Genomic DNA, 115,343 nt, shown 5'->3' on the forward strand with positions numbered 1-115,343 from the left:
TTAGAAACACCCCCACCTGCGTGGGGAAGACCTTCGAAAAACTTACGCAGCGTTTTATCAACCGGAAACACCCCCACCTGCGTGGGGAAGACGAACGTTAGCGCAGGCTTGCCCGTTGTATTCGGGAAACACCCCCACCTGCGTGGGGAAGACCAGCGCTTGCAGGATGTGCGAGAAGTATTTTGAGAAACACCCCCACCTGCGTGGGGAAGACTGTGGTCAAAGAGTGGGGCAATTCAATGCAATAGAAACACCCCCACCTGCGTGGGGAAGACAGGCGATTGATGGCCTCTGTTGAATTGCTTTGGGAAACACCCCCACCTGCGTGGGGAAGACATAGGATTGCTCTCCATTTTTATTGCTGCTTGGGAAACACCCCCACCTGCGTGGGGAAGACCTCGATCACGTCTTTTGGTAGCAAATTTCCTTGGAAACACCCCCACCTGCGTGGGGAAGACTGACCAAGCGCATCCGCTGATATCACGAATGTAGAAACACCCCACCTGCGTGGGGAAGACAACATCTTTGGACCCATCACCTCTACAGAAGCGGAAACACCCCCACCTGCGTGGGGAAGACACCAATATATTGTTAAAGAGCACAGTAATAAACCCATATATTGCTATTTTGACAAAATAAGGGTTTCGACAATCAACTGTAATCCAGAGAGCTGAATCACGGGTTTGCGCACTTCACCTTTGTAACGAATCTCATAACCAGGGGGATCTGGAATACTGCGAAATAACATCAAGCCCGATTCTGCTGGGCAATGCTGCATTAAGTAGTCGACAACCGTCACTGCAACGGAATCTTTTACGCCAGAAACAAACACATTGGCTCTGGGTTCAACAAACCATAGCTTCATACGCCCTCTGACTGCCGGGGGTAAATCATTTGCTAGTACGACGAGCATTTCCCCCTCCCATCAACTCATTGATATCCGAGGAGACTTGTTGTAACAGATCCATGCTGATAACCCGTTTTCGAAACGCATCAGAGACCTTGTGTTTGTCATAGTGACCTGCCATATCTCGTGTAAGTGAGAAAGCTAAATCAATACAAAGGTGTTCTTTGTAAAGATCTGCCATGTCATACACAAAAGGTAATGGGCTGCCCGAATGGATAAATCCAATATGTGGTGAGTAGCCCATTGAGTGGATAGCTGAACACAAAATGCCATACAAGGCAGCATTGCTAGCCGTCATGATTTGATTGGTAAGATCACTTAAAGAAAACTTACCTGGCGTAAACTGTCGCCCTCTCCAGCCGACACCATACTGCTCGGCCTTTTGTTGATAGAGCGCTTTTACACGGTTTCCTTCCATCCCCATCATGCTTTTTAGGGTTTTGTCTTCAAGGTCTGCATCAGGAAAACGCTTAGCGAACATCATGCGTGCCACTTTCAATGCACTCTCTTCGCTGGCCGCTAACAACATCTGCTTCTTTAGATTTCTTGTGTCTGCAGTGGGAAGAAAACCAGCTGCATAAAACAGTAAACTATCCTCCCCCACCCAACTGATGGAACAGTTTGCCGCAGTTGCGGTTTTGATTGCGTCATGAGTTACACTGGTTCCCGGACCTAGTAGCAATGTGTTAATCGTTGCTACTGGAATCGGGACTATGTTGGCATCGGCATCAATCCACTTGACACTACTGTCGTCAATTTCCAGCCGTCCTCGTTCAAGATAAATAAAGGGATATTTATCTTTCACTTGGGGCAAGGATTCACGCGTTACTTTAACAAACAGCCGCTCTCCCTTTGCCATTGTTAGTGCTCCAATAACGTCACACGCCGATCTCGATAACGTTTAGACACGCCAAATTGCACGGGAACATCATTAAGAGTGAACACTTCTCCGCCCTCCTGCTCACCTTCGACAATGGTATAACTCAAGTGACGGCATTTATTCTCCGCCAGCTCTTGCGCACGCTGCCTTGCTGTCTCAGTTGAATGATAAACACCTTGGTAGATTAGCTCTGTCGGTACGCAGTTTTTACGGCCAAGGTAGAGATCCCATCTTGGATTCTGTAGCGCATCCTCCAAAGCTTCCTTGTCATCAGCAGGAATTTCTAGAATCACTGCAAAGAGGGCATCTTGCAGGTAATAACGATAAGTCATTTTAGTACCTGCCCCATTAGGCTTCTTTCCCTGTGCTGTTTTAGGAATGAGCAAATTTTGCCAAGGGTCAGCATCATCATAACCGCTGCCTACCATGTGGAAATCTCTCAATGTAGCTTCCCGCATTATCGGTTCTCCCTCAGCATCGCTACGCTCAAAGGCTAAAACCTCCATCGCCATGGGCGACATTTTTTCTAACCACTCACGTTGCTCACCACCAGCTCCACGGGCACAACAAAGCAAGCCCAAGATCCCCGAACGAGTCGGGAAATTAAGTGTATTGCGTACTCCAAACTTAGAATCGTGCCCCCACGCTTGCAATGGTCCTTCCAACCACAGGAGCAAATAGGCGTTTTTTTCGCACATGACTTACCTCACCATTAAGTGAGATTGAAGATCGGCAATCAAATGATCAATGCTGTAGTCTAAGTCATCACCCCATTCATAATCGCCCTGCTTCGCAAATAGAGAACCGGAGAGTTTTTCACGCTGCTCTAGCCAGTTTTGAAGTGCTTTTTTACTCGGTAATAAATACCCTTCCCCTGCAGCACGAACAGGTTGTTCAAACGAGGCTTGTAGGCGTTGTCCTTTACGCACCAATACGCGAGCATATTCCCAAGGACAAGCGCCTGATTGCGTGGTTTGACGAGCATTAGGCACCGCAACATAAAGTGCTTTAACAAACGCTTCGAGCGCGGTACTGAGATCGGCATCATCACCGAGCGTTTGTTGAAGTTGACCCAAATCTAAACTGACATAGCGGTAATAGGTTGCAGAGTTATACTCCAAAGTGCCCATGTGTGCAGAGCCACTTTCTTCTTCACTTTTATGGTCATCAACTGCGGTAAAAAATTCTAACTCGTTGCTGACTTTATGTGTTGAGATGGCATGAGCAAATGAGGCGGCCGCTTCGACATTCATTTCAGCAGCTTTTGCGACCATCCGACCAAACAAGGCAATATCGAGCGCATCAAGCGTCTTATTCACAACTTTTTTAGCCACTTTTACTAACTCTTTGTCTTTGAGTGATTTGGCGTCAAACTCTTTTTCTTGTGCATACGCGGCAAAGGCTTTTGCTTCACTGTCACTAATAAACAACAAGGTATCGTCAGCAAAAAATCCAGCCATCACCTCGCCACATGCGTTGGCTTGATCTTCACTCGCCCCCAAAGATAAACAGTGCTGTTGCAACAGTGCAGCGACTTTTTTACTGCGCACACCCAACTGAATACCAAACTCCGACATGGCCAACCTAACCTGGCGCTTCCAACATTGAGAGGAGACTCGCGCTCTCGAAACACCACCAACAATGGCTGATTTCGGCGCGCCGACATCGTCTCGATTTAAGCAAGTGACCGGGAATGACTGTAAAATATGGAACTCAATGCGCGTATTTTTTAGTGTGTGGTTCATCTTTATTATCCTTAAATCAGATCAGGCAAATGGATTTTCTATGATTGGTACGATTTGCAGTAAGCCGCAGCCAAATGCCCGACCTTTACCAATGCCATGTTTAAAACTGTGGTGAAATTGCGGTTCATTCGTCACGCGGAGTTGCCCTTGAATATGAGCTTTTCCGAGGGTGATCTTACGGCCGTGTTTATCGTTGAATTGCTGTACCTCAATGCTATCGATTTGCAGATGCTGTGGATGCACTTCAAAGCCCCAACTTTTCGCGGCCCTTTCAATAAACCATTGAGCGATATCTTGGCGACCTTTCACCGCAATACGTTTACCACTTTGCTTGTCTTTCCTGACGGGATTAACTTGCACTTTAAAACGGTAAGTTTGATGGTGGAGAAACGCTTCAGAAATTGTCTTGCTCACTACTTCACCGTGTACACCATCTACACTAGCGTTCGGCATACGATCCGAAACCACCAGCACTTTGCGGCCATGAAAATCGCCCCCTTGATCGGCATAGACAATCCCACTTTGCGTATGACCTCCTTTTTCCTCAGGTGATCTCACATCCGGGAAAAGGCTATAAACCACTCGATGTAGGGAGTAGGCATCCGTTATCTTCAGCGCCTTAACCGCGCGTCTATCTAAGTGGAGGGCACTGGCAAACAGCTCACTCATAGTTCACCTCATGGGCCTGGGTGCTGGCAGATCGACGATAGAAATCCTGCGCCCAGCGTGCACGAATCGAGTCTTGCGCTTTGCCGTGATACCAGAGCAGTTGTTCCAGTAGCTGGTGGTAATTCAATGCAACGCCTTTGCTTTCAATCAAAGTAAGTAGCGGGCGCAGAATACGGCACACTTCTGTCGAACTCGAACACGCTAGCAAGCGACGTAAACGTGCTTTGGCTTGCTCGGACTGATTCCCATCGTCATAGCAAGCAGCTATCGCCTGTCCAAGGGTAAGATGGCCGTTACTTTTCGGTTTTGCCTTAGCAAGCGCCGCCCCAACAATACAATAGGGCAGGCGCTCCCACTCTTTTTCTAAATCGACGTCGAAGCTCGCTAATAACTCCCAACTTTGGTACTCGGTAGTCTGGTTGTCCGCTCGTTTCAAACGAGCCGCAAACCCTTTGTCTTTTTGAATTCGCTCAATAACATAAGTGATAAATCGACCTGTTTTGGATGTCTGAGCAACGGCGCTATCACGCGTTACCACAGGATTGTTGTCCATTGTGGCGTACTCCTTATTCGACGTTGAGGTATTGATGATAATTTGGCCGAAACTGAGCCCAAGCATCTAACTGCCGGGTGCTGTCGTTCGGGCATACTTGGTCAAAGACTCGCAAGGCATATCCAGCGAAGATCTTTCGTAGACGTTGGCGTTCAATTTTGGCATCGATGTCATCGTTGCAAGCATCTAACAAGGCTTGCGCCTGTCTCTCACACAACTGCCAAAATAAATGGGTAGCTCGCTCTGCTTGATTCGCCACAAAAGGCTGTGCTTTCCCTGCACTGCTTTTGTCTATATCAGAAAGCTGTCTAAAATAACGGACGACAGCACCCCATAAGGTTTTTTGAAGTGCACTAAGCTCCGACATTTCCTGTTTGAGTTGGGCAAGGAAAGAATCGCCTAATTCACTCGACAGTAACCAAAACTCTGACTGAACATAATCATCGGTGCCGGATGCATATTGTTCACCGGCATTACTGCTCACTCGCAGCCCACCCGACCAGATGGCAAAACTCTCAACCCCATATTTGACTCGCCTGATGGTTCGTGCCAATTGCGGCGTCTCATAACCAATGCTTTTTCCGCTTTCGATAAACTGCAACAAAGCGGTCAGTTCTCGCCATGGTCTTTTATCAGGATTGACCCACAATGCCTTCAGTTTCTTTTGGGAGAAGTCGACCGATGCGCTAGGATCGGCTTTACCCTCTAGGTAGCTCGGATGTGCGATACCATCGGAGTAGTGAATACCGTTATCTGTCAGCAAACAGAACTTACCTAATGGCACAAGCCGACCCATCAGCGACGTTTTTAAGGCCTCGGCTACAGAATCCGCTTCTCCACTTGGCATCAGTTCCCACGGAGCTGTACCTAGAATGGAATACATCGGCAAATCGCCAATGTCTTCTTGAGTCAAAAGATTGAGCCAAAGGCTCTCAACCACCGATTCGGCTAACCAAAAAGAGTGCAACAACCCCATATGACCAACGGCAGATCCGGCTTTACCACTTGCCGCTTTACCTTTGTCATTGTATTTCCCTTGATAACCGGGAGATAAGACCACTGAGTTATCGGTTTTCTTACCACTCAATCCAAAAGCCATCTGCACGACAAGCAAAAGGGCTTTATCCGCATCACTATGGGCCTGCTCTTGTTGAGACTCGGTGAGAACCGTAGTATTGCCTGTGCTGACCTCAGGTGAGAGCACACCAAAAGATTTTACCTCCGCACTCTGGATGGCAGGCATCTGTAAAAATGGCATATTGCCGTACAAGTAAAATCGGTTATGCCACTGGTCTAAATAGCTCAGGCACTTATCCGCCATACCTAAATAGCCCATACGTCGCCAATCTTCATCATCTTCTGGCGTAGCCGCAGATTGAGCAATCGCCAACAACAATTTAGTCAGCGCTATTTTTTGCACGGGATTCCCCCCCAAAGAACGTAGAGCGTTGTTTAGAAAAATCTCACGCAAACTCACCAGCCCAGCATTTGTAACTGGTATCCAGGGCTCATCAATCAAATTAAAGCAATTTTCCATCCTTATTCCTTTTGTACAATGACTCGGTAGCCCAGATCGTGTCGGTATTCCAACTGATATTTGTCGCTGGCTCTGCGCCCATCCAACGTTAGCAACTCCCCTACGGGGCTAACTAAAGCAATTCTGAGTAACGCCTCATCTTCCTCCGGATTACCGAGATAAAAAACATGATGTAAATGCAGTTGCTCAAGTTGGTGTTTGGATATTTTGTCTGGACAATTTTTGGGGCTCACTTTGACCAGAGACTGGTGAAGCTCAACAGCCAGTTCTCGCCATTGTGCTTTGCTTAATTGGTAGCGAGCATGCGGCAAGATCAATTCACGGTTATCCAACAATCGTATGTAGGTATGACCCTCACTAGTGCGAATAGCTCGTAGAAGCAATACTTCATAAGTATCTTGATCGCTATAGCGGGTATCGGCTTTATGTTCGGGTAAGGTTTTTCCCGCCTTTGCTAAGGTGATTTTGGCTAATGCTTGCAGCGCTTTTTCACCTGTTTTATACCGTGAGCCTGCTTTGAGCTGGTGGAGTAAAAATGCCCACTGTGCTGACTCATCACGCTCGCAGTAGGTTTGATCAATCAGTGGGCGGATGCTGGAAGGCAGCGCAAGGTGAGATAGACCAAGCCATACTTCCAAACTGCGGCACAACACATAGGGCGAATAGACCATAGCACTAAGACCAAAGGCAGAAGAGGGCGAACTCAGTGCTTGTTCTAGGTTGGGAGCCAACAACCAACACTCACAACGTGCTGATGTCGCTCTAGGAGCATCAAGATGACGCCATAACCGACCAATTCGCTGCAACAACATATCGGTCGGAGCAAATTGGGTAATCAAAAAATCAGCATCTATGTCAATCGATTGTTCGAGAACTTGAGTTCCAATTAAGATACGACCACATTGCCGACGCTGCGACCAACCCGCTTTACCAAAGAGACTCACCCAGTGCTGTTCATTCTTCTCTCTATCTTGCGGAGTAAATCTTGAATGCAATAATCCCACTTCACAGCCTAAACCCACGCCTCTGCTCGCCATATCTAAATAGCGCTGTTGGGCATCTGCCACGGTATTCTCAATCCACAATACTTGTTGCCCCATAGCTGCACGGTTTATCGCCTCTTCGATAGCTTGCAAGTCGTTGGAGCAATGTGTCAGTTCCACCTTTGCGCCATCGACGCAGGGAATAGCAACTTCGCTGGGAGAATCCCTGTCATTATGCAATGCGGTAATTAATGGATACTCAGAACTGGAAGTGCGTTGTTGTAGTAGGGAGTGACGGCGAGCAGGGCTCAACGTGGCACTTAATATAATGACGGTACAGCCAATTTGCCGAAGAAACGCCACCAGCTCATTTAAGATGGTGCCTGTGTAGAGATCATAGCTATGGACTTCATCAAGGATCACCACCTTGCCAGCGAGCCCAAAAGCTCTCACAAAACCATGTTTTACATTCATCACGGCCATTAGCGCCTGATCAATAGTCCCAACAGCAAAAGGCGCTAAAAGACCTCTCTTGTTGTGATTAAACCAAGCGCCACCTGGACTGCCCTCTTCACCCATATCTGCTTGTTTCAGCAACCATGCACCAGAGTGAAGTAACATTGCACGGTTCGGTGTTTCAGCCGCGATAATTTGTTCTAGAAATGAATTAAAACGGTCATAAATTTTATTAGAGGTCAGTTGTGTCGGTAGCGCAAAATAAATCCCAGTGGCTTTGGCTTCAGCAAGCAATCGATAGGCGGCGTAGAGTGCAGCCTCAGTTTTTCCCATTCCCATCTGCGCTTCAAGCACATACACACCAGGACCTGTAACCTGATTGACAAACTGAATCTGGGCCTCTCTGGGTTTCATGTTACGTTTAGCTGGATCGAAAATATCAGTAAAAGACATGTCTTTGATAATTGAGGGCGTTATGAAACCAGCACAATTTAGCGCTTTAATAACATTAGGTTTCCATGCTTGAGTGGGATCTTCAAAAAAGCTGCCGGAGCCAATCCAATCCGCAACAGAGGTTAAACCAGCAACAACTCTAGCTTGTTCTGCTCGCTCAAATTTAGGCCACTCCGTGTTCAATACTTCCTTTAGATGGTTCACCAGTTTACGGCGTTCCTCAAACCACGACTCTCCGCCAAATACCGCCGCATTTCCTCGCTTATCATCAACACCACTTGGGCTAAAGCCATGATGTTGTCCAAGGATATGCGCAACGTACTTGGGCGCCATGATTTCTTCTGCGGTCGCTTGGCTTACACCTGCATGGCCACCCCATTGCGATTCCAGAGACGGATTCACATTAGCTAAAGCGGGTAGCGTTTGAGTATCGATTCCACACGCTTTAAAAATCTTGGCAACAAACGTTGGGCTGACTTTGCCAATATCATGGCAAGCTGCAGCCAACTCACTCCCAACAGGAAATAAGATTCTCTGTATTGCGGGAGGAAATCGTTGAATCAGCACTTTGGCAATTTCACCAACAATTTGGCAATGTTCAGGGACATTACGTCCAGGAATCACTACACCTTTTACCTGCTGCCAGGTTTTGGCTGGGCATCGTTCGAAGTCGATGGCAGAAATCTCAATCTTCCCCGTGTTTCTTTTATTTCGCCCTCTCACTATTTTCTCCGATATCTCGAACCCAACAACTTATCTGATACGGCCAGGTTCTGACTGTGCACAACCTAAAACTAATAATGACGTATCGAATCAGCTCACAAACCGATATGCATACAATAGATATTCAAACACTACAATTTTAGTGATATGCATCCAATCAACAATTTTCAGAAAATAAGCACCGAGCACATTTTTTACAACATGCTGTTAAGAAAGGAGATGTATGAATAATTTAATTGAAAAGAACGACTGAGAATCATGCTCGTAGCAGCAAAGAATAGGTAAAAGAAATAGCCACCAATATGACTGGTGGCCATTAATCTCAAACGCCCCTCTTCCTATACCGTTGTACCTTGCTGGTGGGTTTATCTGGGAGGGTCATTTCGATTAAGCCAGCCTCAAGTGCAGGTTTTAAGTAGCGATCACGAAAGGATTTTCTATCTTTCAGCCCAAGCATTGCTTGAATTTCTTCTCTAAGCATTTCCCCTTCAAGCACGTCCAACAGTTGTTTAACTTGAGGGGCAACTTGGGGGGCATCTTGAGGGGTGGTCGCTTCTGTTTCTTGCAAAGCGTTCAAGATCATCTGCAACATAAAGGCAATGAACGGCTCTGAATCGGCTTTCAGCGTACTGCGATTAATCGCATCATAATAGGCTTGCTGATTCTCATAGATAAAGCTTTCAACAGGTAAATGAGCAAAGAGAGGATTCCATTCGGACAATATCAAGGTTTGCCAAAGCCTGCCCATGCGTCCATTTCCATCCGAGAATGGGTGAATGAATTCAAACTCATAATGAAACACACAACTGCGAATAAGCGGGTGGCTATTGTCATTGGCCAACCACTGAAATAACTCACTCATCAGTTTTGGCACGCGCTCCGCAGGCGGGGCCATATGCAATACCTGCCCATCCTTGAAAACACCAACACCATCCATACGATAACGACCAATCACAGACTGCAAGCCAATCATTAACACTTCGTGGGCTTGCAGCAAGTCAACTTCACGATGTGAAGACCATGAATTCAACTCTTGGTAAACATTGATCGCATTCAGTGCTTCTTGAACCTGTTTTTTGGGCGCGAGTACCCGCTTACCATTCAGTAAGGCGGTTATCTGCTCTTGAGAGAGTTCATTCCCTTCAATAGCAAGGGAGCCTTGAATCGTTCTCACTCGGTTAACCTTGCGCAGCTTCAGCTCACGAGGTGAAGCACAATTGACAGACAGGCGCCCCAAGCATTCGCTGATTTGCGCCACCAGCGAAAGAATCTGATTGGTAATGGTGTAAGGTGGTTGGTAGCTCATCAAACTCACGCGGTTCTTTTGCTGGAAATAATCGACGTCACATTATTTGTTTTGTTGGTCATAATGTCTAAATGTTCGAGCCACATTGTGAGTGCTTCCCTTTTTTCAGGTAGATACTGGCTACGATTATAAATCGCCATTACGCCCCCCAAGCTGTGACCCAAAAGCTGCTCGACAACATAAGGCGCAACACCAAGCTCATTAAGGCGCGTCGCGAGTGTTCGACGAATATCATGCAGGGTCCACGCCTCTTCATGGCCTAAGCGCTGCCAGAAGAAGCGACCTTGTTGGCTCACTGTTTCAGGGCTTTTCTCTTCTCCCAAAATCAACGTTTCTTTATCACTGTCTTCTTTTAGTTGAAGCAACCAAGGCACCAGCTCATCAGGAATGGGACGGATAATTTTTTCATCCGTTTTACTGTGCTCTTTTGGCACTGTCCAAATCAACGCTTCAAAATCCCACTCTTTCCATTTTGATAAACGGACTTCTTGAGTGCGAGCACCAAACACAACGAGAAACTTAACTAAATGGCAGTAATAGGGAAGAAACTTGTTCGGTGTCTGGACTGCATTCCATAAATCTGAGAGCTCTTGTGCTGTGAGCACTCGGTCTTTTTTGCGTTGCTTCTTGCCAACATCATTTACGGTAAGGTCATCTAAAACACGGCTGGTGGCATAGCGGCGAACTCGGCAGAAACGCAGCGCTTGTTTTGCATTTTGCAGCACATAACCTGCTGCGACAGGTGCTGGACGCTGCTTACCAGCAATGCCCTTGCGAACGCGATCAAAACACTCAATCCAATGGTGCGTTTCCGTCTGTGCGAGTGGCAAAGCGCCAATATAGGGATAAATATGTTTTTGAAATTGAGATCGATGTTTGTCAGCGTTAGCACGATTCGATTCTGCATATTCCACCAGCCAGTACTCTAGGGCATCTTGTACAGAAACAGGCTTAAGGGTTTCTTGTCGAATCACGGAACGTTGCAGTTTCGGGTCATGGCCTTCCGCCAACCATTCTCGACACTTTTGCGCTTCTTCGCGGGCTTTTAACAACGATAAATCAGGATAGTCACCGAGATCGACACGTTTGCTTGCGCCGTTAATCTTATAGCGAAACTGCCAACGCACGTTTCCTTGTAAAGAGACCCTTGCACCCAATCCATCACCATCGGTCAAAGTGAACACTTTAAGGTGAGATTTATTTAAAACAGCCTTCAAATGCTTGTCGTAGAGTTTGCCCATAACGTCCTTTTCCTCGGGGTACATGGCTAGGTTCCATGTACCCCCACATGTACCCCGAGATCATGATAAGACCAGAAACAAGAGAAGACAAACCAAAACAAAAATAAATTTAAATAACTGAAATTTAAAATAAAAATACAGAACAGAGAAACAAATGAAAACGAATAAAAACAGCAATTTAGTTTCTACGGCATGAACTAATCTTCATCGACGTTTTTAAGCCCTGACCTTGTCAGGGCTTTTTTATTACCTTTTATTCACCACACACAATGGTTGTACCCATACCGTCACTTCTTCATAATGTTACTCATAACATTTTATAAAAGACTCAATAACCTATGACAAAAAAACAGCGCGCGACATTGCAAGATGTGGCGGATCAAGTTGGCGTAACAAAAATGACTGTGTCGCGTTATCTGAGAAGCCCTGATTCCGTGGCTGCGGCCACGCGGGAGAAGATAGCGCTCGCCGTTGAGGCTTTGGGATACATTGAAAATCGAGCCCCTGCGATGCTTTCTAAATCATCCAGTAAGGCGATTGGTATTTTGCTTCCTTCCTTGTCGAACCAAATTTTTGCCTCTTTTGTGCAAGGGATTGAAGCGGTGACCAAAGCCAATGGCTATGAAACCCTACTCGCCCACTTTGGTTACGATGAGGAGGAAGAAGAGCGCAAAATTGCTTCGCTGCTCGCGTATCAAGTCGATGGTCTTATTCTCACCGAAAGTCATCACACTCAGCGCACTTTGCAGATGATTGCCAGCTCTGGCGTGCCGGTAGTAGAAACCATGGAGCTTCCCGCCAACCCAATTGACATGGCAGTAGGCATGGATCACGTTGAAGCCTCATATCAAGCGGTGAAAAAAATTATCGCGGCGGGTAAACGTTCGATTGCCTATTTCGGCGCACGGCTTGATACCCGCACCAAACTGCGTATGCAGGGCTATGACCAAGCGATGCAAGAAGCCGGGCTGCCTATCAAGCACGTGCTGACTGGCTCACACTCCAGTTTCTCTCTCGCCGCTCAGTTGCTTGATGAAGCCTTCGCGCGTTACCCCGATCTGGATGGTGTGTTCTGCACCAACGATGACATCGCGATTGGTACTCTACTTGTGGCGCAGCAGCGTGGGATTCGGGTACCCGAACAGCTTTCCGTGATTGGCTATAACGCGCTGGACATCGGCCGCACCATCACGCCAAAGCTGACTAGCGTTGATTCGCCACGTTATGCGATTGGTGAAAAAAGCGCTGAGCTACTGATTGCCGCACTCAAAGGTGAGCGCGCTGAAGAACATATAGTGGATATGGGTTATCGTTTTACTGCGGGTGAAAGTGTGTAACACCAGCACTCCACAAATGATAAAGATGAAAAAGGCGGTATACACCGCCTTTTCTATGTTGTACATCCAGCAAGGTTAAACAATAAAGCTCGCCCCTTGTTCGGCGGAAGAGACCGCTTGGCGCATCACTTTAAACAATTCGCGTCCCCACATTTGCTGATCGCGCTCGGTATCTAAAGCGAGAGCTTGGCGATGGCTCATGTCGGTTAAGTTCTCAAGCGTGCCTGTTGTGCAATCCAAGCGCAGCAAATCCCCATCACGCACTAAGCCAATCGCACCGCCGCGTACCGCTTCTGGTGACACGTGAATCGCCGATGGAATTTTACCTGACGCGCCCGACAAACGGCCATCGGTCACCAGCGCGACTTTGAATCCGGCTTTTTGCACGTTACCTAAAATCGGCATCAATTTGTGCAGCTCAGGCATACCATTGGCTGCCGGGCCATTGTGGGTCACCACCACAATGCAGTCTTTATTCAGTTCACCACGCTGGTAAGCCGCTTCTACTTCGTGCTGGCACTGGAAAACTACCGCCGGCGCTTCAATGATGCGTTGTTCTTCTTTCACCGCCGAAACTTTGATCACCGCGCGGCCTAAGTTCCCGTTCAGCATTTTAGTGCCGCCAGTGGTTTGGAAGCACTCGCCACTCGCCGCGATCACTTGCGCATCATGCGTGCCATCACACGCAACCCAACGCAGCTCGCCATCCACCAACTCAGGCAGCGTCAGTTGATCACTAAACTCACCAAATACCGGTGTGACATCCGAGTGCAGCAACTTGGCTTCATGCAAACGCTTCATCAGCGCGGGTACACCACCCGCTTGTTGGAAGGCATTCATATCCGCGGGGCCATTCGGGTAAACCTTCGCCAACAGTGGAACCACATCCGACAGATCACTGATGTCCTGCCAGGTCAGCAAAATCCCCGCGGCACGTGCCACCGCCAACATATGAATGGTGTGGTTCGTACTGCCACCAGAAGCCAGCAGAGCGACAATCCCATTGAGCAGACTTTTCTCGGTGACCACTTGATAGAGCGGACGATACTGCGCTGAACCTTGGGTCATGCTGGCAATTTTTACCGTCGCGTCATCGTTCAATGCTTGGCGCAGCGCCGAATGAGGATGCACGAACGCCGAACCCGGCAACATCAGCCCCATGGCTTCAAACACCAATTGGTTGGTGTTGGCGGTGCCGTAGAAAGTACACGTACCCGGCGCGTGGTAAGCCTGACACTCCATATTCAGTAGTGCGTCTTTACCCACTTCACCCGCCGCATACTTTTGACGAATATCCACTTTCTCTTCGTTACTGATGCCGGTTGCCATTAAACCCGCAGGCATAAACGCAGTCGGCAGATGGGCGTACGAGAGCGCGCCCATCAATTGCCCCGGCGCGATTTTGTCACAGATCCCGAGCAGCAAAGTGGCATCAAACACATTGTGACTAAGGGAGAGTGCGGTCGCCTGCGCAATCAAATCACGGGAAAACAGCGACATATCCATCCCCGGCTGACCTTGGGTCACGCCATCGCACATGGCGGGTACGCCACCGGCGACCTGTGCGGTATGGCCGTACTCGGCTAACACCATCTTGATGCGGTCTGGATAGTGCTGATAAGGCTGATGCGCGCTGAGCATATCGTTATAGGACGTCACAATCGCCACATTACTGCGCGTGAAATCGAGGATCGCTTTTTTCTCTGTGCTGCAAGAAGCCGCCACTGCGTGGGCTAAATTACCGCAAGAGAGTGAGGTGCGACCTTTGCCGGCTTTTTCTTGTGCTTGACTGCGTGCAATGAAGGCCGCACGTGCTTCACGGCTACGCTCAATCAGGTTTTGAGTGACCTTGGCTAAAATAGGATGAATCATAGCCCCTCCTGCTCTTGCAGCGCTTGAATGGCACAGCTCACCACTTCCTGCACTGAGCAATCAATAGGGATAATCAGGGTTTGCGGCTCACCATCAGGGCGCTCTAAGGTTTCAAACTGACTGTTGACCATGTTCTCTTTCATGAAATGGCCTTGGCGAGCGCGCATGCGCTCCATGATCAGTTCTTTCGAGCCATCCAAGAACAAGAAGGTCACGTTTTGGTTGCCTTCGCGGATCTGGTCGCGGTACTGCTTTTTGAGTGCCGAGCAGACAATCACCCCATGTTCGTTTTTGCTTTCGAGGCTGTAAGCGGCATCGCGGATGCGCTCTAACCAAGGTTTACGATCTTCATCATTGAGCGGCTGGCCGGAGGCCATTTTCTGAATATTGGCACGCGGATGAAGATCATCGCCATCAATGAATTTTCGCCCAGTCTGCTTTGCCAATAACTCACCAATGGTGCTTTTACCGCAAGCACAAACCCCCATCACAATGATGCTACTACCAGCCATAACGACTCCTTAAAACCAAACTTGCGCATGATCGCATTTTTAAAATTCACTTCGAAATATGGGTTTATCTTATTCATGTTATGGGTAACATGTTACCGGTAACTTCACTAAATGTGAGCTATAACACAAACTATAAATCTGGACGGTGAACTCATGGACCCCTTACTACAAACCTCTGATCCTACGTATCTATTAACCGTGGCGGCGGTCGCCATTATTGCGCTACTGCTGCTGATTATTCGTTTTAAAATCCACGCTTTTGCTTCACTGACCTTAGTCAGTTTAGGCACCGCCATTGCCACTGGCGTGGCGTCTGACAAAGTGGTGTCGACCATGATGACAGGCTTTGGTGGCACGCTGGCTTCGGTCGCGCTGCTGGTCGGCCTTGGCGCTATGATTGGTAAAATCTTGGAAGTGACGGGCGGTGCGAAAGTGCTGGCAGACACGCTGATCGGCCGCTTTGGCGAGCAGCGCGCACCGTTTGCGCTCGGCGTGGCATCGCTGCTGTTTGGCTTCCCCATCTTCTTTGATGCGGGCCTGATTGTGATGATGCCGATCATCTTCAGCGTCGCGAAACGCTTTGGTGGCTCACCTCTTAAATACGCGCTGCCTTCAGCAGGTGCGTTTGCGGTCATGCACGCCTTTGTGCCACCGCATCCGGGGCCGGTTGCAGCGGCAGAACTGCTCGGCGCAAACATCGGCTTGCTGCTGATTGTTGGCTTACTCGTAGCCATCCCGACTTGGTACTTGGGCGCTTACCTATTTGGTCTATATGCCGGTAAGAAATTCAATATTCCTTTGTCGAAAGCCTTCTTCAATACCGATGCGATCATTGACGAAGCCAAGCTACCCAAATTTGCCACGGTCATGACTATTCTGGTGCTGCCGGTGCTGCTGATTTTTATGGATACCGGTTTGAACACCCTTGCGGTCGCGGGCATGATTGATGGTAAAGCTCCCGCAGTCGAATTCCTGCGTATGCTGGGTAAAACGCCGATTGCTCTGCTGATCACTCTGCTCGTCTGTATCGCAGCGTTCGCCAAAGATTACGGCATGGCACGCCTAGAAAAACTGTGTGGTGATTCGCTTGCCCCCATCTGCGCGGTGATTTTAGTCACCGGTGCGGGCGGCATGTTCGGTGGCGTACTGCGCGCAAGCGGCATTGGTAGCGCACTGGCTGGCGTGCTGTCGGATACCGGTATGCCCGTTGTGGTCGCCGCGTTTGTGATTGCGACCTGTTTACGCGTCGCGCAAGGTTCGGCCACGGTCGCTCTGACCACGACCGCCGCCCTGATTGCACCGACGGTGGCAGCGACCACAGGCCTGTCTGAGCTTGACCTGTGCTTTATCGTGATTTCGATTGCCGGCGGTGCTACTGTGCTTTCACACTTTAACGATTCTGGTTTCTGGCTGGTGTCGCGTTTGATGGAGATGGATGAGAAAACCACTCTAAAAACGTGGACTGTGATGGAAACCCTTTTGGGCGGTATCGCCTTCCTGATTGTGGCAACACTCAGCTTTATTCTGTAGAGGTATGGACTCATGACCATTGAACAACGCTTACGAGCGATCAAAATTGTCCCTGTTATTGCGATTAATGATGTCGCCCACGCACTGCCACTGGCCAAAGTGCTGGTTGAAAACGGTTTGCCTTGTGCAGAAGTCACTTTCCGCACCGCTGCGGCCGCGGAATCGATTCGCATCATGCGTGAGGCGTATCCAGACCTGCTGATTGGCGCAGGCACTGTACTCACGACAGCGCAAGTGGATGAAGCGATTGCGGCGGGAGCTGATTTCATCGTGAGCCCGGGTCTGAACCCGACCACAGTGAAATACTGCCAACAGCGCAATATCGCGATCATTCCGGGCGTCAACAACCCAAGTTTGGTGGAACAGGCCATGGAAATGGGTCTGCGTACCCTAAAGTTCTTCCCGGCCGAGCCATCTGGCGGCATTGCGATGCTGAAAGCGCTGAGCGCGGTGTACCCAGTGAGCTTTATGCCAACGGGGGGTATCAATCCAAACAATGCGCAAGAGTATCTGGCGCTCAAATCGGTTGTCGCGTGTGGTGGCACTTGGATGGTACCAACTGACCTGATGGACAAAGGCGACTGGGACACCCTCGCCGAACTCGTACGCAACGTATAAGCCTTTTCGGCTCGTTCCCCCACCAAAGACCAAACGCTCCGTTTGGTCTTTTTTATATTGCGCGTTAACTCGTTGAGCAGAATGAGATATCACCTACAAGGATGAAATGCACAAATAACACTTGAATCAATAATGAAAATTACTATCATTTGTGATTCATTTTTGTGGCGAATGTTTGCCACTGACATTATTCGTCAATAATAAATAGAGTTAATCCTTCATGTCCCATTTTACTCGCTCAAGAACCTGGGTCAGTCTGGCCGTTTTCGCCGCTTGTGCCCCCGCCCATGCCGAACAAGAAACCTTGGTCATCACCAGTCAACAAAGCCAACTGCCGGAAGTCGCCACCGCAACCCGCACCGCCACTCCGGCTAAACTGGTGCCGCAAACCATTGATTCACTTTCTGCGGAAGAGTTGACCGCGTTTGGCGCTCCCAGCCTAAGCGAAGCTTTAGCTGGGGTACCGGGGGTCAACGCCAACGGCGATACCCGTTTTGACGGCATCAATATTCGTGGATTTTCCGCCAGCAACGATTTTTATCTCGATGGTTTTCGTGATGATATGCAGTACACCCGCGATCTCGGCAACATCGAGCGTATCGAAGTTCTCAAAGGCCCAGCGGCGGTGTTGTATGGCCGTGGTAGTACAGGGGGGATCGTCAACCGCGTCAGCAAAGTGCCACACGCAGGTGATGCCGCGAGCGTTTCTGCACGCATTGGCAGCCATGATTACCAACGCCTTGCCGCCGATCTCAATGGTGAGGTCAATCAGCAAGTACAAGTTCGCCTCAATATTGCTCAAGAAGATTACGGCAGTTTCCGCCATGGCGTGGAAGGCAAACGCACTTTGCTTGCTCCGTCTCTGAACTGGGACATCAATGATGATGTGAGCTGGCTTATCCAGTATGAGCAACACTCCCATAATCGCGTGCCAGATCGTGGTATTCCGGCGGTGAACGGCTCTCCTGCTGAGGTTCCTGCGAGCAGTGTTTACAGCGATACCAGCCGTGACTTTATTGATGATGATGTGGCCACCACGCGCTCACGCATTACTTGGGCATTCCACCCAGAATGGCAACTGCGCCAACAACTGAGCTACACCAAGCTCGATAGTCAGTTTGATAACACTTACGTAGCTCGCGTCAGTGGCGACCAAGTCACGCGTCAACGCTTCCAACAAGATCTGCAAGCCAACAACCTGATCAGCAATACCGAAACCGAAGGCACCTTCAATACGGGCCCGATTGCTCACCGAATTCTGATAGGTCTAGAGCAAGGCTGGCAAGAGCGCTCGCCGAAACTGTATCGCAACGCCAACAGCATCCCAAGTGGCAACCTGTACCAACCTGAGTCACTGCCGACCTACAACGGACCTATGTCAGTATTTAGTGATGCCACTCATAAAGTGCGGAGCTACGGTATTTATGTCCAAGATCAACTGCAATGGGGAGATTGGATTGTGTTGGCAGGTCTGCGTCACGATGATTTCACCGTCACGACTCATCGCCACGATACCAACAAAGAAGAGACCATCTCATCCAACAGCTTAAGCCCACGTTTAGGTGTGGTATGGACACCTGTGCAAGAGCATGCGTTGTACGCTTCCTACTCACAAACCTATTCTCCGGTTGGTGGTGGCGTTATTGGCATTACGCCGGGAGACAAACATAACCACCTCGATCCTGAGCACTCACGTCTGTATGAAACTGGCGTCAAAAGCGATTGGCTAGAGGGACGCATCTCAACCACTTTATCCGTCTATCGCTTAGAAATGTATAACCGCCGTATGCGTGATCCGAATGATCAGGAGCGTATTATTCTCACCGGATTACAACGTACCGATGGTATTGAGCTGAGCAGCCGTGCACTTCTCACCGATGAATTTTCTCTGCGTGGCGGCATTGGTCTGCAAGATGCAAAATACGTCGAAGCTGATGCCAGTGAGCAAGGTAAACGCCCAACCAACGTATCGCGCCTCAATGGTGAGCTGTTTGTCGCTTATCAATCAGCAAGCGATGGTTGGTTTGGTGAGACCGGTTTTGTGGCGGTAGGCGATCGCTATGCCGATCGTACTAACACCACCAAACTACCCGGTTATGCCCGTTTCGATGCGCGTCTCGGCTACCAATGGCAAGCTTGGCGCACTCAACTGAGCGTAGAAAACCTGCTCGATAAGGATTACTACCTGAGTGCCACCAGCAGCACACAAATTCAGCCGGGTGCACCGCGTGAGTTCTACCTCACAGCGTCTTACCAGTTCTAAACGATTGATCCCCATTTGGCATGCAGCGGCAAGTCAAAGGGGATAACCACAGGAGAGCTGGCCTAACGGCCAGCTTGATTATGCAACGTCGACGCCTGCCTCTACACAACAATAAATGGATCCGCCGCCTTCATGCATGGTGCGGCTTCTTTACCCTACTCTTAATGCTGTTGTATGGCCTCACTGGCCTTTGGTTATCTCACCGCGCTGTCTGGCCACTGCCCGGGCCACACACCAGCAAAAGTGAATGGCAACTCTCGCTCACTGAACCCATCGATTCAGTCAGCACTTTTCAAGCGCAGCTCAATACCGAATATGGCGAACATGAGTGGACGATACGCGAAATCGCCGCGCAGCAGTTGCCCACGCCACAACAGCCGTTATTGATCCCAGCCCGCTGGGAAGCGCGCGCCACCAGCGTGACCGATACCTTTAGCGCCCAATACGTGCCCGGTACCTTAGTCATTCAAGCTCAGCATCAAAAAGCCAACTGGGCCGCTGTGCTTAACCGCTTGCATCGCGGAATGGGAACGGGTCTTGGCTGGCAGTTGTTTTCCGACCTTGCGGCGGTTGCCATGCTCCTGCTTGCCCTGACCAGTTTACTGATGTGGACCAAACTCCACGGCTCCCCGAAACGAGCAGGATGGCTATTGATAGGTGGCAGTGTCGCGACCACACTGTTCGCTATCTTTGGTTAATTGACTCCCCACGCGGCGACCTCGTCGCACCCGACAATCTAACCACACAGGTTGCAGCCCACGTCGCTGCAACCTTTGGTGACGCTGGCGCTCACTGATTGCGCGCTTTCACATTTCTGCTGCGGACTTGAAGCGAAATTCGACATCGTGCACAACTTCACCACTTTGCCTCTTTAGTCGCATTTACCGCTCTGAAAACAATCTGTTACAGTCTTGCGTACCATGAAATATTCATCATGCGTGTCATATCTCAAGGAGTGATGTTTATGACTTCCGTTAGCCTGCGCTACCTCTCAATCCGTAATCGCTTATTTCTGCTCACTGTGGTGATTCTGGTACTGCTGGCGATACCGTTTGCCATTATGGTCAAAGATTATCGACAAGATCTGATGCAAGAAAAGCAAGTTCAAACTCAGCATTTAGTCGAAAGTGCTTACACACTGCTTGAGCACTATGCTCAGCAAGCTACCCAAGGCACACTCACGACCGAACAAGCGCAAAACACGGCAAAACAAGCGATAGCTCAATTGCGTTATGGCGCGAACGACTACTTCTGGATTAATGATGCGCAGCCTGCCATGGTGATGCATCCGATGAAACCGGATTTGAATGGCAAAGATCTGCGCAGCTTTAAAGACCCGAACGGCAAAGCTTTATTCGTCGAAATGGTCAATATCACCCAAAGAAATCAGCAAGGTGTGGTCGAGTATCAGTGGCCTAAACCGGGTGCCGAGCAACCTGTCGATAAAGTCTCTTACGTCAAACTGTTTAAACCTTGGGGCTGGATTATCGGCACGGGCATCTACGTCGATGATGTGAATGCGCTGGTGATGCAGCGCCTGAGCTCAATATTGGTTTGGGTTGTGGGCACGCTGCTGGTCTTGATTACGCTTGCCAGCTTGATTGGGCGCAGCATCACTCAACCTTGCGAAGAGACACTCGCAACGCTGAAAAATATCGCCCAAGGTGAAGGGGATCTTACTCGCCAATTAACCGTGACGGGAAAAGATGAACTGGCACAAATCGCGCAAGCCTTTAACCTGTTCACCAATAAAATTCGACATATTATTCAAGAAATTACTCCAATCACCGAGAGCGTGACGGGCTCTGCCGATGAACTGACTCAAGTAGCGCAAAGTGCATCCAGCAAAGCGTATGACCAGCACCAAGCGGTGGATACCGTCGCTTCCGCCATGAATCAGTTGCATGCGTCCAATCAAGAAGTCGCGCAATCTGCCCATCAGGCTGAACAAGCGGCGCACAGTGCCAATCAAGCGGCCAGCCAAGGGCGCGAAATGATCACACTCACCTCGACTCAAATGCAGAGCTTGCGCGATCAATTGACCCGTACCGAACAAGAAACTCAAGTGCTGGCCAGTGAAACGCAATCGGTCAGTGCGGTCTTGGAAGTGATCCGTGGTGTGGCCGAGCAGACTAACTTACTGGCACTGAATGCGGCGATTGAAGCGGCGCGTGCTGGTGAGCAAGGCCGCGGCTTTGCTGTGGTCGCCGATGAAGTGCGCACCCTCGCCACTCGCACCCAAGCCAGCACCAATGAGATTGAGCAAATCATTGCTCAGTTACAGAAAAAAGCGCAGAGCGTCAGCCAATCCATGACGCAAACCCAGCAGCAATCACGGGTGACGCAACAGCAAGCCGAGCAAGCGCAGCAGATGCTCAATGAGATTGAAGCGCAGATCAAAACCATCTTGTCCTTCAACCAACATATCGCAGGCGCGAGCGCCCAGCAATCCGAGGCTACCGACGAAATTACCCGTAACCTCACCCAGATTGCCGAGCACAGCACCCAAGCCTCAGCTCAAGCTAACCAAGTGGCAGCCGCCAGTGAACAGTTGATGGAAAATGGCCAGCATCTGGCTCGCAGCTTAGCGGTGTTTAAAATCTGATCCCGCGACCACGCTTTTCAGCCTAGATTGAGTCATAAAAAAGAGAGAGCCGTTCGGCTCTCTCTGTGTATCAGCGTCCATTGGGGAATTACGCTGTCTTTATGGGGTAAAGCTGGCTTAGTCCTTCAGCACTTTTACGGTGTAAGAGCCATCTTTTTGGCGATACAAACCATGAATGTCTGTCTCAAATCCTGGGTAATGCGCGCCGATTTCACACAGCATTTCCAAGAAATCCAACACAGGGCGAGAGCTGTCTGTCACCATTTCACCTGGCAGTACCAATGGCACGCCTGGAGGATAAGGCAGGATCATATTGGCGCTCACGCGACCCACCATCTCGTTAAGCAGGATCTCTTCGGTTTGACCGCGCAGCTCTTGTTGCCATGCCACGTGTGGCGTCACTTTCATCTCTGGCAGCACATCGAACGCTTTGTACATCAGCTCTGGCAGTTGGTATTTACGGGTTAAATCGTGAATGCCTTGCGCCAACTCTTGAATACGCATGCCTTCGTAGAAAGCTGGGTCTTCACGGTACAGTGAAGGCAGCATGGTACGAATGGTCAGGTTCAGATCGTAACCGCGTTTGAACTCAGTCAGGCCACGCAGCAACTGCATTGCTTTTGACTTATCAATACCGATAGAGAACAGGAACAGTAGGTTGTAAGGGCCGGTTTTCTCAACCACGATGCCGTGTTCATCAAGGTATTTAGAGACCAGTGATGCCGGAATACCGCTCTGCTCCAATTCGCCATCTTTGCTCATTCCCGGAGTGAGCAGAGTGATTTTAATTGGATCAAGGTACATGTGGTTGTCATCAAGATTCTTGAAGCCGTGCCAATCTTGGTTTGGATCGAGTTTCCAGCACTCGGTGGTCTCAATATTCTCGGGTTGCCACACATCGAAGAACCAGCCTTCGCTCTCGCCTTTCAGACGTTTGATCTCTTTACGGAAGCGAATCGCACGATCAATCGAATCTTGCATCAACTTACGACCAGTGTTGCCACGCATCATTGCAGCGGCAGTTTCCGTCGATGCCACAATGCCGTACTGTGGTGAGGTTGAGGTGTGCATCATAAAGGCTTCGTTGAACGACTCGCGGTCAAACTCACCTTTGACATGAATCATCGAGGCTTGCGAGAACGCCGCCAGCAGTTTGTGCGTGGACTGCGTTTCGTAGAACACTTTACCCGGCATCGCTTCACCACTCATGCCGCACTTGCCTTCATAAATACGGTTGAAGTTAGTGTAAGGCACCCATGCACTGTCGAAGTGGATGTGTTTGCAATCCAACGACTCTTTGATGAACTGGGTGTTGTACAGCAGGCCATCGTAAGTCGAGTTGGTGATCACCGCGTAGCTTGGCGCGCTCGCCCCCGGAGTGTTTGCCACTTTCTCTGCAATCACTTCACGGCTGAATTCGCTCTGTGGAATACCACCGAGAATGCCGTAAGCGTTACGGGTTGGACGGAAGTAAATGGGGGTGACGTCCGTCATCATCATTAAGTGAGTCAATGATTTATGGCAGTTACGATCCACCAGCACTGTGCTACCCGCAGGCGCGGAGAACATACCGACGATCTTGTTCGAGGTCGATGTACCGTTGGTCACGATGTAAGAGGCATCGGCATTGAACGTGCGTGCGATGTACTCTTCCGCTTCTTTGTGTGGGCCGGAGTGATCGAGCAGTGAACCCAGTTCTGGCATCGAAATCGATACGTCCGCTTTGAAAGTATTTGGACCGTAGAAATCGTAGAAAATGCTGCCAACAGGGCTTTTCTGGAACGCAGTACCGCCCATATGGCCCGGAGTACAGAAGGTGTATTTACCCTCTTCCACGTATTTGAACAGCGCCTTAGTAAACGGAGGCATGATCGCGTCTTTGTACTCTTGGGTCGCTTGGTTGATCTTGATGGCGATATCGTCGGCCATGCCCAGAGCGTATTCGAAGAAATGCACGTTGAGGCGCAGGTCGGTTAGCGAAATATCTAATGTCGATTGCTCGTTAGCAAAGGCGTGCACTGGCAGTTTTTCATTGACTTTACTGATGCGCTCACACAGCTCTAGCGAGTATTTATCCCAGTCGAACAGCACGCCGCAAATGCGTGGGTTCATCTCAATCATCTTGATCAGATCTTTGTCATCCACCGGATAAACCACGTCGTAACCGGCTTTTTCTAATGCTGCATGCAGTTGGCGAACAGGCTCTTCTTTAAAGAACACACCCATGTGGTTCAAGATAGCGAAAATATTCATTTGGACATCTCCAAGGCGAAAAAAGGCGCTCTCTGTGCACTGCACAGTGAGTAAGACGAGCGCCATAGTGAATTCAGAAAGCTGGCGTGGCAGACGCCAGCAAGGTCAATCAGAACTGAGCCGAAGCTTGTTGTGGATGAGTCTCGAGATATTTATCCAGACCCGCTTTTTTGCTGTAGAACATCAAAATAATCAGCGACATGATGAAGGTTGCAGTCAGGGTTGAACCCTCTGCACCGGCCAGCGCCACCATACAGAACAGGCTGGCAATACCGGAGAACAACATCACAAACGTATTGCGAGTGGTCATGCCTTCGAAGCGGATCAGGTTAATGCTGGAGTAGAAATAAGGCAGCATGGTCAGCAGAACCGCATCGGTAGTCAGTTGGTTAAACAGATCGGAAGCGTGTGCAGTTTCTGAGCTGAAGAACATCAGTACCAGCATCAGCAGTGTCATCATGCTGGAAGCAATCAGCAGACCTTTTTTCGGCACACCGTTGCGATCGGTTTCACCGAACACTTTCGGGAAGTTACCATCGTTAGCGGCACGTTTGCCCGCTTCGCCGACCAGCATCATCCAAGAGCCAAGTGACGTGAAACACGCTAGTGCAGTAAAGGCAGACACGAATGGCGCAGTCCAGCTACCAAACAGTGCCGTGGTCGCCAGTGCAAAAGGTGCACCGGATGCCGCCACTTCAGACGCAGGGAACATGCCGCTGATCATTTGAGTTGATAGCACATAGATAAGGCCCGCAAGACCAGTACCTAACATGGTTGCCAGTGGCACCGTGCGTTTTGGGTTTTCGACCATACCGGAAGAAACCGCCGCCGATTCGACACCCACGAAAGACCACAGACAAATCAGCACTGCGGTGATCACCGCATGGCCATCGCTACCGGCAGACACGTTCCAGTTTTGGCTGTAGAGCGCGCTGTCAAAGTGCGTCCAACCAAACAGAGCCGTACCGACTACAGGGATCAAAATCAGCACCAAACCAATGGTACATAAACGGCTTACCCAGCTACCACCAAGCAAGTTGACTAAGGTAAATAGCCAAACCGAAGCAATGGTCGCTAAACCAGCAGGGATCGGGTTATTCAGCACTGGGAAGAACACCGAAAGGTAAGAAACTCCGGTAATCGCAATCGCCAAATTACCAATCCAGTTAGCGTGGTAGTAAAGCACGCCCGTTTGGAAACCAAACACCGGTGACACTTCCCCTGCATAAGCAATCGGGCCACCCTCTTGCGGGTTTTTGGTTGCCAAACGAGCAAACACAAACGCCAAACTGAGTGCGCCAACAATGCAGATCAGCCAGCTATAAATGGAAATTGAACCTACGCTCGCTAGCGTAGAAGGAAGCAGCGCAATACCACTGCCCATCATGTTGCCAGCCACCACACCCGTACAGGCGATCAGGCCGATTTTTTTTGCATTTGATGACATAACATCTCCAAATCGATTCTACTTAAGTTACAAAACTCAAACTGAATGGGTTAGCGAGATGTCATGAGTGCAATCACCTGCGCTACCTCGCTAAATTTCGAAGTGCAGAGTACGCCCAAAAAAACGAAAAAAAATAAACTTCCGCTTATCAATAAAATGATGAGCCAAGCATGAGTTTCTTGATATCAACCTGATAAACACCACCAATAAAACTCTTTATTTTCATACAGTTAATAAAAAACCTAAAAATATCAGGAGAGACAACTAAAAATATCAAGGTGAAAACATCACGCTAAATGCTGCTCTGTGGAGGTATCAGGAGGAAGGTTTATCGCCAAAAAACTGTTGGTCTTGCCATAAGATTTGTCACTCCACTGGCAAGACGCCCGATGAAGCGACATCCATCGGCACAGAATGCCAATGACGCTCACTGAATTTGACTTGGGGAATAGGCTCAAACGAATGGCCATTAATGGCGATGAGAAGTTAAACGGTTAGTGAGTACATAGACATCGTTCGATGTGATTGGCGGTGTTTTTCAGTCAGAAGGATTCGAGAGATAAAGCGGCGCGCCCTCCCCTCTAAACCGTGATAAAGCCAGTTCGGAGAAAGAAGGCGCAAGTTCGCTCTATCCCCTTCTTACCGGTCATTCCAAGTCATTTGGGGATAGAGAGATGAGATTGATCGTAGACGAGCGTTACAGTAAACGAACCACCGAAGGATGCACCGAGCGGTACATGGCGTAATCAATGGATTTTAAGTTGGAGTGGAACACCAAGTTTTCGCACAGCAGATAAGTTTCCAGCGACGTGTCCATATAAAACGCTTCACTGTAGGCATCGCTTGCGCCATCCAGATCGCCTTTGAGTTCAGCGTGCTTGCCTTGCAGCACATATGAAAGCACCGATTCCCGCAAACCCTGAGCTTGCGCCAAATAGCGCGTGGCCGCTTCCACTTGGTTTTCGACTGTCGCTTGCAGTGCTAACGCCTCATAAATGCGTGGCTGCACTACCGCTTGAGGGGAATAACTCACCTGCTGCAACTGCTCACTCAACACCAGCATGCGATCTTGATTGAGCGCCTGATCTGGGCTGAGCGCTTGCTGCACATGGTAGGCAATCAGTAATTCGGCTTGGACATAATGGTTGTCCGGCTCTAATTTCAGCACTTGCTCCAATAAATAAATGCCTTTTTGGAACTGCTGACGATCGGCAACGTTCAAATAATGATTGGCGCGCACATACAGCCCTAACGCCGCAGGTTGACGCGGAAAATCCACCAACAAACGCTGTGCTTGCTGCTCTGCATTCGGGATTTTCAACGCTTGCATTACATCCCACTCGGCACTTTTCAGCACAGAGGCCAGATGCTGGCTATCGAGCGGGTATTGGCGACTAAACAGCACCGCATCGGAAGAGTTGTTCTTAAGCTCAAGATCTAAAAACTCATGGCCGTCTTTGTCATTGACTCGCACCATGATTGACTTACCGGGCAAAATGCCTGAGCTGTAAGCCGTTTTACCGAGAATCACCCGATAATCACTCACTTGGGTCAGATCGGCCATCAGCTTTTGTGCGATACCATCGGCAAGCTCATGCGTGAGCGCCTGAGCATGAAAACCGTCTTGGAATTTAAATTCAATCAGATGGGTATCCACCACTTGAGTGATGCGCACTTGCGACTGCTGCACAGTAAAAAAGCCCATCGCTACAATCACTAAGCCAATCCAGATCGCATTGAGCAGATTTAAGCGCCAACGGCTCACATTCGGCTTGCTTGATTTCTTCGGCTGCTGACTTTGGCATACAGCGCGCGTTAACGGGCCGGCAGGAAATACGATCTCGGGAACGGCGTCTTCCACGTCGTCGATATCGTCCGCCAAACAGACATCACTGGCTGTCGACTCTTCTTGGCGAGAAACATAGGGATTGCCATCGAGACGCTGCACATTCGCGACTAACTTATAGCCACGCTTAGGCACCGTCACCACATAGCTGAGGTTTTCTTCGCGTCCATCGCGCAATAGCTTACGCAACTCAAAAATGGATTGAGTGACCACTTGGTCGGTGACAATCGCCCCGTCCCAGACATGTTGAATGAGTTCCTCACGGCCGAATACCTCTCCGGCATGCTCCGCAAGAAAATGCAGCAAGTTAATAAGACGCGGCTCGGCCGAGACCTCCCTATCTTGGCGATACAGCTTATTCTCATCAATGCACAGAACCCAGTCATTGATTTGAAAACAGATTCCAATCATAGAATAGCTCTTTGTATCAGGAAGATAGCATCGGTAAGAGGCAGAATATGCTCGAGCACCACACACCGATGAAGAGCGAAATTATAAGTGCACCAATCTATTTCACCTACTATTGATAAGGCTAAAAATTGCAAACTTAGGTTGTTTAACCATCAGACAACGTCATTCCTAGTGGTAAAAACTAAATTACCCTTATCAATCAGAATATAAATTAGGCGTTATTTCTCTACTCTAACGCGGCTAAAATCGAGCAGTGGCTGGCATTATCTTCGACATGTCCACAGCAGGCATCATTGATTTTTTTCAGCGCGCTGCGAATACGGGTCAGCTCTTCAATCTTTTGGTCGATCACCGCCAGCTTAGCGCTGGTGATCGCTTTCACCTCGGCGCAGCTGTGTTCGGTCGCTTCCAAACGAATTTCCAGCAGCTCTTTAATCTCTTCGAGGCTCAGCCCTAACTCTTTGGCTTTTAAAATAAACGTGACTTGTTGCTGGCTCTTTTCATCGTACAGTCGATAGCCCGACTCGGTGCGCGTTGCCGGAGCAATCAGCTCATTTTTTTCATAGAAACGCAGTGTATCGGTGGAAACGCCGCAGCGTTTGGCTAACTCTCCAATCTGAAACATCACTCCTCCTCCTCCCTGACTACTTGGAGTAGTTTGGGGAAATTTAAGCTTTCGTTAAAATTTGTGCTTGAAAAACCGTTTTTTAGCGATTATTTTTCCCATGCCAAACGATTGCGCGAGATCTTTTGTAATAAATTGGTTAGAATACGCGCCATTCAAATCGCGGCGGATAAGGTATTTCCCCAAATAGCTCTGTTGTTTTTTGCGCGGTGAGGCTTTGCAGCGAGCTTCCCCAACACCGCACAGCAGATCACTTTCGGCAAATATCTTTTAAAGGAAAATGGAAGCATGAACAACGCTCGTCCTATTCACCGTGCGCTTCTCAGCGTATCAGATAAAACCGGCATTGTTGAGTTCGCAAAAGCGCTTGCAGAGCGCGGCGTTGAACTTCTCTCCACCGGTGGCACCGCTCGTCTATTGGCTGAGCAAGGCCTGACGGTAACGGAAGTCTCCGATTACACCGGTTTCCCAGAAATGATGGACGGACGCGTCAAAACCCTGCATCCGAAAGTGCATGGCGGTATTTTAGGCCGTCGCGGCCAAGATGACGCGGTGATGAATACCCACGGCATTCAGCCAATCGATATGGTGGTGGTGAACCTCTATCCTTTCGCCCAAACGGTAGCTAACCCAAATTGCACGCTGGCTGATGCGGTGGAAAACATCGATATCGGCGGGCCGACTATGGTGCGTTCTGCTGCAAAAAACCATAAAGATGTGGCCATTGTGGTGAATGCGCACGATTACGACCGTGTGATCCGCGAAATGGATGCCAACCACAACTCCCTGACGTTAGCGACGCGTTTTGATCTGGCGATTGCCGCTTTTGAACATACCGCGGCGTACGATGGCATGATTGCGAACTACTTCGGCACACTCGTACCTTCTTATGGTGATAACAAAGAAGGGGATGAAGAGAGCAAATTCCCTCGCACGTTCAATGCGCAGTTCATCAAAAAGCAAGATATGCGTTATGGCGAAAACAGCCACCAAGCGGCCGCGTTTTATGTAGAAGCCAATCCACAAGAAGCCTCAGTCGCCACCGCGCGCCAAATTCAAGGTAAAGCCCTTTCTTACAACAACATTGCCGATACCGATGCCGCACTAGAGTGCGTCAAAGAGTTCAGCGAGCCAGCCTGTGTGATTGTGAAACACGCGAACCCATGTGGTGTAGCGCTGGGCGATGATCTTCTGCAAGCTTACAATCGCGCTTACCAAACCGACCCAACCTCGGCATTTGGCGGCATCATTGCCTTTAACCGCGAGCTGGATGGCGAAACCGCAAGAGCGATCATCGAGCGTCAGTTTGTGGAAGTGATCATTGCGCCGAAAGTCTCGCAAGCCGCGATCGACATCGTCGCAGCAAAACAAAACGTACGTTTGCTGGAGTGTGGTGAATGGCAAGGCCAAACCACAGGATTTGATTTGAAGCGCGTGAATGGTGGCTTATTGGTGCAAGATCGTGACCAAGGCATGGTGGCACAAGATGACCTACAAGTGGTTTCGACTCGTCAACCTAGCGACGCTGAGCTGAAAGATGCTCTGTTCTGCTGGAAAGTAGCGAAATACGTGAAATCCAACGCGATTGTGTACGCCAAAGGCGACATGGCCATCGGCATCGGCGCGGGTCAAATGAGCCGTGTTTACTCCGCGAAAATCGCCGGCATCAAAGCCGCCGATGAAGGCTTGGAAGTCGCGGGCAGCGTGATGGCATCGGATGCCTTCTTCCCCTTCCGTGATGGGATTGATGCTGCGGCCGAAGCGGGCATTACCTGTGTTATCCAACCGGGCGGCTCAATGCGCGACCAAGAGGTGATTGATGCGGCCAACGAACACGGTATGGCGATGATCTTCACCGGTATGCGTCACTTCCGTCATTAATTGGCATGATTGGTATGGGGTGCAACGCGCCCCATCTTGTTTAAGTAAGGATTTCACAATGCAAGTTCTCATCATCGGCTCTGGCGGTCGCGAACACGCACTGGCGTGGAAAGTGGCACAAAACCCACAAGTTGACACTATTTACGTCGCGCCCGGCAATGCGGGTACTGCCCTTGAGCACAAGGTGCAAAACGTCAACATTGGCATCACCGACATTCCAGCACTGGTTGCCTTTGCTCAAGATAAAGCGATTGAGCTGACCATCGTTGGCCCAGAAGCACCACTGGTGATTGGTGTGGTCGATGCGTTTCGCGCTGCAGGTTTACCGATTTTTGGCCCCACCCAAGGCGCGGCGCAACTAGAAGGCTCCAAAGCCTTCACTAAAGATTTCCTCGCTCGCCATCACATTCCAACAGCGGCTTACGCCAACTTCACTGAAATTGAGCCAGCTCTGGCTTATGTGCGTAAAAAAGGTGCGCCGATTGTCGTGAAAGCCGACGGTTTAGCGGCGGGCAAAGGCGTAATTGTTGCGATGACTCTGCAAGAGGCCGAAAACGCAATTCAAGACATGCTAGCTGGCAATGCCTTTGGTTCAGCAGGCAGCCGTGTGGTGGTTGAAGAATTCCTTGATGGAGAGGAAGCGAGCTTTATCGTGATGGTTGATGGTGAAAACGTCCTGCCTATGGCCACCAGCCAAGATCACAAACGCGTGGGCGATGCCGATACTGGCCCGAACACCGGCGGTATGGGTGCTTACTCACCAGCGCCAGTGGTGACACAGGACGTCCATGATCGCGTAATGCGTGAAGTGATTTACCCAACCGTGCGCGGCATGGCAGCCGAAGGCAACACCTACACAGGCTTCCTCTACGCGGGTTTGATGATAGATAGCACTGGTGCACCGAAAGTGATTGAGTACAACTGCCGCTTTGGTGACCCAGAAACCCAACCGATCATGATGCGTCTGCAATCGGATCTGGTTGAGCTGTGCCAAGCAGCAATTGCGGGCAAACTGGATCAAGTGGAATCGAAGTGGGATCCACGCGCCTCGATCGGTGTGGTTCTCGCCGCTGGCGGCTACCCTGGCGATTACACCAAAGGTGAGGTGATTTCAGGTCTACCGACTCAAGAAAGCGCAGGACAAAAAGTGTTCCACGCAGGCACCGAAACCCAAGGCGACCAAGTGGTTACGAATGGCGGTCGCGTATTGTGTGCCACGGCGCTGGGCAATACCGTATTAGAAGCGCAGCAACGCGCTTACCAACTGGCGGATCAAATCCACTGGAATGGTATGTTCTGCCGCCGCGATATCGGTTATCGCGCGATTGCGCGTGAGCAAGCCAAGTAAGCGGGCATCCATCTTCTTATCAATAGAAAAAAGCGCGAACTTCGCGCTTTTTTATTCGATAGGTTTTTTATTCGATTAGATTGGCAAACATGGGCCGATTTAATCAAGCAACTCCGGCTCTTTCACACAATCGTGACCCGCATCATCGAGCAACAGCAGCTCGTCGATATGCACTTTGCCGTTACGGATCTTGCCTAAAAACGCCACATAGCTTTCGATAGAAGCTAGGCGGTTAAACGCAAAGCTGGGCAAACTTTGATTAAACTCGACGCGCTGATACTCAACGCCCTGACAAGTCTCAAAGGTTTTACCATTCCAGTAGCCTTGGATCAGCTCTAAACCTTGTTTGTCCTGCTCTTTGGTTGCCTCTGCCACCGCTTTGGCTTGCAAAACGTAGTGAGCCAGTTGCTCTTCATTCATCGGCAGTACTTTTCCGCCCAACCGATACTGCTGATACACCGCTTCGCCTTCTTTGCTAAAACGAATATGGACGCGAAACGGCACCAACTTCTTACCATCCAGATGCTCACCTTCACGGCGAATCTCACGCACTTGTCCCTCTTCCCAGCGATAGCTGGTTTGATAACTGCCGTAGTCACCGGAGGTCACGTAGTCTGAGGCTGAGCTCGGTTTTTGAAAGCGTTCGGTATACCAGTAAAAACTGGTCGCATCACCAATCGTTTTACCACCAGTAAATTGATTGATCTGCTCAAGATTGGGATTAGGAGTAGGAGTAGACGAGCACCCAGCCAATAAGCCAGAGAGCAAAAAGAGGAAGGATAACTGCTGCTTCATAAACAAAAACGCCGAGATGTTCAATCTCGGCGTAGTATAAAGGAATTACTTGATCGCGTCTTTCAGCGCTTTACCTGCTACGAATGCAGGAACGTTAGCTGCCGCAATTTTGATCTCTTCACCGGTCTTTGGATTACGGCCAGTACGAGCAGAACGATGATTAACTTTGAATGTACCAAAACCAATCAGTTGTACTTGGTCGCCGTCTTTCAGAGCACCTTCAACCGCACCCAGAGTCGCTTCAAGAGCTGCTTTCGCTTGCACTTTAGTCAGGTCCGCTTTCTCTGCGATAAAGTCGATCAATTGGGTCTTGTTCATTTAGGTTTCCCTTCTCAATAGGTTATCGAATCGAGCTCACTCTAAAACATAAATGCCCGCTCTGGCAAAGGTTTGTCGCGCAACTTTCGCTTTTATGACGCACTTTTAACCGTAATCTGAGTAACAACTCACAATTTGTTACTAATCCAGCCACAGGTTTACTTGTAATTGAGTGAGAGAAACCTTATTTAAAAAGGGCTAATCGACTGGGAAGCCTGTCATTTCAATCGATTTAGTGACTGAAAAAAGCACTTTCGGCTCCTTCAGGCGAAGCGATTTTTCTTCATATTCTCCCTGTACTTTGCGGCCTTTACCGCGAAGATTGTGAGAAGAAAAGAGTTCGAACGTGCACTTTAAAACAAAGGAATTTTATGTTTCTGCTTGCGATATATATCTCTGTCGCGATTGGCGTATCGTTTATCTGTTCAGTTTTAGAAGCGGTACTCTTAAGTATTACCCCAAGCTATCTAGCCCAGTTGCGCCAACAAGGCAACCCTGCGGCTAATCGCCTAGCAGGCCTAAAGGCGGACATCGACCGCCCACTCGCCTCGATTCTGACCCTCAATACCATTGCGCACACCATAGGTGCTGCGACGGCTGGCGCACAAGCGGCGGTGGTGTTTGGTAGCCAGTGGCTTGGCCTGTTCTCTGCTGTGCTCACCCTAGGCATTCTGGTGCTGTCGGAAATCGTGCCCAAAACCATAGGTGCGACCTACTGGCGTGAACTCGCTCCCCAAGCTTCTCTCGTGCTGCGTTGGATGGTATGGGCGCTGACGCCGTTCGTCTGGTTCTCAGAGCAGATCACTAAGCGCCTCGCGCGCAAAGTTGAAGCGCCAAAGCTACGTGACGAGATCTCCGCGATGGCGATGTTGGCCAATGAAAACGGTGAGTTTGCAGAAGGCGAATCAAAAATGCTGAACAACTTACTGGCGATTCAAAATGTGCCAGTAACGCAAGTTATGACGCCGCGCCCGGTACTGTTTCGCGTTTCCGCGGATCTAACGATTGATGAATTTATCGAGCAGCACCGCGATACGCCGTTCTCGCGCCCGCTGATTTACAGCGAAGAGAAAGACAACATTGTCGGCTTTGTGCACCGCCTTGAGTTGTTTAAAGAGCAGCAAAATGGCCAAGGAAACTTGCTACTGGGTGATGTGATGCGCCCAATCCATGTGGTGCTCAACACCTTGAGCTTACCAAAAGCCTTCGACCAGATGATGCAAAAGCGCTTGCAACTGTCAGTCGTGGTAGACGAATACGGCTCAGTGCAGGGTTTGCTTACCTTAGAAGACATCTTCGAGCACTTGCTCGGCGAAGAGATTATCGATGAAGCCGACCGCACAACCGATATGCAGCAACTAGCCACCGAACGCTGGGAGCACTGGAAGCGCCAGCATCGCATGATCGAAAGCCGCGACGAAGTGGAATAAAAAACGGGAGCTTACGCTCTAATGCCGATCAGTTAAGCAAAAAATGATCGGTTGAACGATGTAAATAATGACGGATAAAGGCTCTTAGAATTAGCACTTAGAGCCTTTATTTTTCAACTTACCAACGCACTTAATCTTGCCAAGGCTACGCCACAATACCGACCAGCTTGGTGTGGATTAAGTTTTTGAGTGTAAAGGCGCGATGTGGAGAACATCAGAGACAAAAGAAAACCGTAAAATATTTCATGTGGCGTCGACAAAGAAGCAAAATAGCAGAAATAAGCTTGAGGGATTATTGCTCAGTAAATGCCCCATTAATCAACAGGGCGTTTGCGAATTATTCAGTGCTAAAGCCAAGCTGCACCACGAATGCCACTGCTGTCTCCAAATACTGCTTTTGCAAAATGTACTTGAGCTGAGTCAGAAAACACATGTCTTGCAGTTGCAGTGGGTAAATCTCGATACAACTCATCAATATTAGAAAGTCCGCCACCAAGAACAATTATATCTGGATCGAGCACATTAACTAATCCAGCAAAACTACGTGCCATGTGATCAATTAGTTGTGTATAACAATGTATAGCTTCCGGTTCTTGTTGCTTATACCGCTTCATGATTTCTGAAGCGGTAATACATTCACCCGTTAAAGCTTGGTAGCTATCCTGAAAACCACTTCCTGAAATAAATCTCTCAATACAATTCTGTCGACCACAATAACAGTACCGTGCTGCCCCATCCTGTTCGAGATGATATCCGGGGAGTGGATTATGCCCCCATTCACCACATATGGCATTTGGCCCAACTAATACCTGACGATTAACTACAATGCTACCCCCGCAACCTGTACCGAGTATCGCACCAAAAACGACCATACTTTCTTTACCAGCCCCATCGATTGCTTCTGAAAGAGCAAAACAGTTTGCATCGTTAGCTAGTTTGACCTCGCGACCTAAACGGTACTGCAAGTCACTTGATAAGTCCTGCCCATTGAGGAAGGTACAATTGGCATTTTTGATCAGGCCAGTAACTGGACTGACTGCACCAGGTAGGCCGATACCAATCGAATCAACAGGTTGGGTGGCTTGCTCAGCATCCACAATCAGACTACAGACACAATCGACAAACTGAGAATAATTATCTGGCGTTGCGATACGCTGTCGATAGAGCATACTACCTTGCTTATCTAACACACATATTTCTATTTTTGTGCCACCAATATCCAATCCAATCAGCATGTAGAATTCCTTTTGCTCTATGGGATGCTCATCATGGTCCGCCATGCTCGAACCATTATTAATTGTATGCTCGCGCGACACGTCCTGCTGCACTTAAGCAGTATTTTTCCGTATAGGCGGGAATAAAGACCGATTGCCCTTTGTGTACTGTAAGAACGGTGCCGCAAGGACTAACTAAAGTAGCATCGCAATCAATTGGCAGTAAAATTTCGGCGCTACTAACTGTGATATTAGCTTGCTGCGGTCGTGGGAAAATCGCGAACTTAAAATCCGCTACAGGCACTGGGAAACTGAGCATATCTCCTTGTTGAATTGGTGTGAGCAATAAGGTGGCTTCAGATTTTTCCTTAAATAGAGTGCATTTAGCAAGTTCTACCACATCAATATGCTTTGGAGTGAGCCCAGCACGCAGCACATTATCGGAATTAGCCATGATTTCCAAAGCTGTACCTTTCAAGTAAGCATGAGGTGTGCGCGCATCTAAGAACATTGCTTCGCCAGGTTGAAGGGTTAAAACATGCAGCATCAAAGGCGCGAAAAGGCCAATGTCATTTGGGTATTGTGTCGCTAGTTCTTCGATTAAGGCAAATATAGGTTGTTTTGCATGCGATCGAGCATAGCTAAGCAATTGTTCTAAAACGCGTCTTTTTTTTTCACCACAGAGTGAGAGTAATTTAGTAAAAAAGTGTTCGAGCCCTGTTTCGTTTTGGTTTCGTTTAAGGTGGCTCAATAGCGAAGCTATTTCATCGATAGCCAAGGCGCTAAATAGTGAAATAATGTCACTTAATGGACGAAAACCATTCATGGCTTGATAATTGGTAAGCGCGTAAACCAGTTCTGGTTTATGGTTAGGATCTTTATAGTTTCGATTTGTAGCGTTTATCAAAATTCCTTGGGCATTTTCGCGAGCAAATCCTTCCTCTGCTTCTGCTTTGCTTGGGTGAACTTGAATCGAAAGCGCTTGATTTGCAGCAAGAATTTTAAACAAATAAGGTAGCTCACCAAACTGTTCTACTGTTTGGATTGAGAGAAAGTCAGTTTTTTTTTGTTCTATTAGAGTACTGAGTTTTATTTTTTCTCCAGAAAATTCGACGTATGAGCAACCATTCGGGTGAGTACCCATCCATACTTCAGCTTGAGGTTCTCCCTTTGGATTAGGAATGTCAAACAACTGGTTTATTGAGTCAATACTGCCCCATGCGTATGATTGGATAACGTTATGCATAATAAAAAATGGAGCTGGAATTGCGGTGTTCATATATGGTCCCTAGTCAAAAAAATACTTGCATTATAAACTGCACATATTCAATTACAGCATGCAATATCAAAACATTTAGATTCCTACCTAAAATATAGAAACTGCTTTGGCAGAAAAAAATCAAGATACTACTTCCAAACGAAACACCAACAAAGAAATAGGCTTATGAACATCATTACACTACTTGGAGGTTGGAAAGATAGTAAAATAAACGAAAAAGCTGCCTAAGACGCTTTGGGAAAGATGACTCAAATTGTAAGCCATCCTTGACGGATAAGAATTTCCCCCCTGTCTATTGAACAAAAATTGTGTTCAATAGACAGGGGACTATCTCTGAGAATTCTTTTTCAATCGCGAGGAAATTACAACTCCACCCCAATATTGCTGACCCCTTCTTCGCGCAGCTCTTTGCGTAGGTCTTTGATGAGGTCAATGTCACGCTCAACCGCTTCACGCAGCGGACGGAAAATCGCCCACTGTACATCCCACTCGGCGCACACGGCTTCATTCTCTTTTTGGTTATCGTTGGTGATGGCTTCACCGGTTTGTGCTTCTTCCAGTTGAGCGACGGTTTGTACCGAAATCTGGCTCACTTTGATCATAGATTCCGCTAAATCATCACGATCCAACAAACCATGCAGCAGGGTTGCCAAGCCTTCACAGGCATCAATCGCGGGATACACGGCGTACAAATCAAACGCATCCGAAGTTGGGATCAGCTCTTCGAGCTTTTCAAGCTGATGCTCAAAGTTCACTTTGGCATTTTTTACCGTCATCAATTCCCACACGCTGTCGAGAATGTCACGGTAGATACGCGCCTCAGCAAACTGCGTGTGCTCACAGAACATAGCGTAATTCGGATACATACGTTCACACAGACAGGCCATAAAGGTAATCTGTTGCCAAGGTTCAAACTTCTCAAGACGAAGCTGTAGAGGGTTTTGTAACATAGTCACTTCAAATCGTTGCGGAAAAAGACAGCGGAAGTGTACTGGATAACCATAAGGGAAAAAAGACGCGCCTATGAACAATTTCCACCAGCTGTATATTCTGACTGAACATGATGAACACTACCGCGAGCAGATCCTTGAGCGCCAACTGGAAGGGCTCGCCTTGACCGAAGATCGCGCCAAGGCCACGATTTTGTTGGCCGCACCGCCGATGGCCGCCCGCCGTTTGGATGAGTTTCCGCGCTTGCAATGGCTGCATTCCGCCTATGCCGGCGTCGATACCTTGATGGACCCCAAACTGCGCAAAAACTATCTGCTGACCAACGTCAAAGGCATCTTCGGGCACCTGATCGCCGAGTATGTGATGGGTTACGCTATCCAATATCAGCGCGATTTTCGCCTGTATCAAACCCAACAAGCTGAGCGCCTTTGGCAGCCGCGCCCTTACTCTTCACTTGCCAATCAAACCCTAGTGATTTTGGGCACTGGCTCGATTGGTAGCCATTTAGCCCATGTGGCTAAACAGTTTGGGCTGCGAGTGGTGGGCGTCAATCGCACCGGCATTCCGGCCAAAGAAGGGCATTTTGATGCCACTTATCACATCAGTGAGCTGCCAGCCGCTTTAATGCGCGCCGACTTACTGGTGAATACGCTGCCCAACACCCCCGCAACCGAAGGGCTGCTCAATCAAGAAAATCTTCGCCACTGCCACCAAGCGCTGCTGTTTAACGTCGGGCGTGGCAAAACGTTAGTAGAGCAGGGTCTGCCGGATTTAATTGCAGCAGGACACATTCGCCACGCGTTTTTGGATGTGTTTATCAAAGAGCCACTCGCTCAAGATCACCCATTCTGGGACAATCCGGCGATCACCATCACACCACACATCGCGGCGGTCAGCTTTCCAGAGCAAGTGGTCGATATCTTCGCCGATAACTACCAACGTTGGTGCGATAACTTGCCACTGCGTAATCAGATTGATTTTGAAAAAGGCTACTGATGCTTGAGTCACTGCTGACGGAAATTCGCCAGTGCACAGTGTGTGAACCCCATTTACCCTTGGGCGCGAATCCGGTGATCCGCGCCCATCCGGCGGCGAAGATTTTAATTATTGGCCAAGCACCGGGCACTAAGGTGCACCAAACCTCCATTCCGTGGAATGATGCCAGCGGTGAGCGGCTGCGTCAGTGGTTGGGTTTAGATCGCGAAGCGTTTTACTGCGAAGAAAACATCGCCATCATGCCGATGGGGCTTTGCTATCCGGGCAAAGGGCGCAGCGGAGATTTACCGCCACGTAAAGAGTGTGCGCCACTGTGGCATGCCAAAGTGCTGGAACAACTGCCCAATCGGCAACTCACTCTCCTGATTGGACAATATGCACAGCATTATTATCTGTCGGACAAACCCAGCACCTTGACCGAAACGGTACAGCAGTGGCAACGCTGGGCGCCTTCGGTCTTACCGCTACCGCATCCCTCTCCACGCAACACCTTATGGCTGAAAAATCACCCTTGGTTTGAGCAAGACATCGTGCCCTACCTACGCCAACGAGTGAAGCAAGTACTTACATAGCAAGCCGTTAGGGTTTGAGGTAGTATGGCGCGCAGATTGATTAAGGAGTAAGCCATGCTTGAAACATTAACCTTGTGGTTACAGAAGTTTGATATTGAAATTGAACGCGTGATCCAGCTTGCGGAAGCGCTCGGGCTGATCGCAGCCATTTCGATTGCCATTCATCTCGTGTTACACCGTGGAGTGCTGCTGTGGCTCAAACGCCATACCCACCATGAGCAAAGCGTTTGGCGCAATGCTCTGTTTAAAGAGCACCTATTTAGCCGCGTTGCCTTACTGATCCAAGGTGTGGTGATTGCGGTGCAAACCCAGTTGTGGCTAAGCCCTAACACCTTTGCTTACGATGTTCTGCACACCCTAACCTCATTGTGGATTGTGGTGTTTGGCATGCTGGCCACTTACTCCGTACTCAACGTGCTGGAACTGCTGATCAGCCGAACCCAAGTGGGTAAAAACCTGCCGACACGCGGCATTTTGCAAAGCATCAAGCTGATTGTGTTTATTATCGCGGCGCTGTTTTTCACCTCAATTTTGATCGGTAAATCGCCAGTGATTCTGCTCAGCGGCTTAGGTGCGATGACCGCCGTCTTTATGTTGGTATTTAAAGACCCGATCCTCGGCTTAGTTGCAGGGGTACAACTTTCGGCCAACAAAATGCTCTCGGTCGGTGACTGGTTGGAAATGCCCAAATATGGCGCAGATGGCTCTGTGATTGATATCAGCCTAACCACAGTCAAAGTGCAGAACTGGGATAAAACCATCACCACCATTCCAAGCTACGCCCTGATTTCAGATTCCTTTAAAAACTGGAAAGGCATGCAAGAGTCTGGCGGTCGCCGTATCAAACGCAGCATTTTGATTGATGCCACCAGCGTGCATTTTTTAACAGAAGAAGAGAAACAAGCGCTGAAAAAAGCGCAACTGCTTGAGCCCTACTTGGTCGAGAAAGAGCAAGAGATCAGCAGCTACAACCAACAAAAACATTGGGATTTGGCCTGCCGTATCAATGGCCGCCGCCTGACCAACATCGGCAGTTTCCGCGCTTATTTAGAGCGCTACCTGCGTACTCACCCCAATATTCACCAAGATATGACGCTGATGGTGCGTCAGTTAGCGCCCACTCACGATGGCATTTCGCTAGAGGTGTACTGCTTTACCAGCACCACAGTGTGGGTGGAGTATGAGCGTATTCAGTCGGATATTTTTGATCATATTTACGCGGTACTGCCTGAGTTTGACCTGCGCGTCTCGCAAGCCCCCACAGGCAATGACTTTCGCGCTCTGAGAGGCTAAACACCGCCCCTCCATTCGCGCGCATCGATCTTACCCCTCCTCCTTCTAGGGGGGAGGACGGGAGGGGGTATTTCACACCAAGCCAAACAGAAAATGCACAATATAAGCATCCGCAAGCGCCAAATACCCCACCCTAACCCTCCCCTAAAAGGGGAGGGAAACAAGCTTAATCTTGCTGATTGATAAAGAGATGGCTCTTGCACCTCCCCCTTCTAGGGGGAGGACAGGAGGGGGTATTTCACATCAAACCAAGCTTCCCAGTCAAAGCACCGAATATCCGAGTTGAGTAAGCTCAGCCGCGAACGCTTGCTTGGCTGGGGCTTCACCGTGGATCAGATGCACTTGCTTGGGCTTTTCAGGAATGCCGGTAATAAAGCGCAGCAAATCGGCCTTATCGGCGTGAGCGGAATAACCGGACATCGTATGAATATGCGCGTTGACTTCCACTTCAGTCCCCTCAATCCAGACCGAAGGTTGACCACTTTGAATACTGCGCCCAAGCGTGCCTTCTGCTTGAAAGCCGGCCAAAATCAGGTCAGTGCGCTTATCCGGCAGCAGCGCTTTTAAATAATCCATAATGCGGCCGCCCTGACACATCCCCGACGCCGCCACCACAATCGCCGCCTCTCCGGTTGAGGCTAAACGGTTGACCAAGCGCTCATGGGTTCGGTGATCTTCCACCGTAATACACTGCTCAAACGCCAACGGATGCCGATGCATTTGCAGCCGCGCTTTGGCTTCTCGTCCCCATAACTGCTTAAAGCGACGATAAGAACGCGTCACTCGCTGCGCCATCGGCGAATCGAGAATAATCGGCAAGTTAGCATCGATTTGCTGAGAAAAGATGAGCTGCTCAATATCAAAGAGCAGCTCTTGCGTGCGACCGACACTGAACGCCGGGATCAAAATCGCACCGCCGTCAGTCAGTGAGCGCTCAATCATCGCGCGCAGCCGCTGCCCTCGGCTCTGCACATCCTCGTGCTGCTTATCGCCATAAGTGGTTTCAATAAACAGATAATCTGCCCGCTCTGGCGACTGCGGATCAGGCAACAAAGGCGTATGGCTTGGCCCCAAATCCCCTGAAAACACCACCACCTCACCATTCGGACGCCGGGTTTCCACATACGCCGAGCCCAAAATATGCCCCGCAGGCTGAAAGCGCACCCAGAGCGAATCAGCACGCTTAGGCTGCACTGCAAACCACTTTTGGTAATCTTGCACCCGCAGCAAACGGCGCACCTCAGTCAGTACGCGCTCACTCTGCTTGGGAGACATCCCTAACTGCAGCTTTAAACCATCTTCCAGCATCAATGGCACCAGCTCCGCCGTTGCCGCCGTAGAGTAAATCGGCTGCTTAAGGCCCGCCGCCAATAACCAAGGCAAACGGCCAATATGGTCGATGTGCGCATGAGTTAAGATCAGAGCATCCACATGCCCCAGCGCAAACTCCACAGCCAACGGGCGTTCATCCGCCCCTTGAAACAAGCCGCAATCAATCAGCAGCGCTTGCCCATCGGCTCGCAATTCATGGCATGAACCCGTGACACTCGCCTTCCCTCCGTGATGAACCACTTCCATGTTGTTTCTCCTGTTTTGCGCCACCTTGCCGTGGTTAGCTCGCCTCAGCAACGCACCGAGCCACCAAACTGCGAGCCAATCACCACAAACTCAGCGATAAGCAACAGCCCATCGACAAATCAGTGCGTAAATAACTACATCGACAAGAGTAAAAGCCATAACAATCGAGCCGTCCAACTGGACGGCTTGATTGTTATGGCTTAACACGATCACCCGCTCCCTTGCCTAAAACGGTCTGAATGATATACGTAAAGTAGTTTTTTAAATTCAGCGTTTGAATCATCTGTTGATCAAGCTCTGCAAGCTTTACCGGTGTCGACATATCCACTTCGTTTACTTGAGCCAGTCCCGTAATGCCAGGGAGAACAGTAAACACTCCACGGGCTTCTCGTTCAACAATCAGATCTTGTTGATTAAACAAGCAAGGTCGAGGCCCAACTAAACTCATTTCCCCCTTCAGCACATTGATCAATTGTGGAAGCTCATCAAGCTTGGTTTTGCGCAGAAACTGACCAAGCCTAGTGACAGAAGAAGCACCAACCAAATGGGTTGCCACCGACGCAGTATTCTTTGGCATGGTTCGAAATTTAATGAGGGTAAATGGACGCTGATTCTTACCGACTCGCTGTTGGCAGAAAATGGGGGAGCCAGTATCAAAATAGCCCAAAATGCACACAATCAATAACACAGGCCAGAGTAACAACAGCCCAACTAGAGCAAAAATAAAATCAAGAAATCGAATAACCATGTCTTTATCACTTAGATGATTGAGATAAGTAGAAATTTACCGTGCGCGCTATGCCCTGTTCGAAACTCACAGGTGGCGACCAGTGTAGTGTTTTTTGGGTATGAGCGATATCCAGTTGTAAGTTACCGCATAAGCGCTGCCCCAGCTCTGGCTTACCCAATAGCCTCAGTAACCACTGCAGTCCGGTTTGTGGAATGGGTAATAATCTGGGTCGAATCTGCATTGCTTGGGCGATAGTTCTAAGAAGCGTGGTCAAAGAAACATCGTGGTTATCAGAAACTAAAAAAATCTCCCCTGCGGCTTTGGGGTGCTGGCAACAAACTAAGATTAGATCGACTAAATTGTCCAAATACACCAGACTACGCATATTCCCCACCGCACCAAGAGGTAAGGGAATTTGCTTTTTGACCCAATTCATCATAGAAAGGAAGTTAGCCTTAACCCCTTCGCCATACACTAACGGTGGACGAATGATCACAACTTCAAGTCCAGTTTCTGCTGCGAGCTCTAATAACTGTTGTTCCGCCTCATATTTACTTAAGCCGTAAGGGTCAGAGGGAATGTGTTGATCATCATGCTGAAAAGCAGACCCAGCTTTGGTTTGCTCACCGTTGACTTTAATTGAGCTTAAAAAGATAAATCTTTTGACTCCAGCAGATACTGCTTGCTTCGCCAAATTCAGAGTGCCTTGTGTATTCACATCACGATACGCTTTAAGGGCATCCGCTTCTGTTTCTTGCATTTGGTGAACTCTAGCGGCGCAATGAACTACACAATCGACACCGACTAAAGCTCTCTCCCAATCTGTATTTGGTGTGATATCAAGCAATACCTGCTCAAATGAATAGGGTTGTTGGCTGCGCGATTGCGCAACCAGTGCATACCCTATATTTTGCGCTTGGGTGAGTACTCGCAAACCGACAAAGCCAGATGCTCCAGTCACAAGTATTTTTAATGGTGTTTGATTATCTGGTTCCATCTTACCCTATCTTTTTACAAAACTATGCCAACGATCAGCATCATGAGTCTGGCAAACGCTACTCAAGCAAACTACAATTCGGGCGATACTAATATAACGCATAACAATATCAACCCGTTGGGTTGGCTAATTATAAGGCGAGCTGCTAAGCAATGTTTACCCCTATTCAACTGCTCTTAAGCGCACAGCGTCATCATAAGCGTATGATAACGTTGCTATATGATGTATTTGCGCTGATGTTTTCCCTTTATGCTGCCATCGCACTACGCTTAGATACTTTAGCATTCACGTTTAGCTTCCCAGAGTTTCTGAGCATGATGACAACGGTAGGGGTCACTCTCTACTGCTTTGTCCGACTCGGTATGTATCGCGCAGTGCTACGTTATATGATGCTGCCTGCGATCGGCTATATCTTTTTGTCTGTCATCATTTCTGCGGTGACGCTAGCACTAAGCGGCTTTTTCTTTCAGGCCTTTATTCCCCGCAGTGTCCCCTTTATTTATGCAGGCCTAGCAACGCTGACTTTAGGTGGGCCTAGAATTTTTATTCGCACCATCTATTACCATTATTACAAGCGTCAGAAACCAAATGTTTTTATCTATGGTGCAGGTTCAACAGGGCGAGATCTGGCCTATGCTCTCATTCAAGGTGATGAGTACCACCCGGTAATCTTCTTAGATGATGATCCAGCTAAAACAGGACAAATTATATTTGGGCTGCGAGTGCACCATAGTAGTGATTTTGAATCACTCAGAAATCTTTATGAACCCGTAAAGATGCTGATCGCCATAAATAATATCGGTAAAAATACACGTATAAAATTACTTGAACGACTCTCTCATTGGCCCATTGAGATTCAATCTGTCCCCTCAGTGGAAGATATTGCTGCGGGACGCGCAAAAGCGACTGATGTACAAGATCTTGATATCGCAGATTTGCTTGGCCGCGCACCGGTTGAACCCGACTTAGCGCTGTTACAAAAAAACATTACTGAAAAATCCGTCATGGTCACTGGAGCGGGAGGTTCGATTGGCTCAGAGTTATGCAGACAAATCTTGGCTCAAAAACCTAAAACCTTAGTGTTATTTGAGCTCAATGAATATAACTTGTATACCATCGATCAGGAATTACAAGCGATCAAACAGAATTTAAAACTCAACACGAAAATAGTTGCAGCACTTGGCTCAGTACAACGTGAAAACCGCGTCAAAAAACTCATGCAAGCTCATCAGGTTGAAACGGTTTACCATGCTGCAGCTTATAAACACGTTCCTCTCGTTGAAGATAATGTTATCGAAGGCATTCGCAACAATGTCTTTGGAACATTAGCCTGTGCTAATGCAGCTATAGAAGCTGGCGTAAAAAACTTTACTCTGATTTCAACGGATAAAGCCGTGCGGCCAACGAATATCATGGGAGCAAGCAAGCGGATGGCAGAGCTGGTACTACAAGCCCTAGCCGATAAAAACAGTACAACCATTTTTACCATGGTACGTTTCGGGAATGTCTTAGGCTCTTCAGGTTCGGTCGTTCCTCTATTCAAAAAACAGATCCGCGCAGGTGGGCCAGTAACGGTAACTCACCCTGATATCATCCGATATTTCATGCTGATTCCAGAAGCCGCTCAGCTTGTCATTCAAGCTGGGGCGATGAGTCATAATGGACAAGTCTTTGTCCTCGATATGGGTGAACCAGTAAAAATCGTCGATCTCGCCAAACGTATGATTCATCTTATGGGCATGAAAGAATTCTGCGATGGAAGAAGTGATGAAGGCGATATCGAGATCAAGTTTACTGGCTTGCGCCCAGGAGAAAAGCTCTATGAAGAGCTACTTATCGGAGAGAATGTGGAAGGCACTAGCCATCAAAAGATCATGACAGCATGTGAAGAAAAACTGAGTTGGGATGCCATGGAAGACCTACTCACGGAACTTGATGTATGCTGTCATAACTTTGATGTTGAATGTATTAAGCGAATTTTACTTGATGCACCTACGGGTTATTCGCCACAAAAATGAGAATAAAATGAAAGTATTGCATGTATATAGAACCTGTTATCCTGAAACAAAAGGCGGTGTTGAGCAAGTTATTCGATTTATAGCATCGGGAACAAAACCGTTAGGAATAGAAACTAAAATACTTACATTATCTGATAATCAAACTTCTTCTTATTATTGTGAAGGAACAGAAATAATCTCAGTAAAAAAATCGATTGAAATCTCTTCAAATGGATTCTCGTGGAAGCTAATTAGACAATTCAAGAAACTTTCAAAATGGGCTGACATAATCCATTACCATTATCCATGGCCAACCGGAGACTTTCTCTCTTTATTTGGCTCATCGAATCCAAGTATTGTAACGTATCATTCCGATATTATTCGTCAAAAGTGCTTAAAGAAATTATATCAACCACTTGAGAGTCATTTTTTAAATCAAGCAAATATCCTTGTGGCAACATCACCACAATATGCACACACAAGCGAGAATTTGTTAAGGCATAAAAATAAGGTAAAAATAATTCCACTTGCCGTTGATGAGAATACTTATCCTATCCCATCAAACGATAATATTAATAAATGGCGAGAAAAAGTAGGGGAAGGTTTTTTCTTATTTGTTGGCGTATTACGGTACTACAAGGGTCTAGATTTCTTACTTGAAGCAGCAAAAATCAACCAGCTACCTGTTATAATTGCTGGTGACGGTCCGGAAAGAGTAAAACTAGAGTCTTATATTGCCAAACACAATCTTGAAAACGTTAAGCTAGTAGGATTCATTTCTGAGGAAGACAAAGTCATATTACATTTACTTTCTAAAGCTTTTGTTTTCCCATCTCACCTACGCTCAGAAGCTTTTGGTATATCACTTATCGAAGCACAAATGTACTGTAAAGCCATTATTAGTAGTGATATTGGCACAGGTTCATCTTATGTGAACATCAATGGCGAAACAGGGTTAGTTGTTCCGCCAGCTGACAGTCAAAGCTTTTCCGATGCAATGTTAAAAATAGAACATGATACAAAACTTTGTGAAAAATTAGGTATTAATGCTCGCAAACGTTTTGAACAGGAATTCACAGCACATCGCTATGCACAAAGCTATACTAAACTGTATAGTGAACTCTTCGGAAATGTCTGTTGAACTTGCAATGACATACGGAATATATTAAATTATTTTATGATACATATTTAAAACAGATATTCCCATTAATATCCTGCGTTGCTTTATTAAACTCAGGATGTTCAGCGGATGATAATGGATGAATAAAATATGCCTTACTTCCGAATTTTGAGTTTATTATGTTAAAAATCTCATCAAAAGTTCTATTAGACCTCTGTATATGACCCATTGCAAATTCAAAGCAAATATAATATTCAATTCCATTATGCTTTTCTGTGAATTCGTAAATCTGGTTTAATATCTCTATTTCTGCGCCTTCAGCATCAATTTTTATAACTACAGAGTTAGTAGGCGATATATCTAAACTACTTAACTTTCTAACCAGAACTTGGCTATTTTTAACCTTATCTGCTATGTCTGTATTTTTTTTAAAATATAATGATGACACCCTATTATCAAACTCATAAACTTCGAAAATATTTTCCCCTTCATTCTCACCTATTGCACAGCCAAAATGATGAAACTCAACTAGTGGATTATTTAATTGAACATTCATCCTAATACTATTTTCCATTTCTGTGAGTGGTTCTATCGCTATAATTTTTCCTTGGTGTATATGACGAGCAGCGATTCCACAGAAAGTTCCAACGTTTGCACCGATATCAATATAAGTGGTGTCATGCTTACAATGATTAACAATCCAGTGACGCATACCTAAATCAAAGTTTGGGTTTTTGTAGCTTAAAGCATGGTTCAACTGCACTCTGGGAAAACAATGCAATCCAAATTCGCTTTCAAGAATTAAAAACTCTCCATTGTAAATGAAGTTTCGATTATCATGAACAGACTTTGACTGAATAGCATCAAGCTCTGTTTTAATTAATTTTTGTACATAGTTTTTTATTAGATGTTTCATTACTACCTCAATTTTAAATAATATTAGCGTAAAAAATAACATACAGAATCAACTTGCAGATGCAGGTTTGAGGACCTGAAAGGGCATTGTTGACCAATAATGGATTTGCCATTTTATTGACATTTAGAAGGAATTTCATCCAAAGCCTTTAGCACGGAAACCGCATGAACATCACCGTCACGTAAGGCTTTCAAGAACCTTACTTAGGTACTTTTCGTTCATTGCGCAGTTCATCCGTTTACGTTTGATACCACCTTTAAACGTGGGTTCGCTCTTTAATAGGTTCAAACATATCTGCCTGATCCTTGCAAAGGCCTCTGCTCGATCGTCCGCTCTAATGCGTGAATTGTCCTCACAAAATGCGGTATCAAGTGACCAATCCATGACCTCTACCCCCTAGTGAGAACAAGTCGCTTCAAGTAACGTTTGAGCTTCCAATTCTTTAGAGCATATGTAGTAACGAATACTCACATCTTGCTCTGTTGCGACTGCCGATTCTTGTCGAATTGAAGCCACGGTGCCCATTGATTTAAGCTCAGGCCATTCATGTTCAATATCACCCAAAACCGACAAATCGCGATTCACTAAAGCCACTCTCGTTTCTATTCTTCCGTGACTTTTTTCTTGTGTACTATAAGAACTACCGTCGAAGTCGTGAAGCATGTCCATTCGAAGATAATCATCAAAGGCTTGCTCAAGCATTCCCTGATTACCTTTGACCGCCAATAAATAATCCGCTTCTTTATCAAGAATTTTCTGTGCTATTTTCTTTTGGCAGCCCATTGCATCAATCGTAATCAAGCACATCTAGTAAGTCAAGTAGCTTGGGGATCGCGGTAATCTCGTTGCTCTTAGAATCAACCTTCAGTTGCCCAATGCTCATTCCATTTGCTGTAGCAAGAGCGTTCACCATGTGGATTGTTCCTTTGCCTTTCGAGCGGTCATAAGAGCCGCGTAATGTTTCACCGTCGATGGCAATAACTTCACCATCCGTTAGTGTATGGCAGTCCTTCATCCAGGTAATGAAGCTTCTTTGCAAAGCTACAGGATTAATCATACCCATCACACGAGAAAGCGTATCCGCAGAAGGCATTCCAGCTTAAAAGTGACCATATCGTTTAAGGAAATCTAAGCGAGCATGACCAAAATCGATAATGCCATCCCAGCCATCGTGACCCGACAAAACACCACATATTGTCAGCAAAATAATGTCTGATAATTTGTGTTCTACTTTGCTTTCTTGTCGATAGTCTTTAATGATTTGGAAATGCATAAATGGGTTGATTGACTCGCTCATATTTAGGCTCCTATATTGTCTAGGAGCTATTACAAAACAACAGAAATGATCTACAAGGCGATCTTAAATTTCATCGGATTACATCTAAAAACTGAGATTAATGAAGCATTGGTAACTTATTCTAAGCATCACCGCAGCCCTTATATATCAACGACCTTCATGCGGTTTCCCTGGGTGTCCAAACGATATGATATTTGCAACGCCAATAGACGTGTGATGAACTTCTGTAGTCGCCCATGTTATTTGAATCCTCTTACTTATGGTGAATAAGAGTTTGTCTTCTAACATGGGCGCATTTTCGGGAAAAATGCCCCTAGGAACAATCACCACCGCTAAAAGCGGTGGTTTAGGGATGACAATAAAAATCAAGTATCTTCTGATACTTTTCTACAAAATAAGTTTCTTTTCAAGCTCCAATGGTTTACGGGCCTTTCTGATAAATTTCTGTATTGGATTACCAGAATATATATGCCAATCATCCAAAGACTTATTCACCAACGATAATGCTCCAACTGAAACACCTTCTCCCACAATGACTTTAGGTAAAACAACACATCCAGCCCCAAGTATTGAGTGCTTTTTGATCAAAACTGGGAGTGACGTAACTTTCGTAAGCTCTTCTGGAACAGTTGGGTTACTCATAGCCATTCCGGTGTAGTCATCAGAGGAAGAGTAAATAGATACTCTTCCTGATACACCTACAAAATCTTCTAGGGTTATTTTTCCAGCGCCTATCAAGCTGCTGTATACTCCAATATGTACGTGAGAGCCAATTTCGACGCCGCCGACACCTGCTGATATCGTGACATAATCATCAATTCTAACGTTTGAACCTATAGAAATTCGACTGATGCCATAAAGTGAAGCCTTTTCAGAAATTTTTACATTCTTTCCTAAAGAAGAAAAACCCATTTGTTTCAATACATCTTCACTGTAGTAACCGTTACCGCTCATAATTACACCCTAAGTTTGGAACATCGACTTATTGAAACGAATTTTTCTTGAGTCTATTCTGTTGAGAACTCACAGCGGTCCTCCTAGAGTTACCCAACGAACCATTCTATCTAGCGCTACAACCCCATCCCATGGGGAATCAAAATGGGTCATGTAGCCGACATCTGGACATCGCATCGCACCTTTTAACATTATCTCGTTAGCAAAACGAAGACGCTTTTCACCATTCATCGCCAACCCGACCGTTTGGATATCTTCATGTACACTGTCGACTACATCAAATACATTATCAACTGCTTTTACTGTAATAACACGTTGATATGTCGGCTCAACAAGCTCTATCCCTTCATCAAACAACACCGTCCAACGTAAGTGCTTGTCATGCCAATATTCGCCAATAAATGCATATTCCGCTATCTTTGAGCGAATCTTATTTGCTTGCCCAATGTCTGGTACTTGAGTTGGTAAGCGTACAAGAGCCTTATCCATTGCTGAGGCAAGCTTCTCTGCAAACTCTTTAGGTGTTATTAGACCGCCCTTCTCAACAAAAATGGTGTGCGGAGAAGCGCAAGCAAACTGATCGAACACACTAGAGTCAGTTGCAGCCCGACGAATCAACTTTCTGATTGCCTTGTCAGAGTCTAGAGCATCGCTGCCAACAACCATCATAGAAAGCTTAGGTCCAAAGAGGATATCTTGACTATTATATTTCTTTGGAAGGCCACTTACAGACTCGATTGCCTCTCGTCCCCCCCAAGCTATACGCACATCAGCATTGGCCGAAAACTTCTCTGCAATTTTAGTTTGGTGTCGATCAAAATATACAACAGCGAGAGTCCCTAATAAGTCATCACCGTGGATAGTGTAACCACCTGGGGTAGTGTAGCTAAGGCCTTTAAAAGTCGCCAATAATACTGGCAAAGCTTGCGATTCGCTTGCTGAAACTTTCAGAATGTTGGCATTTTTACTTAAAATACTCTGTACCAGCGCAAACATGCCGAGTAACGGTACGTTACCCGACAGCCAGTGAGATACGATACCTCTTGGCATTGCTTTTTGAGAGCTATGGCTAATATCTTTACGAGGTAAAAAATTATCCAAAAAAGCTCGCTGACCATTCAATGCTGAATCAAGCAGGTTTTTCAAACGATTGGGTTCACACCAATCAGCTAGGAAGTTCAATCCAGTATGTCGATAAGGGTCAAGCTCCGGCGTACTCGACCAGCTTTTGCGCGCTTCATTGATTAAACCAAGAATAGCTTCTAATGGTTGGTTAGCCAGCCATTTTTGCTTCCTCTTTAAAGAACAAAAGATTTGATCAAGCTGCTGAGATGCGGACATAGTATCATCGAGAAATATCGGTGAGTGGTAGATAGTCAACCTCTCTTCTTGTTGAGAAAGTGGCTTATACGATGGCTTTTTAGTCAATTTCTCAGACATAACATCACCACAGCCTCTTACTTCTGCTTTTTTTGCTCGTCCAATGACTTTGAATCTTTTTCCAGCTTTACCACACTCACAAAGACTTTCTTCAATCACACCAAGGTCATCTGTAAGTACAACATTCCCCGGATATGAATGCGGTAGTGGGCTTACAAACTCAAGTAAGCCTACTTTACCTGGCCCACACACTTCTAGGTTCGATTCATCACGAATAATTACGTCAGAATAGGCATGAATATGTTTCCATCCTGCTTTACAATCTGGGTAATTAAGCCCCATCTGTTCAGTGAAACCATAGATATCCACAACATCATCAGGAGAAATACCCAATACTGAGGCGATATCTCGATTAAAGGTAATTTTATCCACCTTCTCTGACTCAAGTTTTTTCCAACCACCAATATGAATAACCTGAGAACCTTTAGGCAATTGAAACGAGATCCCCTTGTCTTTAAGGGTCTTAAAAACCGTGTGATAAAGTACAAACGTGAATCCAAAAATTATGAGCGGCTCTTCACTCGCAAGTGAATTCAGATGTTCAACAAACTTTTGCTCCAGAAATTCAAGTGGAGCACTTGGGCTATCAGCATCTATAAAATACTTCGATGTTGAGGCGAAGTTTAGGTAACCTTTTACCGCCGCAATACGAGCCCCAAGGTTAGTGGCATTTGGGCTTGTCGGATCAATATCCATAATGCAAAACGGGCGACGTTTAGGCCCCAACACCTCCTGCATAACTCTTGCCATTGCTCGAGTCTGTCGACGAGCGGTTACCTTATCTAACAATATGGTACTGGGTACGCCACTGGTAGCAGAAGATTGAAGCTTCGCTTTTATCGTATCATCGCTTACCGAAGATAATTTATGTCCTATTGCTTTGAAGATGTGCACAGGTATGGGTGGAATATCTGCAACCTCACCATCAAATACCAAAGGGTCAAATTTGTTTTTTTGACAAAATTTGCGATACATCTCGTTGCATTGATAATGATGTACTAACTCTGCAAGTAAGTTCGCTTTAAATAGTGGAGATTTTTGCTCTTCTGATAATTCAAAAGGGCGAGCATCAAGTACACTGGTCAGATTTTCGTTATTTACAGGCATTGCTTCACAATCTCTTTCACATCGTTTTCTGTAAATCGAACAGGATTTGACTTAGCAGCAGGGTCAAGTAAAGCATTTTCAGCGATCGTTGTCAGCTGTTGTTCTGAAAAATGCATATCAGTTTTCTGTTCTCCTACCAATACTTCAAAAAGTTCTAATAATGCTTCTTTATTAGGTAACCCGGATTTATAGATCAATTGTTCATACTTAGTTGCAGCTGTATGTTCGCGGTAATTAAAGTTGATCACCGCAGGCATTAATAAACCGTTCGCCAATCCGTGGCCTATATTAAACGTACCTAGCTGGTGAGCAATGGCATGTGAAAGACCAACTATGCAATGATTTTGAACCCACCCTGCAAACATAGCAGCTTGTTGCAGTTCAGAAAGCATTTCGCTGCTCCAATTATCATTGGAAAATTGATGTCGATAGCGGTAGATTATTGATACCGCCTGCTCAGCAAAAGTATTCATCAAAGGGTTATCAATCAAAGAGACATAACCTTCAATGGCGTGAGAGAGAGCATCGGCCACAGTTGTTTTCAATACCTTAGGTGGAACTTCTGAAACCAAGTCAGGATCAAGGATCACTAAGTCTGGTAAAAAATCATGAGTGACAACTGCCTTTTTGCTGTTTGTAACACTATCAAGCATGACAGCAGCGGATGAAACTTCAGAGCCAGCCCCTACCGTTGTTGGTATTGCAGCAAATTTTGCGCGACCACGAAGGGATGGCAATGCAAATGGTCGATATAGAAGTTCTGATTCAAGAGTTGGGCATTCGTAGAATAACCAAGCGAGCTTAGCTCCATCAATGATAGAACCGCCGCCAAGTGCAAGAATATAGTCTGGCTTAAAATCTTCAAGCTCTCCAATAACTCCAGAAAGTTCCTCTACACTTGGTTCTCCTTGCCAAGAGCGCTCTATCACCCGGACACTTTGTGCGTTAATAAGGCGAACGACTTGTTCAAAGTACTGAGAACTCCCAAAGGAAGGGCTAATAATAAGTGCAGCTCGGTTAGCTACTAAACCTTTTAACGCCATTCGGGCATTCCTGCCATTAGCGATTTCTCGGGCGTTACGGAATACAGGTAGTGGGAAACGTAGTTTTAGCATGAATGTTCCTATTCAGAAGACAGTTTGTATCTTTGCACTTTCCCTGAAACGGTCTTTGGCAAAGCACTGACTATACTATATTTTTTAGGCCTCATATGCATCGGCAACTGGCCATTTATGGTCTCTTTTATATTTGAAATTACATTTTCGCAATCCCAACCAGATTTTACAACAATATAGGCTTGAACCACTTCACCCATATTGGCATCTGATAAAGCAGCGCATGCACATTCTTGAACACCTAGAGCTTCGGATAATACTTTCTCCACCTGATCAGGGCTTACTTTTTTGCCGCCAACGTTAATTATTTCTTTTAAGCGGCCTGTTAAAAATAGGTAGTCCCCAACAACACGGCCTAAATCACCTGTTTTAAAGTAACCTTCTACAAAACAATCTGACGTTAATTGGCTGTTCTCAAAATAGCCATCCAACATCCATGGTGCTTTAAAAACGATTTCACCCTCTTCTCCTTCAATTACTTCCGCTCCTTTATTATCGATGATCTTAAAATCAGCTCCGCGATATCTATGACCAACCGCGTTGATATCATCATTATGAAAATCAATGAAAGTTGCTCGAGACACTTCCGTTAAGCCATAGTGCATAACTACATTAGTGTTTGGAAACCACTCTGCGACCTGCTTTTTATCCTCGAAAGGGAAGTGTGCACTTCCGAACTCTATAAAATTTAGCTGTTCTGAATACTTACGTATGAGGTCTTTGGTCATTAAAGTAATATATGACCAAGCCGAAGGAACGAGACCTAGCCCTGTAACTTTGTAAAACTCTATAGCTTTGAATACCGACTTTAATTGCTTAAAAGAGCAGCCAACTACGATAGCACCACCTGCAAATAAACTAGTCCTCATTCTAGCCATAGCAAATGAGTGGCTTAGTGGCATTAACAAAAGCTCAACATCTTCATTGGTATTTTTTACATGAGATATAATGTGTTCAGTTGCTAACACTAAACTTTTATGGCTTAACAAAACTCCCTTCGGCTCACCAGTAGTACCACTCGTGAACATAATATCTGCGATCCCCCTCGCCTGAGGGGGAAATATATTATCAAATGTATAACTATCTATGTTTCTAATAAAATCCTGGCTTTTTTCAATAAATAGTTTTGGATTTACTTTATCTTCAATAAAAGACACGTAGCTTACGTCTGAGTCAGGAGCAACATTAACAAATTTAGCACCGACATAGTGAATAGAAAAATAAAGCAGTATGAAACTATAGCTATTATTAGATCTTACAAGTACAGCATCCTCAGATGTTACACCTAAGGATACTAACTTGGCAGCGGTTTTTTTTATATCCGAAGCAAGATTTTCATAACTAATTGTTCGATCATTTTCATAGACCGCTATACAATCCGGTCTTGACTCGGAATGGTTAAATATTCTCTCAACCACAGACATAATATTTACTCGTTATTAATTACAGCATCGATAATATCTTCAACATCTTCTATTTCAAGAACTTGTTCGATATCCAAAACTACTCCCAAATCCGATTCAAGAGCCGCAATTATTCTCATGTGAGCTAACGAGTCCCATTCAGGGATATCACCAACGGCAAGTTCTTTATTAATAATACCAATTTCTACTTCAAGAATTCCTGCAATAAGATTGATAATTTTTTCTTCAGAGATAGACATATAAACCATCCAATATAGTTAAAAGATTGTATTTTTTATCTAGTTGATTATTTTTTGACACTGTTTAAATAGTAGTCAATGCATGATTGTGGTGTTCCATTGAAAACAAATTCACCTTTCTCCATTACAATAGCCTGATCACAATATTGTTTAATAGCATTTAAATCATGAGAAGACAAAACAACCATTCTTGACTTCTTGATCAGACTTTCCAAACGTGATAATGCTTTCTCACGGAAAGTTTCATCACCAGCCCCAATAACTTCATCTAAAATCAATATATCCGGAGTGAAATGTGTAGAAATTGCAAAAGCCAAACGTAAGAACATACCGGTAGAATAAGTTCTGACTGGTAGATTGATAAATTCGCCGAGTTCTGAAAAAGCAACGATTTCTTCAACTGCTTGTTGCGCTTCCTTAAATGTACATCCCATAAATACTAATCTAAATTCGATATTCTTTAGACCTGTTGCATTGGGATCCATTCCAAGAGTGAAGTCAGTCAATGCTGAAATCTTTCCTTCGATAGTAACCTTTCCTGACGTTGGTGGATAAACCTGAGAAAGTAACCTAAGTAGAGTCGTTTTGCCAGCACCATTATGCCCAATAATACCCAACCTACTGCTATCTTCTAGCTTTAGATTAATATCTCTTAGTGCATGAACATACTTCATTTCTTTATCTTTTGCAGAACTAGAACCCAGTACACCACCAATTTTGCTGGATATTGTTGTTTGCAAAGAATGTGAGAAATGCCCTGGCACAGGGTAGTGCAAATTAACATTAGATAGCTCTATCATACTACACCCAAAAAATGACTTTTTTATCGAGTACTTTGTACGAGAAGTAGCTGACCATACCAATTATAAAAGTCCATGCTACTAACGAAACAAATGCTAAAGGATTAACGTCGATTCCTATTATCGGATTTCTAATTAATTCCAATAGCGAAGCAAATGGATTTATGTACACATAGTTTTGATATTGTTCGGGTAGAAAGCTTACTTTCCACATGACAGGACTTACAAAGAAAGCTAACTGCATCAAAAGCCCAATCAGCTGGATTAAGTCTCTAAATCTCGTTGAAATAACAGCACAAAAATAGCTAGCAAATAGGACGAAAAACAGACTTAAACTCAACGAAATGACAAACATAAAACTAAATTCAAAGTTTGCCGAGCTAGACCATATGACAAGCAAAAATATGGTTGGTATATTATGAAGAAGAATCAGCACGTTCCGATATATGTGAGCACCGACTGAAAGCATAAAAGGTTGCCTATCATTTAGGTATACTCGAGCATCTGCAACGAAGATTCCTGTGCTTTCGTTAATTGTTTGAGTATAAAACAAGTAAATTATGTGTCCAACACCGACATATGGTAAATAATCATCTACTCCCATTCTCCATATTAAAGACCAAATTAGCCCTATACAGAGAATTTGTACGAACATTGTGATGCTTAACCAAGTTTGTCCAAATTTAGACCGAGAGTATCTACTTCTAAGTGTAGAAACCCCCAATAGATGCACAATACGCCAATTATAAAAAACCGAAACTATATCTTTAAGCATTTTCATTCCCAAAAAATACATTTTCGTAGTTACTTGCTGATTCTTTCCAACTAATTTTCAATCTATTAATTGCATCTATATTTTGTCTCATATATTCCTCAGAGTTTATCAATTTCTCAATTTTATCAACTGTTTCTTTCGTATTTACGAAATTTGAGGATAACAAATCAACATCAAAGCCTTCTTCCGCCATTTCATTGACATGGCGACCAGTATTTATCAAAGATGGCTTTCCTACAGAAGAGGCCTCATATTGCGGATATGCGCCTAAACCACCTTCGACATTACTTGGATGCAATACAATGTCTGACATTAAATAGAGAGAGGCATGTAAATAATTATCCACACGTGTAACTTCATGGATTCTCTCATAAAGTGATGGATACCGCTCTTTTAGTTTCGTTGGAACGTTGCAAGTAAAAATAAAATCGTAGTTATCTCTTCGTAAACAAAGCTCATTGATTAGCACGAATAGCTGGTCAAAACCTTTATATGGTCGGTTTTGGGTTGATATGAGAACAATTTTTCTATTGGAAACCTTATTTTTCGTAAGGAGTCTCCATAATACAGAAAAATTCAGCTGATGATTAACTAAAGCTTCAAATGCCGCCTTCTTAGAGGCTCCTGAAAACTCGCTTTTACTCCAAACCTCTGAAAAGGAAAGATTACTTTGTTGCTTTTTAAACTCAGAATAATCTGGAGAACCATTATAGATTACATTTATCTTCGAAGATTCAATTCCCATTACTGTTTCTAAATAGTCTTTATTTGCTCTTGATTGAGTAATAATGGCACTCGCGTTAGAAAAATGCTTACTCAGTTTCTTTACAAAATATTCAGCAGTCAAAGGAAATTCTTTGTTATACTCGAAAACAAACGGGTCCCAGAATGAAACGAACTTTTCACCACCCAAAAGATGAGTATACGGGATGATTGGAGTAGGTAGCCAAACCCTACAGTTATTGCTTGAGAATCGCCCCCTTCTTTGTAGATGAGAGTAGATATATAAAGATAATAAATATTCAAGTTGGGATACATACATCCCAACCTTTCGGAAAATCGCTGGGATAATTGGCAGTTTTGCAATTACCAAATCCCATAAACTATCTTTTTCAACTTCATTTAGTGATACATATCCTATCGTTTTTTTAGTAGACTTACCCCGAAAACCTAATGTGAGAACAGATATATTAGGGTTACTTTTTTCCAGCCCCACTAACATTTCGGCATGTTTACTCGAGACTACAATTTCAATTTTACGTTCTGGCGAGATGTTTCTAACAATATTTTCAATTGTTTGAGCAATTCCCTCTCCACGCCAAGATGAATTAGGAGGTAAGGGAACCCAAACTACTAGCTTCTTTTTTTCTGTCATGATATTCAAATACAGTTGAAATAATTTTTAATACAGTTGCAAATTTCTTTTACTTGATCATCGCATAACCCTGGCCAACTGGGTAAATTAATACCTCGATGAGAGTAGCTATTTGATAACGGAAAAGCTGTCTTTTCTGCCAAATGCTCGTACATTGGCAGCGTGTGAGCAGGATAGAAAAATGGTCTAGACTCGATGTCATTATTTTCTAAGAAGGTCATCAACCCATCGCGGTGCACTTCAAACTCTTGGTCTAATATAATAGACGTCAACCAATATGAGTGGAAAGTTCCATTAGACTCTTTGTGCACTTGCATTGGTAGTCCAGCGAGTTCAGACCTATAAATTTCAGCTATATCACGCTTGCGCTTTATAATTTTATCAACTCTTTCAAGCTGAGCAACACCAATCGCAGCACATAGATTCGTCATTCTATAGTTATACGCAACTAGGTCATGCCAGTAGCGCTTCCCTGCCACTACCCCTTGGTTTTTTAAGCGTAAACATTTATCTATAATTATGTCTGAGTTTGACACAACCATACCACCCTCGCCCGATGTGATGGTTTTATTTCCAAAGAAACTAAACGTTGACACATCGCCAAATGTACCTACTTTTTTGCCATTAACAGCAGTACCTATTGCTTCTGCACAGTCTTCAATTAAATAGAGGCCGTGCTCATCACACAGATCTCTTAAAGATTGAATATCGCAAGCTTGTCCATATATGTGAACGGCCATAACTGCTTTTGTCTTTTTATTTATTTTACGTTTAACGTCCTCTACGCTCACTTGTAGAGACTCACCTTCGATTTCAGCAAAAACGGGTAACGCACCACACTGGACTATGGTATTAACCGAGGCAACATAAGTGAATGTTGGTACAATCACTTCATCGCCTTGAGTTATTCCCAACGCGCTCATTGCCAAATGTAGCGCAACTGTTCCATTAGATACTGTTGTGGCGTGCTTTACTTTTAAAAACTCCGCAAACTCAGTTTCGAAGCGATCAATATATTTCCCCCTTGAGGATACCCAACCGGAATCAATGCAATCGTTTAGATATTTACGCTCATTTCCATCCAAACTTGGTTCGTATACAGGAATCATTTAAAGGACCTCACTCTACAGATACATTTACGTTATAGCCATGTTTTTTCAATAGTGCATGACTTTGAGCTTGTTCTAAATCAGAAGCTACCATTTCAGAAACCATCTGTTGTAAAGTAATTTCTGGCACCCATCCAAGCTCCTTCTTAGCTAGGCTAGGATCACCTAACAGCGTTTCTACCTCTGCGGGTCTAAAATATGCAGGATCCACAGCTACAATAATGTCACCAACCTTGATTGCAGGAGCTTTCGTTCCAATAACTGACTTCACTACAGCTTTTTCATCTACACCCTTACCGACAAATTCTAACTCAATGCCTAGTTCTCGTGCTGACATATCAATAAACTCTCTTACGCTATACTGTACACCTGTAGCAATAACAAAATCTCTAGGTTCATCTTGCTGTAACATCATCCATTGCATCTTAACGTAATCTTTAGCATGCCCCCAATCTCGAAGAGCGTCCAAATTTCCCATAAAAAGGCATTTTTCTAACCCTTGCGCAATGTTTGCCATCCCCCGAGTTATTTTGCGAGTTACAAAAGTTTCTCCTCGTCTAGGGGATTCGTGGTTAAAAAGTATGCCATTACACGCGTATATTCCGTACGATTCTCTATAATTAATTGTTATCCAATACGCATACATCTTTGCCACAGCATAAGGGCTTCTAGGATAAAAAGGGGTAGTTTCTTTCTGAGGTATTTCTTGTACTAAGCCATAAAGCTCTGAAGTTGAGGCTTGATAAAACTTAGTTTTTTTCGTCAAACCTAAAAATCTGATTGCTTCTAGTAGCCTTAAAGTTCCAATAGCATCTACGTCCGCTGTATATTCCGGTGACTGGAAACTAACCGCCACATGGGACTGCGCGCCCAAGTTATAGACTTCATCTGGCTGTACTTCCGCTAATATACGAGTCAAGTTAGAGGAATCCGTAAGGTCTCCGTAATGTAGTTTGAAATTTACATCTTCCTCATGTGGGTCTTTGTAAAGATGATCAACACGTTGTGTATTGAATAAAGATGAACGTCTTTTAATTCCATGTACTTCATACCCTTTTTCTAGCAAAAACTCCGCTAGATAAGAACCATCTTGTCCAGTAATGCCTGTGATTAACGCAACTTTTTTATTCATTGTTAAATATCCAATTTCTTAATTAATTTAGTAAGCTCTTCAACTTTATCATTCATCAACGCGATATTTTGTTTAGATTCCACATTCAATCTTAATAAGGGCTCAGTATTTGAATCTCTAAGATTAAAACGCCATCCTTCAAATTCAAGAGAGATACCATCAATGGCAGAGAAATGTATAGAATTCTCGTAATAATGTAAATAAACTTGCTCCATTATTAGCTTTGCCTGCTTGACCTTAAAATTAATTTCACCGCTACATGGAAACAAAAATCTTTTTGCAGATATCAGCTTAGATAAGCTAATATCCGGGGCTAAGGAAAGTAACTCTGTAATCAGAAGCCACGGAATCATCCCCGAATCACAGTAACCGAAATCACGGAAGTAGTGATGGGCACTCATTTCACCACCGTAGATAGCATCTTCTTTGCGCATACGCTCTTTTATAAATGCATGCCCTGTTTTAGACATTACAGGCACGCCACCCGACTTAGTCACCACATCAATGGTGTTCCAGCTTAAGCGTGGATCATGAATAATTTTGGCACCTTGCTCTTTCTGTAAAAACGCTTCTGCCAATAAACCTACGATGTAGTAACCTTCAATAAAATCGCCATTTTCATCAAACAAAAAGCAGCGATCAAAGTCACCATCAAAGGCAATGCCCATATCAGCCTTGTGCTCCTTTACTGCGTTTGCGGTATCAGCACGGCATTCAGGTAACAATGGGTTAGGAATACCATTCGGGAAGTTACCATCTTCTTCATGATGCACTTTGATAATTTCTAGCGGGATACTCAATTCAATAAATCGTTTTTCCAACTCATCAATCACGTGGCCTGCAGCTCCGTTACCTGAATTGATGACCAACTTCATTGGTTTAATTTTCGCGGGTGTAATATAAGATATTAAGTGATCTACATATTCTGGAAGTAAAGAAACCTTTTTGTAGTTACCTTTAACTTCAACGTCCATAAATTCATTCTTTTCAGCCAAAGCTTGAATTTCTCGTAAACCAGTATCACCACTAATGGGTTTTGAACCTTCACGAACCAGCTTCATACCATTGTAATCCATTGGGTTATGACTTGCGGTAACTTCAATACCACCATCAACACCAAGGTAGAAGGTTGCAAAATAGATCTCTTCGGTACCAGTAACGCCAATATCAATAACGTTAATACCTGCATCCATTAAGCCATTAGCTAGTGCTTGTTTAAGCGCTTCGCTGGTTAAACGAACATCACCACCTACCACAACTGTTTTATCTGCGTCATTTTCGCTTTTTAAAAACTGCCCATACGAGCGACCAATTCTGTAGGCAATTTCATTATCAAGCTCACTCCCTAATTGTCCGCGAATATCGTAGGCTTTAAAACAAGTTAACTCTTTCACTCTTATTTATCCTCGAAACGTACTACATCATCTTCGTTTAGGTATGAACCGGATTGAATTTCAATAAGCTCTAGCGGGATCTTACCTGGGTTTTCTATCATATGATTTGTACCAATAGGGATATACAAGGACTGGTTTTCCGTGATTACTTTAACATTACCTTCACAAGTTACCTTGGCAGTACCAGAGACCACTACCCAGTGCTCTGCTCGGTGGTAATGCATCTGCAATGATTGCTTTTTACCAGGCTCAACCGTAATACGGTTTACTTTGTAACGCTCGCCTTTATCAATCGCATCAGATTTACCCCAAGGGCGATAACGTTCCCTGTGTTCTCGATATTCAGCTCGGTTTTCTGCCTTCAAATGTTCAACTATCTTCTTGACTTCTTGTACTTGGTTTTTGTCTGCAACTAACACGGCATCTTTAGTTTCCACCACAACAATATCTTTCAAGCCAACCGCAGCAACCAGTTTATTTGGGGCGTAGATATAACAATTAGAGGTGCCACTTAAAATGGCATCACCTTGGCATACGTTACCGTCTGCATCTTTATCAGATACTTCCCATAATGCAGACCAAGAACCTACATCACTCCATCCGGCATCCATAGATACTACCACACCTAGTTTAGTGTGCTCCATAACGGCATAGTCGATTGAATCATCAGGACATTTAAGGAACTCTTCTACACCGACACGAATAAAATCGTAATCGTGAGAAAGGCCTTGCATTGCAAGTTCACATTGGCGATAGATCTCTGGAGAATGTTGCTTCAACTCATTTAAGAACACGGAAGCTTTAAACATAAAACAACCACTGTTCCAGTAATATTCACCACTGGCTAAATACTGCTCAGCAATATTTAACTGTGGCTTTTCAACAAATGAGTTAATTTCATAAGTGCCTTGTGTAACCTCTTCACCCCGGTGAATATAACCATAACCTGTTTCAGGAGTGGTGGGAACGATACCAAAAGTAGCAAGTTTACCAGCCTCTGCCTGTTGAGCTGCTTGTGAAATAGCAGCCTGAAATGCACTTTTATTTTTTACAAAATGATCGGCAGCCAATACTAGCAATACGGGGTCATCCTCCTGTTCGATTGCCGTAAATGCTGCTAAGGCGATCGCAGGTGCAGTGTTCCTTCCTGCTGGTTCTAAGATAATGCGAGACTTTTTGCCATAACGACGAATTTGTTCCGCAACGATAAAACGATGATCTTCATTCGAAATAACAATGGGTTCAGCAATAGGTAGCCCCTGTAAACGCTCAATAGTGGCTTGTAGCATAGTATGCTGACTACTGCTATCTAAGGATAAGAATTGTTTTGGAAAAGCCGAACGTGAAAGGGGCCAAAGCCTAGAGCCGGAGCCACCAGCCATAATTACAGGTATAAACATCTTTCTCTCACAACAATTAGTTTTATGATTTTATTTGTTCTCAAACCTAGATTAGAGCATTGTTGAAAAGCTGATAAACCATTGATAGAAATGGAAATACTTAGCCAACAAAATAATCTATAGATACGTTAGGAGCATTAAGCAACACAGGTTATTGATAATATAGTGGTAGTTTATAGCCATCTTAATTATCAATAACAACTTATGCTATTGGGTCCGACAGAGTGAAGAACATCAGAGTCCTGCTGTTATCATTCAAGTATGCTACCGCCCTTGGGTCTCGCTCCCAATAGCGTTCTGTAGGATCTCTTTTGCAACGAAGTCTAAACCAAAACCCCTTACAGGGCGAGCCCTCAAAAGGCGGAGCTTAGATTTTGTGATTACAGTAAGAAAATGACAGGCTATAATGCGTGCAACTGTTCGCATCTATAGGAATTCATAATGATTATCGTAACTGGCGGCGCTGGCATGATTGGCAGCAACATTATCAAAGCGCTTAATGAGCGCGGTATCACAGACATTCTGGTCGTCGATCATTTGAAAAATGGTCGTAAGTTCAAAAATCTGGTTGACCTACAGATCGCTGACTACATGGATCGAGATGACTTCCTAGCTCAGATCATGGCCGGTGATGATTTTGGGTTCATTGACGCCATTTTTCATGAGGGAGCTTGCTCTGCGACCACAGAGTGGGATGGCAAATATGTCATGCTCAACAACTATGAATACTCTAAAGAGCTGCTGCACTACTGTTTAGATCGTGAAATACCCTTCCTGTATGCCTCTTCAGCAGCCACTTATGGTGAAACCGATACCTTTATTGAAGAACCGCAATACGAAGGTGCACTCAACGTTTACGGCTATTCGAAGCAGCAATTTGATAACTATGTACGCCGCCTATGGCTAGATGCAAAACAACACGACGAAACCCTATCGCAAATAACGGGATTTCGTTACTTCAACGTATACGGCCCTCGTGAGCAGCATAAAGGCTCGATGGCTTCGGTTGCCTTTCATTTGAACAATCAAATGAACGCGGGTGAAAATCCAAAATTGTTTGCTGGCAGCGAGAACTTCAAACGTGATTTCGTTTATGTCGGCGATGTCGCTGCGGTCAATTTGTGGTTTTTAGATCATGGCGTATCCGGCATATTTAACTGTGGTACTGGTAAAGCGGAATCGTTCAACGAAGTGGCGAAAGCGGTGATCGCATTCCATGGTCGCGGCGAAGTCGAAACCATTCCATTCCCAGACCATCTTAAAGGTGCTTACCAAGAGTTCACTGAGGCTGACCTTACCAAACTTCGCGCTGCTGGCTGTGATGTACAGTTCAAGAGCGTGGCTGAAGGTGTCGCTGAATATATGGCGCTGATTAATCGTAAGTAAGGGAAACCCTTAAACCCTCCTAACCTCCCCCTTAAAGGGGGAGGAACAAAGGGATTGCCTCTTTGTAGAGGGGATAGATGAATTACCTTCCAAAAGAGAATATGTAAGAAATTAGCCCTGTAAGGGGTGTATTATCAGATGTGGAAATTGGAGTTTAGATGAATATTTTGATGGCCCTATCCCAACTCGAAGTAACGGGAGCTGAGGTGTATGCCACTAGTGTAGGTAATGAGCTCACTCGACGTGGCCATCAGGTATTTTATGTTTCCGATACGCTCACCAAAGCTCACGATGGCCTGTTTTTTAAACTGCGCTTTAATAAACGCAGCATCCCGCGGCGCTTTTGGCATGTCGCCTATCTGGTTTACCTGATCAAGAAACATCAGATCCAGTTAGTCCATGCTCACTCACGAGCATCAAGCTGGAGTTGCCATATTGCCTGCCGCTTGACTAATACCCCTATGGTTACCACGGTCCATGGTCGTCAACCGGTACATGTTTCGCGCAAAAAATTCCATGCAATGGGAGATAAAGCGCTTCCGGTTTGTGAAGCGATACGAGAGCAATTAATCAAAGATCTCAATGTACCGGAGAGCCAACTGCACGTAAGCCGTAATGGGATAGAAACAAGTATCTTTAAACGCAGCGCAGCACCCAATAATCCTAAGCCAGTTATCTCTATCATTGGCCGACTCAGTGGCCCTAAAGGTGAACTTTGCTATAGGTTGCTAACCGAGTGTTTAGACCTCGACCGCTACCAAGTACAAGTGATCACAGGTACACCGTTAACTGAGCGTTTTAGCGCACTGCAAGATAAAGTCTCATTTCCCGGCTACAGCGCCAACGTTGAACAGATCATGGCTCAATCAGATTTGGTGATTGGTGCAGGACGAGTCGCGATGGAGGCACTCCTATGTGGCCGCCCGACCCTTGCGATTGGTGAAGCAAGCTGCGTGGGGATTATCGAACTGGATAATCTAAACCAAGCCATGGCAACCAATTTTGGCGACATCGGTCCACACGATCTGGCGATAGATTTCCAGCAAATCCCCGCTTTGATTGAGCAAGGCCTAAGTCAACCGCACTGCACTCAAGAGATCACTGAACAGATCAAGCTTAACTATGATTTACAAGTGATTGTGAATGAGCTTGAAAACCTTTATCAAACGTTTTATGTCAACAAGTTACAACGAGAAGTCCCCATCATCATGTACCACCGCTTTATTCGTGATGACAGCGAAAAAGGTGTACATGGTACTTATTTGCATGTTCAGCAGCTTGAGAAACATTTTCAGTTGCTTAAAAAGATGGGCTTTGAAACTCTGACCTTCAAAGATCTCTCTGAGAAGGGATTTATTCATCGCTTACAACCAGGTAAGCGTTTTATCATAATTACCGTGGATGATGGCTATCGCGACAACTATGACTTGTTACTGCCACTGCTCAAAAAGTATCAATTTAAAGCCGTGGTGTATGTGGTGACTGGCGAGAATTTTAATCGCTGGGATGTCGAAGTGAGTGACAACCCTGAAAAAGTGGTCCCTTTGATGTCACCGGAGCAAGTTAAAGCGTTACATGACTCTGGATTAGTAGAGATTGGTGGTCATACGATGACTCATCCCTTTTTGAGTAAGCTCAGTGAATCGGAACAACGCGAAGAAATATTGCGCAACAAACTCGAACTTGAAGCGCTAATCGGAGAGCCACTGACCTCCTTTGCTTATCCTTATGGTGACCATGATGCAACCTCTAAACAACTGGCTCAGGATCTGGGTTACCCATTTGCCGTAGCGACCAACAGTGGTCCACTTTTGATGCATCAAGATCCCTATCAAATTCGTCGGATTGCGATTTTTCCAAGAACCGACACTTTTGGTCTGTGGCGAAAAGTGAAAGGGAATTATCTATTTAGAAAAATGAACAAAAAATAATAAGAGGTTGCAGATGGCTGGCTTTGGTTTAATTGCAAAATTACGTAATAAAATTCGGGTAAAACCTAACAACAAGATTCAAATAGGTAAAAATACTCGTATCCGCTATTGCGACATTTATGTTAATGGTAATAATAACCAACTGATTATCCATAATGGTGCAAATTTAAAAGGCGTCTCTATCGAGCTCAATGGCAACAATTGCCTCTTAGAAATTGGCGAAAATTGCGTGATTGGCGAAAATTGTTTTTTATCATGCCGAGAATCCGGAACAAAATTAGTGATTGGTAAGGAATGTATGTTTTCGCGCAATGTAAAACTAATGACCAGTGATGGACATGATATTTTACGTGATGGAAAAAGGATTAATCCGGCTAAAAGTATTTATATAGGTTCTCATGTATGGCTTGCGGATAACGTCACTATTTTAAAAGGAGTGGATATCGGTTCTGGTTCGATTATTGGCATCAATTCTACGGTAACAAAATCGATTGGCCAGTATTGCATTGCCGCGGGCAACCCAGCGAGAAAAATCAAAGACAATATTAGTTGGAACACGACCCTGAGCTATTAAAATGAATAATAAAATAACTAAAACCTCAATTTTCCTTACTATCTCACTACTTTTAATTACACCGGGATTTTCTGTTGTAGCGGTAGGATTACTGACTCTCTACTCTAGTGTTAAATTAATTAAAAATGGCTTAAACCTTAATAAATTCGACATTATTCCTCTTATAACCCTGAGTGCGTATTTTTTGTCAAACTTACCAATTACCATTATTGATGGTGATACTTTAAGATATTTAGATGCAGGCATTCGTGCTCTGTTATGTATACCTATGTACTTTTTCATTAAGAATGAAATTTCCAAAGGCGCAAATTTAGATAACACACTATGCACATCAACCATATTGGCTTCTTTTGGTGCTTTAGCGTTTGCTTTTTATCAATTTTTCATATTAAACATGCCACGCGTTGATGGTTTTCTATTTAGTATCAACTTCGGTTATCTCGCAGCAGCTTTAGCTATCTTATCTTTTGGCTTGTCATTTACACAAACAAGATTCAAATATTATTTGTATCTCTCAGTTGTAGCTGCAACAGTGGCGACAATCTTAACCTTAACAAGAGGAGCCATTTTAACGCTACTCTTTGTTTTCATCTTGTTCTTTATCGTCAATGTAAGAAAAATAAAATTTAAGCAAACCCTTGTTTTTACTCTAATCAGTTTTTTATTAGTCTCAGTCAGTTATCAATTTTCACCGCGTATACAAGAACGGGTTGATTTTACAATTTTTGAAATATCCAGCATTGCCAGTAACAATATTCACGCTGCAGCTTCATCAGGGGGGCGACTTCAACTCTGGTATGCCGCTGTTGAAGCATTTAAACACAATCCAATTTGGGGTACTACGTATTCGGAAAGAGAAAGCTTAAATATTGAACTTTTTAAAGAAGGAAAAGTGGATGAATGGACGAGCACGGTGCCCAGAGGTCATGCACATAGCCAGTATTTTGAAGCTATAGCTAGTAATGGAACATTGGGAATTCTGGCGATTTTCGCGATGCTTATCTTACCATTTGGGGTATTTTTAAACGACTATCGAAAAATAGGCTCTCCAATCAGCCAAACTGGATACCTTTTTGCCTTTGGGTTTATCATTTTCTGTTTAACTGAAGCACCACTACAAGCCAACCTTATTGGAACTTTTTATGGCTTTATGGTGGCAATTTTTTATGCTTACATCGCAGCCAAAAGAGCAAAAAATTGATGAAAATTCTTGTTATTGGCCCTTCTTGGGTTGGCGATATGGTCATGTCACAAAGCTTGTACCAGCGCCTAAAACAACAGCATCCTGATGCACAAATTGACGTTTTAGCTCCTGCTTGGTGTAAGCCCATTTTGGAACGCATGCCTGAGGTCAATCAAGCGATTGAAATGACCATAGGTCACGGTGCTTTCAATCTGCTTGGGCGACGTGCGATTGGGTGTGAGCTGCGCGATAATCGGTATACCCATGCCATTGTGCTGCCTAATTCAGCTAAATCAGCCTTGATCCCTTGGTTTGCTAACATTCCAAAACGTACCGGCTGGAAAGGGGAATTTCGCTACGGCTTACTCAATGATTTGCGCCCAGATAAGCGTGTTTTCCAATATATGGTGGAAAGGTATGTTGCTTTGGCTCACCCAAAAGCCACAATGCTTGCCGATGTTTCGTTAGAACATTGCCCAAGACCTAAACTCGTCATCGACGCCATCGTGCAGCAAGCCGCTCGACAGCGACTCAGCTTAGTCTCATCACGTCCCGTCATTGGACTCTGTCCTGGTGCAGAATTTGGCCCCGCGAAACGCTGGCCTGATCATTACTACGCTGAAGTCGCTCGTTATGCTATTGAGCAAGGTTTTCAAGTATGGCTTTTTGGCTCAGCAAAAGATCACTCCGTCACCACCCAAATTCAACAGGCTTTAAGTGAAGAACAGCGGGAATACTGCGCCAATCTCGCCGGAGAAACCTCCCTCATCGAAGCCGTTGATCTTCTTGCAGCTTGCCATACTGTGGTCAGTAACGATTCTGGTTTAATGCACGTTTCAGCCGCTGTTGGTTGTAACATTGTGGCAATTTATGGTTCAAGCTCTCCCAAATATACACCACCACTGACGGATAAACTGGCAGTCGTACATACAGAGATCGAATGTCGTCCGTGCTTTAAGCGAGTATGTCCGTTAGAACATTTAAATTGCTTAAATCAACTAAAACCTGCACAAGTCATTAAAGCTTTAGATAAATTTATTGGAAAAGATTCATGAAACACCTCTGGTTTGAAAAAGGTGCTTATGCTTCGAAAGCGGCACGCCAATACTTAAATGACCATTTTAACCCTCTAGCAGTTAAGAAAACCGCTGTCATTCGTCATGCAGCGCTTGGCGACCAAGTCATTGTGCGCCCCTTTTTAGTTGAGGCTAGAAAGTTCTTTCCTAATGCCGAAATCACCTTGGTCACCGTGTCAAACTACCTCTATGGAACCCCCTCAGACCTAGCGGACAAAACAGTAATAATGAAAAGCCGCGATGATTCAAAACAGCTGTCACTCAGGCAAAAATGGCAAGACTATAACCAACTGGAAGCACAAGACATTATCTTTGATGTGGCAGGAACGAATCGCTCTTACTGGATGACATTACTGACTAAAGCGAAACTCAAAGTGGGCTTTCCTTACAAACCCTTTTTATGTGGCACTTTGTATAACTTGGCAGTCTTTCGCTCTGATTTTCAACCGGAAGTGGAATGCATGCTCGACATGCTGAAAATCCTTGGCCACAACCCGAGTTATCCGCTTGATTTTGCTTACCCTGACAATAGACAAATCTGCGATCATGCCGCTCCGTATATCGTCTATTTCAGTGGTGCCTCCCAACTGCGCAAAATTTTAACTAAGCCTGAGATGCGGGCAGTGATTGAGCAAACCATTCAACAACAACCGAATGTGAAACATGTCTTTCTTGAAGGAAAGAATGAGTTTGAAAAAGGTGAGTATTTACAAGACCTAGCCGACAATGGCTCGTTAACGATTCAACCATGTTTGCCTCTTGATGACTTAGTCACCTTCATTGCGAAAGCGACTCTGGTGATTGCCCCCGATACGGGCATCCGAAACGTGGCAATATCAACTCACACACCAACGGTGGGAATTTTTTATGCTACGGTTCCCTTTCGTTACACCCCTCTCTATGAAGCGCATACTATCGTGATGAATGCGAATGGTGAAAAGCCGTCTACTGAGCAAATTACCTCAGCGATTGATACAACATTAAAAATGCGCTTGGCTGCAGCCAAAAACACACAGGAACAATGAATATGAGCAAAGTAACCGTATTGATCGCCAACCGACTGATTCGTCTGACTGGCAACCTATTTAAAATGCTCTCTTACCCATTTCATTGGGTGTTTCCAAAGCTGCGTTTTACGATTCCCGCTTACTCACCAGCTAAGCTAAAAATGCGCGCCAATGCCACCATTCCACGCACTATTTGGCAAACCAACTTTACCGATCAAGCCTCACTACCGGTTTACCTTAACTATCTGTTTAACCGCCTCATGTCGCTCAACTGTGACTATCGCTATGTGAGTACCGAAGCACGTGGGGAATTCTTAAAAGAACATACATCACCAGAAGTTTATGATGCTTACTCTCGCCTCACTAACGGTGCAGCCCAAGCTGACTTATGGCGTTTAGTGGTACTCAATACCTATGGTGGTGTGTATATGGATATTGATGCCACGCTAGTATGGCCGCTCGATAAGCTGCTCGGCGACTCACAAGAGCTGTATATTCGCATTAAAAATAATACCGAGATCACTAACTACTTCATTGCAACTGCACCAAACAATCCAGATCTACAGGCCACCATTGAACAGGTGGTTTATAACGTGAATCACTACGAGCCTTCCATGGGGGTGTATCACTCCACAGGACCAACGGTACTCAATAACATCTTGTCAGCTAAAGCGGTGATTCACACTCAAGACCGTAAATACGTATGTATTCAGGGCACCTTTACCAATGAACACTTCCAGTACATTGATAAACCTCGTGGTAAATGGACACACATCAATCCCGAAGATCTCGTGAAAAAATAATGCTGCTCCGTACGCTTTATACGCTTTTACTCACTTTAGCTGCACCGTTTTTACTGTATGGCCTCTATCGCCGTAGACAGGGGAAACCCAGTGTCGGAAAACGTTGGAAAGAGCATTTCGGCATTACCCCACCACTAAAAACCACAACCCCACCGATCTGGATCCATGCCGCGTCGGTGGGTGAAACCCTAGCGGTAACGCCACTCATAAAACAAATTAAGCAACGTTCACCGAATACACCAATTCTGCTGACTACCACGACCCCGACGGGTGCTGAACAAGCGGAAAAATTGGCGGATTGGGTTGAGCATCGTTATACCCCGATTGATTTTTCCTTTGCGGTGAGAGGCTTTTTGCGTCGTGTACGACCTTGCCAATTGATCATAGTGGAAACAGAACTGTGGCCAAATACTCTGCATACCGTTGCCAAAGCGGGTTTGCCGATTACACTCGTGAATGCACGACTTTCGGAAAAATCCTATCGCGGCTATCAGCGTATTCACCCGTTCTTTAACAGTATGGCGAAACCTCTCAGCCTAGTGTTATGTCAATTTGCAGACGATGCGCAGCGTTTTATTCAGCTCGGTGTGGCTGAGACAAAAATCAAAATTACCGGTTCGATTAAGTTTGATATCAACATCACCTATGAGGTGATTGCTCAAGGTGAAGCGCTCAGAACGGCTTTAGGTAAACATCGTACAGTCTGGATAGCCGCCAGCACACATCAAGGTGAAGATGAAATTGTGCTTGCGGCACATCAAGAAATCCTCAAGCAGCATCCTAATGCTTTGTTGATTTTAGTGCCGCGCCATCCTGAACGTTTTGCGGCGGTGCATAAGCTCGCAGCTAGCCTTTTTTCAGTGCAAACTCGTAGCAGCCAACAAACCATAACCTCCGACACTCAAGTGTATCTCGGCGATACCATGGGAGAGATGCTGGTCTTGCTCGGCGCTTCTGATGTGTGTTTTATGGGTGGCAGTTTAGTGGGCAAAAAAGTCGGCGGGCATAATTTGCTTGAACCTGCTGCACTGGCAAAACCCATCGTTACAGGCCCTAGCTTTTACAACTTTACCGATATCACCCACGCACTCATCAATGCACATGCCTGTGTGATTGCTGACCAACCAGAAACCATTGCCAAGCAGGTGAACCATTGGTTTTCTGATGCTCAAGAACGGCAGCAATGCGGAAAAAATGCCTTAGCGATTGTAATGCAAAATCGTGGAGCTCTCGAAAATACCTTGACCGAATTAGGTTTTACTAAGGAATTCGCCCAATGAAAAAATTGATCGTCGACCTCGACGGCACTCTCACCCAAGCTAATACTTCAGATTATCGTAACGTGCTACCTCGGCTTGATGTGATTGAGCAACTTCGCGAATATCACCAACTAGGGTTTGAGATTGTGATTTCGACGGCGCGTAATATGCGCACTTATGAAGGTAACGTCGGCAAAATCAATATCCACACGCTTCCTATCATTACTGAGTGGCTGGATAAACACCAAGTGCCTTATGATGAAATTTTAGTAGGAAAACCTTGGTGTGGGCACGATGGCTTTTACATTGATGATCGCGCCGTGCGCCCTTCCGAATTTGCCTCGATGAATTTAGAAGAGATCCACCAACTCTTTGAGAAGGAAAAATCATGTTCCTAATTATGTCTGGTGCCTATGTTGGCCAAGAGTTGGAATCTGAATTTGGGCGTATTCCTCCGAGTTTTCTGCCGTTAGGCAATCGTCGCCTATTTCAGCATCAAGTCGCTTTGGCACCACAAGGCGTAAAAGTCTACCTCTCTTTACCTGAGTCTTATGTGGTCTCAGAGATTGACCTCCAGTGGCTTGAACAAAATCAGGTGACAATTATCGCTACACCAGATGGACTCAGCTTAGGGGCATCACTGGTGGCGGCACTCAATATTAGTGGGCACTCACTCAATGCACCACTGCACATCCTCTACGGTGATACGCTATTTAACCAACTGCCCGTTGGCGATGATATCGTCAGCGTTTCCACGGCAAAAGACAGCTATAACTGGGCCGTATTAACTAATGATGACGTCGATTGGCTACAAGATGCCAATACGCCCATGAGTCACGAAAGTCAGCGAATTATCGATGGTTACTTCAAATTCAGCCACCCACGGGAACTGGTTCGTTGTATCACACAGAGTGAATGGAAGTTTATTGCAGGCCTCAATCGCTATCATAAAAGCGTCGGCTTAAGTGCGGTCAACTCCATCGGTTGGCTCGATTTTGGCCATGTGAATACTTACTATCACTCCAAAGCCGAATTCACCACTCAGCGCGCCTTTAATGAACTGACCATCACCGCTAAATGGATTGAAAAATCGAGCATCAAAAACCAAAAAATCGCCGCTGAAGCTTACTGGTTTGACAATCTGCCGATGGCGATGCGTGGTTTCATTCCACAATATTTAGGCAGCCAAAACAGCGAGGGGAAAATTTCCTATCGCTTAGAATATCTCTACCTAACAGCACTGAACGAGTTATTCGTTTTTTCCAGATTACCGAGCCAAATCTGGCAGAAAATCTTAGCTAGCGCGGTGGAGTTTTTAAGCCTATGCCTTGAGCAAGCAGTCGAGCCCAATGCTCCTATCAATACTCTCGACATACTGTTTGCCGATAAAACCGCTCTACGCCTCAACGAATTCTGTGCAGCGCGACACATCACTTTAGAAGATCAATGGCAGTTTGCTGGACAAGATATTTCGCTAGCGCAAATTCTACGTGATAGCCAAAAACATCTGCCTGATGGCAAACCTTTGCTAGGGGTCTTACACGGTGACTTTTGCTTTAGCAACATTTTGTATGACTTCCGAGCCAACAAGATTAAGACCATTGATCCTAGAGGGATGACGCCTGACGGGCAGAAAACACTATATGGTGATATCCGCTACGATCTCGCTAAGCTGAGTCATTCGATTCTTGGTTTATATGACTGGATTATTGCCGGTTACTACCATGTTGAGATTGCCGATAACGCGATCGAATTAAAGATTGCCGAACAGAGCCATCATAAAGAGACGCAACAAGGTTTTATCGAGCTTATTGAACAGACCTTCGGTCTCACGGCGAAAAATCTCTACGCGATGCAAATTCAACTATTCCTCTCCATGTTGCCTTTGCATGCCGATGATCGTCGCCGCCAAGATGCCTTATTTGCGAATGCATTTCGTCTCCATCAAATTTTACTGAGGCTTGATCAATGATTGTAATCCCAATGGCGGGAATGAGTTCTCGCTTCTTTAAAGCCGGCTATACCCAGCCTAAATATATGCTTGAAGCCCATGGTCAAACCCTGTTTGAACACTCGGTCAACAGCTTTGCCGCCTATTTTGCTAGCACTCCGTTTCTGTTTATTGTGCGCAATGTTTACGACACAGCGGCCTTTGTGCGTGAAAAAGCGACTCAACTTGGCATTAAACAGTTTTACATTGCTGAATTGCATACCGAAACTCGCGGCCAAGCAGAAACGGTGACTTTGGGGTTAGAGGAATTAGCAAAGCAAGGCGTGGACTACCAAGGCTCGATCACGGTGTTTAACATCGACACATTTCGTCCGAATTTTGTATTTCCTGACATTAGCCAACACAGCGATGGCTACCTAGAAGTGTTTCAGGGCGGTGGTGACAACTGGTCTTTCGCCAAACCAGAACATGCTGGCAGCACCAAAGTGATTCAGACAGCCGAGAAAAATCCGATTTCCGATCTCTGTAGTACCGGGCTTTATCACTTTAATCGTAAAGAGGATTACTTGGAGGCGTATCGCGAATATGTTGCAAGACCTAGCCAAGAATGGGAGCGAGGCGAGCTATACATTGCGCCACTCTACAACCTACTCATTCAAAAAGGGTTAAATATTCACTACCACTTGATCGCACGTCATGAGGTCATTTTTTGTGGCGTGCCAGATGAGTACACTGACTTTTTGAGGCAGCCACAACCATGATCAAGATTGATGATGAAGCGATCACCTTTGTTGTACAGGGGCCAGTGCAAGCCAGCGCCAGTCGTCAGCAAATCGCGGGCATCACAGAGCAATGTTTGAACTCCATACGACGCTTTTTTCCTAAATCGACCATCATTCTGTCTACTTGGAAAGGGCAGCCGTTGGATGGGCTCGATTACGACCAAGTGTTGGAATTGGATGATCCCGGCGCAAATACCGTTTTTTATGACGGTCAGCCAATTAAACTCAATAATAACCGTCAGATGTACAGCACCCACATGGGGCTGAAAGCGGTAAAAACGCCTTATGCGGTTAAGTTACGTACCGATAACCTACTGACGGGTCGCCAATTTGTTGAGTTGTATGAACGATATGCCGATCTCCCCCGAGCTCAGAATTATCAATTTTTGACTCAGCGAGTGCTCACCAGCAGTACGTTTTTTATTTCGAGCCACTACGGACATCCGGTGCATTTTCATAAAAGCGATCTGTTTGATTTTGGACTGACCCAAGATCTTCTGACTATTTGGTCTGATCGCTGGATACCAGAATTACACTTCACGCTTAAGCCGGGCTACAAAGCACGCCACCCAGCAACGGAGCAAGTTTTATGTCTGAATTGGATCTCCGCACTACTCGATGAAGAGCACCATATCGAGAGTAAAACCTGCGATCACGCAGGCTTAGGTGAAAACTTTTGGCCACAGTTTATGGCCAATAACTTACTCATGGATTGTCCAGAAAATATTGGATTGGATGTCACTGAGCGCTTCTATAAACGAGGTAATCTGGCGCTTGAATATGACCTTAAGGATTGGCTGCATCTTAATCAAATAACATCAATACCATATGATAAGAAACGTCTATACCGTTACTATAGAAATCAAATAGGCCGTATACTCAAAAAGATCCATTCTTTTAATTAAATATCACTCTCTAACTTTAATAAAAATAGGAGTTAAGGTTTTTCTTAATTTTAGCCTAACTCCTTTCCTAATAGTCTTAATTATAAGTGACAAATACCAAAAAAATTTGAAGTTTAATGGAGTGTTTTTAGTTTTTAAAAACTCGTTTTCATACAACCATTTCCATCTTTGAAACGTAAAAAAATCGTAGGGATAGCTATTTGAGTGTCGAAGACGTTGTGGTACGTCTAATCCAAGTTCATCTCCGTCAACAATGATAAGATTATTTATCATAAAATTATACGATTGTTGCCTTGCAAAATGATCACCATGTTCATCTTTTAATTCATAAGGATATAGTTTTCTTGCTGCATTGCTCCAAATTTTCTGCTCTACATTAACACTGTCATTTGGATAATATTTGTGCTGCTTCTTACCGCTCAATGTTGATTTGAAATCATAATCACTATATAAATCACAATCCCATACTTTAAGTAGATCTTCAACCTCACCAAATTGGAAAAAATCAGAGAAGAAGAAAGGTACACTTAGCCCCCTCTCAAACTCCTTCGCGAAATAATTAGAACAAACAAGCCTGTTATTCAGAACTGCATAACCCTCCTTACGTAAAGGAAATTGCTCAAAAATTTCTAACACCCTTCTTTTGTTTAAAATATTATCAGCTCTCAATTTCGCTGCAAATTTAGTTTTTACATGGCGTAATCCAGAAACAGTTGACACAATTTGTCGATTTATATTAACAGGTATAGCATCATTTCGTTTACTATATACAAATATAGTTGAACCTGGATCTTTATTATAAATAATAAGATCAGCTTCAATATCTTGCGTATTTTCTCCTTCCCAAGTAGATACGATAATTTGACAGCCTGGGAAAATTGATCGTAAACGTCGAACAGATGTGGAGGTAATGGACGGTGTAATAGGTCCTTGAATTACGAATGTAATCTGATCGAATAGCATATTTTACTCTTCATGTTTATAGCTAGAAATAATAGCAAACGCTTCAAGACTCCAATTAATCCCTCGCTTGCAGACTTCTTTCTCAAACGACCTCTTCAATCGTTTGAGATTCCCTTGTTTCCAAGAATCTCCAATTTGCACATAACACTTATCAAAATCAATAATCCATACCTTCTCTTGGTCATCAATCAAGATGTTATGAATATTAAGATCGGTGTGGTTGACTTGCGCATCGTGCATTTTGCGGATCTCACGGCCGATTTTACGATAGAGTTCATCGCTGATCGGGCTTTCTTGCAAGATACTCACCAGATCGCGGGCATTCGGCACTTTTTCACTTAAGAGATCGGCTTTATACAGCAGTCCATGTTTTTGTACGCGAGCGGCAATCGGGCGTGGTACGTTGACGCCAGCATCGCGTAAGTGATTGAGCAGCATAAATTCTTGATAGCTGCGAGTCTTTTCCCAACCGGTGAACCAGTAAGAATCGGCCACCAGCTTTCCAAACAAACCACCGCGGCGATAATGACGCAACGCACCTTGTGTCTGTTGCAACTGTACAAACCACGTAGTGCCTCGTCCTGTCGCGCTTCCGAGCACTTTACCATTTTGCTGCCAAAACTCGGGGTTGCAGCATTGACTTGGGTCTTCATGCAAAAGCGCGTCGTCAAACCAAACTTTCTGCTGCGCGTCGTTGAACGTCTGTATCAAGGGGCGATTCCTATCGTTATCCGGTAGTTTTGCAGTTTTGCTCTGCATCTGGCGTGCTGCATTTTACATTTTCTGGTCAGCTCTGCATAATTCTGGCTCAATTATCGAATAGTTTTATCGAATAGGCTTGGCTATGGCATTGTTTCAATCAGCCCCACACTCCCTCTGTATCCTGCGTTTATCGGCGATTGGTGATGTCTGTAATACGATAGCTGCCGTACAAGCGATTCAACGCCAATGGCCGCAAACACGCATCACTTGGGTGACGGGTAAACTGGAAGCAGAACTTATCCAATCTCTGCCCGATATTCAGGTCATCGTGTTTGATAAAAAACTCGGATGGCGTGCTTATACTCAGCTTTGGCAGCAATTAAAGTCCGAGCGTTTTGATGCGCTGCTGCACATGCAGTACGCTTTTCGCGCCAGCATTGCGACTTTGGGGATCAAAGCGCGCTATAAACTGGGTTTTGATGCAGCGCGCAGCCAAGATTTTCAAACTTGGTTTACCAATGTCAAAGTTCCCTCACCGGACAAAATGCACGTCTTAGATGGTTTATTGGCATTCGTTGAGCACTTAGGTATTCGCGATATTGAGCCTAAGTGGTCACTCACCTGCCAACCTGACGATCTGACATGGGCTGAGGCGCAGTTTCAGCCCGAGCAGCCTCGCTTAGTTGTGGTGCCCGGAGCAAGCAAAGCTTATAAGAATTGGACGGCAGAGGGCTATGCAGCAGTTATTGAACATGCCCAACAACAAGGCTGGCAAGTGATCTTGGCCGGAAGCCCAGCACAAGTTGAGCGCGATCTGGCCGCGCAAGTGGAGCAAGCACTCGCTCACCCCGTCTTAAACTTGGTGGGAAAAAGCACGCTGCAACAGATGCTCGCACTGATCGCAAAGGCAGATTTGGTGATCGCTCCCGATACAGGCCCTGCGCATATGGCTAATGCCATGAATACACCAATCATTGGTCTCTACGCTCACCATAATCCTGAGCGCACAGGTCCATACCATTATCGCCACTATGTCGTTTCCGTTTACCAAGAAGCTTTACTTGCGGAAACCGGTAAAACGCCGCAGCAGGTTGATTGGCGCACTCGGGTTAAAGACCCCAATGCGATGCAGCGCATCACTGCGCAACAAGTGATTGCGATGTTTGAGCGTGCCGCTGCTGACATCATGGCCACACAGGTGAACGATTGATACACCTTTTATACCCAGATTTATTCGTAACGAGGATTTTTCGTGAGTAAACCAACGCTTGCTGTCGCATTGATAGTAAAAAATGAAGCGCGTCATCTGGATGAGTGCTTACAAACCGTGCACGACTGGGTTGATGAGATCGTAGTGCTCGATTCTGGCAGTCACGATGAAACCGAGCAGGTCGCGCGTCGTTACACTGAAAATTTTTACGTGAATGCAAAGTGGCCGGGCTTTGGCCCGCAGCGCCAACTGGCACAATCTTATGTCCAATCGGATTATGTGCTGTGGCTGGATGCCGATGAGCGAGTGACTCCAGAGCTCAAGCAGAGCATTTTGCAAGCCGTTGCTGCCAATAAGCCCGATACCTTGTATCAATTTGCACGCCTCAGTTGGGTGTTTGGTCGCTTTATCCGCCATAGCGGTTGGTACCCTGATCGCGTACTGCGCCTCTATCCAACTCAACTGACTCGCTACAATGACGCATTAGTGCATGAAAAGGTGCACGTTGAACCAAGCATGAAAGTCGAAACTTTAGCGGGCGATGCGATTCACTACACCTATAACGATGTGCATCACTATCTGGTGAAATCCGCGGGTTACGCCAAAGCGTGGGCGGATCAACGTCAAGCGAAAGGCAAGAAGGCTTCCCTTTCTCAAGGCATCGTCCATGCTGTGGGCTGTTTTCTGAAAATGTATCTGCTCAAGCGCGGTTTTTTAGATGGAAAACAGGGATTTTTAATTGCACTGCTCTCTGCACACTCTACCTTTGTAAAATACGCAGACTTGTGGGCACGTGATAATGACGAGCACTACAAACGCTAAGTCGATATCTATCGAGTAAAGTAACAAAGACAAAGGGAGCCGCAGCTCCCTTTTTTAATGATTAAAGCTGCACACTACGCAGCCAAGGCGCAAGCTCAGTCAATACGCTCTTCATATCAATCCGACCCATGTTCTCTTGGTTTGCTTTATCGTCTGCAGGCGGCGGACAAAAAGCGATGTGCTTACCTTGCGAGTTGAGTGGTCGCCAGCGCAGTGGCGTTGCTGAACGCTTGGCTGGGAAGAATCCGACCGTCGGCACATCCAAGGCTGCCGCGATATGCAAAGGCCCTGTCGAGCCCGCAATGAAAAGCTGCGCGCACGCCAGTGAGCGGGTGAAATCAACCAACCCGTCATTTTTGGCGTACAAGGCTGCCAATACTCCTTGCTCAGCAAGTAAACTTTGCAATTGCGCCGCTTTCTCTTCTTCACCGGGACCTGCGGTGAGCACCACTTGTTTGTGCTCATCCATCACTCCTGTGACTAACTCACAGTACTGCTCAAGGGAGAGATTATTCGCTGAACCACCACTGCCAGCATGCACAAAAAGCCACGCTTTGTCGGGGCCAATGTCTAACTGCTCAGCAAGTTTGCTGCGCTGCGCTGCCAATTGCTCTGCTGGAAAGGTCAGATACGGTGCATTAGGTTCAATAATCGGCTGGCCGATATCACGCAAAAAAGCGCGTACCAAATCGAGGTTGTATTCATATTCCGGTTTGGCCGATTGCGAGCGCTTTTGCTTAATGCGGTGCTGATAGAAAATCTGCGCCAATTTGGTCGCCGGCGCTAAACGGTAAGGAATGCGCGCTTTCCACACTAACAGTGCGTTATACATAGTCGAAAACAGGTTGATGGAAGCATCAAACTGCTGTGCTTTAACTGTTTGCACCAGTTGCTTATGCTGCGCCTTATCAGCCTGTTGGCCGGGGTCGATGATCACCGCGTCAATCCATGGACAAAGCTCTGCCAATGCGGCGGTATATTTCGGCACCAGCGCGGTGATATGACAATCCGGCAGAGAAGCTTTCAGCATGGCGAAACTTGGCCAAGCCAGCATAAAATCGCCAATTTTATCGTTGCGAATAACCAGTAACTTTTTCATTGTGCTCGATAAGGTGTGAAATTTTGCGTGCTCATCATACCGACTTCATAGGTAAATGTGAGGCTTTTTGTTAGGATGAGGCCACTTCCCTGATTGATGAGTAACGGATTGTGAGCCAAAAACGTCTTTCCCGAGTGATTTACCCTGGCACTTTTGACCCCATCACTAACGGTCATCTGGATTTGATTGAGCGCGCCGCGCAAATGTTTGATGAAGTGATCATCGCCGTAGCCGCCAGCCCGAGTAAAAATACTCTGTTTACGCTCGAAGAGCGCGTCGAGTTCGCGCGCCAAGTCACCTCACATCTGGATAACGTCAGCGCGAAAGGCTTTTCCGGATTGTTAGTTGATTTTGCCAAAGCCGAAAAAGCGAATGTATTGATCCGCGGCTTGCGTACCACAGTCGATTTTGAATACGAATTTGGTCTCACCAATATGTATCGCCGTTTAATGCCGGGCTTAGAGAGTGTGTTTTTAACGCCCGCCGAAGAGCACGCATTTATCTCGTCGACCTTAGTCCGGGAAGTGGCAATCCACGGCGGTAATGTGGATGAGTTTGTGCCCGCTATTGTCGCTAACGCTCTACATCAAAAGAAAAAAATCTAGCGCTTCAAAGGGATGCAAGCTCACATCCCTCAATCCCCTTCCTACTTGAAGCTGCAGCGATGTTGGCTACCTGCAACTCTAAGTCGTTTGGGTATATCAATGCTGGCACTGCGGGCAGAAAAAGGTATTGCGCTGAGCAATTTTCTGCTCGCAAAGCGGCTCTCCACAATGGGGGCAAGGCTGTTTGGCTTTGCCATACACTTGCAGCTCTTGCGCGAAATAGCCCGGCTTACCATCGCTTTGGGTAAAATCTTTCAGTGTGGTGCCGCCTTGCTTAATCGCCACTTGCAGCACTTGTTTGATGTTCGCCACTAAGGTTTGCCACTCCTCTAAGCTCAGCGAATGAGCGGGGCGTAGTGGATGGAGGCGTGATGTAAACAGCGATTCATTAGCATAGATATTCCCCACACCCACGACCGCTGCGTTGTCCATGATAAAAGCTTTGACTGCAATGCGTTTGTTGCGCGCTTTGTCCATCATATATTCAGCGTTAAAAGCTTCGGTCAACGGCTCAGGCCCCAAACGCCCGAGCACTTCATGGCTCTCATCAGGCGCACACCATAACCAAGCCCCGAAGCGACGCGGATCGTTATAGCGCAGCCGTTTGCCGCTGGTCATCACCAGATCCACATGATCGTGTTTCGCGGCAGGAAAATCGCCATCCAAAATACGCAGCGAGCCAGACATACCCAAATGCACAATCGCACTGCCGACGGCGGTTTCAATAATCAGATACTTGGCTCGACGATGAATCGCGAGAATGGTCTGCCCTTCAAGCTGTTTCAGCTCTTGAGGGATAGGCCAGCGCAACTTGGGCGTACGTAACACTAAGGATTGAATGGTGCCACCGACCAAATGTGGGGAGATCCCTAAACGGCTGACTTCAACTTCAGGTAATTCAGGCATGACAACCTCTTACAATGGCGCAGGGAATAGATAACTCGCTTCGGCCGAGACCGCAATCCAACGATCTTGCCAGTTTTTTAGCAACCAAAATTGTGGGGTTTGATAGAAGGTGATCCTTTGTGGCTCTTCGCGATCGGCATACCACACTTCTATCGTTTGTGCGTTTGGCAACGTTGGTTGCAGGGCGCGATACGTCGCCTCATCCACTTCTGTCCCAGTGAGTGCATGCCAACGCTGCACTAATTCTTGCCCATCAACACTCAACTCAGGCTCCGACTGCCACTCTTCGCGGCTTTTTTCTAATGAAAACGCAGGGAAATACAACGCCTGTAAGGTGGCGTCTGTTCTCAGTAAGCTTGGAAACTGGCTCGCCGGATCGGGCAATAAATAGCTTTTAATCACGGTCGGCAGATTAATCACCGCGATAAAAGCAATCACAGACAAAATCAGAATGTTGTTCCAACGGCGACGTCGATTGGGAGAAACGCGCATAATCACTCCTTGCGATAAGCAAACGTTTTGAGATTAACAAAGTGCTTAGTGAGATCCTAGTCATCCCCTTGCTACTTGAAGCTGCAACACCAAGTAGTTTGAGTATAAGAGGAGCTCTATACCTTGGGCTTTCTGTTATTGGCAGCCAAAACCCAAATAACAGGCAGAAAAAAACCCAACCAAAGGCTGGGTTTTTTTACAACACTGTAAACAAGAGCTAAATCAATTACTTGATTTTTGCTTCTTTGTACACAACGTGCTGGCGAACTACAGGATCATATTTCTTGATCTCGAACTTGCCAGGCATATTGCGCTTGTTCTTATCAGTGGTGTAGAAGTGACCTGTACCTGCAGATGATACTAGGCGGATTTTTTCGCGAATGCCTTTAGCCATTGCTCAATTCCTCTTAAACGTTTTCGCCACGTGCACGGATCTCTACAAGAACAGCATCGATGCCTTTCTTGTCGATGATACGCATACCTTTAGCAGTTAGACGTAGTTTAACAAAACGTTTTTCGCTCTCTACCCAGAAACGATGAGTTTGTAGGTTCGGCAGAAAACGACGCTTAGTAGCATTTTTTGCGTGTGAGCGGTTGTTACCAACTGCAGGACGCTTACCAGTTACTTGGCATACTCGTGACATGAATGTCTTCTCCAAATCGTTTCAGCTCGATATCAACCTTGGTGGCCGAACCTCTCTCTTTCCAAAATCAGAAGTTGAGGTTAAAAACCGTTATGGAATACCCATACAAGGCTATCAAAGGTCGCGCATTATACTAACTTGCCGCACATTGCTCAAGACCCGAACAGATCCTTTTCGCAGGATTTGCTGATCTTTTTACGGTGCGAGCTGAATCAGGGTTAAAAAATGTCGGGGCATATTAGCAGATTCTCGCTAACTCACAAGCTTAAAAATGCCGCAAACCATAAGTGTTGACTATATCCAGCCACGTTCAGCAAAAGAGACCACTTCCCCATCACCGACGACAAAATGATCCAGCACACGAATCTCAACCAAACCGAGTGCATCACGCAGGCGATCGGTGATCCTTCGATCGGCTTGACTCGGTTCCGCAACACCCGATGGGTGGTTGTGTGCCAGTATTACCGCAGCGGCATTATGGTGCAGCGCCCGCTTAACCACTTCTCGTGGGTAAACGCTCGCCGCATCAATCGTCCCTTCAAATAAAATCTCATCACGAATGACACGATGTTGGTTATCCAAAAACAATATATAGAAGGCTTCTCGTTGGCGATCGCGCAGCACGCTCGATAAATAAAGTTTGGTTTGCTGCGGACTGGTGAGGGCATCACCGCGCTTTAAGGTTTCAGCGAGATAACGCTGCGTCATCTCCAATACCGCTTGTAATTGAACAAATTTGGCTTCGCCCAACCCTTTGTGGCGACAAAACTGCTCCTTGGAGGCACAAAACAGTGCGCGCAGCGATCCAAAATCGCGCAGCAGCAGATCAGCTAAGGCGAGCACGTTCATGCCTTGGGTGCCTGTACGTAGGAAAATCGCCAGCAATTCCGCATCACTTAATGATTGTGGACCGCGTTGCAGCAATTTTTCGCGCGGCATGGATTCGGTGGGTAACTGTTTTAGGCTCATATCTTTTCTCTGGGTCGGTTTTGCTTACACAAAACAGAGAAAGCAAAGGGCCGCAAGCGGCCCTAATAAAGTTTCGAATCACCTCAAGCGGCAATGCAATTTCACTGTTGATTAAAGCTTAAAATGCCCAACCAAAGTGCCCATCTGTTGTCCAGAATGGGACAAACTTGCGCTAACGCTTTCGGTCTGTTTAAAGCTTTCACTAAGTTCATTGACGATCTGCTGAATCGCGACCAGATTTTGGTTGATGTCTTCTGCTACGGCGCTTTGCTGCTCAGCCGCAGAAGCCGTCTGAATGCCCATATCATGAATTAGGCTTACTGCTTTGGAGATCCCCGCTAAGCTCTCTTTAATCTGCACCGATTCCAGCGCGGTTTTCTCACCACGCTCTTGGCTGATGTTCATGCTCTGCACCGCTTTACTGACCCCTTGGTGCAGCGCATTGAGCATTTCACCAATCTCTTTAGTGCTATTTTGAGTACGACTCGCCAGTGAGCGTACTTCATCGGCCACCACAGCAAAGCCGCGCCCCTGTTCACCCGCTCGCGCCGCTTCAATCGCCGCATTCAGTGCCAGTAAATTGGTTTGCTCAGCAATATCGCCAATCACTTTCAGCACTTGGGTGATCTTCGCCGCCTGTTGGCTGAGATCGCCTACCGCAGCAGAGGTTTGGTTCACTTCGTTGACCAACTCACCAATCCCATCAATCGCCAGATTCACCTCTTTCTGCGCGACAGCAATTTGGCTGTTAGCCGACTCAATCGCTTGCGCGGTCGAGTAAGTGTTGCTCGCCACTTCGCGCGCCGTGGCGCTCATTTCAGTCACCGCAGCGACAACTTTATCGGTCTCTAAACAGTGACCGTCCATCTTATGGCTGGCTTGCGAGGTTTGTTGATCCAATTCCTGCGCAGCCGCTTCGACCGTATTGGCCGAGGCGCGGATATCAGTCATAAGCGGATGCAGCTTATCCATAAAGGCGTTAAACGCCTTCGCTACATCGCCAATCTCATCTTGGCTCTCAACTTTAATCCGCGCGGTTAAATCGCCGCCACCCGCAGCCACCGCCTGTAGTGAACTCACCACATGTTGCAGTGGTGCAATGCCGCGAGACACCAAAACACTCACCGCAATAATAGTGAACACCAAACCGACAACCGAAAGCCCAATCGCGGAGATCATTTGATCGTAGAGATCCGCCTCGCGCTGCGCGCGAAACTCTGCCACTTGGGTATCGACATCATCAATATAGATGCCCGTCCCCAATACCCAATCCCATTTCGGCAGGTATTCGGCATAACCCAGTTTCGGCGCTTGCGCATTAATCGTCGGTTTGTGCCAAGAGAAATAGAGGAATCCATCGCCCGTTTTCGAGGCATCAATTAAGCCAGCAATCACCGCCACACCATTTTCATCTTTCATGCCGTAGAGGTTTTTGCCTTCTAATTCAGGCTTAATCGCATGTAGGGTATTGACCCCTTGTGAGTCGTAAGCAAAGAAATAGCCATCGCTGTCAAAACGCATCGCTTTGAGGATTTGTTTGGCTTGCGCTTGGTTTTCACCGGCTTTATCACTCTCATATAAGGGTTTCACCGCCGTCACCCCCATCATGAGATAGGCTTGCAGCTCTTTTTTCTTGGCATCAATCAGATCGGTGCGGTAGTTTTCTAGCTCTTTTTGTAAGGTAGATAACCCACTCTGATAATTCACCGCCATGACCAAGGCGGTAATGACGATCAGAGGAATGACCGTCAATAGCAGTAATTTGGTACGGCTTCGTAGAGAAGACAGCATAAGATTCCCTTTCATTATTGTTAGCTTTGTGAATGACTTATCTCATATTCATGGTCTATTGTCTGTGAAATGACCGATGCTTTGCAGCTTGACCAGTTCAAGAAAAAGACAAGATTGACACCACTCCGACATTTATTAAGAGCTGTGCTAACATAGCGCGCAGATTTTTTGAGGGATCCCAAATGCAATCATTGGCAGGCAAAAAGATTCTGCTCGGTATCAGTGGCGGTATCGCAGCGTATAAGTGTGCAGAATTGACTCGTCGATTGGTGGAGCGCGGCGCGACCGTGCAAGTGGTGATGACCCACGCCGCCAAAGAATTCATTACTCCGCTGACCATGCAGGCCGTTTCCGGACGTCCCGTATCGGATAGCTTGCTTGACCCTGCGGCAGAAGCCTCAATGGGGCATATTGAGCTCGCTAAATGGGCCGATTTGGTGCTGCTGGCACCGGCGACTGCCGATCTCATCGCGCGCATGGCCGCAGGCATGGGCAATGATTTGCTCACCACGCTCATTCTGGCCACCAGCGCACCAGTCGCGATTGCGCCAGCCATGAATCAGCAGATGTATCGCAATATCGCGACCCAAGAAAATCTACAAACGCTTATCCGCCGTGGTTATCTGACTTGGGGTCCTGCGGCTGGCGAACAAGCCTGTGGAGATGTCGGCCCAGGTCGTATGTTGGAGCCGATGGAATTAGTGGCGCACTGTGAAAACTTCTTCGCCCCGAAAATTCTTGTCGGTAAACGCGTGCTGATCACCGCGGGCCCCACTCGTGAAGCGCTCGACCCAGTACGCTACATCACCAACCACAGCTCAGGAAAAATGGGCTTTGCGCTCGCCAAAGCCGCCGCGCAGCTCGGCGCTGACGTCACGCTGGTCAGCGGTCCGGTGCATCTGCCAACGCCGGTGGGCGTCAATCGCATTGATGTGCAAAGTGGATTAGAAATGCACAGCGCGGTGATGAAAGAGGCAACCTCACACCAGATCTTTATCGCGTGCGCCGCGGTAGCCGACTACCGCCCACAAACCGTGGCCGAACAGAAGATAAAAAAGAGCCGTGATAACGACACATTGACCATTGAGATGGTGAAAAATCCCGATATCGTGGCGTCCGTTGCGGCTCTGACTGAGAATCGACCGTTTACCGTTGGCTTTGCGGCAGAAACGCAAGATGTCGAGACCTATGCGCGTAGCAAGCTCGTGCGCAAGAATCTGGATATGATCTGCGCTAACGACGTCTCGATTGCTGGCCAAGGCTTTAACAGCAATGACAATGCCTTGACCCTATTCTGGAAAGAAGGGCAACACAGCCTACCTTTAACCAGTAAAGACGCGCTCGCTAGCGCAGTAATGCATTTGATTCATGAGCAAATGTAGGCGTTATTTTCGCCACCTACTTCAACCATTTTTATCAACACGCTTCGAACAACCTCTGAGCTTAGTTACACTTCAAAGGTTTCATCTTTGTCGCAGGCGCTGAGTCTGCGACGTAGTTGTTGTTCATCAGCAGTGATAACCAAAAGGAAAAACGGGGCATGGCCGGCAATAAAAAAATCAATCGACGCGAAGAAATCCTGCAAGCTCTAGCCGAGATGCTTGAATCCAATGAAGGGGCTTCACGCATCACTACCGCAAAACTCGCTAAGCAAGTTGGCGTGTCCGAAGCCGCGCTGTATCGCCATTTCCCGAGCAAAGCTCGTATGTTTGAAGGCTTGATTGAGTTTATTGAAGAATCCTTGATGTCGCGTATCAACCGCATCTTTGATGAAGAAAAAGACACGCTCAATCGCATTCGTTTGGTGATGCAACTGCTGCTTGCCTTTGCCGAACGTAACCCGGGCTTGACACGCATTCTCTCAGGACATGCTTTAATGTTTGAAAATGAGCGCTTGCGCGATCGCATCAATCAGTTGTTTGAACGGATTGAAACCTCTTTGCGCCAAATTCTGCGTGAACGTAAACTCCGCGAAGGCAAATCCTTCCCGGTGGATGAAAATATCCTCGCCGCGCAGCTGCTCGGTCAGGTGGAAGGCAGCTTGAATCGCTTTGTGCGTTCTGATTTCAAATACCTGCCAACCGCGAATTTTGATGAATACTGGGCGCTGCTAAGTGCACAGATTAAGTGAGTACAATGAGTCAAGATAAATACAGCAAACCTGAATTCTCCTTCTCTTTATTGCACCCAAAATACTGGGGAGTCTGGCTTGGTTTTGGCCTACTCGCCCTACTGGTTAACCTGCTGCCTTATCCTGTGCTGCTAAAAATCGGCCGCAGTTTAGGCCAATTTTCGATGCGCTTTGGTAAAAAGCGTGTCCACATCGCCAGACGTAATCTGGAACTCGCCTTCCCAACCATGAGCCAAAGCGAGATCGATGCGTTTGTCTTGGAAAACTTCAAAAACACCGGTGCGGCTCTCATTGAAACTGGGATCACTTGGTTCTGGCCAACCTGGCGCTTTAAGCGCATTTTGATTGATAAAGATACCCAAGCCATTCGCCAACATGCACAAACAGGCAAAGGCGTTTTGCTGTGTTGCGTACATGCACTCAATCTGGAAATCACCGCGCGCGCGTTTGCTGTGCTAGGCATCGGTGGCTATGGCGTGTATCGTCCGCACAGTAATCCTGCCTATGAGTTCATTCAGTACCGTGGTCGAACACGCAATGGCAATCAGCTTATCAACCGAACCGATATTAAGCAGATGATCCGCGTGTTACGCCAAGGCGAGCGTCTGTTCTACCTGCCAGACCAAGACTATGGCCACAATAAGTCGGTGTTTGTGCCTTTCTTTGCGGTAGAAGAAGCTTGTACCACCACCGGCACCAGTATTTTGGCTTACACCAGCCACTGCGCGATTGTCATCGGCTCCGGTTTCCGTAACGCGCAAGGGCGTTATGAGATCATGGCTGATAAATCAATTGAAGCGGACTACCCACAAAAAGATGAAACCGCTGCCGCGGCTTACATGAATAAATTTGTCGAAGAGATTATACTGCGCGCCCCCGAGCAATGGATGTGGCTGCACAAACGCTTCAAATCCTTGCCGGACTACGAACTGACCAACTCGCGCTATCAGTAAAGGTGAATTTGTGAGCGATCAAGACAACGGCATTGCACGCCATCTACATAACCCGCAATTTGAGTGGCGCTTTCTGCACCCCAAACACTGGGGCACTTGGATTGGCATCGCTTTCGCAGCACTGTTAGCCTTTATTCCTTGGCGCTTGCGTGATCGACTGGCGAAACCTTTGGTGCCACTCATCATCAAGAAAAATGGCCGCGTAGTACGCCGCGCTCGGGTTAACCTCGCCTACTGTTTTCCAGAGAAAAGCGAGCAAGAGCGCGAGCAGATCCTGCACGATACGTTTGTGAAAGCCTCGCAGTTTATGCTCGGTTATTCAGAGCTGTTGGTGCGCTCGACCCGCTACAACAACGCACGGGGCGAACTGATTGGCGAAGAGAACTTGCTGCCACTGCTGGATAGCGGTGAGCGCGTGATTTTGTTAGTCCCGCACTCTTGGGCCATTGATTACGCCGCCGTTATGCTGGCGGCTCGCGGCTACAAAGTCGCCAACATCATGAAACCGCAGCGCAACCCGATTGCCGATTGGCTGATGCACGTCCAACGTATGCAGTATGGTGGCCGTATTTTCACTCGTGAATCGGGCATCAAACCTTTCTTGCGTTCCATTCAATCCGGCTATGTTGGCTACTGGGTACCGGATGAAGATCACGGCCCGCAAAACTCCGTGTTTGTGCCGTTTTTTGCTACCGAAAAAGCCACGCTCAAAGGGTTTGGCAAAATGGCTAAGCTGTGCAAAGCACACGTGGTGCCTTTGATGTCATGCTACAACAGTGATTCAGGCCGTTATGAAGTGCACATTTTGCCTGCGCTGCAAAACTTCCCAACCGGCGATGAAGAAGCCGATGCACTGGCGATGAACCGTGCGATTGAAGCGCTGGTCACGCCACAGCCGGAGCAGTACATGTGGAACTTGTCGTTGCTGAAAACTCAGCGTGATGGACGAGAGATTTACGACAACTCCCATCATGGCGATCAAAGCTAAGTGTTTTGTTCTTGAGCTTAATGCTAGAAAAACAGCCTCATTTTGAGGCTGTTTTTTCGTTTTAGGCTTAGTTGGATGAATACGCTTAAATTCCGTACTGTGCACGATACGCTTTCACCGCCTCTAGATGCTCAGTGTTGTTACCTTGCTGTTCAAGATAGGTGATGAGATCGGTCAGGCTCACAATCGAAATCACCGCACAACCAAAATCACGTTCCACTTCTTGAATCGCTGAGAGCTCGCCCTTGCCTTTCTCTTGGCGATCGATCGCCACTAGCACGCCGGCTAAATCAGCCTTGTTGGCTTGGATAAGCTCCATCGATTCACGAATTGCCGTACCAGCGGTGATCACATCATCCACCAACATCACGCGGCCTTCTAACTTGCTGCCCACTAGATTACCGCCTTCGCCGTGATTTTTGGCCTCTTTGCGGTTAAAGCAGTAAGGCGTATCCACATCGTGGTGATCCGCCAATGCGACTGCTGTGGTGGTAGCAATCGGAATGCCTTTGTAAGCAGGGCCAAACAGCACATCAAATTCAATACCTGAATCCACTAGCGCTGCCGCATAAAAACGGCCCAAGCGCGCTAAATCACGGCCAGCATTAAACAGACCAGCGTTAAAGAAATAAGGACTTTTACGGCCTGACTTCAAAGTAAATTCGCCAAACTTCAGCACCTGTTTTTCTAGGGCAAACTCAATAAATTCACGCTGGTAAGCTTTCATCATTTCTCTCTCTTAACTCATACACTTGGACTTACTTCCTCCCCACAGGGAGAAATTCAAACATTGTTCCGTCTCTTTTTAGAAGAGGGGGTGGTGTTCTGTGCTCCCTCCCTTCTTGAGTAGGGTTGTCTTTTTCCCCTCCCCTTCTAGGGGAGGGTCAGGGTGGGGTTACCAGCAACAAACGCATCTGCTCGTGATCTACCCCCTCCCAACCTCCCCCTAAAAGGGGGAGGAGTTTTAAGGCTAGCACCCCTAAAAGAGCCATCACACTTAAGGCTAACTCCCCCTAGAAGGCGATGAGGATCAGGCATCGTCCAAAAAGGGATTTCCTAGGCAAAAAAATAGCCCCCAATTGGGAGCTACTTAATCAATCTAACAACGATGCCTTCTGCACTGCGACAATATCGGCAATGCCTTTTTTCGCGACAGCCAGCAATTCCAGCAACTGCTCATGACTGAACGGCTCACCTTCAGCAGTGCCTTGAATTTCAATCATTTTGCCTTCTTCGGTCATGACCACGTTCATATCCGTATCAGCGGCAGAATCTTCGACATATTCCAGATCGCACAGCACATCTTCACCTAGGATACCAACCGAAACCGCAGCCACATGGCCTTTCATCGGGTTCTTCTTCAGTTGGCCTTTGGCGATCAGATGGGCAAAAGCATCGGCCAGTGCCACGCTTGCACCAGTAATCGAAGCGGTACGCGTACCACCATCGGCTTGAATCACATCACAATCAACGGTGATCATGATTTCGCCCATCGCTTCCAGATCCACCACAGCACGTAGGCTGCGCGCGATCAGACGCTGGATTTCCATGGTACGACCGCCTTGCTTACCATTGGTCGCTTCACGGCGCGTGCGTGAATGGGTTGCACGCGGCAACATGCCGTATTCCGCTGTCACCCAGCCTTTACCTTGGCCTTTTAACCAACGTGGCACACCTTCTTCAATGCTGGCATTACACAACACTTTGGTGTTGCCAAATTCCACCAACACCGAGCCTTCTGCGTACGCAGTGTAGTGACGGGTGATTTTGATGGAGCGAACTTGGTCCGCAGCGCGGTTATCTGGACGCATAGGGTCTCGACCTTCTTGTGGCTGTATCAATTCGGTTGGGGCAGGATTATAGCCCAAAGCCCCTACAGGCGCTAGGTTAACGAATTCAGCACGGTAGCGCCGTTTTGCCTGTTTTGCTACTATTAGCGCCAGTCACAAAGAGATGAAAGCAAAGGACATCCTGATGATTTACAGCATGACTGCGTACGCACGCAAAGAAGTCAAAGGCGATTGGGGCAGCGCCGTGTGGGAAATTCGCTCGGTTAACCAACGCTATTTAGAAACGTACTTCCGCCTGCCTGAGCAGTTCCGTGGTTTAGAGCCACTGCTGCGCGAGCGTTTTCGTCAGCGCCTGTCACGCGGTAAGATCGAGTGTCATTTGCGCTTTGAAGCGAATCCAGCCGCGCAAAGCCACCTCACCATCAATGAAGGACTCGCCCAGCAAGTGATTAATGCCGCTAACCAGATCATGCACATGACCGGTGAACTCAGCCGCATTAACCCATTCCAAGTGATGCAGTGGCCGGGCGTGATGGAAACGCCTGAGCAGGATATGGACGCCATCAACCAAGCACTACTCAGTGCGTTTGATGAAGGCGTGGACGAATTTATCGCCGCGCGTGGCCGTGAAGGCGATAACATGAAAGCGCTGATTGAGCAGCGTTTGGAAGCGATCAGCGCCGAAGTGGTCAAAGTACGCGCACGCATGCCAGAAATTCTGGAATGGCAACGCGAGCGTCTGTTCAGCAAATTTGAAGAGGCGAAAATCGAGCTTGATGCAAGCCGTGTAGAGCAAGAGCTGATCCTGCTGGCACAAAAATCGGATGTGGCCGAAGAGCTGGATCGTCTCGACTCTCATGTCAAAGAAGCGCGTGAAGTGCTGAAAAAAGGCGGCTCATGTGGCCGAAAACTCGATTTCATGATGCAAGAGTTCAACCGTGAATCGAACACCTTGGCTTCTAAATCCATCTCAACCGATATCACCGCCTCCGGTGTGGAGCTGAAAGTACTCATCGAGCAGATGAGAGAACAGATCCAAAACATCGAATAACCCTTAAAGCCTCGTTGATTCGGGGCTTTTATTTAATCCCCTAACCTATTAGCTATTAGTACTTGGAAACCTATGGAACGTTTGATCGAAAAACTTCTCTATTCTTCACGTTGGATTATGGCGCCGATTTATCTTGGCTTAAGCCTGCTGCTGCTCGCGCTAGGTATTAAATTCTTCCAAGAAATTTTCCACCTACTGCCAAACATTTTTACTATCAAAGAAGTGGACCTAATCCTAGTCGCACTCTCTTTGATTGATGTGTCGCTGGTGGGCGGCCTTATTGTGATGGTGATGTTTTCCGGATATGAGAACTTCGTGTCTAAACTCGATGTCGATGAGAGTGAAGATAAACTCGGTTGGCTGGGCAAGCTTGATACCAGCTCGCTGAAAAACAAAGTATCTGCTTCGATTGTGGCCATCTCATCAATTCATCTGCTCAAAGTGTTTATGAATACCGAAAACATCGAAAGTGACAAAATCAAATGGTACTTGCTGCTGCACATTACTTTTGTGGTCTCGGCTTTTGCGATGGGCTACTTGGATAAAATAACCAAGAAGTAGCGTCTTGAATCGTTGAAAAGCTTCAATCGTTGAAAAGAACGCGCCCTAGATTGGGCGCTTTTACTATCCCCCATTCGTTAAGGGGATAACCTACAGGGAACCAACTTAGCTCAGATCGACGTCTTTACAACCGAAGAAGTAGGTAGCCGCAAAGCCAACGGTATAAGAGATGAGCAAACCACCGACAAACACCGCCATACCCGCAAAAATACCTTCGGCTGACGTCATCAGGGGAATCGCCACCACACCGGATGGGCCAAACACGGTATTGAGGCCAACGGGCAGTCCTAAATAAGAGATGAGACCGATAAAGAAGCCGCCCGCCGCACCGCCAATACAGGCGGTGACAAAAGGTTTCACTCGCGGTAGCGTCACGCCATAAATCAGTGGCTCACCAATGCCGAGAATGCCCGGGATGATCGCCCCTTTAATTTGAGTGCGAATCGTGGTCTCTTTTTTGGCTCTCGCGTACAGCGCCAGTGAGGCACCTACTTGCCCAGCGCCTGCCATGGCAAGGATCGGGAACAGTGAGTTAAAGCCTTGCGCTTCCATCAGTGCGAAATAAACCGGCACAAACCCTTGGTGAATACCAAACACCACCGAGATCAAGAACAAACCGGCCAAGATGGCAGCACCGAGTGGGTTATCGTTGAGGTTTAAAAACAGCCATGACATGCCTTTAAACAGCTCACCGCCGATAGGCATGATGATGAGGAAAGTCACCGCGCCCATGATCAGCAAAGTCACCACCGAAGTCAGGATCATATCCAAATCATCCGGCATGTATTCACGCACTTTACGTTCCACTTGCGCGCCTAAAATTGCCGCCAGTAATACCCCGATGATGTTGCCACGCGGGTCAATTGCAAAGCCGAAGAACTCACTCATCCCCGAGTAAATGCCTTTGGTTGCTTCTGGGTCATAACCGAGTACAAACAGCGAAGCCAGAATCGCCCCGTTCACGCCAGAGCCGCCAAATGCCTGCTGCGCGTTATAGCCAATCAAGATGCTGAGAAACGCAAACAGCCCTTTGCCAAACACTTTGAGATAAGCCACCAGATCGAGCATAAACTCGCTCGGGGTTTGGCCAACCACATAGATTTGCTCAAGCAGAGTCGCAATGCCCAGCAGCAAGCCTGCGGCAATAAATCCGGGGATCAGCGGGGTAAAAATGGTGGCAAACTTGCTCAAAAAGCGTTGTACCGCACTGGTTTGCTTGCTCTTCATCTGCTTTTTCTGCTGCGCGGCAATCGTGGAGAGATCCGCCTCGCTCACTGCAGGTGCCACGTTGTCGCCCGATTCAATCAAGGCATTCATCATATCCGCGGCCGTTTGTGCTTTACCGGGACCGAGGATGATCTGCAGTTGCGCGTCACTTTCAACCACGCCCATCACTCCGGAAATTTTTTTCAATGCCGCATGATCGGCGAGCGCAGAATTATTCAGCGTTAAACGCAAGCGAGTCATGCAGTTGCCACATTTGGCGACGTTACCACTGCCGCCCACCAGAGACAGCACTTGTGCCATCATGGTTTGGGTTATTTTGGCCATCATCGGCTCCTTCTCTCTGCTGTTTATTCTTGGTTGAGCGCTGCGCGGATAAAACCTTGGTGCTGCGCCAGTTTTTGTGCGGCTTGCTCTGCGCTAAAACCGCCCAAAATCATCAAAATCGCAGTCTTGCAGTGGCGACCACACGCGGCCAATGCCGCTTCCGCTTGCTCAGCGCTTACGCTTGTCGCTTCTACTACAATATTGGTTTGCCGTTGGATGAGCTTGGCGTTGGTCGCTTCCACATCCACCATCAGGTTGCCAAACACTTTGCCACTTTTGATCATCGCGCCCGTGGTCAGCATATTGAGCACCAGTTTCTGCGCAGTGCCCGCTTTCATACGTGATGATCCCGTAACCACTTCCGCACCGACTACGGGGGTAATCACAATATCCGCGCACGCCTCCATCGGGCAGCCTGGGTTGCACGCCAGTGATACTACGGTGGTACCGACCGAGCGTGCGTACTCCATTCCCCCAATCACATACGGTGTGCGGCCACTGGCGGCGATGCCAACCAGCACATCCTTTTCATTAAGGTTCAGGGCCTTAAGATCGCTTTGGCCTAGCTCGCGGTTGTCTTCGGCATTCTCGACTGCTTTCAAAATCGCCGTATGTCCACCGGCGATCAAGCCAATCACCTGTTCAGGCTTGCTACCGTAGGTCGGCGGACATTCACTCGCATCGAGAATCCCTAAACGACCAGACGTGCCTGCGCCCATATAAATCAAGCGTCCACCTTGAGCAAAAGCAGCGGTAATCGCTTCCACCGCTAGCGCCACTTTCGGCAAAGTTTGTGCAACCGCCAAGGCAACCAACTGATCTTGTTGGTTAATCACTTTCAGCATGTCCAAAGTGGGTAAGGTATCAATCTGCTCACTGGCCGGATTACGGCTTTCGGTCACTAAACGAGTTAAATCAATCTTCATAAGGCTTCTCGGCAAATTTCGAATTGAGGCGATTCTATGGAATAAAATATTCCATTTTGGTGATAGAAATCACAATTAAGGTTATTCTTTAAGCAGGCTTTTTTTGGAATAATTGTGAAAAGCATCGAAAAAAATAACCACGCAACCATGAAGTCATTGATTGAGAAAGAGTGAAGTGTGGCGTGCATTATTCCCATTTTGGAATATTTTATTCGCAAGGAGTGTGAAAAATGTCAGTTCTACAACGCATCGTCAGTCGCCGAACCCAACTTTCCGAGAGTGGCCGCCAAATTGGCGATTGGGTGATTGCGAATGCACCTCAGGCGGCAGCGATGACCAGCCAAGATTTGGCGGCATGGGCCAATGTGAGCCAATCGAGTATAGTCAAATTCACCCAACGGCTTGGTTTTAAAGGCTACAGCGAATTTAAACTCGCCCTCACCGAAGAGCTGGGACGCAAACAAGTCATGGTCAACCAGCCTTTACACAGCAACATCTTGGCCGATGACCCCGTTGCCGTGATTGCCCAAAAACTGGTGCAAACCAAAACCGAAGCGATGTTTCACACGACCAATGCCCTGCGTTTGGATGAGTTTAGTGAGGCGATCAGCTGGATTCAGCAAGCGGTGCGGGTACAGATCATCGGGATTGGTGGCTCAGCACTGGTCGCCAAAGATCTCGCATTTAAGCTGCTCAAGCTCGGTATTACCGCGCTCACGGAGCAAGATAGCCATGTGCAGATCGCGACCGCTCGCACCTTACATAGCCAAGATGTGCTGATTGCGATTTCATTTTCGGGAGAAAAGCGCGAAATTCTGATTGCAGCGGAAGCGGCCAAACAGCAAGGTGCGAAAGTGATTGCCCTGACCACACCGAACAAAAATCGCTTACGTGAGATAGCCGATCTGGCACTGGATACAATTGCCGATGAAACGCAGCACCGCAGCTCCGCGATTGCTTCACGAACTGCGCAAAACGTGCTGACCGACCTGATTTTTCTCACCCTCACTCAGCAGCGTGAAACGTCCGCGCGGCAGTTGATCGATGACATTTCTTCCGACATTCGCCAGATGCGTTGAGAGGCGAACGCCTCTCAACTTCGGGTTTAGCGTGCACGCTGACTGAGTAACAGCAGCAGGAAATAGCTGCCACCAATGATTGCCACTAGCGTGCCTGCGGCAATTTGCGCGGGGAATAACAAGGCTTGCCCCAACCAGTCTGCCCACAACATCAAAGTACCACCGACCAAGGCGGCCAGCAGAAGTTGAGATGGAGCACGCTGCGCGCCGAGCATCATCGCCATGTGTGGCGCAATCAAACCGACAAAGCTGACGGGGCCCATGGTCGCGGTCACCAAAGCGCACAACAGCGCGACCAAGATCAGCAACACTAAGCTGGCGCGACTCGCACTCAAGCCGCGAGCAGAAGCAAAGCCGCGCCCAATTGAGATCAAGGTAAGCCAACGAGACAAGCCAAGCGCCAACAGTGTTAACCCCACCACACCCACGCTGAGCAGCAAAGCTTGCTCGCCCGTGGCACGATAAGTTGAGCCCGATAGCCACAGCAAAATCTGATAGCTGTCGCCCGTTCCTTTAGCCAAGGTAAATTGCACCAAGGCTTCCAACAGTGCAGTGATGGCAATCCCAGTCAAGATCAAGCTAGATGGTGCGTAATGATGGCGCCGCCCAAGCAGCAACAGCGCCACCAATACCGCAGCGCTGCCAAGCAGTGCTGTCATCCAGTGGGTGCTCTGCAAACTTTGCCCTAAAAACAAGCTAGCAAACACCAAAGCAAACGTAGCCCCCGAAGAGACGCCCAAAATATCGGGGCTGGCTAACGGGTTATAAATCAGCCGTTGCAGTAACGTTCCCGCGATCGCCAATCCCACCCCAGCAAACAGCGCGGTGAGCATGCGCGGCCAACGAAGCGGCCATTGAAACTCACTCGGCAGCGCCCAGCTTGCACTTTCCATCTGCCAACCAATATGTAGGCTCAGTGCCAACAACAAAGCTGCCGCAATGAGCATCACCGCCCATCGAGAAGGCGAACGGCGATGTGAAGACAAGGAGATAGAGAGCGAATCCTGCGCTTGGAGCTGGCGACGACTAAACCAGATCAGCGCCGGAGCACCAATCACGGCGGCAGTAATGCCGCTAGGTACCACTTCCTCAGCCCACACGCTCAGCCCCATGGCGAGCATGTCAGTGGCAAGCAGCAACAAAGCGCCAAGCAGCGCACTGCTGTACAACTCCATTTTGGTCGTGCGCGCCCCCAGTGAACGGGCGATATTCGGGGTTAATAAACCGATAAAACCGATCACCCCAACTGCGGTGATTGAAGCAGAGACCAACCAAATCCCGCCTGCCATCAGAAACAAGAAAGCAGGCAATACCGCTAAACCACGCGCCGCCGCCCCTTCATGGCCTAACCGAAGCAAAGTCAGCACTCGAGGTGCAAACAGCAGTAACGGGAACACCAAAGCCAAACGCGGCAGCAACCAAGTGAGCCACTCCCAGCCGTTTTGCGCTAAATCACCTGCGCCCCACATAAACACATTCTGAGCGAACTCTTCGTTCAGCAGTACCAAGGCCGTGGCAATCGAACCCAGCAAAATGTTCACCACCATGCCGGAAACGACTAGCGGTAATCCGGTGAGATTGCGTAGCCCCGCTATCGAGATTATCAGTGCGAAAGCGAGCAGTGCTCCAGCCATCGCAGCCAGTGCGCTGTAATCAGCCACCCAATCACTGAACCAGATATTGACGATAATCAGCCCCAACCAAGCACCGGATGAGGTTCCCAACGTCAGCGGTGAGGTGAGTCGGTTTTGGGTCAACTGCTGCATCAAGCTGCCCACCAACCCAAGCACCGCGCCGACCACTATGGCCATCACCGCACGGGGTAGCTGCGCGTAGATAAAATTCACCTGCGCGAAACTTTGCGCGGCTTGATGACCGAGCACCAATTGCCACTGCTCATTGAGGGTTAAATTGTGCCCCCACTGTAAGCTAACAAGCGCCAACAGTAGAGTCAGCGCCCCCAAACCAGTTAAACGCAGCACACTCATGATTGCGGAGCCACCGCCAGCAAGCTTTCGGTGATCGCTTCTGCGCTATAACGCAGCGACATCGCCCCGCCGTAGCTCCACACAGGACGCACGGAATTGACACGCCCCGCCTGCACAAACGGCATCGCGCGCCACAACACCGATTTTTGCACTTTTTTCTCTTCCGCAAACGGCAAGAAATAGAGCACATAGCCTTGCTCAACGTGTTGCAACTCACTCAAGCGTTTTTGCACTATGCCCCACTCTTTCGGCGGCTGCGGCAGCGCTGACGATAAACCGAGCTGTTCTAGCACATATTGCGGCGTGGAGTTTTCGGTATACAGAAACACCGAGGTTGGGTTGGCAAAACGCAGTGTCACCACCGCAGGTAAAGTGTCACCAAAGGCGTGCTGTAGCGAAGCTTTCAGCTCAGAAAAACGGGCATACATCGCCTCCAGTTTTTGCTGCGCCACCGCCTCTTTACCAAACAAGGTAGCTAAGGTTTTAAAGTGGGAAATCGCCACTTGGGCAGCGTTATCTTGCTCGGAAAAATTGGGTAGATACACCACTGGCGCGATGCGCCCTAAGGTGGCCAGCAAATCTTGTTGCGGCCCTGCGGCTAAAATGACATCCGGTTTAAGTGCGGCGATTTTCTCTAAATTCGGCTCAGTACGAGTGCCAATATCTTGCACCGAACTTGGCACCTCGGGTTGCACAACCCACTGCACGTAAGAACTCAATTCCGGCGCGCCAACGGGCTGAATGCCCAGTTCAAGCACTTGTTCAAGCAGATCCCAGTTCAGCACCACCACTCGCTGTGGAACCTCAGCAAAAGTGTGCGTCCCTTGGCTATCCGTCAGCACAATTTGTGCTTGCACGGGCAGTGCGAATAGACAAAGCGCGGCAAGCCAGCCAAAAACGGCCTTTGGTCGGCAAATGTTCCGCAGACGAACATTCCATAGACTCATCAAGCACATACGATCGAAACCTTATTAGTAGAAGAGTGGGAAATGGGATTCGGGTGATCAATCAAACGGATCGGTGAGTGATACAGATCCGACAACCGCTGCTCATCGAGCAACAATTCAGCACCGCCTTCAAAGGCGATCTGCCCCTGCTTAAGCGCCACAATGTGGGTCGCGTAGCGCAGCGCCAAATTGAGATCATGCAAAATCACGATAATACCCACGCCTTGGGTTTGATTGAGCTCCGCCAGCAGCGCCATCAATTGATATTGGTGATGCACATCAAGCGCCGACGTCGGCTCATCCAAAATCAACACCGGAGATTGCTGCGCAAGCAGCATCGCCACCCAAGCGCGTTGACGCTCACCGCCGGAAAGCTCATCCGCCAAGTTATGCGCAAAACCACTCACACCCGTTTTTTCAAGTGCCGCATCGATAATCAGCTCATCTTCCTTGCGCCATCGGCCCAAGGTGCCGCGCCACGGAAAGCGCCCTAAACGCACCAACTCACGCACGGTTAATCCAGCGCTGGTCGGCAATTTCTGCGGCAAAAAGGCCACGGCTTTGGCGAGGGTTTTACTCGGCAGCGATGAGAGTGATTGACCATTGAGGGTCACTTGACCATTATCGGGCGACTGTTGGCCCGACAGTAAACTGACTAAGGTGGATTTGCCAGAACCGTTGTGACCGAGCACAACTGTCAGCTCATGGGTCGGAATGGTCAAATGATCGATCGCCAAAATGGTGCGCCCACCGCGAACCATTTGAATATCAGCCAACTGAAACATTGATCCCCCTAATAATTGACATTCAATAAAAACAACAAATCCCGCCAGAAGCGGGAGTTGTCTTGCAGCCAATCATCCAAGAATACGGACAATCGGCGACCCCAAACGGCAAGTTCACAACAATTGCCGATTACCAGCGATAGTTAGCACTGAGTACCGCGCTGCGTGATTGGCCGTAGTAACACCAGTAATCACAGCCAGAAACGAACTCGCGATCAAACAGGTTGTTGATGTTGAGCTGCACTTGCCAGTTTTCAGTGATTTCATAGCCCGCCATCAGATCGACCAAGGTTACACTCGGCACCGTACGATCGCTCGAACGCGGATTATCTTTCGACTCACCGATGTAACGTACGCCGGAGCCAAACGTCCAACCTTGCAGACCAAGCTGCGCCGCATCGTAATCCAGCCACGCTGACGCTTGATGTTTCGGGATCAAACCGGCTTGTTGCGTCCCCTTGCCACCCGTTTCATCGGTTTTGGCATCGGTGAAGGTGTAGCTGGCGGTCAGTTTCAAGCTATCAGTGACATAACCTACGCTTTCGACTTCAATACCTTGGGCGGTCATTTCACCCGTTTGCGTCGCCACAAAAGTCGTTGGGTTGGTCACCAGCGCATTTTGTTGGGTGATATCAAACCAAGCTAGATTGATGTAACCATCATAAAACTCTGGCTGGTACTTCACGCCAACCTCAGTTTGTTCGCCTTTCAGTGGCTTATACAACTCACCCTTCGCGCTATCGATAGTGCTGAGCACATCAAACGATTGTGAATAGCTGAGGTAAGGCGATACACCATTACTGGCCAGATACATCAAACCCGCATTGAATGAAAACTCCGCATCGCTGCGGCTTTTACGCTGCGCGTTTTTTTGGCTTTCGTTTTCAGTATCGACCCAATCCATACGGCCGCCAATCAGACCAATCCACTGCTGATCCAGCTTGATTTGGTACTGCGCGTACAAACTCGCTTGCTCTTTGGTAATGGTGCGATCCGCTGCGGAAGATTCATCGATAGGCGTGTAATTGCCATAAATCGGGTTGAACGGATTGATGGTGCCGAAGCTGTAGTTATCTAACTCAACACCTTGAGTCTGGTGGCGTTGCAGCTCTAAGCCCATCAACAGCGTGTTTTCAACACGGGCAGAATCCCACTTCGCCACCGCTTTGTTATCTAAGCTCAAGCTTTCGGTTGAACCATCACGGAACACAATGCCTTGCGTTAATGTGTCTTTACTTGGGTCATCATTCGAAAAAGCGTAGCTGCTGCGCAGATAGAGATCGTTATCGCCGTAATTGAAGGTCTGTGACAGCGCCCAGACATCATTAAGATCATGCTCGAACAAGTAACCCAATGACACCTGACGACGCTCATACTTGTCGTAATCCGGTTGCCCTAAGTTGGTAGAGGGATCGATATGACCAAAGTTGGAATCGATTAAGGTGCCCGCCGCAGGGAAAAATGGGTTAGTCGGCACACCGCTGTCTTCCAAAAAGCTCGCCAACAGGGTTAAACGGGTTTGCTCAGAAATATCGATGCTGAGACTTGGCGCAAGGTAGTTACGGCTGGTTTGCGTACCGTTCAACTGCCCATCATTCTCTTTCATCAACGCGACTAAACGGTAACGCACGGAACCGTCTTGATTCGCGTAATCGGAAATGTCTAAGGTTAAGGTGCGCAGCGCATCATTACCCACTTGTAGGCCAACCTCACCTTGTGGAATGTCGGTCGGTTTCTTCTGCACCGCATTGACCACTCCACCTAGAGGTGCCTCACCATACAAAATCGAAGCGGGACCTTTCAGCACTTCAATACGCTCTAAAGCGTAAGGTTCGATAAGCCAAGTGTAGTAACCATCACGGAACAGGCGGCTGCCATCTTGGTAGGTTGCGGCATCAAAACCACGCACTTTGAGCCAATCAGTATCATTGTCCGCGCCATAAGGTTGAGCGGTGACGCCGGAGGTATAGCGCAGCGCTTCATCCAATTTTTGTGGCGCGCGAGCCACAATCTCTTCTTGAGTGACAATCGATAGCGCTTTTGGCGTTTCTTGTGCGGGTGTTTCCACTTTCAAGGCTGAAGCGGTCACCACTAAGGTTTCTAACTGCTCAGTTTCTTGGTTGGTATTGGCCATTACACTCGGTGCGGCAACCAAAACAACAGGGATGAAGTGCAAGCGAAGCGCACGACGAATGTATTGTCCGAGCTGACTCGGGCGAATATTGCGCATGATAAAACCTCTGCTATAGATTTGAGAATCGTTTTTATTAGTATTAATTTTACGCAATTTTAGTGATAATTATCTTAATTAAAAGCAAAAAATTGCGAATCTTTCTCAATTACTTTCATTAAGGCACCTTGTTCATGTTCCAATGGTTTGAAAAACTGACCGAACCTTTCCCGGCTCAAGAGCCGCAAACACCGCCTAAATCTTTGGTTGCTTTCTGTCGTTACTACACGCAAGGCTTTGAAAAACCGCTGTTATTGATGTCGCTACTCAGCGCCTGCGTAGCGATGGCGGAAGTCACTCTCGTACGTTACATGGGGGAGATTGTTGATATTCTCAGTACTCAAGAGCGCCACCAGTTTTGGGAAATACACGGCGAACGGCTGTGGACGATGGCGGCACTGGTACTGGTAGTGATGCCGATTCTGGCACTCGTACACTCGATGTTGCTGCATCAAACCATTTTGGGTAACTATCCGATGTCGATCCGCTGGTCGACTCATCGCTATTTACTCAAACAAAGTATCGGCTTCTTCCAACGTGATTTTGCTGGGCGCGTTGCGACAAAAGTGATGCAAAATGCGAATAGCGTGCGCGAAACAGTGCTGAAATTGGTCGATCTGTCGGTCTATATCGCGGTGTATATGGTGTCGATGCTGGTGATGATTGCCGAGGCTGACAAAGTTTTGGTGGTGCCGATCCTCGTTTGGCTGCTCTTCTATATCGCGATTCAGGTCTACTTCGTACCCCGCTTGAAAACCATTTCGACCGATCAAGCCAACGCACAATCGCAAATGACTGGGCGGATTGTTGATACCTACACCAACATCACCACCGTAAAGCTGTTCTCCCACTCTCAACGCGAAACCACCTACGCAAAATCGGGCATGAAGCAGTTTCTACACACGGTTTACCGCCAGATGCGTACCTTAACCTCGCTTCTCTACAGTGTGGATCTGATCAACTATCTGTTGCTGTTTAGCATTGCTGCTCTCTCGATCCAGTTATGGCTCGCGGAAACGGTCACCGTCGGGGTGATCGCAATTGGTATTACGATCGCGCTGCGCATGCAAGGCATGTCGAAGTGGATCATGTGGGAAATTCGCGCTCTGTTTGAAAGCGTTGGCACCGTGATTGACAGCATGAACACCATAGCGAACCCAGTGGAAATTGAGGATCGCCCACAAGCAAAATCGCTCCAAGTGAAATTTGGTGAGCTGAGCTTCGCGCAAGTTCGTTTTGGTTACAGCGCGCAAAAAACCGTGTTTGATAATCTAAACTTAGTGATTCAAGCCGGAGAAAAAGTCGGCATTGTCGGCCGCTCTGGCGCAGGCAAATCGACGTTAGTCAATCTACTGCTGCGCTTTTATGATGTGCAAAGCGGCCAAATTCAAATTGATGGGCAAGACATTAGCCATGTTAGCCAAGAATCGTTGCGCCGCCATATCGGCATGATCACCCAAGATACTTCACTGCTGCACCGCTCGATCCGCGATAACATTTTGTACGGCGACCCGGATGCCGATCAAGCCGCCATCGAAGAAGCCGCTCGCCAAGCGCATGCTCATGATTTCATTCAGGAGTTGCACGATGAACAAGGCCGCACTGGGTATGATGTTCAAGTCGGTGAACGTGGCGTAAAACTGTCTGGCGGCCAGCGTCAACGTATTGCGATCGCACGCGTGCTCCTGAAAAACGCGCCAATCTTGATCATGGACGAAGCCACTTCCGCACTCGATTCTGAAGTGGAATCGGCCATTCAAGAGAATCTGCACACTCTGATGGCAGGCAAAACCGTGATTGCGATTGCGCACCGTTTATCGACAATTGCCGCGATGGATCGGCTGATTGTGATGGATGAAGGGAAAATCGTAGAGCAAGGTAGACATCAAGAACTACTGGCGCACAAAGGGATTTATGCCCAGTTATGGGCGCACCAGACCGGCGGTTTTATTGGCGAAGCCTAATTCTTGAGACACGATAAAGCCCCGCAAGGGGCTTTTTACTGCGCCTCTTCGGCACAGTGCATACGGTGAAACACGCGGTGAATAGCGGGGGCAAATAAAGTAGCAAGAGAGACAAAAAACACTGTATCAATGAATAAGCTATAAAAAGCCAAAAAGAGGTGTAAGGCTGCAGATTGGTGGAAATCCGCCACCGGATAAGGGAGCTCAAGGCCGCTCACCATCGAGAGTGCATTAAGCCAAGCTTGAGCAGCAGCCAGCTCCGCCAGCAACATAAAGCCAATCACCCCTGGCAGCAGACCAACGAGCAATACCAATAAAGCAATCAACGCATAGCGCAGGCAACGCCACACAAACCGCTCAAACGAAATGACTTCTTGATGAACCGACTCTAAACGCATTCGCCTCTCCTCCATTGGTCATAGGTGGATTATCCGTAAGTGCTAAGACCTATAGGCGCGAAAAACCATAAGTGCTAACACCCATAAGTGCATGAGTCTTAGCATAAGGGGCGAAAAATAAAAGGAAAGCACAGACTGCGCGCGATGGAACAACGCTCGACTTTACTGGCTTAGATGCGCTGCAAGAGCTTGGCAATAAACGCAAGCTCCTCATCGCCCTGACCTGCGGTTAGGGTTTCCAGCCACAATGATTGGCTGTAATGCTCGCCGCGCAGCAGCAAATGGCAGCCTTCGAAATCGATCAGCCAAGTGTGCAGATCTGCATCGCACTGCTTTTCCAACACCCGAGCGGAAAGTAAGTTCACCAAACGCAAAGCGGTTTCAGCAAAAGCCTCAAAATCGAAGTTTTCGGCGCGCACAATCAAGCGCCCTTCCGCGGCAAGATAGTCGCCTAAACCAAACTCAGCCATGATAGGTCAAATGCTCCTGAATCAGATCCAAAAACGGGTCGGCGTATTTTTCCAGCTTGCGCTGCCCAACCCCATTCACCGCCAACATTTCGCCGTAAGAGGTCGGCATGATCTCCGCCATATCAATCAAGGTGGCGTCACTGAACACCACATACGGTGGTAAGCCTTCATCATCAGCGATCGATTTACGCAGCTTACGTAGTTTGGCAAACAGCTTTTTGTCGTAGTTTTTGCCCGACAATTTGTCAGATTTCGCGGCGCGCGCCGCGGTATCTAAACGCGGTACCGCCAGCTCAATATTCATTTCACCGCGCAGCAGCGGGCGCGCTTCTTCAGTCAGTTGCAGCGTCGAGTTACGCGTGATGTTTTGGTAGAGCATGCCTTTGTGGATCAGTTGGCGAAAAATACTCACCCAGTAATCGTGGCTGTGATCGCGGCCAATGCCGTAAGTGGTGATTTTGTCGTGGCCATGCTCGCGAATGCGGATATTTTGCATACCACGCAGCACTTCCACCACATAGCCAATCCCGAAGTTTTGGTTGACGCGATAGACACACGACAAGGCTTTGCGTGCCTCTTCCGTGGCATCAAAACGCTTGGGCGGGTCGAGGCAGATATCGCAGTTACCACATGGCTTATCGCGATATTCGCCAAAATAATTGAGCAACACTTGGCGGCGACAAGTTTGCGCTTCAGCAAACGCGCCCATGGCGGTGAGCTTGTGGCTTTCGACCTGTTTTTGCGCGCCATCGGGCTTTTCATCCAGCATGCGGCGCAGCCAGTTCATGTCAGCAGGGTCGTACAGCATCATGGCTTCAGCAGGCAGGCCATCACGCCCTGCGCGGCCAGTTTCCTGATAGTAGGATTCAATGTTGCGTGGAATATCAAAATGCACCACAAAGCGCACGTTGGGTTTATTAATCCCCATGCCAAATGCCACGGTCGCCACCACAATTTGCAGGTCATCACGCTGAAACGCCTCTTGCACCCAAGCGCGTTCATCGGCGTCCATCCCGGCATGGTAACTGGCGGCGCGAATGTGGTTGCCGCACAGCTTTTCGGTGAGCATTTCGACTTTTTTACGGCTACCACAATAGATGATGCCGCACTGCCCACGCTGCGTTTCCAGATAACGGATCACTTGTGAAACCGGCTTATGTTTTTCCACCAGCATGTAGCGAATGTTCGGGCGATCAAAGCTGCCCAGATACTGATGCGGCTCCTTGAGCTGCAAACGCTGCATGATATCGTGACGGGTCGCGTCATCCGCAGTTGCCGTCAGCGCCATCACCGGCACATTCGGGAAACGCTGCTTAAGCTGGCCTAATGAGGCGTATTCAGGGCGAAAATCGTGTCCCCATTGCGAAATACAGTGCGCTTCATCGACCGCAATCATGGCTAACGGCAGATGGCTGAGCCGTTCGATAAACTCGGCGGTCAATACCCGCTCTGGCGACACATACAGCAGCTTGAGCTGGCCAGCATGCATGCGGTTATAAATCGCGATCAGTTCCTCGCGCGCCAAGGTGGAATTGACACACTCGGCGGCGACACCGTTGGCTTTAAGCTGGTCAACCTGATCTTTCATCAGCGAAATCAGGGGAGAAATCACTAACGTGACCCCTTCCAGCACCAGTGCAGGGATCTGGTAACAGAGCGATTTACCACCGCCAGTCGGCATAATGACCAAGCTATCACGCCCAGCCAGCGCCGCCTCAATCACCTCTTGCTGACCGACGCGAAATTGCTGATAGCCAAACACCTCGTGCAAAACACGTTCAGGAGTGGCAAAGAGAGCAGAAGATTCAGCCATTAAAGTCGCGGTCATATCGATAGAGTGCAAAGTAAGAGTCATGGGTCGCCAACAAGCTGGCTATTGTAGAGGGGTTACTCGGTGAATAAAACCGCAAAATACGTACAGTGTACGATTCTCAGGTTATACTTCGCTGCTACCGCCGCCAAAGCGGTCATCACCATAACCAGAGAAGTTGTTCATGACACCCGACCAACAAGATGCCAAAAAAGGAATTTTGCTCGCGATCAGCGTATACACCATGTGGGGCATTGCGCCGATTTATTTCAAAGCACTTGGCGCCGTATCGGCGCTGGAAATCCTTAGCCACCGGGTGGTGTGGTCATTTGTGTTGCTCGCGGTTCTGATTCACCTCGGTCGTCGTTGGCGCAGCGTCGTTGGCGTAGTACACACTCCGCGCAAATTTTGGCTGCTGTTAGTGACCGCTTTGCTCGTGGGGGGTAACTGGCTGATTTTTATCTGGTCAATCAACGCTAACCATATGCTGGATGCCAGTTTGGGTTACTACATTAATCCGCTACTCAACGTGCTGCTCGGCATGCTGTTTCTCGGCGAGCGCCTGCGTAAATTGCAGTGGTTTGCGGTCGCGCTTGCCGCGATTGGCGTGGGCATTCAGTTAGTGGTGTTTGGCTCAGTGCCGATTGTGGCGATTGCCCTTGCCACCAGCTTTGGTTTTTATGGTCTACTGCGTAAAAAGATCCAAGTCGATGCGCAAACAGGCTTGTTCCTTGAAACCCTGTTTATGCTGCCTGCCGCCGCCATCTACCTAATCTGGCTCGCCGATACGCCAACCAGTGATATGGCACTCAACACTTGGCAGCTCAATCTGCTCTTGGTTTGCGCTGGCGTCGTGACTACCTTGCCCCTGCTCTGTTTTACCGGAGCCGCAGCGCGTCTCAAACTCTCAACGCTTGGTTTTTTTCAATATATCGGCCCGAGTTTGATGTTTTTGCTCGCAGTTTTGGTCTACGGTGAAGCCTTTACCAGCGATAAGGCGATCACCTTTGCTTTTATTTGGAGTGCCTTGGTCATCTTCAGTGTTGATGGGTTAAAAGCAGGACACGCCGCACGGCGTGCACGTTAGAGCTCGCTACCGAGGTAAGCTATCCCGGCTTACCTCCCTATTCCACCTCGTCTAACTCGTTCAATCCTGAGACATTGCTGCATAAATCATCGATTTAGCCAACAAGCCGCTAGAACAAAACTTTAACCCAACGTTAACATGATCTCTTCATAACAACGAAAATGGAGATGGGCATGAATTGGACTCATACCCCCTTGGCGCTTTCTGCGCTGATGTTTGCGATGGCTGCACAAGCTACCCCGAATCAAGCCACCGATGCGGTTGCGCCAGAACAAGCCACTGGCTTTGAGCACAAATCGTTAGTCAAAGCCAAAAACTGGATGGTCACGGCGGCTAACCCACTGGCGAGCGAAGCAGGGGCTTCGATTTTACGCCAAGGCGGTAATGCGATAGATGCCATGGTGACGACACAACTGATGCTGGGCTTGGTTGAGCCGCAATCATCCGGCATTGGCGGTGGCTCGTTTTTGGTCTACTGGGATGCCAAGAAAAAAGCGCTCACTACGTTCGATGGCCGCGAAACCGCGCCACTCAACGCCACACCTGAACTATTTTTAGATAGTACAGGTCAGCCAATGAAATTTTACGATGCCGTGGTCGGCGGTCGCTCGGTTGGTACTCCCGGCACGGTCAAACTGCTGTGGGAAACCCATCGTCAATACGGCAAGCTGGAATGGGCGCGCTTGATTGAACCTGTCGCCAAACTCGCCGAGCAAGGCTTTGAGGTAAGTCCTCGCCTCGCGGCACTCATTGCAGAAGATAAAGAGCGTTTAGGCCGTTTTCCTGCCACCAAAGCCTATTTCTTTGATGCACAAGGTGAACCCCTCACAGCCGGCACTTTACTGAAAAACCCGGACTACGCCGCCACACTCAGAGCCATCGCACAGCAAGGCGCCTCCGCCTTCTATCAAGGTGACATCGCCAAAGACATCATCGCCACGGTGCAAAATGCGCCGGGCAATCCCGGAGTGCTCGCTCAGCAAGATTTTGATACGTACCAAGTCAAACAGCGTGCGCCCGTGTGTGCGGCTTATCAAAGCTATCAAGTCTGCGGCATGGGGTTACCCAGCTCAGGTGGCCTGACGGTGGGACAAATTCTCGCCCTCACCGAACAATACGATCTCAAAGGTTGGGGCGCGCAGGATGTGAAATCATGGCAAGTGCTGGGGGATGCCTCACAACTGGCGTTTGCCGATCGCGGCTTGTACATGGCCGATCAAGATTATGTGCCCGTTCCGACCCAAGGCTTATTGGATAAAACCTATCTGGCCGAGCGCGCTAAACTGATCCAACCCGGCAAAGCGCTGACCAGTGCGCCAGCAGGCAATCCGCCTTGGCATCATGCGCAGCTACGCAGCCCCGATCAGTCGATAGAACTGCCCTCCACCAGCCACTTCAACATTGTTGACCGTGAAGGCAACGTGGTTTCCTTCACCACCTCGATCGAAAACGCGTTCGGTTCACGCTTGTTGGTGCGCGGCTTTTTGCTCAACAACGAACTGACCGATTTTTCGTTTGCCACGCAAAGTGAAGGTCGCCCGATTGCCAATCGCTTAGAGCCGGGCAAACGCCCACGTTCATCGATGGCACCGACCATTGTCTTGCAGGATAACCAACCCTATTTGGCGATTGGCTCACCCGGTGGCAGCCGAATTATTGGCTATGTGGCGCAAGCAATCGTTGCTCACACCCAATGGGGCATGAACATTCAAGCCGCGATCAATCAACCGCATGTGCTGAATCGTTTTGGCGAAATCGAGCTCGAACAAGGCACCTCCGCCGAGCAGTTCAAGCCAGCGCTAGAAAGTTTGGGGGCAAAGGTCGGGATCAAAGAGCTCAACTCTGGCCTGCACGCCATTCGTATTACTGCACAAGGTCTTGAGGGAGCCGCTGACCCTCGCCGTGAAGGCGTCGCCATCGGCGAGTAAGCGTTAACTCAAAAAGTGATGGGCAGAGTCTGCCCATCATTTTTTACTCGCACCTCATTTTTCCCACCCACGCGAAGAGGCACTGATCATTTTTTACAAGACAAGCTCTGACTCACCGCTTAAGATTTTGGTAACTTAGCCTACTTTTTGGTCTCTATGGATACAGTGAATTATCGCCCCAGCGCTTACCCCGCGATCAGTCTGATTGAAGCCGACTATCGCCAGTTTGCGTTTGAGCGTCACTACCATCTGGATATCCATATCGGTCTCATCACCCAAGGTGTACAACGTTTTTATCACCAAGGGGCTTGGCATCAAGTGGGACAAGGTGGTGTGGTACTGATGTCACCCGATGAATTGCATGATGGCCACGCGCACAGTAATACGGGCTATCAAGTACAAGTGTTCTCCATTGAACCTGAATGGTTACAGCAGACGCTCGAAGCCAACCAGATTGAGCAAGTGATCGGCTTTGAGCAGTTGATTGTACAAGACCCGACCCTATTTCACTCCTTGCAGCAACTTCACCATTTGCTGCGACAGGACAACCTCAGCCAGCTCGCCAAAGATTGCTTACCTTATCAAGGCTTTGCTCCGCTGCTTGAGCGTTATAGCTACCTAAAACAACCCACCGTAAAACCGCTTGGCCAACACAATCTCGCCCTACTCAAAGAGTGGGTACTCAGCCAGCTTGACCAACCGATCCGGCTCGAACAGTTAGCGCAATTGTGCCAACTCTCCCCAACTCAATTTCAGCGCCATTTTAAAGCGCAAACGGGGCTCACGCCTTACGCTTGGTTACGACGGCTACGCCTAGAGCAAGCAATGAAACTGCTGCAAAGTGGCAAACCAGGCACAGATGTCGCGTATCAGGTCGGCTTTTACGATCAGGCCCATTTCAGTAAAGCCTTCAAAGCCACTTATGGCCTTTCGCCTTCTTTGATCACTCGCTTTTCTTAACCACGCTGTCAAAAATTTACAAGCTCCTCGCGCTCGCCGCGCGGCATACTGGGTGAATAATGTGAGGAGAAAGCATGAACGAAATGTCCATTTTAGCCACCTTAGCCGGTGTGCATTTTATTGCCTTATTAAGCCCGGGGCCTGATGTCGCCTTAGTGGTGCAAAACGCTACACAGCACGGGCGTAAAACTGGCGTGATGATCGCGTTAGGTTTGTCGTGCGGCATTTTAGTCCATTTGATTTTGAGCCTGTCCGGCATTAGCTACTTAGTCAAACAGCAGCCAATGCTGTTTAACCTGTTACAACTGGCCGGCGGCAGCTACTTGCTTTATTTAGGGGCCGGCGCTTTGCAATCAGTGATGGCGCAAAAAAACGCTAGCACACCGACGCACAGCCCTGCGCCCTCCATTCTCGGCAACCGCCGTCAAGCCTTCACAAAAGGCATGATGACCAATCTCTTGAATCCCAAAGCTCTCGTGTTTTTTGTCAGCCTGTTATCTAGCCTGATCCCAGCCAGCATGTCTGTGTCTGGCAAGGTGAGTGCCGCTGCGATTTTGGTTGGCTTATCCCTAACTTGGTTCTCCTGTTTAGCTTGGCTGCTTACCACGTCTGCCATGCAACAACGCATGCAGCGCATTACGCGATCCGTCGATAGCATATGCGCTGCGGTGTTTATCTTGGCCGGTGGCGTGATTTTATGGCAAGCAAGCCGCGCTATAGCACAAACCTTCGGATGGCTATGATCCGACTTTGGCCGATCATGCTGTGCGAGATCTCTTACAAAGCGGTAGGACAAATTCGCTTTCTGCGATAAAAAACACTGACAAAAACAACATAAGCAATTGTTTTTAAATAAAATGTTCAAAATTTCATCATTTCGAACATCAAGAAATCGCTTCGCTTTGCTTGTTCAGAAAGCTCAGCTCAGTAAGATGAATCTCGTCGGAAGGATACTGACACGGAACAGGAAAGCACCAAGGATTGGTGATCTTCAGGAAGAAGAATCGAACATTCAGGATGAATGCTCGGCAAGGAAAGCGTAATTGGACATTGAACGGACGCAATCGTTGCTAGGATGGTAACGACAAGGATGGGAAATGGACACCTCTGGACGAGGCAAGGACTGAACATCAGGATGATGGCAGGGACACCGCTCAGGGAACAAGTGATGTGAACTCGCTAGGATTGTGAGTTGTAATGGAAGACACAGGACACCGCTAGGATGGCGATGCAAGGATTGAGCTGACGGATTGCAGCGTACTATCAAGGATTAGATGCAGGGAGCACCTTTTAGTAGCTGGAATGCTGCGAGTAAGACTCTAACCCCGGTGGGCTTGCCCCCGGGGTTTTCTTTTTTCTCCCGAAAAGTCATCACCACTTAACTCCTCAACAGAAACGTTAATCGTTACTTCGTATCTAGGGGCAAATTGGCAATTTCTTCCCGACCTCCCCCTAAAAGGGGGAGCCACGTCGCCGCACTATTCTATCTACACCTTCTCTAATCTCGCGTAAGCCGTGACTAACCACTTAATACCTTCGCCATTAAACGCCACTTGCACTCGGCTTTGCGGGCCACTGCCTTCAAAGTTAATGATGGTGCCTTCACCAAATTTCGGGTGACGGACTCGTGAGCCCAAATTAAAACCGGTTTCGTTAAAGCTTTCTTTGACTACGGTTTGGCTAAAGCGCCCTGTACTGGTTGGACGGCTGACTTGCGCCTTCATGCGCACTTCATCCAAACAGCCTTCTGGCAGTTCACGAATAAAGCGTGAGGGTTTGTGATACTTATCTTGCCCGTACAAACGGCGCATTTCCGCGTAGGTGATGTAGAGCTTTTGCATCGCGCGGGTCATACCGACGTAACACAGGCGACGCTCCTCTTCGAGACGCCCCGCCTCTTCGGCAGACATTTGGCTCGGGAACATACCCTCTTCCACACCGACCATAAACACCAGCGGAAACTCTAATCCTTTGGCACTGTGCAAGGTCATCAGTTGTACCGCATCATCATGCTCATCGGCTTGACCTTCACCGGCTTCCAGTGCCGCATGGGTCAAAAATGCGGTCAGCATGGTCATCTCTTGCGCTTCTTCTGGCTTTTCAAACTGGCGCGTCGCCGTCACCAGCTCTTCCAAGTTTTCAATCCGTGCTTTGGATTTTTCGCCTTTTTCTTGCTGATACATCTCCAGCAGACCAGAGGTTTTTACCGCGTGGTCCGTGAGCACATGCAGCGGCATGTCGATGCCTTCCTCTTCCAAGGCGTTGATCAGTTCAACAAAGCGGCTCAGCGCGCTCGCAGCACGCCCAGTGAGCACTTGGTCATTGAGCAGACCGACACTGGCATCCCACAAGGTGCAGCCACGATCGCGCGCGGCAAAGCGAATGGTCTCTAGGGTTTTATCACCCAAACCGCGCGGCGGCGTATTAATCACTCGCTCAAAGGCGGTGTCGTCATTGCGGTTATTAATCAAACGCAGATAACTCAGCGCATCTTTGATCTCTTGGCGCTCGAAAAAGCGCATCCCGCCATAAATGCGGTAGGCCAAACTCGCTTGCAATAATGCCTCTTCCAATACCCGCGACTGGGCGTTGTTGCGATACAAGATCGCGCAATCGGTCAGTGTGCCGCCCTGCTCCTGCCAGCCTTTGATTTTGCTGACCACAAAGCGTGCTTCATCGAGCTCGTTATACGCCGAGTACACCGAAATGGGTTCGCCGACCAAACCGTCAGTCCATAGCTGCTTGCCCATCCGCTCGCTATTATTGGCGATCAGTGTATTTGAGGCTTCCAAAATGGTTTTGGTGGAGCGGTAGTTTTGCTCCAGTCGAATGGTATTCACGCTCGGGAATTCGCGGGTAAATTTTTCGATGTTTTCCACTCGCGCGCCACGCCAGCCGTAAATCGACTGGTCATCGTCACCCACGATCATCACGTTCG

The 115,343-nt window shown here is 47.3% G+C and carries 102 protein-coding genes, 2 pseudogenes and 1 CRISPR repeat array (1 of these 105 running past the window's edge); of the genes and pseudogenes, 43 read left to right on the forward strand and 61 right to left on the reverse strand.

Annotated elements, in window-relative coordinates; translation table 11 throughout:
* Positions 1 to 3: 3 nt before the first annotated feature.
* A CRISPR array of direct repeats spans positions 4 to 579; the repeat unit is 28 nt; unit sequence GAAACACCCCCACCTGCGTGGGGAAGAC.
* Positions 580 to 622: 43 nt separating this feature from the next.
* The 10 genes from cas2e to T411_RS0117940 all read right to left on the reverse strand — a co-directional run bounded on the left by cas2e (position 623) and on the right by T411_RS0117940 (position 11,453).
* Positions 623 to 865, reverse strand: coding sequence for a type I-E CRISPR-associated endoribonuclease Cas2e (cas2e, locus tag T411_RS0117895; RefSeq protein ID WP_000780486.1), 243 nt, complete (start codon positions 863 to 865; stop codon positions 623 to 625).
* Positions 866 to 890: 25 nt separating this feature from the next.
* Entirely contained in the window at positions 891 to 1,766 is an 876-nt protein-coding gene (gene cas1e, locus T411_RS0117900) for a type I-E CRISPR-associated endonuclease Cas1e (RefSeq protein ID WP_001051767.1), read from the reverse strand.
* A 2-nt stretch (positions 1,767 to 1,768) separates the two neighbouring features.
* Positions 1,769 to 2,485: a type I-E CRISPR-associated protein Cas5/CasD gene (gene cas5e, locus T411_RS0117905; RefSeq protein WP_000333273.1), complete on the reverse strand. Its 717-nt coding sequence runs from the start codon at positions 2,483 to 2,485 to the stop codon at positions 1,769 to 1,771.
* A gap of 3 nt (positions 2,486 to 2,488) precedes the next feature.
* The gene (gene cas7e, locus T411_RS0117910; RefSeq protein WP_001016934.1) at positions 2,489 to 3,532 is read right to left on the reverse strand and encodes a type I-E CRISPR-associated protein Cas7/Cse4/CasC; all 1,044 of its coding nucleotides are present in this window, start codon (positions 3,530 to 3,532) and stop codon (positions 2,489 to 2,491) included.
* Between the two features lie 21 nt (positions 3,533 to 3,553).
* Positions 3,554 to 4,201, reverse strand: a complete 648-nt coding sequence (gene cas6e, locus T411_RS0117915; RefSeq protein WP_001292113.1) for a type I-E CRISPR-associated protein Cas6/Cse3/CasE — start codon at positions 4,199 to 4,201, stop codon at positions 3,554 to 3,556.
* Positions 4,194 to 4,754 (reverse strand): type I-E CRISPR-associated protein Cse2/CasB, encoded by a 561-nt coding sequence (casB, locus tag T411_RS0117920; protein ID WP_000369825.1) that lies wholly within the window; start codon positions 4,752 to 4,754, stop codon positions 4,194 to 4,196. Before casB ends, cas6e begins: the two co-directional genes overlap by 8 nt.
* Before the next feature lie 13 nt (positions 4,755 to 4,767).
* A complete protein-coding gene (gene casA, locus T411_RS0117925; protein WP_000426542.1) occupies positions 4,768 to 6,291 on the reverse strand; it encodes a type I-E CRISPR-associated protein Cse1/CasA in 1,524 nt (507 codons plus the stop codon).
* Positions 6,292 to 6,293: 2 nt separating this feature from the next.
* Positions 6,294 to 8,807: a CRISPR-associated helicase/endonuclease Cas3 gene (locus T411_RS0117930; RefSeq protein WP_002033573.1), complete on the reverse strand. Its 2,514-nt coding sequence runs from the start codon at positions 8,805 to 8,807 to the stop codon at positions 6,294 to 6,296.
* Between the two features lie 421 nt (positions 8,808 to 9,228).
* Positions 9,229 to 10,221, reverse strand: a complete 993-nt coding sequence (locus T411_RS0117935; RefSeq protein ID WP_000055635.1) for a Fic family protein — start codon at positions 10,219 to 10,221, stop codon at positions 9,229 to 9,231.
* Entirely contained in the window at positions 10,218 to 11,453 is a 1,236-nt protein-coding gene (locus T411_RS0117940) for a tyrosine-type recombinase/integrase (RefSeq protein ID WP_000517532.1), read from the reverse strand. Before T411_RS0117940 ends, T411_RS0117935 begins: the two co-directional genes overlap by 4 nt.
* Before the next feature lie 338 nt (positions 11,454 to 11,791).
* Here T411_RS0117940 and T411_RS0117945 point away from each other — a divergent pair, with 338 nt between their 5' ends.
* Positions 11,792 to 12,790: a LacI family DNA-binding transcriptional regulator gene (locus T411_RS0117945; RefSeq protein WP_000163079.1), complete on the forward strand. Its 999-nt coding sequence runs from the start codon at positions 11,792 to 11,794 to the stop codon at positions 12,788 to 12,790.
* A 75-nt stretch (positions 12,791 to 12,865) separates the two neighbouring features.
* Here the strand turns inward: T411_RS0117945 and edd are convergent, their stop codons facing one another.
* Together edd and T411_RS0117955 are read right to left on the reverse strand one after the other, a co-directional pair.
* On the reverse strand, positions 12,866 to 14,662 hold the full coding sequence (gene edd / locus T411_RS0117950) for a phosphogluconate dehydratase (protein ID WP_000581730.1): 1,797 nt from the start codon (positions 14,660 to 14,662) through the stop codon (positions 12,866 to 12,868).
* Positions 14,659 to 15,174: a gluconokinase gene (locus T411_RS0117955; protein WP_000919108.1), complete on the reverse strand. Its 516-nt coding sequence runs from the start codon at positions 15,172 to 15,174 to the stop codon at positions 14,659 to 14,661. The genes edd and T411_RS0117955 overlap by 4 nt, the downstream gene beginning before the upstream one ends.
* Before the next feature lie 153 nt (positions 15,175 to 15,327).
* Here T411_RS0117955 and T411_RS0117960 point away from each other — a divergent pair, with 153 nt between their 5' ends.
* From T411_RS0117960 to T411_RS0117980, 6 genes are all read left to right on the forward strand, one after another.
* The gene (locus T411_RS0117960) at positions 15,328 to 16,704 is read left to right on the forward strand and encodes a GntP family permease (RefSeq protein ID WP_000371417.1); all 1,377 of its coding nucleotides are present in this window, start codon (positions 15,328 to 15,330) and stop codon (positions 16,702 to 16,704) included.
* Positions 16,705 to 16,716: 12 nt separating this feature from the next.
* On the forward strand, positions 16,717 to 17,322 hold the full coding sequence (locus T411_RS0117965; protein WP_000151466.1) for a bifunctional 4-hydroxy-2-oxoglutarate aldolase/2-dehydro-3-deoxy-phosphogluconate aldolase: 606 nt from the start codon (positions 16,717 to 16,719) through the stop codon (positions 17,320 to 17,322).
* 220 nt (positions 17,323 to 17,542) lie between these two features.
* The gene (locus tag T411_RS0117970; RefSeq protein ID WP_000017906.1) at positions 17,543 to 19,585 is read left to right on the forward strand and encodes a TonB-dependent receptor; all 2,043 of its coding nucleotides are present in this window, start codon (positions 17,543 to 17,545) and stop codon (positions 19,583 to 19,585) included.
* A gap of 20 nt (positions 19,586 to 19,605) precedes the next feature.
* Positions 19,606 to 20,283, forward strand: a complete 678-nt coding sequence (locus T411_RS0117975; protein WP_001884188.1) for a PepSY-associated TM helix domain-containing protein — start codon at positions 19,606 to 19,608, stop codon at positions 20,281 to 20,283.
* A 51-nt stretch (positions 20,284 to 20,334) separates the two neighbouring features.
* A complete protein-coding gene (locus T411_RS1000000120650; RefSeq protein WP_001905272.1) occupies positions 20,335 to 20,460 on the forward strand; it encodes a hypothetical protein in 126 nt (41 codons plus the stop codon).
* An 89-nt stretch (positions 20,461 to 20,549) separates the two neighbouring features.
* Positions 20,550 to 22,190, forward strand: coding sequence for a methyl-accepting chemotaxis protein (locus T411_RS0117980; protein ID WP_000205019.1), 1,641 nt, complete (start codon positions 20,550 to 20,552; stop codon positions 22,188 to 22,190).
* Positions 22,191 to 22,307: 117 nt separating this feature from the next.
* Here T411_RS0117980 and T411_RS0117985 read toward each other — a convergent pair whose 3' ends face one another.
* The 4 genes from T411_RS0117985 to zntR form a co-directional block, all read right to left on the reverse strand.
* Positions 22,308 to 24,443 carry a lysine decarboxylase CadA gene (locus T411_RS0117985; RefSeq protein ID WP_001019828.1) on the reverse strand — a complete coding sequence of 712 codons (2,136 nt, stop codon included), beginning with the start codon at positions 24,441 to 24,443 and terminating at the stop codon, positions 22,308 to 22,310.
* Between the two features lie 109 nt (positions 24,444 to 24,552).
* Positions 24,553 to 25,890, reverse strand: coding sequence for a cadaverine/lysine antiporter (cadB, locus tag T411_RS0117990; RefSeq protein ID WP_000097429.1), 1,338 nt, complete (start codon positions 25,888 to 25,890; stop codon positions 24,553 to 24,555).
* A gap of 697 nt (positions 25,891 to 26,587) precedes the next feature.
* Positions 26,588 to 28,147, reverse strand: coding sequence for a lysine decarboxylation/transport transcriptional activator CadC (cadC, locus tag T411_RS0117995; protein ID WP_000579123.1), 1,560 nt, complete (start codon positions 28,145 to 28,147; stop codon positions 26,588 to 26,590).
* A 226-nt stretch (positions 28,148 to 28,373) separates the two neighbouring features.
* Positions 28,374 to 28,772 carry a Zn(2+)-responsive transcriptional regulator gene (gene zntR, locus T411_RS0118000; RefSeq protein WP_000486335.1) on the reverse strand — a complete coding sequence of 133 codons (399 nt, stop codon included), beginning with the start codon at positions 28,770 to 28,772 and terminating at the stop codon, positions 28,374 to 28,376.
* 33 nt (positions 28,773 to 28,805) lie between these two features.
* Between zntR and T411_RS1000000120655 the strand changes: the two genes are divergently transcribed.
* The 3 genes from T411_RS1000000120655 to purD all read left to right on the forward strand — a co-directional run bounded on the left by T411_RS1000000120655 (position 28,806) and on the right by purD (position 32,001).
* Positions 28,806 to 28,985 (forward strand): hypothetical protein, encoded by a 180-nt coding sequence (locus tag T411_RS1000000120655; protein WP_000514448.1) that lies wholly within the window; start codon positions 28,806 to 28,808, stop codon positions 28,983 to 28,985.
* Between the two features lie 75 nt (positions 28,986 to 29,060).
* Positions 29,061 to 30,653: a bifunctional phosphoribosylaminoimidazolecarboxamide formyltransferase/IMP cyclohydrolase gene (purH, locus tag T411_RS0118005; RefSeq protein WP_001057884.1), complete on the forward strand. Its 1,593-nt coding sequence runs from the start codon at positions 29,061 to 29,063 to the stop codon at positions 30,651 to 30,653.
* A 58-nt stretch (positions 30,654 to 30,711) separates the two neighbouring features.
* Complete coding sequence (gene purD, locus T411_RS0118010; protein WP_001197679.1) at positions 30,712 to 32,001, forward strand: phosphoribosylamine--glycine ligase; 1,290 nt, start codon at positions 30,712 to 30,714, stop codon at positions 31,999 to 32,001.
* Positions 32,002 to 32,100: 99 nt separating this feature from the next.
* On the opposite strand, the gene T411_RS0118015 is transcribed toward purD, so the two are convergent.
* Both T411_RS0118015 and hupA read right to left on the reverse strand, forming a co-directional pair.
* Complete coding sequence (locus T411_RS0118015) at positions 32,101 to 32,796, reverse strand: DUF1481 domain-containing protein (RefSeq protein WP_000813302.1); 696 nt, start codon at positions 32,794 to 32,796, stop codon at positions 32,101 to 32,103.
* A 45-nt stretch (positions 32,797 to 32,841) separates the two neighbouring features.
* Positions 32,842 to 33,114, reverse strand: a complete 273-nt coding sequence (gene hupA, locus T411_RS0118020; RefSeq protein ID WP_001044507.1) for a nucleoid-associated protein HU-alpha — start codon at positions 33,112 to 33,114, stop codon at positions 32,842 to 32,844.
* Positions 33,115 to 33,485: 371 nt separating this feature from the next.
* Between hupA and T411_RS0118025 the strand changes: the two genes are divergently transcribed.
* Positions 33,486 to 34,544 (forward strand): CNNM domain-containing protein, encoded by a 1,059-nt coding sequence (locus T411_RS0118025; protein ID WP_000479238.1) that lies wholly within the window; start codon positions 33,486 to 33,488, stop codon positions 34,542 to 34,544.
* A gap of 347 nt (positions 34,545 to 34,891) precedes the next feature.
* On the opposite strand, the gene T411_RS0118030 is transcribed toward T411_RS0118025, so the two are convergent.
* The 3 genes from T411_RS0118030 to T411_RS0118040 all read right to left on the reverse strand — a co-directional run bounded on the left by T411_RS0118030 (position 34,892) and on the right by T411_RS0118040 (position 37,987).
* Complete coding sequence (locus T411_RS0118030) at positions 34,892 to 35,779, reverse strand: ROK family protein (protein WP_000904774.1); 888 nt, start codon at positions 35,777 to 35,779, stop codon at positions 34,892 to 34,894.
* 58 nt (positions 35,780 to 35,837) lie between these two features.
* The gene (gene manA, locus T411_RS0118035; RefSeq protein WP_001090275.1) at positions 35,838 to 37,037 is read right to left on the reverse strand and encodes a mannose-6-phosphate isomerase, class I; all 1,200 of its coding nucleotides are present in this window, start codon (positions 37,035 to 37,037) and stop codon (positions 35,838 to 35,840) included.
* A gap of 362 nt (positions 37,038 to 37,399) precedes the next feature.
* The gene (locus tag T411_RS0118040) at positions 37,400 to 37,987 is read right to left on the reverse strand and encodes a YjaG family protein (RefSeq protein ID WP_000941132.1); all 588 of its coding nucleotides are present in this window, start codon (positions 37,985 to 37,987) and stop codon (positions 37,400 to 37,402) included.
* Between the two features lie 73 nt (positions 37,988 to 38,060).
* Between T411_RS0118040 and T411_RS0118045 the strand changes: the two genes are divergently transcribed.
* From T411_RS0118045 to T411_RS0118055, 3 genes are read left to right on the forward strand one after another with little or no spacing between them, the layout of a single operon-like run.
* Positions 38,061 to 38,984 carry a D-2-hydroxyacid dehydrogenase gene (locus T411_RS0118045; protein WP_001058664.1) on the forward strand — a complete coding sequence of 308 codons (924 nt, stop codon included), beginning with the start codon at positions 38,061 to 38,063 and terminating at the stop codon, positions 38,982 to 38,984.
* Positions 38,984 to 39,556, forward strand: a complete 573-nt coding sequence (locus T411_RS0118050; RefSeq protein ID WP_000894086.1) for a uracil-DNA glycosylase family protein — start codon at positions 38,984 to 38,986, stop codon at positions 39,554 to 39,556. The genes T411_RS0118045 and T411_RS0118050 overlap by 1 nt, the downstream gene beginning before the upstream one ends.
* Before the next feature lie 54 nt (positions 39,557 to 39,610).
* Entirely contained in the window at positions 39,611 to 40,849 is a 1,239-nt protein-coding gene (locus tag T411_RS0118055; RefSeq protein WP_000894643.1) for a mechanosensitive ion channel family protein, read from the forward strand.
* Positions 40,850 to 41,110: 261 nt separating this feature from the next.
* Here the strand turns inward: T411_RS0118055 and T411_RS0118060 are convergent, their stop codons facing one another.
* From T411_RS0118060 to T411_RS0118070, 3 genes are all read right to left on the reverse strand, one after another.
* Complete coding sequence (locus T411_RS0118060; RefSeq protein WP_000454282.1) at positions 41,111 to 42,427, reverse strand: MBL fold metallo-hydrolase RNA specificity domain-containing protein; 1,317 nt, start codon at positions 42,425 to 42,427, stop codon at positions 41,111 to 41,113.
* 193 nt (positions 42,428 to 42,620) lie between these two features.
* The gene (locus T411_RS0118065) at positions 42,621 to 43,175 is read right to left on the reverse strand and encodes a sugar transferase (protein WP_000236731.1); all 555 of its coding nucleotides are present in this window, start codon (positions 43,173 to 43,175) and stop codon (positions 42,621 to 42,623) included.
* 7 nt (positions 43,176 to 43,182) lie between these two features.
* Complete coding sequence (locus T411_RS0118070) at positions 43,183 to 44,154, reverse strand: UDP-glucose 4-epimerase family protein (RefSeq protein WP_000433078.1); 972 nt, start codon at positions 44,152 to 44,154, stop codon at positions 43,183 to 43,185.
* 152 nt (positions 44,155 to 44,306) lie between these two features.
* On the opposite strand from T411_RS0118070, the gene T411_RS0118075 reads away from it, so the two are divergent.
* Positions 44,307 to 46,172 carry a polysaccharide biosynthesis protein gene (locus tag T411_RS0118075; RefSeq protein WP_000494952.1) on the forward strand — a complete coding sequence of 622 codons (1,866 nt, stop codon included), beginning with the start codon at positions 44,307 to 44,309 and terminating at the stop codon, positions 46,170 to 46,172.
* A gap of 7 nt (positions 46,173 to 46,179) precedes the next feature.
* Entirely contained in the window at positions 46,180 to 47,292 is a 1,113-nt protein-coding gene (locus T411_RS0118080) for a glycosyltransferase family 4 protein (protein WP_000865953.1), read from the forward strand.
* A 34-nt stretch (positions 47,293 to 47,326) separates the two neighbouring features.
* On the opposite strand, the gene T411_RS0118085 is transcribed toward T411_RS0118080, so the two are convergent.
* The 15 genes and pseudogenes from T411_RS0118085 to T411_RS0118160 all read right to left on the reverse strand — a co-directional run bounded on the left by T411_RS0118085 (position 47,327) and on the right by T411_RS0118160 (position 63,748).
* A complete protein-coding gene (locus T411_RS0118085; RefSeq protein ID WP_000681558.1) occupies positions 47,327 to 48,187 on the reverse strand; it encodes an FkbM family methyltransferase in 861 nt (286 codons plus the stop codon).
* A 177-nt stretch (positions 48,188 to 48,364) separates the two neighbouring features.
* A pseudogene (locus tag T411_RS1000000120660) lies at positions 48,365 to 49,484 on the reverse strand (ISAs1 family transposase).
* A 169-nt stretch (positions 49,485 to 49,653) separates the two neighbouring features.
* Positions 49,654 to 49,722 (reverse strand): annotated as a pseudogene (locus T411_RS1000000120950) (IS200/IS605 family transposase); the annotation flags it as partial.
* 149 nt (positions 49,723 to 49,871) lie between these two features.
* Entirely contained in the window at positions 49,872 to 50,438 is a 567-nt protein-coding gene (locus T411_RS0118105) for an acyltransferase (RefSeq protein ID WP_000016342.1), read from the reverse strand.
* A 69-nt stretch (positions 50,439 to 50,507) separates the two neighbouring features.
* Positions 50,508 to 52,985, reverse strand: a complete 2,478-nt coding sequence (locus T411_RS0118110; protein ID WP_001144972.1) for a LuxE/PaaK family acyltransferase — start codon at positions 52,983 to 52,985, stop codon at positions 50,508 to 50,510.
* On the reverse strand, positions 52,976 to 54,100 hold the full coding sequence (locus T411_RS0118115; protein WP_000916246.1) for an iron-containing alcohol dehydrogenase: 1,125 nt from the start codon (positions 54,098 to 54,100) through the stop codon (positions 52,976 to 52,978). Before T411_RS0118115 ends, T411_RS0118110 begins: the two co-directional genes overlap by 10 nt.
* Positions 54,101 to 54,108: 8 nt before the next feature.
* On the reverse strand, positions 54,109 to 55,524 hold the full coding sequence (locus tag T411_RS0118120) for an AMP-binding protein (protein WP_000117645.1): 1,416 nt from the start codon (positions 55,522 to 55,524) through the stop codon (positions 54,109 to 54,111).
* A 5-nt stretch (positions 55,525 to 55,529) separates the two neighbouring features.
* Complete coding sequence (locus tag T411_RS0118125) at positions 55,530 to 55,763, reverse strand: acyl carrier protein (RefSeq protein ID WP_000027964.1); 234 nt, start codon at positions 55,761 to 55,763, stop codon at positions 55,530 to 55,532.
* A gap of 47 nt (positions 55,764 to 55,810) precedes the next feature.
* Positions 55,811 to 56,563 carry an ABC transporter ATP-binding protein gene (locus tag T411_RS0118130; RefSeq protein WP_001912177.1) on the reverse strand — a complete coding sequence of 251 codons (753 nt, stop codon included), beginning with the start codon at positions 56,561 to 56,563 and terminating at the stop codon, positions 55,811 to 55,813.
* Between the two features lies 1 nt (position 56,564).
* On the reverse strand, positions 56,565 to 57,359 hold the full coding sequence (locus tag T411_RS0118135) for an ABC transporter permease (protein ID WP_001894739.1): 795 nt from the start codon (positions 57,357 to 57,359) through the stop codon (positions 56,565 to 56,567).
* Positions 57,331 to 58,713, reverse strand: coding sequence for a glycosyltransferase (locus tag T411_RS0118140; protein ID WP_000136692.1), 1,383 nt, complete (start codon positions 58,711 to 58,713; stop codon positions 57,331 to 57,333). Before T411_RS0118140 ends, T411_RS0118135 begins: the two co-directional genes overlap by 29 nt.
* Positions 58,714 to 58,718: 5 nt before the next feature.
* Positions 58,719 to 59,822, reverse strand: coding sequence for a DegT/DnrJ/EryC1/StrS family aminotransferase (locus T411_RS0118145; protein WP_000613529.1), 1,104 nt, complete (start codon positions 59,820 to 59,822; stop codon positions 58,719 to 58,721).
* A 10-nt stretch (positions 59,823 to 59,832) separates the two neighbouring features.
* A complete protein-coding gene (gene gmd, locus T411_RS0118150; RefSeq protein WP_001036868.1) occupies positions 59,833 to 60,954 on the reverse strand; it encodes a GDP-mannose 4,6-dehydratase in 1,122 nt (373 codons plus the stop codon).
* A gap of 2 nt (positions 60,955 to 60,956) precedes the next feature.
* The gene (locus tag T411_RS0118155; RefSeq protein ID WP_000661577.1) at positions 60,957 to 62,348 is read right to left on the reverse strand and encodes a phosphohexomutase domain-containing protein; all 1,392 of its coding nucleotides are present in this window, start codon (positions 62,346 to 62,348) and stop codon (positions 60,957 to 60,959) included.
* Between the two features lie 2 nt (positions 62,349 to 62,350).
* Positions 62,351 to 63,748: a mannose-1-phosphate guanylyltransferase/mannose-6-phosphate isomerase gene (locus T411_RS0118160; RefSeq protein WP_001894734.1), complete on the reverse strand. Its 1,398-nt coding sequence runs from the start codon at positions 63,746 to 63,748 to the stop codon at positions 62,351 to 62,353.
* 441 nt (positions 63,749 to 64,189) lie between these two features.
* On the opposite strand from T411_RS0118160, the gene rfaD reads away from it, so the two are divergent.
* From rfaD to T411_RS0118220, 12 genes are all read left to right on the forward strand, one after another.
* Entirely contained in the window at positions 64,190 to 65,134 is a 945-nt protein-coding gene (gene rfaD / locus T411_RS0118165) for an ADP-glyceromanno-heptose 6-epimerase (RefSeq protein ID WP_000587795.1), read from the forward strand.
* A gap of 158 nt (positions 65,135 to 65,292) precedes the next feature.
* Positions 65,293 to 67,065 (forward strand): bifunctional glycosyltransferase family 4 protein/polysaccharide deacetylase, encoded by a 1,773-nt coding sequence (locus tag T411_RS0118170; protein ID WP_001023767.1) that lies wholly within the window; start codon positions 65,293 to 65,295, stop codon positions 67,063 to 67,065.
* A gap of 13 nt (positions 67,066 to 67,078) precedes the next feature.
* Entirely contained in the window at positions 67,079 to 67,639 is a 561-nt protein-coding gene (locus tag T411_RS0118175) for an acyltransferase (protein ID WP_000896822.1), read from the forward strand.
* A gap of 1 nt (position 67,640) precedes the next feature.
* Positions 67,641 to 68,840, forward strand: coding sequence for an O-antigen ligase family protein (locus tag T411_RS0118180; RefSeq protein WP_001060348.1), 1,200 nt, complete (start codon positions 67,641 to 67,643; stop codon positions 68,838 to 68,840).
* A complete protein-coding gene (waaF, locus tag T411_RS0118185) occupies positions 68,840 to 69,877 on the forward strand; it encodes a lipopolysaccharide heptosyltransferase II (protein WP_000699270.1) in 1,038 nt (345 codons plus the stop codon). Before T411_RS0118180 ends, waaF begins: the two co-directional genes overlap by 1 nt.
* The gene (locus T411_RS0118190; protein ID WP_000682097.1) at positions 69,874 to 70,923 is read left to right on the forward strand and encodes a glycosyltransferase family 9 protein; all 1,050 of its coding nucleotides are present in this window, start codon (positions 69,874 to 69,876) and stop codon (positions 70,921 to 70,923) included. The genes waaF and T411_RS0118190 overlap by 4 nt, the downstream gene beginning before the upstream one ends.
* Positions 70,924 to 70,925: 2 nt before the next feature.
* Complete coding sequence (locus tag T411_RS0118195; protein ID WP_000049394.1) at positions 70,926 to 71,708, forward strand: glycosyltransferase family 32 protein; 783 nt, start codon at positions 70,926 to 70,928, stop codon at positions 71,706 to 71,708.
* On the forward strand, positions 71,708 to 72,988 hold the full coding sequence (gene waaA, locus T411_RS0118200; protein WP_000926844.1) for a lipid IV(A) 3-deoxy-D-manno-octulosonic acid transferase: 1,281 nt from the start codon (positions 71,708 to 71,710) through the stop codon (positions 72,986 to 72,988). The genes T411_RS0118195 and waaA overlap by 1 nt, the downstream gene beginning before the upstream one ends.
* The gene (locus tag T411_RS0118205) at positions 72,985 to 73,365 is read left to right on the forward strand and encodes an HAD hydrolase family protein (RefSeq protein ID WP_000734011.1); all 381 of its coding nucleotides are present in this window, start codon (positions 72,985 to 72,987) and stop codon (positions 73,363 to 73,365) included. Before waaA ends, T411_RS0118205 begins: the two co-directional genes overlap by 4 nt.
* Positions 73,356 to 74,939 carry a hypothetical protein gene (locus T411_RS0118210; RefSeq protein ID WP_000478646.1) on the forward strand — a complete coding sequence of 528 codons (1,584 nt, stop codon included), beginning with the start codon at positions 73,356 to 73,358 and terminating at the stop codon, positions 74,937 to 74,939. The genes T411_RS0118205 and T411_RS0118210 overlap by 10 nt, the downstream gene beginning before the upstream one ends.
* A complete protein-coding gene (locus T411_RS0118215; protein ID WP_000635450.1) occupies positions 74,936 to 75,679 on the forward strand; it encodes a glycosyltransferase family 2 protein in 744 nt (247 codons plus the stop codon). The genes T411_RS0118210 and T411_RS0118215 overlap by 4 nt, the downstream gene beginning before the upstream one ends.
* Positions 75,676 to 76,605 carry a WavE lipopolysaccharide synthesis family protein gene (locus T411_RS0118220; protein ID WP_000590014.1) on the forward strand — a complete coding sequence of 310 codons (930 nt, stop codon included), beginning with the start codon at positions 75,676 to 75,678 and terminating at the stop codon, positions 76,603 to 76,605. The genes T411_RS0118215 and T411_RS0118220 overlap by 4 nt, the downstream gene beginning before the upstream one ends.
* A gap of 3 nt (positions 76,606 to 76,608) precedes the next feature.
* Here T411_RS0118220 and T411_RS0118225 read toward each other — a convergent pair whose 3' ends face one another.
* Entirely contained in the window at positions 76,609 to 77,568 is a 960-nt protein-coding gene (locus T411_RS0118225; protein ID WP_000895771.1) for a WavE lipopolysaccharide synthesis family protein, read from the reverse strand.
* A gap of 3 nt (positions 77,569 to 77,571) precedes the next feature.
* Positions 77,572 to 78,279, reverse strand: a complete 708-nt coding sequence (locus T411_RS0118230) for a 3-deoxy-D-manno-octulosonic acid kinase (protein WP_000616620.1) — start codon at positions 78,277 to 78,279, stop codon at positions 77,572 to 77,574.
* Positions 78,280 to 78,412: 133 nt separating this feature from the next.
* Here T411_RS0118230 and T411_RS0118235 point away from each other — a divergent pair, with 133 nt between their 5' ends.
* A complete protein-coding gene (locus T411_RS0118235) occupies positions 78,413 to 79,480 on the forward strand; it encodes a glycosyltransferase family 9 protein (protein ID WP_001173305.1) in 1,068 nt (355 codons plus the stop codon).
* Between the two features lie 42 nt (positions 79,481 to 79,522).
* Positions 79,523 to 80,302 (forward strand): glycosyltransferase family 2 protein, encoded by a 780-nt coding sequence (locus T411_RS0118240; protein ID WP_000042993.1) that lies wholly within the window; start codon positions 79,523 to 79,525, stop codon positions 80,300 to 80,302.
* Between the two features lie 61 nt (positions 80,303 to 80,363).
* Here T411_RS0118240 and T411_RS0118245 read toward each other — a convergent pair whose 3' ends face one another.
* Positions 80,364 to 81,401 (reverse strand): glycosyltransferase family 9 protein, encoded by a 1,038-nt coding sequence (locus T411_RS0118245; RefSeq protein WP_000735619.1) that lies wholly within the window; start codon positions 81,399 to 81,401, stop codon positions 80,364 to 80,366.
* Positions 81,402 to 81,511: 110 nt separating this feature from the next.
* On the opposite strand from T411_RS0118245, the gene coaD reads away from it, so the two are divergent.
* Positions 81,512 to 82,006: a pantetheine-phosphate adenylyltransferase gene (gene coaD / locus T411_RS0118250; protein WP_000078888.1), complete on the forward strand. Its 495-nt coding sequence runs from the start codon at positions 81,512 to 81,514 to the stop codon at positions 82,004 to 82,006.
* Positions 82,007 to 82,102: 96 nt separating this feature from the next.
* On the opposite strand, the gene mutM is transcribed toward coaD, so the two are convergent.
* From mutM to T411_RS0118280, 6 genes are all read right to left on the reverse strand, one after another.
* Entirely contained in the window at positions 82,103 to 82,912 is an 810-nt protein-coding gene (gene mutM / locus T411_RS0118255; RefSeq protein WP_001114647.1) for a bifunctional DNA-formamidopyrimidine glycosylase/DNA-(apurinic or apyrimidinic site) lyase, read from the reverse strand.
* A gap of 9 nt (positions 82,913 to 82,921) precedes the next feature.
* Positions 82,922 to 83,404 carry a hypothetical protein gene (locus tag T411_RS0118260; protein ID WP_001266257.1) on the reverse strand — a complete coding sequence of 161 codons (483 nt, stop codon included), beginning with the start codon at positions 83,402 to 83,404 and terminating at the stop codon, positions 82,922 to 82,924.
* 226 nt (positions 83,405 to 83,630) lie between these two features.
* On the reverse strand, positions 83,631 to 83,798 hold the full coding sequence (gene rpmG, locus T411_RS0118265) for a 50S ribosomal protein L33 (RefSeq protein WP_001051801.1): 168 nt from the start codon (positions 83,796 to 83,798) through the stop codon (positions 83,631 to 83,633).
* Between the two features lie 13 nt (positions 83,799 to 83,811).
* Positions 83,812 to 84,048 carry a 50S ribosomal protein L28 gene (gene rpmB, locus T411_RS0118270; protein ID WP_000091952.1) on the reverse strand — a complete coding sequence of 79 codons (237 nt, stop codon included), beginning with the start codon at positions 84,046 to 84,048 and terminating at the stop codon, positions 83,812 to 83,814.
* 294 nt (positions 84,049 to 84,342) lie between these two features.
* A complete protein-coding gene (gene radC, locus T411_RS0118275; RefSeq protein WP_000053959.1) occupies positions 84,343 to 85,017 on the reverse strand; it encodes a RadC family protein in 675 nt (224 codons plus the stop codon).
* Between the two features lie 111 nt (positions 85,018 to 85,128).
* Positions 85,129 to 86,808: a methyl-accepting chemotaxis protein gene (locus T411_RS0118280; RefSeq protein WP_000953041.1), complete on the reverse strand. Its 1,680-nt coding sequence runs from the start codon at positions 86,806 to 86,808 to the stop codon at positions 85,129 to 85,131.
* A 182-nt stretch (positions 86,809 to 86,990) separates the two neighbouring features.
* Between T411_RS0118280 and coaBC the strand changes: the two genes are divergently transcribed.
* Entirely contained in the window at positions 86,991 to 88,190 is a 1,200-nt protein-coding gene (coaBC, locus tag T411_RS0118285) for a bifunctional phosphopantothenoylcysteine decarboxylase/phosphopantothenate--cysteine ligase CoaBC (RefSeq protein WP_001190972.1), read from the forward strand.
* 65 nt (positions 88,191 to 88,255) lie between these two features.
* Here the strand turns inward: coaBC and T411_RS1000000120665 are convergent, their stop codons facing one another.
* The gene (locus T411_RS1000000120665) at positions 88,256 to 88,393 is read right to left on the reverse strand and encodes a hypothetical protein (protein WP_001889830.1); all 138 of its coding nucleotides are present in this window, start codon (positions 88,391 to 88,393) and stop codon (positions 88,256 to 88,258) included.
* Between T411_RS1000000120665 and slmA the strand changes: the two genes are divergently transcribed.
* Genes slmA through lpxN form a run of 3 tightly spaced genes read left to right on the forward strand, consistent with a single transcriptional unit; the run spans position 88,349 to position 90,880 of the window.
* Positions 88,349 to 88,939 carry a nucleoid occlusion factor SlmA gene (gene slmA / locus T411_RS0118290; protein ID WP_000918350.1) on the forward strand — a complete coding sequence of 197 codons (591 nt, stop codon included), beginning with the start codon at positions 88,349 to 88,351 and terminating at the stop codon, positions 88,937 to 88,939. The two genes, T411_RS1000000120665 and slmA, sit on opposite strands and share 45 nt — an antisense overlap.
* A gap of 5 nt (positions 88,940 to 88,944) precedes the next feature.
* Entirely contained in the window at positions 88,945 to 89,892 is a 948-nt protein-coding gene (locus T411_RS0118295) for a Kdo(2)-lipid IV(A) acyltransferase (protein ID WP_000076199.1), read from the forward strand.
* 10 nt (positions 89,893 to 89,902) lie between these two features.
* A complete protein-coding gene (gene lpxN, locus T411_RS0118300) occupies positions 89,903 to 90,880 on the forward strand; it encodes a lipid A biosynthesis myristoyltransferase LpxN (RefSeq protein ID WP_001283384.1) in 978 nt (325 codons plus the stop codon).
* An 85-nt stretch (positions 90,881 to 90,965) separates the two neighbouring features.
* Here lpxN and pyrE read toward each other — a convergent pair whose 3' ends face one another.
* Complete coding sequence (gene pyrE / locus T411_RS0118305; RefSeq protein ID WP_001912051.1) at positions 90,966 to 91,607, reverse strand: orotate phosphoribosyltransferase; 642 nt, start codon at positions 91,605 to 91,607, stop codon at positions 90,966 to 90,968.
* A gap of 367 nt (positions 91,608 to 91,974) precedes the next feature.
* Complete coding sequence (rph, locus tag T411_RS0118310) at positions 91,975 to 92,691, reverse strand: ribonuclease PH (protein ID WP_001247183.1); 717 nt, start codon at positions 92,689 to 92,691, stop codon at positions 91,975 to 91,977.
* A 163-nt stretch (positions 92,692 to 92,854) separates the two neighbouring features.
* Here rph and T411_RS0118315 point away from each other — a divergent pair, with 163 nt between their 5' ends.
* Positions 92,855 to 93,721, forward strand: a complete 867-nt coding sequence (locus tag T411_RS0118315; protein ID WP_000640566.1) for a YicC/YloC family endoribonuclease — start codon at positions 92,855 to 92,857, stop codon at positions 93,719 to 93,721.
* A gap of 72 nt (positions 93,722 to 93,793) precedes the next feature.
* A complete protein-coding gene (locus T411_RS0118320; protein WP_000440285.1) occupies positions 93,794 to 94,282 on the forward strand; it encodes a TIGR00645 family protein in 489 nt (162 codons plus the stop codon).
* Positions 94,283 to 94,387: 105 nt separating this feature from the next.
* Here T411_RS0118320 and murP read toward each other — a convergent pair whose 3' ends face one another.
* Entirely contained in the window at positions 94,388 to 95,833 is a 1,446-nt protein-coding gene (gene murP / locus T411_RS0118325) for a PTS N-acetylmuramic acid transporter subunit IIBC (protein WP_001074156.1), read from the reverse strand.
* 23 nt (positions 95,834 to 95,856) lie between these two features.
* Positions 95,857 to 96,759: an N-acetylmuramic acid 6-phosphate etherase gene (gene murQ, locus T411_RS0118330; protein WP_000687189.1), complete on the reverse strand. Its 903-nt coding sequence runs from the start codon at positions 96,757 to 96,759 to the stop codon at positions 95,857 to 95,859.
* A 230-nt stretch (positions 96,760 to 96,989) separates the two neighbouring features.
* Here murQ and T411_RS0118335 point away from each other — a divergent pair, with 230 nt between their 5' ends.
* Positions 96,990 to 97,838 carry a MurR/RpiR family transcriptional regulator gene (locus T411_RS0118335; RefSeq protein ID WP_000114963.1) on the forward strand — a complete coding sequence of 283 codons (849 nt, stop codon included), beginning with the start codon at positions 96,990 to 96,992 and terminating at the stop codon, positions 97,836 to 97,838.
* A 26-nt stretch (positions 97,839 to 97,864) separates the two neighbouring features.
* Here the strand turns inward: T411_RS0118335 and fhuB are convergent, their stop codons facing one another.
* The 4 genes from fhuB to fhuA all read right to left on the reverse strand — a co-directional run bounded on the left by fhuB (position 97,865) and on the right by fhuA (position 103,788).
* A complete protein-coding gene (fhuB, locus tag T411_RS0118340; protein ID WP_000115021.1) occupies positions 97,865 to 99,826 on the reverse strand; it encodes a Fe(3+)-hydroxamate ABC transporter permease FhuB in 1,962 nt (653 codons plus the stop codon).
* The gene (locus tag T411_RS0118345) at positions 99,823 to 100,782 is read right to left on the reverse strand and encodes an iron-siderophore ABC transporter substrate-binding protein (protein WP_000335750.1); all 960 of its coding nucleotides are present in this window, start codon (positions 100,780 to 100,782) and stop codon (positions 99,823 to 99,825) included. The genes fhuB and T411_RS0118345 overlap by 4 nt, the downstream gene beginning before the upstream one ends.
* The gene (locus T411_RS0118350; RefSeq protein WP_000487053.1) at positions 100,773 to 101,558 is read right to left on the reverse strand and encodes an ABC transporter ATP-binding protein; all 786 of its coding nucleotides are present in this window, start codon (positions 101,556 to 101,558) and stop codon (positions 100,773 to 100,775) included. Before T411_RS0118350 ends, T411_RS0118345 begins: the two co-directional genes overlap by 10 nt.
* A gap of 130 nt (positions 101,559 to 101,688) precedes the next feature.
* The gene (gene fhuA / locus T411_RS0118355; protein WP_001244549.1) at positions 101,689 to 103,788 is read right to left on the reverse strand and encodes a TonB-dependent siderophore receptor FhuA; all 2,100 of its coding nucleotides are present in this window, start codon (positions 103,786 to 103,788) and stop codon (positions 101,689 to 101,691) included.
* A 134-nt stretch (positions 103,789 to 103,922) separates the two neighbouring features.
* Between fhuA and T411_RS0118360 the strand changes: the two genes are divergently transcribed.
* Positions 103,923 to 105,752, forward strand: a complete 1,830-nt coding sequence (locus T411_RS0118360; protein WP_000488004.1) for an ABC transporter ATP-binding protein — start codon at positions 103,923 to 103,925, stop codon at positions 105,750 to 105,752.
* A gap of 35 nt (positions 105,753 to 105,787) precedes the next feature.
* Here the strand turns inward: T411_RS0118360 and T411_RS0118365 are convergent, their stop codons facing one another.
* The 3 genes from T411_RS0118365 to recQ form a co-directional block, all read right to left on the reverse strand.
* On the reverse strand, positions 105,788 to 106,150 hold the full coding sequence (locus T411_RS0118365; RefSeq protein WP_001235474.1) for a hypothetical protein: 363 nt from the start codon (positions 106,148 to 106,150) through the stop codon (positions 105,788 to 105,790).
* A gap of 170 nt (positions 106,151 to 106,320) precedes the next feature.
* Complete coding sequence (locus T411_RS0118370; RefSeq protein WP_000807263.1) at positions 106,321 to 106,620, reverse strand: DUF3630 family protein; 300 nt, start codon at positions 106,618 to 106,620, stop codon at positions 106,321 to 106,323.
* Positions 106,613 to 108,448, reverse strand: a complete 1,836-nt coding sequence (gene recQ, locus T411_RS0118375; RefSeq protein ID WP_002033540.1) for an ATP-dependent DNA helicase RecQ — start codon at positions 108,446 to 108,448, stop codon at positions 106,613 to 106,615. The genes T411_RS0118370 and recQ overlap by 8 nt, the downstream gene beginning before the upstream one ends.
* Before the next feature lie 226 nt (positions 108,449 to 108,674).
* On the opposite strand from recQ, the gene rarD reads away from it, so the two are divergent.
* The 4 genes from rarD (at position 108,675) to T411_RS0118395 (ending at position 113,148) form a co-directional block, all read left to right on the forward strand.
* Positions 108,675 to 109,517 carry an EamA family transporter RarD gene (gene rarD, locus T411_RS0118380; RefSeq protein ID WP_001889839.1) on the forward strand — a complete coding sequence of 281 codons (843 nt, stop codon included), beginning with the start codon at positions 108,675 to 108,677 and terminating at the stop codon, positions 109,515 to 109,517.
* Positions 109,518 to 109,690: 173 nt separating this feature from the next.
* Positions 109,691 to 111,445: a gamma-glutamyltransferase gene (gene ggt / locus T411_RS0118385; RefSeq protein WP_001104638.1), complete on the forward strand. Its 1,755-nt coding sequence runs from the start codon at positions 109,691 to 109,693 to the stop codon at positions 111,443 to 111,445.
* 156 nt (positions 111,446 to 111,601) lie between these two features.
* Complete coding sequence (locus T411_RS0118390) at positions 111,602 to 112,405, forward strand: AraC family transcriptional regulator (protein ID WP_000381934.1); 804 nt, start codon at positions 111,602 to 111,604, stop codon at positions 112,403 to 112,405.
* Between the two features lie 74 nt (positions 112,406 to 112,479).
* Positions 112,480 to 113,148, forward strand: coding sequence for a LysE family translocator (locus T411_RS0118395; protein ID WP_001004599.1), 669 nt, complete (start codon positions 112,480 to 112,482; stop codon positions 113,146 to 113,148).
* A gap of 744 nt (positions 113,149 to 113,892) precedes the next feature.
* Here T411_RS0118395 and uvrD read toward each other — a convergent pair.
* Positions 113,893 to 115,343 carry the 3' portion of a DNA helicase II gene (gene uvrD / locus T411_RS0118400; RefSeq protein WP_000566897.1) on the reverse strand. Its footprint extends 721 nt past the window's final position, so only the last 1,451 of its 2,172 coding nucleotides appear in the window; its start codon lies beyond the right edge, outside the window — the gene reads right to left on this strand; its stop codon occupies positions 113,893 to 113,895.

The organism is Vibrio cholerae ATCC 14035, from assembly GCF_000621645.1.
GTDB lineage: Bacteria > Pseudomonadota > Gammaproteobacteria > Enterobacterales > Vibrionaceae > Vibrio > Vibrio cholerae.

What these genes read in the sequence shown, in the direction of transcription:
- cas2e (WP_000780486.1), bottom strand. Translation starts at nt 865, where the DNA reads ATGAAGCTATGGTTTGTTGAACCCAGAGCCAATGTGTTTGTTTCTGGC.
- cas1e (WP_001051767.1), bottom strand. Translation starts at nt 1,766, where the DNA reads ATGGCAAAGGGAGAGCGGCTGTTTGTTAAAGTAACGCGTGAATCCTTG.
- cas5e (WP_000333273.1), bottom strand. Translation starts at nt 2,485, where the DNA reads ATGTGCGAAAAAAACGCCTATTTGCTCCTGTGGTTGGAAGGACCATTG.
- cas7e (WP_001016934.1), bottom strand. Translation starts at nt 3,532, where the DNA reads ATGAACCACACACTAAAAAATACGCGCATTGAGTTCCATATTTTACAG.
- cas6e (WP_001292113.1), bottom strand. Translation starts at nt 4,201, where the DNA reads ATGAGTGAGCTGTTTGCCAGTGCCCTCCACTTAGATAGACGCGCGGTT.
- casB (WP_000369825.1), bottom strand. Translation starts at nt 4,754, where the DNA reads ATGGACAACAATCCTGTGGTAACGCGTGATAGCGCCGTTGCTCAGACA.
- casA (WP_000426542.1), bottom strand. Translation starts at nt 6,291, where the DNA reads ATGGAAAATTGCTTTAATTTGATTGATGAGCCCTGGATACCAGTTACA.
- T411_RS0117940 (WP_000517532.1), bottom strand. Translation starts at nt 11,453, where the DNA reads ATGGGCAAACTCTACGACAAGCATTTGAAGGCTGTTTTAAATAAATCT.
- T411_RS0117945 (WP_000163079.1), top strand. Translation starts at nt 11,792, where the DNA reads ATGACAAAAAAACAGCGCGCGACATTGCAAGATGTGGCGGATCAAGTT.
- edd (WP_000581730.1), bottom strand. Translation starts at nt 14,662, where the DNA reads ATGATTCATCCTATTTTAGCCAAGGTCACTCAAAACCTGATTGAGCGT.
- T411_RS0117955 (WP_000919108.1), bottom strand. Translation starts at nt 15,174, where the DNA reads ATGGCTGGTAGTAGCATCATTGTGATGGGGGTTTGTGCTTGCGGTAAA.
- T411_RS0117960 (WP_000371417.1), top strand. Translation starts at nt 15,328, where the DNA reads ATGGACCCCTTACTACAAACCTCTGATCCTACGTATCTATTAACCGTG.
- T411_RS0117965 (WP_000151466.1), top strand. Translation starts at nt 16,717, where the DNA reads ATGACCATTGAACAACGCTTACGAGCGATCAAAATTGTCCCTGTTATT.
- T411_RS0117970 (WP_000017906.1), top strand. Translation starts at nt 17,543, where the DNA reads ATGTCCCATTTTACTCGCTCAAGAACCTGGGTCAGTCTGGCCGTTTTC.
- T411_RS0117975 (WP_001884188.1), top strand. Translation starts at nt 19,606, where the DNA reads ATGCAGCGGCAAGTCAAAGGGGATAACCACAGGAGAGCTGGCCTAACG.
- T411_RS0117980 (WP_000205019.1), top strand. Translation starts at nt 20,550, where the DNA reads ATGACTTCCGTTAGCCTGCGCTACCTCTCAATCCGTAATCGCTTATTT.
- T411_RS0117985 (WP_001019828.1), bottom strand. Translation starts at nt 24,443, where the DNA reads ATGAATATTTTCGCTATCTTGAACCACATGGGTGTGTTCTTTAAAGAA.
- cadB (WP_000097429.1), bottom strand. Translation starts at nt 25,890, where the DNA reads ATGTCATCAAATGCAAAAAAAATCGGCCTGATCGCCTGTACGGGTGTG.
- cadC (WP_000579123.1), bottom strand. Translation starts at nt 28,147, where the DNA reads ATGATTGGAATCTGTTTTCAAATCAATGACTGGGTTCTGTGCATTGAT.
- zntR (WP_000486335.1), bottom strand. Translation starts at nt 28,772, where the DNA reads ATGTTTCAGATTGGAGAGTTAGCCAAACGCTGCGGCGTTTCCACCGAT.
- purH (WP_001057884.1), top strand. Translation starts at nt 29,061, where the DNA reads ATGAACAACGCTCGTCCTATTCACCGTGCGCTTCTCAGCGTATCAGAT.
- purD (WP_001197679.1), top strand. Translation starts at nt 30,712, where the DNA reads ATGCAAGTTCTCATCATCGGCTCTGGCGGTCGCGAACACGCACTGGCG.
- T411_RS0118015 (WP_000813302.1), bottom strand. Translation starts at nt 32,796, where the DNA reads ATGAAGCAGCAGTTATCCTTCCTCTTTTTGCTCTCTGGCTTATTGGCT.
- hupA (WP_001044507.1), bottom strand. Translation starts at nt 33,114, where the DNA reads ATGAACAAGACCCAATTGATCGACTTTATCGCAGAGAAAGCGGACCTG.
- T411_RS0118025 (WP_000479238.1), top strand. Translation starts at nt 33,486, where the DNA reads ATGTTTCTGCTTGCGATATATATCTCTGTCGCGATTGGCGTATCGTTT.
- T411_RS0118030 (WP_000904774.1), bottom strand. Translation starts at nt 35,779, where the DNA reads ATGCTGATTGGATTGGATATTGGTGGCACAAAAATAGAAATATGTGTG.
- manA (WP_001090275.1), bottom strand. Translation starts at nt 37,037, where the DNA reads ATGAACACCGCAATTCCAGCTCCATTTTTTATTATGCATAACGTTATC.
- T411_RS0118040 (WP_000941132.1), bottom strand. Translation starts at nt 37,987, where the DNA reads ATGTTACAAAACCCTCTACAGCTTCGTCTTGAGAAGTTTGAACCTTGG.
- T411_RS0118045 (WP_001058664.1), top strand. Translation starts at nt 38,061, where the DNA reads ATGAACAATTTCCACCAGCTGTATATTCTGACTGAACATGATGAACAC.
- T411_RS0118050 (WP_000894086.1), top strand. Translation starts at nt 38,984, where the DNA reads ATGCTTGAGTCACTGCTGACGGAAATTCGCCAGTGCACAGTGTGTGAA.
- T411_RS0118055 (WP_000894643.1), top strand. Translation starts at nt 39,611, where the DNA reads ATGCTTGAAACATTAACCTTGTGGTTACAGAAGTTTGATATTGAAATT.
- T411_RS0118060 (WP_000454282.1), bottom strand. Translation starts at nt 42,427, where the DNA reads ATGGAAGTGGTTCATCACGGAGGGAAGGCGAGTGTCACGGGTTCATGC.
- T411_RS0118065 (WP_000236731.1), bottom strand. Translation starts at nt 43,175, where the DNA reads ATGGTTATTCGATTTCTTGATTTTATTTTTGCTCTAGTTGGGCTGTTG.
- T411_RS0118070 (WP_000433078.1), bottom strand. Translation starts at nt 44,154, where the DNA reads ATGGAACCAGATAATCAAACACCATTAAAAATACTTGTGACTGGAGCA.
- T411_RS0118075 (WP_000494952.1), top strand. Translation starts at nt 44,307, where the DNA reads ATGTTTACCCCTATTCAACTGCTCTTAAGCGCACAGCGTCATCATAAG.
- T411_RS0118080 (WP_000865953.1), top strand. Translation starts at nt 46,180, where the DNA reads ATGAAAGTATTGCATGTATATAGAACCTGTTATCCTGAAACAAAAGGC.
- T411_RS0118085 (WP_000681558.1), bottom strand. Translation starts at nt 48,187, where the DNA reads ATGAAACATCTAATAAAAAACTATGTACAAAAATTAATTAAAACAGAG.
- T411_RS0118105 (WP_000016342.1), bottom strand. Translation starts at nt 50,438, where the DNA reads ATGAGCGGTAACGGTTACTACAGTGAAGATGTATTGAAACAAATGGGT.
- T411_RS0118110 (WP_001144972.1), bottom strand. Translation starts at nt 52,985, where the DNA reads ATGCCTGTAAATAACGAAAATCTGACCAGTGTACTTGATGCTCGCCCT.
- T411_RS0118115 (WP_000916246.1), bottom strand. Translation starts at nt 54,100, where the DNA reads ATGCTAAAACTACGTTTCCCACTACCTGTATTCCGTAACGCCCGAGAA.
- T411_RS0118120 (WP_000117645.1), bottom strand. Translation starts at nt 55,524, where the DNA reads ATGTCTGTGGTTGAGAGAATATTTAACCATTCCGAGTCAAGACCGGAT.
- T411_RS0118125 (WP_000027964.1), bottom strand. Translation starts at nt 55,763, where the DNA reads ATGTCTATCTCTGAAGAAAAAATTATCAATCTTATTGCAGGAATTCTT.
- T411_RS0118130 (WP_001912177.1), bottom strand. Translation starts at nt 56,563, where the DNA reads ATGATAGAGCTATCTAATGTTAATTTGCACTACCCTGTGCCAGGGCAT.
- T411_RS0118135 (WP_001894739.1), bottom strand. Translation starts at nt 57,359, where the DNA reads ATGTATTTTTTGGGAATGAAAATGCTTAAAGATATAGTTTCGGTTTTT.
- T411_RS0118140 (WP_000136692.1), bottom strand. Translation starts at nt 58,713, where the DNA reads ATGACAGAAAAAAAGAAGCTAGTAGTTTGGGTTCCCTTACCTCCTAAT.
- T411_RS0118145 (WP_000613529.1), bottom strand. Translation starts at nt 59,822, where the DNA reads ATGATTCCTGTATACGAACCAAGTTTGGATGGAAATGAGCGTAAATAT.
- gmd (WP_001036868.1), bottom strand. Translation starts at nt 60,954, where the DNA reads ATGAATAAAAAAGTTGCGTTAATCACAGGCATTACTGGACAAGATGGT.
- T411_RS0118160 (WP_001894734.1), bottom strand. Translation starts at nt 63,748, where the DNA reads ATGTTTATACCTGTAATTATGGCTGGTGGCTCCGGCTCTAGGCTTTGG.
- rfaD (WP_000587795.1), top strand. Translation starts at nt 64,190, where the DNA reads ATGATTATCGTAACTGGCGGCGCTGGCATGATTGGCAGCAACATTATC.
- T411_RS0118170 (WP_001023767.1), top strand. Translation starts at nt 65,293, where the DNA reads ATGAATATTTTGATGGCCCTATCCCAACTCGAAGTAACGGGAGCTGAG.
- T411_RS0118175 (WP_000896822.1), top strand. Translation starts at nt 67,079, where the DNA reads ATGGCTGGCTTTGGTTTAATTGCAAAATTACGTAATAAAATTCGGGTA.
- T411_RS0118180 (WP_001060348.1), top strand. Translation starts at nt 67,641, where the DNA reads ATGAATAATAAAATAACTAAAACCTCAATTTTCCTTACTATCTCACTA.
- waaF (WP_000699270.1), top strand. Translation starts at nt 68,840, where the DNA reads ATGAAAATTCTTGTTATTGGCCCTTCTTGGGTTGGCGATATGGTCATG.
- T411_RS0118190 (WP_000682097.1), top strand. Translation starts at nt 69,874, where the DNA reads ATGAAACACCTCTGGTTTGAAAAAGGTGCTTATGCTTCGAAAGCGGCA.
- T411_RS0118195 (WP_000049394.1), top strand. Translation starts at nt 70,926, where the DNA reads ATGAGCAAAGTAACCGTATTGATCGCCAACCGACTGATTCGTCTGACT.
- waaA (WP_000926844.1), top strand. Translation starts at nt 71,708, where the DNA reads ATGCTGCTCCGTACGCTTTATACGCTTTTACTCACTTTAGCTGCACCG.
- T411_RS0118205 (WP_000734011.1), top strand. Translation starts at nt 72,985, where the DNA reads ATGAAAAAATTGATCGTCGACCTCGACGGCACTCTCACCCAAGCTAAT.
- T411_RS0118210 (WP_000478646.1), top strand. Translation starts at nt 73,356, where the DNA reads ATGTTCCTAATTATGTCTGGTGCCTATGTTGGCCAAGAGTTGGAATCT.
- T411_RS0118215 (WP_000635450.1), top strand. Translation starts at nt 74,936, where the DNA reads ATGATTGTAATCCCAATGGCGGGAATGAGTTCTCGCTTCTTTAAAGCC.
- T411_RS0118220 (WP_000590014.1), top strand. Translation starts at nt 75,676, where the DNA reads ATGATCAAGATTGATGATGAAGCGATCACCTTTGTTGTACAGGGGCCA.
- T411_RS0118225 (WP_000895771.1), bottom strand. Translation starts at nt 77,568, where the DNA reads ATGCTATTCGATCAGATTACATTCGTAATTCAAGGACCTATTACACCG.
- T411_RS0118235 (WP_001173305.1), top strand. Translation starts at nt 78,413, where the DNA reads ATGGCATTGTTTCAATCAGCCCCACACTCCCTCTGTATCCTGCGTTTA.
- T411_RS0118245 (WP_000735619.1), bottom strand. Translation starts at nt 81,401, where the DNA reads ATGAAAAAGTTACTGGTTATTCGCAACGATAAAATTGGCGATTTTATG.
- mutM (WP_001114647.1), bottom strand. Translation starts at nt 82,912, where the DNA reads ATGCCTGAATTACCTGAAGTTGAAGTCAGCCGTTTAGGGATCTCCCCA.
- T411_RS0118260 (WP_001266257.1), bottom strand. Translation starts at nt 83,404, where the DNA reads ATGCGCGTTTCTCCCAATCGACGTCGCCGTTGGAACAACATTCTGATT.
- rpmG (WP_001051801.1), bottom strand. Translation starts at nt 83,798, where the DNA reads ATGGCTAAAGGCATTCGCGAAAAAATCCGCCTAGTATCATCTGCAGGT.
- rpmB (WP_000091952.1), bottom strand. Translation starts at nt 84,048, where the DNA reads ATGTCACGAGTATGCCAAGTAACTGGTAAGCGTCCTGCAGTTGGTAAC.
- radC (WP_000053959.1), bottom strand. Translation starts at nt 85,017, where the DNA reads ATGAGCCTAAAACAGTTACCCACCGAATCCATGCCGCGCGAAAAATTG.
- T411_RS0118280 (WP_000953041.1), bottom strand. Translation starts at nt 86,808, where the DNA reads ATGCTGTCTTCTCTACGAAGCCGTACCAAATTACTGCTATTGACGGTC.
- coaBC (WP_001190972.1), top strand. Translation starts at nt 86,991, where the DNA reads ATGCAATCATTGGCAGGCAAAAAGATTCTGCTCGGTATCAGTGGCGGT.
- slmA (WP_000918350.1), top strand. Translation starts at nt 88,349, where the DNA reads ATGGCCGGCAATAAAAAAATCAATCGACGCGAAGAAATCCTGCAAGCT.
- T411_RS0118295 (WP_000076199.1), top strand. Translation starts at nt 88,945, where the DNA reads ATGAGTCAAGATAAATACAGCAAACCTGAATTCTCCTTCTCTTTATTG.
- pyrE (WP_001912051.1), bottom strand. Translation starts at nt 91,607, where the DNA reads ATGAAAGCTTACCAGCGTGAATTTATTGAGTTTGCCCTAGAAAAACAG.
- rph (WP_001247183.1), bottom strand. Translation starts at nt 92,691, where the DNA reads ATGCGTCCAGATAACCGCGCTGCGGACCAAGTTCGCTCCATCAAAATC.
- T411_RS0118315 (WP_000640566.1), top strand. Translation starts at nt 92,855, where the DNA reads ATGATTTACAGCATGACTGCGTACGCACGCAAAGAAGTCAAAGGCGAT.
- T411_RS0118320 (WP_000440285.1), top strand. Translation starts at nt 93,794, where the DNA reads ATGGAACGTTTGATCGAAAAACTTCTCTATTCTTCACGTTGGATTATG.
- murP (WP_001074156.1), bottom strand. Translation starts at nt 95,833, where the DNA reads ATGGCCAAAATAACCCAAACCATGATGGCACAAGTGCTGTCTCTGGTG.
- murQ (WP_000687189.1), bottom strand. Translation starts at nt 96,759, where the DNA reads ATGAAGATTGATTTAACTCGTTTAGTGACCGAAAGCCGTAATCCGGCC.
- T411_RS0118335 (WP_000114963.1), top strand. Translation starts at nt 96,990, where the DNA reads ATGTCAGTTCTACAACGCATCGTCAGTCGCCGAACCCAACTTTCCGAG.
- fhuB (WP_000115021.1), bottom strand. Translation starts at nt 99,826, where the DNA reads ATGAGTGTGCTGCGTTTAACTGGTTTGGGGGCGCTGACTCTACTGTTG.
- T411_RS0118345 (WP_000335750.1), bottom strand. Translation starts at nt 100,782, where the DNA reads ATGTGCTTGATGAGTCTATGGAATGTTCGTCTGCGGAACATTTGCCGA.
- T411_RS0118350 (WP_000487053.1), bottom strand. Translation starts at nt 101,558, where the DNA reads ATGTTTCAGTTGGCTGATATTCAAATGGTTCGCGGTGGGCGCACCATT.
- fhuA (WP_001244549.1), bottom strand. Translation starts at nt 103,788, where the DNA reads ATGCGCAATATTCGCCCGAGTCAGCTCGGACAATACATTCGTCGTGCG.
- T411_RS0118360 (WP_000488004.1), top strand. Translation starts at nt 103,923, where the DNA reads ATGTTCCAATGGTTTGAAAAACTGACCGAACCTTTCCCGGCTCAAGAG.
- T411_RS0118365 (WP_001235474.1), bottom strand. Translation starts at nt 106,150, where the DNA reads ATGCGTTTAGAGTCGGTTCATCAAGAAGTCATTTCGTTTGAGCGGTTT.
- T411_RS0118370 (WP_000807263.1), bottom strand. Translation starts at nt 106,620, where the DNA reads ATGGCTGAGTTTGGTTTAGGCGACTATCTTGCCGCGGAAGGGCGCTTG.
- recQ (WP_002033540.1), bottom strand. Translation starts at nt 108,448, where the DNA reads ATGACCGCGACTTTAATGGCTGAATCTTCTGCTCTCTTTGCCACTCCT.
- rarD (WP_001889839.1), top strand. Translation starts at nt 108,675, where the DNA reads ATGTGGGGCATTGCGCCGATTTATTTCAAAGCACTTGGCGCCGTATCG.
- ggt (WP_001104638.1), top strand. Translation starts at nt 109,691, where the DNA reads ATGAATTGGACTCATACCCCCTTGGCGCTTTCTGCGCTGATGTTTGCG.
- T411_RS0118390 (WP_000381934.1), top strand. Translation starts at nt 111,602, where the DNA reads ATGGATACAGTGAATTATCGCCCCAGCGCTTACCCCGCGATCAGTCTG.
- T411_RS0118395 (WP_001004599.1), top strand. Translation starts at nt 112,480, where the DNA reads ATGAACGAAATGTCCATTTTAGCCACCTTAGCCGGTGTGCATTTTATT.